Origin of the sequence: Rhizobium sp. BK379, from assembly GCF_014193955.1 — a bacterium.
In the GTDB taxonomy this organism is placed as follows: Bacteria; Pseudomonadota; Alphaproteobacteria; order Rhizobiales; family Rhizobiaceae; genus Rhizobium.
The window spans coordinates 399,840-512,538 of sequence record NZ_JACIAD010000004.1; the positions used below are offsets into that span (position 1 = coordinate 399,840).

The following is a 112,699-nucleotide window of genomic DNA, read 5'->3' on the forward strand; positions in this document are numbered from 1 at the left end:
GACGTGATTGCGGCGGCGCTCGCCGCTAACGCGGCTTCCATCTCAAAGATGATGACGGTGACCGAACGCATTCCGGCAGTGACGATTCAGAAACTGGGTGCCGCACCAGGCGTCGGACGCGAGCGCTGGATCGAGCTGTCGCTGCTCGTCGGCAAGGCGTCGAATGGCGCAAGGGTTTCCGAGGTCGTGAACTCTGCGGGTTTCGAAGAGCTGCCGTCGGATGAGCGATTCTCGCGTCTTTATGGCGCTCTCAACAGATCGGCGAGGCCGGTCCGCAAAGTCGAACCGGCAGCCGGAAAGGCGAGCTGGCAGCCGCGCGACCGGGCCGTTCAGGCCGAGATCAAGAATAGCGGCAAGGTATTTTCGATGTCGATGAAGGCAAAGAATGCCAGCCGTTTCGGTGAATTCCTCTCCAGCCGACTGGATGCGCTCTATGAGCAATTCCTGGCCGAGGACGAGGGAAACAAAGGAGACTGAACCGCAAAAGAAAAAGGCCCCCTAAACGTCGCCGTCGTGGAAGCCTCTCTCGAAGTCTAGCAGCCCGAGAATCGCACTTCCTCGAATCACAGTCAAGACAGTTTGGCACCGTTTTGGTGGACGGTTTTCTTTTGCCTGACAGAAGGTGAAGGAAAATGCAGACGCATAGGATCACGACGCCTTTCGGGCGGCGGCCGATGACGCTTGCCCTGGTGAAAGGGCAGCTTGAGACGTCCTCGATCAAAGAGGGCAAATCGATAGACAAATGGAAGGTGTTTCGCGACGTCTGCCAGGCGCGGTCGACGATCGGCATTCCCGACCGTGCCCTGACCGTGCTCGATGCATTGTTGACCTTCCTGCCGTGCAACGAACTGACGCAAGAGGGCGGGCTCGTGGTTTTTCCCTCCAACCTTCAACTCAGCGTCAGGGCCCACGGGATCGCCGGCACGACACTTCGCCGTCACCTGGCAGCGCTTGTCGAGGCCGGTCTGATCGTGCGCAAGGACAGCCCGAACGGCAAACGCTACGCAAGACGCAGCCGGACAGGCAAGCTCGAACAGGCCTTTGGTTTCTCATTGGCGCCGCTTCTGTCGCGTGCCGAGGAACTGGCGGAGCTTGCCCAGTCGGTCGCCGCCGAGCGGCGGAGGTTTCAGATCGCCAGGGAGAACCTGTCGCTTTGCCGGCGCGACATCCGCAAGCTGATCTGCATGGCGGTCCAGGAGGGGGTTCACGGGGACTGGGCGCTGATCGAGAGCCGGTTTCGCGCCCTTCTTGCCCGCATTCCGCGCACGCCGCTCCTTGCCGATCTCGAACCGATACTTGAGAACATGGAAATGCTGCGTGAGGAAATACTCAACCAGCTGGATTTGAAAGGAAATTCCGGAAAGCCGGATGGCAATGCTGTCCGTTTTGACCGCCACGTACAGAATTCAGATACCGAATCCAGCCATGAACTTGAACCCGCTTGCGAAAGGGAGGAGGGGCCAAACCCAACCGATATGAGGCCATCCGCCAAGCCGATGAAAGTCTTCCCGCTTGAATTGGTGCTGCAGGCCTGCCCGACCATTTCCGACTACGCTCCAGGAGGAGGGGGAAGTATCGGCAGCTGGCGGGAAATTATGGCGGCCGGCATCATCGTGCGCTCCATGCTAGGGGTCAGCCCGTCGGCCTATCAGCGTGCCTGCGAGATCATGGGGCCTGAAAATGCAGCCGTTGCGATGGCCTGTATCCTGGAGCGGGCAGCCCATATCACTTCGCCCGGCGGTTACCTCCGCGACCTGACTGGCAAGGCGGCGCGCGGTGAGTTTTCGCTCGCTGCGATGCTGATGGCGCTCTATCGTTCGAACGCGGCAGGGCGCAGTGCCGGCGACAAAGGCGGGGCGGATGCGCGCAGCCTTCCGCGTTCCAGGTAGATGACGGCCGGAACGGGCCCCCGCATGGTTAACCGCCGTCATCCGGCCTCTCGAACTGGGCAAGGTAAATACCGCCTGGGAGTCTGGCAAAGACGGAAAGCGGAGAAAAAACTTCGTTGAGGTCGTTGCGCAGGCGGGGGATCGTCGCGCGTAAGCGAGTTTGGCCCGGGAATTTTGTTGAGTAGCCCAGCTCGACGGATACCGCGCTGTATCTGCTCTGCAACGGGCAAGTCTTGGTTAGGCATATCCCCTTGTCCTGTTTGAGCGGTCATCTAGTTATGGGCGCTATGTCTTTCCGCCGTCTTGGTAGGAAAGCAGTGAGTTCTGCCGTTAGAGGTGACCGTGACTGACGCCAATACCACCAATGACACCGATACCACTTCAGACCAGGGTCTCGATTTCGACATGTTCTTCGGTGGCGGTGCTGCAGGCGCCCTGATGAGGCAGATTGACTGGCAACATACGCCGTTTGGCCTGCCACAGGAGTGGCCCCAGAGCCTCAGATCAGCCATCAGCATCTGTCTCGGTACGAATTTCCCGATCGCCATCTACTGGGGCCCAGAGCTTGCGCTTCTCTATAACGATGCCTGGAGCGACATTCCGGGCGAAAAACACCCGTGGGCGATGGGACGCCCGGGTCGCGAGGTGTGGCCGGAAATATGGGACGCAATCGGGCCGCTCTTCGAGGCGGTCCAGCGGACAGGCGAGGGCGTGTGGCAGGAAGACCAGCTCCTGCCGATGAACCGTCACGGTTACACCGAGGAATGTTACTTCAACTTCACCTTCAGTCCTATTCGCGGCGAAAACGGCACGGTCGAAGGTATCTTTAATGCCGTTGTCGAAACCACCTACAGGGTTATCGAGGAGCGCCGGGAAAAGACCCTGCGCGAGCTTGCCGAGCGTATTGCGTCGGCCCGATCGGAAGAAGACGTTATGACGCTCGCGGCGCAAGTCCTGGGAAACCGGCCCGAAGACGTGCCCTTCTGCCTGTTTTACCGGCTGAAGGCGGACGGCTCGCAAGCGGAACTGGTTGCAAGGGCCGGCCTGGATGTCGAAGCCTACGCGCCCTCGGCTATTGCCGCCGGCGATAACGCCGCACTTTGGTCGATAGACAGGCTGGTTGCGAGCGAAGTCCCTGTTATCGTCGATAACGTCAACGACCTTTTCAGAAACAAGCCGGCAAGCCGCGCCTGGCCGGAAGCGGTCGAGCGGGCTCTGATGATACCGATCGGCGTGAATGCCAGCGCCCACGCCCCATTCGGTTTTCTTACCTGCGGCATCAGCCCAAGACGCGAGCTCGATACCGAATATGTCTCTTTCCTGGGGCGTGCCGCGGCGCATGTGAGTACTGCCCTTGCCAACGCTCGTGCCTACGAGGAGGAACGGCGCAAAGCCGAGGCTCTTGCAGAGATCGACAGAGCCAAGACGGCCTTCTTTTCGAACGTCAGTCATGAATTCCGCACGCCGCTGACACTCATGCTCGGGCCGATAGAGGATGCACTTGCCGACCGCGACAATCTGATCCCGCGCGAGCGCGAACGGATCGAGGTGATCCACAGGAACGGGCTGCGTCTCCTGAAGCTCGTAAACACCCTCCTGGACTTTTCACGGATCGAAGCCGGCCGGACCCAGGCAAATGTCGAGCCAACGGATCTGGCCGTTCTGACGCGGGAGCTCGCGAGCAACTTCCGCTCTGCGATCGAGAAGGCTGGTCTGACCTTCAGCGTAAACTGCGCGCCGCTCTCCCGGGCAGCAAATGTCGATCGCGAGATGTGGGAAAAGATCGTTCTCAATCTCCTTTCAAATGCGTTCAAGTTCACCTTTGAAGGCGAAATCGCCGTTGAACTTTCCGAAGCCAGTGGCAATGCGATATTGCGCGTGCGCGATACGGGAACTGGAATACCCGAGGAGGAGCTTCCGCGTCTTTTCGAGCGTTTTCATCGGGTTGAGGGAGCTCATGGCCGTTCGATCGAGGGATCGGGGATCGGGCTTGCTCTTGTCCAGGAACTGGCACGCTTTCACGGCGGAGACGTTCGAGCCGAGAGCGAACTCGGCAAGGGAACCGAGTTCATCGTGACCATTCCGCTCGACGATCCACGGCAGAGCGCGTCCGACGCCTTACAAGAGCGGCCGATCGCGCTGACGGCGGTGCGTGCCGACTCCTACGTGCAGGAGGCGCTGCGGTGGCTTCCGGAGGAAGAGAGCAACGGCCCCGACGTCGCCGCCCACGAACCTGAACCAGAACCGGCAACGGCCACCGGCACATCGTCGATCAGGATCGTTCTGGCCGATGACAACGCAGACATGCGCTCCTATGTGCGGCGCCTGCTGTCTGCACAATATCAGGTCGATGCCGTCGAGGACGGACAAGCCGCGCTGTCGGCCATACGCCGGGAGCGTCCCGATCTCGTCCTGACCGACATCATGATGCCACGGCTCGATGGCTTCGGCCTGATCAGGGAGATCAGGAATGACCCCACGCTTCGTGATCTTCCGGTCATCGCCTTCTCCGCGAGGGCAGGTGAGGAAGCCCGTGTGGAGGGCCTCGATGCAGGAGCTGACGATTACCTCGTCAAACCATTTTCAGCCAGAGAACTTGTCGCCACCGTCCAGTCAAATCTCGAACTCTCCAGACTGCGTCGGGAGACCACTGCAGCCCTTCGCGAAAGCGAGGCGCGCTTTCGAAACATGGCCGATCATGCGCCCGTCATGATGTGGGTGACCGACGAGGAGGCGGCGTGTACCTACCTGAACCGAATATGGTACGAGTTCACCGGTCAGACGGAGGCAGATGGGCTTGGGTTCGGCTGGCTACGAGCGACCCATCCCGATGACGTGGCGCAAGCGGAGCGGATTTTCCTGGACGCTAACCTGCGACGCGAGCCCTTTCGGTTCGAATACAGGCTGCGGCGGGCCGATGGCGAATATCGCTGGGCGCTTGATGCCGGCGCCCCCCGCTTTGGCGAGGACGGGTCTTTCCTCGGGTTCGTCGGATCCGTCATCGACATTACCGATCGGAAACGGACGGAGGGTTTGCAGGCCGCGCAGGCACGGTTGCTGGAGGCGGCAATGCAGGACGTGCCGTTGCAGGGGTTGCTGGAGAGCCTTGTCACCATGGTGGAAGGTCTTTCTTCCCATGGCGTTATCGCCTCAATCCTGCTCACGGATCCTGATCGACGCCGGCTTTGCCACTGCGCGGCGCCAAATTTGCCGGCGGATTTCAACGACGCTGTCGATGGCATCGAGATCGGTCCGAACGTTGGTTCATGCGGCGCCGCGGCCTATCGTAAAGAGGCGGTTTACGTCAACGATATCGCCAACGATCCTTTATGGGCCGACTATCGCGATCTCGCTTTGTCACACGGTCTGCGCGCCTGCTGGTCGGCGCCGATCCTGTCGACCGAGGGAGAGGTCCTCGGCACATTCGCGCTCTACTACCCCCATGCGCTGGAAGCCCCGTCATCGGACCGCGATCTGCTTGATCTCGTCGCGGGATCGGCTGCGCTCATCATCGAGCGGCGCAACGCGCAGGAGGCGCTCAGACAGCAGACGAGACGGCTTGAGGCCCTCAACCGGACCGGTGAAGCCCTTGCCGGCGAGCTGGACCTCGAGCGCCTCGTACAGACGGTCACGGATGCCGGCGTCGAGCTGACCGGCGCCCAGTTTGGCGCCTTCTTCTACAACGTCGTTGATAATGCCGGCGAGAGCTACATGCTCTATACCCTGTCGGGTGTGCCCCGCGAGGCATTCTCCAAGTTCCCGATGCCGCGAAACACGAAGGTCTTTGCGCCGACATTCGGGGGGGAGGGGATCGTGCGATCGGACGACATCATGGCCGATCCCCGGTACGGACAAAGCGCGCCGCACCATGGGATGCCGAAGGGACATTTGCCGGTCAGGAGCTATCTTGCCGTGCCGATTACCCTTGGCAGCGGCGAGGTGATTGGAGGACTGTTCTTCGGCCATCCGGATACGGGCAAGTTCACCGCACATCACGAAACACTGATGGGCGGCATTGCCGGACAAGCTGCGATCGCCTTTGACAATGCAAGGCTGTTCCGCACGGCCCAGACGGAGATCGATCAGCGTCGGGCGGCAGAAGAAAAGCTCAGTCTCCTGAATGCGCATCTTGAGGAACAGGTGGCCGAGGAGATCGCGCGGCGCGCCGAAACCGAGCAGGCTCTTCGCCAGGCTCAGAAGATGGAGGCGATCGGCCAGCTCACGGGCGGCGTTGCCCATGATTTCAATAACCTCCTGCAGGTGATCGCGGGCAATCTCCAGCTCTTGTCAAAGGATTTGGTGGGTCACGAGCACGCAAGGCGGCGGATTACAAACGCCCTGGCAGGCGTCGAGCGGGGCGCAAAGCTCGCCAGCCAGCTCCTGGCCTTCGGCCGAAAACAGGCGCTCGAGCCGAGGGTTGTCAATATTGGTCATTTTGTCTCCGGCATCGAAGACATGTTGAGGCGCACCCTGGGCGAGGGGATCGAAATCGAGACCATTCGTGGCGGGGGGCTTTGGAATGTTTCGGTCGATCCGACCCAGATCGAAAACGCCATCCTCAATCTCGCGATCAATGCCCGCGATGCCATGGAAGGGCAGGGGAAGTTGACCATCGAGGTCGGCAATGCATTCCTGGACGACAACTACGCACGCCTCCAGAGCGACGTTAAGGCGGGCCAGTACGTCATGCTTGCCGTGACCGATACCGGCTCCGGCATGCCCGCAGAGATCATAGACCAGGTCTTCGAGCCGTTCTTTTCCACGAAACCGGTTGGAAGGGGAACCGGGCTCGGACTGTCCATGGTCTACGGCTTCGTCAAGCAGTCCGCTGGCCACATCAAGATCTATAGCGAAGTCGGGCACGGAACGACGATCAAGCTCTATTTCCCGCGGGTCCATCAGCAGGAAGATCAACTCGCAGGCTCTGACACCGGGCCGGTGACCGGCGGGTCGGAAACCATCCTCGTCGCCGAAGACGACGAACAGGTTCGCGATACCGTTGTCGAGATGTTGGTCGATCTCGGTTACCGCGTCCTGAAGGCCAAAGACGCCGCCGCAGCGCTGACGATCATCGAAAGCGGCATCCACATCGATCTTCTCTTCACCGACGTGGTGATGCCTGGCGCGCTAAAGAGCGCGGACGTGGCAAGACAGGCGAAGGTGCGCCAGCCGCACCTCGCCGTGCTCTTTACCAGCGGATACACCGAGAACTCGATCGTCCATGGTGGAAAGCTCGACGCCGGCGTCGAACTTTTGTCCAAGCCTTACACGCGTGATGCGCTTGCCAGAAAGCTGCGTCACGTACTGAGTAACCAGAAGCAGCGTTCAACTTCGACAGTCAATCCCGCCCCGGCTCAGCTTGTGTCGGCCTCGCCCGAAGAGGCGTCGCGTCTGCGGGTCCTCGCTGTTGAGGACGATGCTCTGATACGTATGAACACGGTCGATATGCTGGAGGAGCTGCAGCATGAGGTTCTGGAAGCGAACTCCGGCGCGGAGGCTCTGGCGATCTTGGAGAAAGAGAAGGTGGACATCTTGCTGACGGATCTCGGCCTTCCGGGCATGTCCGGCGAAGAGTTGGGTGCTCGCGTGCGCGAGAGATGGCCGCAGGTCGCGATCGTCTTTGCCACAGGAAGGGATAAGGCGCCTGATCTTCCAGGTCCGTCGACGGCTACCTTGCTCAGGAAACCGTTCCGCGTGGAGGATCTGCGGCAGGCACTCGCACGCGTTTCCAAGCAGTCGCGTCAAGTCTGAGGGGAGCTCTTTGAGTGAGTGGTCAGGCGCCACCGATTGCCTGGAGCGGTAGCGATGAGTATCTTCTCATGATGGCTTATCTAGGACCGCATCGAACAGCTCTGGACGCCCTCGGCCAATGCTCGCCTGCCCGCCACTCACGAGCACGATCGGAATGGAAGAAAGAGCGGCATCCCTGCGCATCGCCTGAGCAAGCTCGAGGCCGGTCATCAGTGGCATCATGAAGTCAGTGATGACAAGGGCTGGCAAATTCTCCCGCGCGAGGGCCAGCGCCGCCTTGCCATGGGCTGCTTAGGCGACGTCGTAACCGGCGTCCTCGAGCATCATCGCCAGGACGTCGGCGATCAGGTGTTCGTCCTCGGCTGTGGCGATCAGCGGCATTCGTGTTCATGTTCCCTATCATAACACGAGAAGCCAGTCGCGGCTCTCGCCGGTTAAAGTGCTGCTCGAACTTCCATCCCCTTCGCCCGAAGCTGAGCTCGTCGATGACCGTTTCGAGTGGCCGGTCGCGAATTCGCCAGATAGTCGAGGAGGCTCGAGACTTCCGGGCGCAGCTCACGCGTCGGTTCGAACAGATCACGCGATGTGCAGGTCGCAGTGGTTGTAACGTTCGGCGCATGCAGTTCGTTCACCGGGGCTGGGAAGATTCAAGCCGGGCGGCTGAACAGCGCTTACCCAAAACCCGCGCCACATCATCAAAAGGAGGCGCGCCAGGGTGAGGTGCAGGCTCCAAGAAGCTCAGATGCCGGAACCGGTACCAAACGGCTAAGGCAGACAGTAGAGTCACAGAGGGCGTGTCTTCGCGAGTCAATTCGGCTGATCCTCGCAGGCCCGCAACCGGCTGGACGGATGTGAACTAGGGCGGCATGGCATAGTTCGAGCATTGTGGTGGGAGATGCGGATGATCTCATAATCAGCCTGCCTGGTCACTTCCAGCTGCCTTATTTCATTCCAGGATACTGCGCGGCTGCCGAAAGGGTCGCGAGGCTCTTGTAAGCCGTTGTTTCTGGTCGGGCGCCGGTGCGCACAGCGGTCATATGCGTCGCTGCGAAGCTTCTGCGCTGAAAACTCTGTCATCATTTGAGCGAGAATGAATACCCGCAAGGTCTGCCTGCTTGCCAGGAAGGACGGGTCTGGGAAAAGGAGAGAATATAAAATCCAGCGATTGAAGCTCTGTCCGAAAATTCGAGGGGCAATTTTTCGGCGCGAGGCTGGAGGTTCCTAAGCCCTCCCTTCTGCAGCGTATAGTGGCAGAATGCATCGACAGAAACGGAGATCAGTATAGTCCGCGATGTACCTGTGATGATTTTGTAGGAACGACTGGTTTCCAAAGATTGCCCCGCCACATCAATGCGGTCTTTGAGGTGAAAAGTTTCGAGCGGCTCGGCGCGCACGCTGATCGGCTGGGCGACGGTCAATGCGCCCAGCAATACCCAATTGCATTTCGACATAATGTCTCCCCGTGCGTATATTCAAGACAAACAGCAAGGGAAAACGTCAGCTCCATCACTATGTAGTACCTTGATAGATTGATGCCTTAGCAAAAAGGTTGAACACTCAGGAGGTGATCCATAGCGCGACGCCTCCTGTCACAAATGCTCGCGAGAAGCGCGTTATCGGTTTCCGCTGAAGCGCGGTTGGCCTGGCGTGCTTTGACAATCACCGTCTGAGTGACAAGCATCCGGGTTATCTTGTCGACCCTGTTTTCGGCGAACCTTAGATCTTTCTTTTGGCGACGGTGATTTTTCGCCTGCTTGATTGCTGAGAAAGCCATCTGACTGCGTTCATTCATTGAACGACCTCCTGCTTTGACTGGAAGAAAGGATGAGTTGGCGATGCGTTTCTGAACACGCGGACCAGGCCCCACGTGCGATCACTTCCATCGGTTCCTGGGGAGCATCTTGGCCTGATCCTCAATACCAAGATCAGCAATAGGCGTTAGCGGAGTTGCGCGCTTCCGAGTTTAACGATCTCGATCAAATCGCTCAACCGCTCGCCGCCGCTACTCTGATATTCTTCAAAGGTAGGGGTGCTGAGGGTGGCACCGGCGAGCGTCCATATGTGATTGTCGTGCACTGCCTTTGCGCCATAGCCCAAATTCGATCAAAGAGCAGCCGATCTAGCTCGTTATCCGGCATATTGTCCACGCCGGTTGCTGGATCGAAGGTGAAGTTGCTCCGCTATGAGTAGCCGAGCAAGTGAACTCGGCCGAATAACTGCCCTGACCTTTTTTTGCTCACGCCGAAACATCTTAGCGCTCGTGCACGTTTGGCTCAGATCATAGGTATGGTAACGGCAAGGATGGCAGCTAGCGCAGCTGTAAGGACCGATGTCTCGATGAGAAACATCGCGATTTGCCTTCCCGTAAGGCCTGGAAAATAATATTGCATGATTTTCTTCCGCTAAAAAATTATTCTACAGATGCACCATATCACCGTTTATCGAAAAATATTTTTTTATTTTTGTGAATGCTAAAGTTTTTTGGGAAACAGCCTGTTCCATCAAGACGCCGGTCGGTTGCCACCTCGGGGTCGGTCAATGGGGTTCGACGATATCGGCCATCCCACACTGCAGCCGCAGTCGCCCGAACGGGCCTTGAGGCTGCCTGATAGTGGCCGGCTTCGAGATGTCTTGATCGCGGATCATTGTCACATTGAACCCGTGAGTCCAAATCTCGGAGAGCCGGTACTTGATCTACCGTCGTTTCGCGCAAGCAGGGTTCAGTTAGAGATCCGTTCGTCCAAGCCGTGCTCCTTGAACAGCAAGGAAAGGCGCTGACGATTGCGGCAAACGCGTAGAAGAAGCAGCCTTATGGTCAAGCCTTCTGCGTGGAGCCCCGGCAGTTTTGTCGAGGGCCTTTCGGGGGCACCGTAAGGTCAATCGCCGGGTTCCACCGAGCCCGCCTTGGTAACTTGAAGAGCTCGGCAGCGGCCGAAATTTTAGGAACCGTCCTTCCCGCCAATAAACCCTACAACTATTGGATCAGGCGAGAGACCGTCTCAATCAGCTTTTTTTCGTTGTACGGTTTGTCCAATACGGCGTCGAAGACATCGGGATGAGCTCGACCAATGCTACCCTGAGCACCGCTTACCAGGATGATTGGAATACCTGCGAGATCTTTGTCCGACCTCATCGTCTGCGCCAGTTCGAGTCCCGTCATCAGCGGCATCATGAAGTCCGTCACCACCAGGGAAGGGCTCTTCTCCCGCACAAGCGCCAGCGCGGCCTTGCCGTGCGGAGCCGACGCAACCTCATATCCGGCGTCTTCCAGCATCATGACCAGAACTTCGGCGATGAGGTATTCGTCCTCTGCGATCACGATGAGTGGCATGCGGTTTATGCTTCCCTTTTAATGCTCTCGTTCGACCGGGGCTGCCACTCCCGTCGCCGCGCCGGAAACTGGTTCCAGCGGCTGCTGGATCAGCATCCCGTTCGAGCCAAACCCCACCTCATGAATGACCGGCTCGTAGGCTCTGTCCCTAACTTTGAGAACTGAAATGGTGCGCTTGAAGCGCGAATTGATCTCTACATGGCGCAGCATCACGAGATTATCCAGTAGGCTGGAGATTTCCGACCCCGGAGCCGTTACCGTCGGCCCGAAAAGGTCGCGCAGTTCCCATGTCGCAATTGTCGTAACGCCAAGCGCGCGCAGTTCGTTCGTGAGCGCGGCAAAAAATTCGACCAGCCGGGGCGGGTAAATGGCAGCTCGCTCGAAACCACCCAATCCATCCATGAGAAGGCGCTTTGTACCTTGCGCGCGCACCTCGTCGAGGAGCCGATGCCCGAGCTTGTCGAGCAGGTTTTCTGTCATTGGGCTCCAGATGACTTTGAGCGCTCCCGAGCTTACGGGGCCATTGAGATCGACGCCGAGCGCGCGAGCCTTGCTCATCAACCTCGCAGGCGTTTCATAGAACCCGAAATGCAAGGCCGGCTCGCTTTGGCTGGCCCGTGCCAGAAAATTAACGCCAAGCGAAGTCTTGCCGCAGCCGGAGGGGCCGAAAACGAGTGTCACCGAGCTATCCTGCAGCCCGCCGCCCATAACAGCGTCCAACCCTTCGGTTCCCGATGCGATGAGATCGGAAGACCCTTGATCGATGACACTGCTCGTTGCCAGTACCGCTTCAATTCGCGGATAGACGACGATACCCGCCGACGTGATTTCAAATTGGTGGTGACCACCAAGCGCAGCAGTGCCTCTCGACTTGCGTATCTGCAGGCGTCGCACCGAACGGACCCCGACCAGCTCGTTATGCAGGTCGATCACGCCGTCGACCATCGTATGCTCGGGACTGTCTTCGGCGACCCTGGTGCTTGTCAGAAACAAGACGGAACAGCCGACAAAGGCCGCCTGGCTTTGCACCTCTGCAATGAATGTCTTGACGTCGATGTCGGTCTCGCCTCGGTCTCGTGCGTTCAGGAGCCCGTCGAAAACGAGAAGGGTCGCGCCCTGACGGTTGATCTCCTGCCTGATGAGCTTGACGACAGCCGGCAAGCCCTCTTCCTTCAAGGTCTGGAAGACACTGATATAGGAGATACTCGTCCCGAGGCAGGCCCGGTCGAAAAAATCGAGCGTGCCGAGCGCCTGGAAAAGGCGATCATGGGTTTCGGCCAGAAGGGTGACGTAAAGTACTTTACGGCCGTTCGTGACGCTGGCGAAGGCCATCTGGTTGGCAAAGATCGTCTTGCCGGCGCCCGGATGGCCTTGAAGGATGTAGGAAGCACCTTCCACCAATCCTCCTCCGAGGATGGTGTCAAGGCCCGTGATTCCGGTGGTTAGTCGTGGAAGCGTATGTGTCAAAGCGACTGCCCTGTCTTGGTGGAAGGCGCACCGTAGGATCGTCACGTAATTTTGCAACTGGTTATCGCCTCAGGGCTACCATCATTGTTATAAGACGCTAAAGTTTCTCTGTTTCGTAATTCCAAACCATGGCCATGAGGCAATGACTGAATGCCAGCTCTCAACGACCAATCCCATCATCCAGATTTTGAAGGACGCTTCCTAGAGCTCGAGGAAAGCGTAAGGAATGCGCGCCCCGGTCATGATGCGGCAGCTTTCCTGGCCGCCATTGTGGAATCGTCCGAGGACGCCATTATCAGCAAGAGCCTGACAGGCATTATCACGACATGGAACAAGGCTGCGGAAAGACTGTTCGGCTACCCTGCGTCCGAGGCGGTTGGACAACCCGTGACCCTGTTGATCCCGGATGACCGGCTTGATGAAGAACCAAGTATCCTCGGACGCATCCGCGCCGGCGAGCGGATTGAGCATTTCGAGACCGTTCGGCGCCACAAGGACGGGTCCCTGATCGACATCTCGCTGACGATCTCACCGATCAGGAACCGTGAGGGCAAGATCATTGGCGCTTCGAAGATAGCCCGGGACATTTCCGAACGGCGACGGGCGGCGCAGCACCAGGATCTGCTGCTTCGCGAAATGCATCATAGGGTCAAGAACCTGTTTGCGATCACAAGCAGCATCATTACGGTCGCGGCTCGCAACGCCACGTCTGCAGCGGCGCTCGCCGCAGACATGCGGAACAGGCTGGTATCGCTTTCTCGTGCTCACGAGATGACGCTTCCAAGCTTTACGGGAGATGATGCTTTCCAAGAGCGCGCAATGACGCTTCTCCAGCTGCTGTCCACCATCCTCGAGCCGTTCTCCGAGGTGGGGGAGGGACGTTGGGCGCTGAAAGGGAGCGACTTCGAGATTGCCGCCAAGGACGTCACCAACTTCGCCCTTCTTTTTCACGAGCTTGCCTCCAATGCCGCAAAATATGGGGCCCTGTCGGTCCCTTATGGCCGGCTGGAGATCGAAGTCGATGTTACCGGCGAAGCATTAAAGCTCCGTTGGCTGGAAAAGAATGGGCCGGGGCAGTCGCCGGCTCCCACCCATGTCGGCTTCGGCACTCGGCTGGAGCAGACGGTAGCCCGCAGCCTGGCGGGAGAGATCGATCGGGAGTGGTTGCCGGACGGGCTTTGCTTAACCCTTTCCGTCAGGCTTGAGCAGCAGCCGTAAGAGCCGCTTGCTTTTCATCCAGCTTTTTCAGCAGGGAACCGAGACGATCATTGCCCTCCTGCGGAACGGCAAACGCTGGCAACCTGCGCATTTGACGCGAGGCCGCCTCGTTCGTGGCGTAATGGGCGATCAACTTGGCGAGTGCTTCAGCGGGTACGGTCATGCCACTATAACTTGATCAAGCGATGCTGGTTCCAAATGTCGGCACGAACCGTTCGCGGCGATCAAAGCAATCGTCCCTGCCAAGCGATCTGAAGTTCATGAGGTCGAGGAGTTTCGTGTCTGGTCTCGTACCTGTGCGATCGAATGGCCCTCGAAAACCTGCGACAATCAAGAAGAGAACCTGTTTCGACAGTGACGCCGACCCCGGCCCTTCAGACGCGATGTCGCAGCATTCGGGTCATGCGTCATCGGGCCACCCGTCCAGCATGGCATGACCACCATTGTCCGATCTTCGACTGCAATGGCCCATTCGTGCTCATCGAGGCTGGCTATCAGCAAAGGCAACCTGATGCGCATCATATTGGTCCCACGCGGTTTCGCGCAGGAACTTCGACGGCACGTCATTGTTCAAAGCCTAAACATCAAAGAGGCCATGATGAACACGCACCCGCGCAAGAATTCCACCTTCCTGACGGCCGCTGCCGTTATCGCAGTCCTGCAGCCCGCCATCGGCCACACGCAGACGATGGAAAATCTCGCCAACAAGGCGAGGAAGCTCGTCGCGCCGATCACGGGCAAGACCGATGATCGTCTCGAGACAGTTGCAACCTTCGACCATCAGGTGACCGGCGTCACCGTTTCGCAAGATGGACGCATCTTCGTCAACTTCCCGCGCTGGTCGCAGGACGTGCCCGTTTCCGTCGCAGAGGTCATGAAGGATGGTTCTATCAAGCCGTACCCGAACAAGGAATGGAATGCCTGGCGAAACGCCAGGATGAACGAGATCTCGCCGAAAGATCACTTCGTCACCGTCCAAAGCGTCGTCACCGACAACAGGGGCTCGCTTTGGGTCGTTGACCCGGCGGCACCAAACAGCGAGAAAACCGTCAAGGACGGCCCGAAGCTCGTGCAGATCGATCTCGGGTCGAACGCAGTCAAGCGCGTCTACCCCTTTACCCCGGACGTCGCCGGGCCGGCAAGCTATCTCAATGACGTCCGCATCGCCTCTGACGGCGCATTCGCCTACATTACCGATTCCGGCTCGCCAGGCGGCCTGGTCGTTCTCGATCTCATTTCGGGCAAGGCGTGGCGGGCACTCAGCGACGATCCCTCGACGCAGTTCGAAAAAGAGGTCGTCATCCACACCGACGGCAAGCCGCTGCGCCGACCGGATGGACGCCAGCCACAGTTCAACGCCGACGGGATTGCCCTTTCCAAGGACGACAGGACGCTCTACTTCCAGGCGCTGACGGGCAAGACGATGTACAAGGTTTCGACAGATGCCCTTGAGAAGGCAGCAACCGATCCTGCCGCAGTCAAAGCGGAGAAATTCGCAGATACCGAGCCGACCGACGGTCTTTGGATCGACGATCAGAATCGCATTTATCTCAGTACGATGGAGAATAATGGGGTGAAGGTTCTCGGCCCGGACGGCAAGGTCACGCCCTTCCTGGAAGACAGCCGGCTGCGCTGGCCAGATACATTCGCGCAGGGCTCGGATGGTGCGCTCTACATCACGGCCTCCCACATCCAGGATTCGCCCTGGTTCAACGAGGGCTGGACCGACACGTCGTTCACGCTGTTCAAGTTCGCCCCTCCGAAGTGAGGCTGGTTGGTCTGGGAAAACGGGTTGGCGGCAGCAGCAAGACGTGTTGCCGCCTATCGATTGCCTCTGCGTCGCCCACATCATCCTTCTGTCGTTTGACTTGAAATAAGGCGGCGGATCAAGGCAACGTTACGGCCAAGCCCAGCCTTTCGTCCCCCCGGCTATCGAATGCTCTCGGCAAAGGCTCGGTTGCAATCCCGTGCGAGGCCAGCGGCCGTCAGTCAGCAATGGGCGTTAGCGACGCTGCCCCTGAAAATGCTGCTTTGCGGTGGCGATGGCGATCTCCAGCATTTCCTTTATGCTTCGCGCTTTCGCCAGAATGTCTTCGACCTCTTTCGCATCCAGGGGCAAGCAAGCAGGTCTGTTATCATTGGCGGCCATTTCGGCATCCCGAGATCCAAGAAAGTCGAAAGGCTAGGCCACCCCGCTTAACGGACCGTTACGATGCGATGGGGAACGCACGCATACGTGACCGTTAATGGACGGTTTCGACCATGGACGGCACGGGGCGGACGTCGACAAGGTTCCTGCCGAACGGATTGATGGCAACCAATACGGCCAAGATCGCCAATGCGGACGCGGCAAACAGTTTTCGATGAATGCTCATGTTGTCCTACCCTGAGGTAACCGATCGTGCGCTATATCAAAGAAAATTTGACAGATCGTTTAGGCAGCAACGCAATCACGACGGTTTGCGTGACGGATTTCCTGAAATCGTTCTGTCCGCCAATCAATTTCCTTCGCGCCGAATTGTTCCGGGCTTTGATGTCGAACCGAGGAAAAGATCAGAGTGAAAGACCTTGCCCGAGATGTGAGGAACAACAACGACGGGTCTAGGATCAGACAGCCGAAGTGATATCCATGGATTGGGCTCTTGAAATCATCCGCAAGCTGGATCGTTCCTGATGGCCCGCTCAAGCCTACCACCACCAACACGATTTTGAATCGATCGACACGTCTTCTGGTTTCTCCCGGGTTTGGTACTGTCTTGAGAGACACCCGTTTCGGCGCAACCATCAAGGCGAAGCGGTCGAGCGGAAATCAGGTCGCGCTGGCAAGCGCAACAGTCCATCTCCGTCTGACGGCGTCGGGAGAATCTCAGCCGGATCCGCCGACTTCGGTCGTCTCCATCGGTCTATCGCTGTCGACGCCGCGACGCCGGTCGATCCAATCCATGACCGGTGTGACGGCAATGCCGTGCACCACGATGGAAATCAAGATGATGACGAACACCGTCGCCCATACCACCTCAGCTTTGTCGAAGGACGCATGCCCGGACGCGTAGGCGACATAATAGATGGACCCGATGCCGCGAATGCCGAACACTGACACGATAAGCTTTTCAGCCTGAGGGCGTTCACAGCCGATAAGGCTCGTCCAGGCTGCCACCGGCCGGACGATGGCAAGCGCGACGACGGCGACGGTGACGATGCGCCAGTCGACATGGGCAAGGAGCGTGCCCTCTGCGAGGACGGAGCCGAAGCACACCAGGAGGACCATGGTCAGCATCCGCTCGATTTGTTCACCGAAGTCGTGGAGTTCGCCGTGAAAGTCGCTATTGCGCTCGACGTTGCGTAGGGTCAGCGCCGCTACGAAGACGGCGACAAAGCCGTAGCCATGCACGATCTCAGTTGCGCCATAAGCAATGCAGGTAAATCCAAGCGCCGCCAGGCCGTCACCCGTCCTGGCGATACGGCCCGCCTTCGGCAATTTGAACGTGAAGTAGCCGAGGACCCTGCCGACAATCCAGCCCATGGCGATGCCCGATGCAAGCTTCCACAAGACGTCGAACAAGAACCAGTGGGCGGTCCACCCGAATGGGCTGTCGCCGGCCGAGGCAAGTGCGACCGCCGCCAGCACGAAGGGAAAACTGAGACCATCGTTGAGGCCGGCTTCCGATGTCAAAGCAAAGCGGATGTCGTCTTCCTCGCCGGTCTTGGGAGGCCCGACCTGGATATCGGCGGCGAGCACGGGATCGGTCGGCGCGACAGCGGCACCCAGAAGCAGGGCCGACGCCGCGTTCAGGCCGAGGAACTGCCAACCGAGAAACGAGATCGCAGCGATGGAGATCGGCATGGCTATTCCAAGCAGCCGCCAGGTTGTCGCCCAGCGATGGAGGCCGAGCGGCCGATCGATCTTCAGGCCCGCGCCCATCAAGGCCACGATGACGACGAACTCCGTCAGATGCTCGGTGATTGCGCCATTGTCGAGCGGGTTCATCCTCGGAAGGGGCGTGAGAGGCGACCATGCCAACAGGACGCCGATCGCGACACAGCAGATCGGTAGCGACAATGGCAGACGCCGCAACGCCATCGGCAGCCATGCGGTCAGGAGGATGACGGCGCCGAGAATGAAGAGCGTGACGACATAGGTATTCAAATCCTACTTCTCTCTCGCCTGCTTCAGGCGCGATCCGACCGTAACCTGCCTGCCGTCCTGCTTTGCAAGAACGGCCTCTTGCAACGCGCGGGCGGCATTGCGGACTTCCTCCTGCATCGACTGCTCCTTATCGAAGGCCGGATGGCTGGTCGCGTAGGGTTCCCAGTAGCCGATATAGCGATCGACTTCCGCCAGTGTCCCGGCTGGTTCTACTTCCATTGATTTCAGCCAGTCCGAGACGCCGCGTCGGACATTTTCGACGCCTTCGGTGTCGCCATGGACAATCACGGAAAAGAGACGCCCTTCGAGATGCCTGGGATAGTCCCATCCCTTCATCTCGATCTCCTTGGCTTCTTTTGCATGCTTTCCATGCGTCGTGGTCGGATCAGGGTTTCCCCCGTCCGCACAGACCAGCCGGTCGATCATCAGCTTCAGAGGCGAGGAGGTCTGGTACCAGTTCACCGGGGTGACGATCATGATGCCATGGGCTTCGACCCACATCGGATAGATGTCGTTCATCCAGTCATGGATCTGCCCGAGCGAGTAATTGGGATAGCAGGAACAAGGCCAGTGACAGAGTGCGGCCGACGTCGAGAAGCAGGCCTTGCAGGGATGGATCTGGCGACCGTATTCCGATGTGATCCGGCTCAGATCGAGCACCTCGACACTGCTTTGCGGGTTCTGCTCCAAAACCTTCTTGGCAATCTCGACCATGCGAAAGCTTTTCGATATTTCGCCAGGACAGGTATGTTCGCTGCGCGACGACCCGTTTATCAGCAGGAAACGGCGGGGGCCGTTCGCATCGTCATGGCGGTGCTGCGCTTCGCAAATAGCGTCGCGCGCCGCCAGCCAGTCTGTCGCAAGCTCGTAGGAAGGATTTGCAAATTCCGGCCCGGCCTTTTGCGTGCGAGGGCTCTTGCGCGAGTGCTCGTATGCGTCCCAGGCTGCCGCCGTGACCTTCTCGAGCTCCGCCTTTAGAGGCTCGAAGGCAGGATCTTGAAACTGGTTGCGAAAGCGCCTCTTGAACTCGTCCTCGTCCATGCGCGGGCTCGGGCTTCCTTTGCGGGGTTCGAGATCGGCTGGCGTTTGTTGCATCGGGCGGACCTTCGGTATGGCAGGTATCGGGCTGCCTGGACATCCAGGGGGCTCCAGCTAAAGTTCTGGGAACCGACGAAGTTCCGGACCGGCTGCCCTCAGGCTGCGAGAAACACTGCAAGTTCTCGCGCCACTGCCTCCGGATCCTCCCGCTGAGGGAAGTGGCCGACATTTTGCAGCAGGATCCGTTCGAACGCTCCTGTGAACTTCTCGTGCACGGTCTCAGACGTCGACAGTGGCGTAACGCCGTCCTCAATCCCATGAATGAAAATGGCGGGAAGCGACAGTGATTTCGTCGCCTTCACCTTTTCCTCGAGCCATAGGCTGCGCGCATCAGGCTCTGCCTCCTCCCAGCGGACACGATAACTGTGCAGAGTGACGCCGAGCCAGTCCGGGTTCTCGAAGGATTTCGCCACACGATCGAACGTCGCGTCGTCGAACCATCCGTCCGGCGCCCAGTTCTGCCACTGCAGACGGGCATATCCCTTCCGATCATTGTCGATGGCCGCAGCACCGCGCTTGGTCGCCATGAACCACTGGTACCAATAAAGCTGAGCTTGGCTGAAGGCCGGCGTCCGCAGTCCGCCCATGCGCGGCGTGGACGAAAGCAGGGCGATGCGATCGATCCTGTCTTGCCATCCGATCGCCAGGCATTCGGCGATATGCGATCCCCAGTCGTGGCCGACGACCGCGAATTTTTCGATGCCCAGTCCATCCATCAAGGCGATCGCATCCATGGCGAGGATCCCGCCATTCGCCGTTCTCGGCGCTTTGTCGTTTAGAAACGTCGTAGGCCCAAAGCCGCGCAGATATGGAATGACAAAACGAAGATGGCGGTCCTTCAGAAGATCCACGATCGCTTCCCAGGTCGTTGCGTCATCAGGCCAGCCGTGAAGCAGAAGTACCGGTTTTCCGGACCGAGCGCCCGTCTCTTTGAACGTTATGCGCAGGTCGTCTGTGTCGAGGTGGGGCATCGGGATCTCCTTTGCTCGACCAACTCGATCAGCATCGGTTGGTTCTTTGAAATGCTCGTTGCTTGGAACATTGGCGTTGAAGCGAAGTTCAGCAAGACCCATCGACCGGAGACGATGATGACAATCCGACTTCCCCGACCGTCACGACACGGGACGAATGCAGCGACCATCGTCTCGTTCGATCAACGCATCTTCCTGCCAAGGATGTCCCATGACCACGAAGATTAGACGCCGCTCGGTGCTCGCGGCCGCCTCCGCGGCTTTGGCGTCATCCGTCTTTCCAGCATTCGCCCAATCAAGCGCCAATCGATCAAAGGAGCCGATTATGTTGCAGGATCCGACGTCAAAGTATCCTAAGCCGCCATTCGAAAAACAGAAGCAGCCGTTCCCGGGCCTGGCGGGCAAGATGAACCCGAAGCCCGACCATGGCGAGAACGCCTACAAGGGATCGGGTCGTCTGGCCCGTCGCAAGGCGCTGATCACGGGTGGCGATTCCGGCATGGGCCGGGCCGCCGCGATCGCTTACGCCCGAGAGGGCGCCGATGTTGCGATCAATTACCTTCCCGACGAGGAGCCCGATGCCAAAGAGGTCATCGCCCTGATCGAGAAGGAAGGACGCAAAGCCGTTGCATTGCCCGGCGATCTTCGTGAGGAGGCATTCTGCACCAAGCTTGTCGAGGATGCTGCGGCCGCGCTCGGCGGTCTCGACGTCCTCGTCAGCAATGCGGGACGACAGCAACAGGCCGGCGCGCTCTCCGACATAACGAGCGAAGCGTTCGATGCCACCATGAAGACCAACATCTACGCCATGTTCTGGCTGACGAAGGCCGCGCTCAAGCATCTCAAGCCGGGATCGAACATCATCATCACGACGTCGGAGCAGGCCTACGATCCCTCCGAGGATCTGGTCGACTACGCAATGACCAAGGCTGCCGGCATGAACTTCACCAAATCGATGGCAAAGCAGCTCGGTCCGAAGGGCATCCGCGTCAACGGCGTGGCGCCGGGGCCGATCTGGACGCCGCTGCAGGTTTCTGGTGGGGCGACCATGGAGAAGCTGGAACAGTTCGGCGGCAAGACGCCGATGGGCCGTCCGGGACAGCCGGCCGAACTGGCGTCGATCTATGTGCAGTTGGCAGATCCGTCGGCGTCCTATGCGACGGGACAAGTCTACGGCTCGGCCGGCGGAAGTGGCCAGCCCTGAGAGACGCGGGACAAGAGATATTACTCCTGGAAGAGGATGACATGACATGAAAGCTTTGACCTGGCACGGCAAGCACGACATTCGCTGCGAAAGCGTTCCCGATCCTGTCATCGAGGATGGCCGCGACGCAATTATCAAGGTAACCGCCTGCGCGATCTGCGGATCGGATCTGCATCTTTACAACGGGGTGATGCCCGACATGCATAGCGGCGACGTCATGGGCCACGAGACCATGGGCGAGGTGGTCGAGGTCGGCAAGGACAACAGCAAGCTGAAGGTGGGTGACCGCGTCGTCGTGCCCTTCACCATTTCCTGCGGCGAATGCTTCTTTTGCAAGCGCGGCTTCTTTTCCGGCTGCGAGCGGTCCAACCCGAACCCGGAGAAAGTCACCAAGATGTGGGGCAACTCGCCGGCCGGCCTGTTCGGCTATACCCATCTGCTTGGCGGGTTCAGCGGCGGGCAGGCGGAATACCTGCGGGTGCCTTATGCCGATGTCGGCCCGATCAAGGTGCCGGACGGCCTGACGGACGAGCAGGTGCTGTTCCTGTCGGATATTTTTCCAACCGGCTATATGGCGGCCGATTTCTGCGACATTCAGCCGGGTGATACGATCGCGATCTGGGGTTGCGGGCCGGTGGGCCAGATGGCAATCAAGTCCGCGTTCATCCTCGGAGCTGAGCGTGTCATTGCAATCGACAGCGTGCCGGAGCGGCTGGCGCTTGCCCAAAAGTCCGGCGCCATGACGCTCGATTATCTCGAGGAAGATATCTATGACCGCATCATGGAACTGACACACGGTCGCGGCGCCGATGCCTGTATCGATGCGGTTGGCACCGAGTCCGATCCCTCCGCAAGCTGGGATGCCCGACTGGACCGTATCAAGGTGGCGACCTTCATGGGCACCGATCGGCCCCATGTGCTGCGCCAGGCCATCCATTGTTGCCGCAACTTCGGCACGGTATCGATCGTCGGTGTTTATGGCGGCTTCCTCGACAAGATCCCGATGGGATCGGCAATCAACCGCGGCCTGACCTTCAAAATGGCCCAGACCCCTGTCCAGCGCTACCTGCCGCTCCTGATGGAGCGGGTCCAGAAGGGCGAGATCGATCCATCCTTCATCATAACGCATACGGGGGGTCTGGAAGACGGGCCGGATCTCTACAAGACTTTCCTCGAGAAGAAGGATGGCTGCGTCAAAGTCGTTCTCAAGCCTTAACGGGGCAGACATGGCGACCGAATAGGTTCCGTGTCTGTTCAATCGGAGGCACAACTCTGCTGCCAGCCGCTTCCGTTTAATCGCGCGTTCGCAAGCTCGGGAGTGGACGATTGCCGATCACGGCACTGCGCTGTTGTGGAGGATCGCATGTCTTGACGCCTCCTCTGGGCTGACGTCGCCGTCGTTGCGGCGACGGAGCAGCGCGCTGATAACCGCGCTGTAATCGAGCGGCTTTTGAAGGACGATCTTGTCCTACGCCGACATATCCCAGGGATTGATCACAGTTGCGTCGATGTCCTCGAAGTCCTTGACGTTGCGTGTGACGAGGATCAGGTCGTGGATGATCGCGGTCGCGGCGAGCAGCCCATCAATATCGCCCCGCGGACGGATCGCTGCGATCCGACCCCATTCCACGGCGATCTGGTCAGTTACCGGCAGGATACGATCGCCGTGGTTCCGGCGTAGCTTGCGCAGCCACTTGAGAGGCGGCTCTCGGGTCAGACTTTTGTTCAGCGCGATGCCGCGCATGATTTCGCCTAGAGTCAAGGCGCTTACGTGGACGCTAAGCGGATCTACCGATCGTAACCAAGAGACTGCCTGCGGGTGCCGCGTCGCGCTTCCGAGACAATATTGGTCTCCAGCAGGTACATCAGAAGGCCACGTCGCGGCTGGGGCTCTTGGCGCGCGCCTCGACCGCATCAACGAGCTTGTCGTCCCACGCCGGACCGCCGAGTAGATCGTCAACGAGTGTGGGGCGGCCTGCGCGCAAGGTGTCATAGTCCCGCGTAGACAATACAACAGCGGTTCTTTCTCCACGGACTGTGATTTCCTGCGGACCTTCAAATCGCGCCTTTTGCACCACTTTTGAAAACTGGTTTTTCGCGTCCTGTAGCTGCCATTCCATGGTTGTTCTCCGAGTGAGCTAGCCTGTCTAGCCATTTAGTTGATTTCGGTGGCCAAAGAAGGTGGAAACGCCACGACTTCGTGGATTTTTCCGAGACGCGGCGCTTCATGGATACGAATATAGCAGGGATGGGATCTATCTGGCGCAGCGCATCGGTCGGCAGATGCAATTGCCACCTGATGATGCGCCACGCTGTGGATGCGTCACGCCAGGTCTAGCGACTGCTTGAGTTCGTCAATGCGCTTAGAGGCTTCCGCTTTCGTCAGATCCTCGCCGTAAGCGTCCGGTTGATGCGCCTGTTCCGATAGGGTCTTCAGATAAGAGCGCTGCGCACCAGTCATCGGCTCGTCGCCGCTGACCCATTCGTCCGGGTCCTTCTGCGTGTTGGACGACATATCGGTTTTCGGGTTGCCACTCATTACGATCTCCTTCAATTTGTTCTGCAAACGTTCTTTGGCAGCTGATGGTTCCCATGTCTGTTCAATCGCGGGACGCAACTCTGCTGCCAGCCGCTTCCGTTTGATCGCGTATTCGCAAGTTCGGGAGTGGACGATTGCCGATCATGGCGTTGCGCTCTTCTACCAGGGGCCAGGGGCCAGGGGCCAGGGACTGCCTTGATGCAATTGGATTATCCCGGAGACCGGTGCCTCAACGGGCGTTTTTACAAGGCTGCGCTTCGAACGGCAGGACGGCTTGCTCGCGGACCTCTTCGAACCGACTGTAAGACAGGACGTCAGATGGTCCCTGCCGACCTCGTCAGGCATGGAAGCTCCCGAACGGATGGCGGCTTGCCAAGCCGTTCCACGTTCCCACGCCTCGTTTCTAACCAAGAGCAAGGTCACAGGCTCGCCTTGTTTGCCGGAGGGCTTCAAACAGCACTGCCGCTTGTCGCGATCCGGATCGGCCGCACGTTTCTCCGGCACAGATGGTGTGCGAGCGGCCAGTCCTCATGCTTCGAGGTGAGCGAGATCGGACGTGAGCGCTCTAGATGTATTGTCGCCCATGCCTCGTTCGACGGGCTTCAGGGTCTCCACGTCTTGGTTGGTTAGCAGCTCTGCGAGGGCGTCTTTCGCATGGGCCTCGGCAGCCTGCGGTTTCCCGGCAATAGCCCGCCGCGCCCGGAGAAAGGTATCTACGCTCTCAAGCCAGCATCGACTGCTGGGCGGAAATCCCTGCCGTCGCGCCCTGCGATATTGCCGTAGTGACCGAGTTCATGGCCGGATTTGCGAGATCGCCGGCGGCGTAGATGCCCGGCATGCTGGTCTCGCGACGCTCATCGACCTTAAGGGCGATGCCGAAGGGCGTATTGACCGTGGCGAGGCCCAATGGCTCATGCAGGCTTGAGGACGGCTTGTTGCGCGGATGCGCGAACAGGATATCTACGCCGGCATTGCGGCCACTCTCGAGATTAACGGTGGTGATATGGCCCCGGTGATGGCCGATTTCGGCGATCCGCCCATCGACGACAGGTATGTTGCGGCGCGCCAGATCGGCACGGATATCGGGTGAAATGTCGTGACCATCGGCAAAGACAGTCAATGTGTCGGTCCAGTCGTGATACAGCCTGACGTAATTGTGCGACGTTGGTCCTGACCAGACGAGGCCCCAATGCTGGTCGGCGAATTCAAAGCCATCGCAGTAGGGGCAGGGCACGATCGAGGTGCCCCAGCTTTGGACAAAGCCGGGAACATCAGGCATCTGATCGGCGACGCCGTAGCTTAGGATGACGCGGCGCGCACCGAAGCTTTCGCCATCGCCAGTGCGGACGGAGAAGTTGTCGATGGGGCCGGAGATGGTGTCGGCCCGGGCATTGACCAAATTGACCGTGGGATAACGCGTCAGTTGCCGCCGCGCCTCGGCCAGGATGTCCAGCGGTGGCTTATGATCGTGGCCGAGTAGACCATGCGAGTGGCCGGCGAAGCGATTGCGCGGCAGGCCGGTATCGAAAACGGTGACCTTGCGTCGGGCGCGGCCGAGCTGCAGGGCGGCGGCGAGGCCGGCAAAGCTGCCGCCGATGATGATGACGTCATCCATGGTGATAAGCTCCGTGTTGTGTATGCAAGAGGTTGGGCTGAGTCTGGCGCAATTTCATCCAGCGATGCGCACTCGATGGGCGGCCAAGGAAACCTGATTTGGCGGACATGATAAAATCCACTCTTGGAAATTATGAAACTGTGTAGTATCGTAATTCGAGAATAAAGATACTGTCAAGGACTGTAATTATCGTGCCCGAAGAAAACGTCCGCGCACGGCGCGGCCGGCCCGCCAATGAGGCGCTTGGCCAAACCATAGTCGACGCCGCGGGCGAACTGTTTGCGGAATTGGGTTTTCAAGCGACGACATTGGACAAGGTCGCCCAGCGAGCGAAGATATCCAAGCTTAGCATCTACAGGCACTTCGAGAACAAGGAGGCGCTGTTTGGCGCGGCGTTTGCGGCCCGCTGCCAGCAGTTAATACCACAGGCGCTTTGTGAAGGCGTCGGCGGTTCGGCCGAGGATCAACTCATGGCGGTGGGATCATCGCTGCTTCGCACGCTGCTGCGCCCAGACGTCCGCAACGTGGAAGCAATGGTCACGGCCGACACGCCGAACCAAAAGTCGCTAAGCAAGATCCAATACGAAGCCGGCCCCGCCCATATCATCGCCCAGGTCGAGGCCCTACTGCGTCAGTTCCATGCGAAGGCGCTTCTGAACGTGCCCGATCCGCTCTGGTCCGCCCGCTTGTTTGCCGCCCTTTTCAAAGGATCCGATCTCCTAATTATCGCGCGTTTCGATGAGGCGAGAGCAGAGGACGACAACGAAATCGAATCCTACTGCCGATCTGCCGTCACCATGTTCATCGCCGCGCACGATGGCAGCGACCCCGCAGGCGGATAGCTTAGCCAAGAACGGACGTTGGCCGTGGCGCGATCGAACCCGAAACGGTGGTGGCCCGAACAAACAAGAAGCCTACCGATAATGCTGGCTTGCTGCTGCTTGGCCTCCTTCCGAGCTGCAAGCTCTGCTTCCAACTGCCATCCTCCCAAGGGACTAATCACAGGTGCGTCGGTCGCTTCAAAGTCCTTGACGTTGCGCGTAACGAGGATGGTGGCTGCGGCACGCGAGCAGCCGGTCAATATCGCCTTGAGCCCGACTGCCGCGATGCGGCCTCATGCGATGGGATCGGACGCGACCTACTTCGCGGCGATGAAATTAGCGTCAGGTGATTTGAGGCCTTACTGCCATGGGTTTATGATCACCAGGCCTACGCCCTCGAAGTCGGCAACGTTTCGAGTTGCCAGCGCGGCGCCGCGAGAAATCGTAATGGACGCAATCTGGGCATCGAATTGGCTGATCGGGCGACCTGCCTTGCGTCTTTCCGTTGCAATTGAACCGTAGACGTCTGCGGCCTCCCGATCGAACGGCAGCACACGACCGGCGAGATCTTGGGTGAAGATCGGTAGGATAGCCGCCTCAAGTTCGCGCGGCGGCGACCGTCTGGGAGCAGGCGTAGCCCGTAGAGGATCTCCGCTTCGGTAACGGTCGTCGTGAAAATTGCAGCGGGAGACTGATCCGCGAGCCAGTCGACAACTGCGGGCTGCGGAAGCGGCGAGAGCAGTTCAGATATGATGTAGGTGTCGAGGACGATCATGAAGCCGAAAAATCCAGAGCCTCACGGATCGGTTCACGCGCCGGAAGTTCCAGTTCCACGCCGCCGAGCGGCTGCAGCCGCGCACGGATGGTCGCGGCGAGGTTTCCAGCCGGTGTTTCCTGTTGAGCTAACGCCGTTTTCAGGATGTCCCGTGCCTCGTCTTCCATCGATCTCCCGTGGGTGGCAGCGCGGATGCGCAGCCTCTGTTTCAACCGATCATCGATGTTGCGAATGGTCATGCTGGCCATACTGAACCGCCTCCAGTCATCATGATTGCATATAAGGCAATGATGCCAGTATTTCAGTTGATATGCGCTGGTTTCAAGATCCATCTGGCAACGGAGGGGCTGCCGAACCGATGTTTTCCTATTCGAAATCCCTCACTATCGATAACCTGTACTTCTCGCTGCGGTCGAACCTCACAGCTGAGCCCTGGCAGCGCTGCGACTTTGAAGTTGACTCTGGGTGAGGCGACTGCAAAGCTATCGCCGTCGCGAGCATAAGGGAGCTGGCGGCCCGTCAGCAGCCGTACATTGTTGACCGGCGGCGCTGTATTTGCCGCGTCTAGAAGCTCACATCCTGGGGTACGTGAACGTCGATTAGCGGCCCGTCGGTCACGATTCCCGCGCCATCCGTCCAGCCCCTTGGACTGGCAATGCATGAGCTTGCTGCAAATGCGGCGGTCCATGGCGCGCTCTCTCATTCTGAAGGCAGCCTTACGATCAACTGGCGACAGGCAGAAGACGACGGGCTAATCATCGAGTGGGACGAGCTCAGTAAACGCAACGCTGAGCCACGGAAGGGCTTCGGTACCATTCTGCTGAGTGCAGTGCTGGAGAAGCAGCTTGGCGGGAAAATAAGCCGGGAGTGGCGGGACCGGGGCCTTCACATCGCTGTCGAGCTGCCGGCGCTAAACCGTGTCGGCGCTAGCCTAAGATCGAAACCTTGAACACGAACTATTCCACGTGACGCCCCATTGCGGAGAATGAAGTTGAACACTGAAGTCCGAAATCTACGGGAACTCGGGGAGCACGAAAGACAGGCTGTTCTGGAACGCCTTGCTGTCACGCTGGAGCGAACCGCAAAGTGGGCGGCTGACGAAGGAGACGAGGCACTGGAACTGGTCATGGCTTCGATGGGACGGGCTCTCCTGTCTGCCGCGAGCGAACTCTCGTCCAGCAAAGACAGGCTCCTTGCCGAAGATGTCGCGATCCGCGCGCTCAGTCTGATGACGACGTTCCATTGCAGGCACTCGCAGTGTCGCCTCGGCCCGGCTCTGCATTGATGAAGGTATTCATCTACGGCACCCTCAAACGCGGCTTTCCGCTCTTCGACAAGGCCCTTGGTGGGGCTCGGTACGTCGGCGACGTAGAGACAGTCGAACCGTATCCTCTTTATATTGCGGGCTCGTTCTACGGCCCGATGATGCTCGAGCGCCCGGGCGAGGGGCTGCGTGTTCGCGGTTGTTCGACATCGACGAAGATCGGCTTCAAGTTCTCGACGAAGTGGAAGATGTCGATAACAAATCCAGCTTTCGCAGTCCTGTCGCAGTCGCGCCGGTCGGGGAGGGATACCGCCAACGGCAATCGGATACACGAAGACGGAGAAGTGGCTTGATCCGATCCAGTCCGACTACCTGGCGGTTACCAGGAGAGGCGATTCGAGCAGTAGCTTTAAGGTAAGGGATAATCCGGAGTGTCTCAGGTCAGGCGCGAGAAGTCGTTGTCGCTGCGTCTTCCGTCTCATTCAGCTTTTTCAGCAAGGACATGAGATGATCATTGCCCTCCCGCGGAACAGCGCACACCGGCAGCCTGCGCAGCTGGCGCGAGGCTTCCTCGTACTTGGCGTAGCTGGCTCTCAACTTGGCAAGTGCTGCAGCAGATTTGGTCATGCGAACTTAGCCACTCGATGTTGACCTCCCTTTGCTGTTGCGATTTCCGGGCTGTCAGCTTTTTCGAGAACCCCGACGGCTGCTATCGGCCTTGCCCTTTGCCGACGATGTCTTGGCATCATAAGCCTGGCCAAAGTTTGTGCCGCCAAGATGGCCGCCGCCACTGGTGTTCTTCACCTGGCGTACTGCCCTTTGAATCTGCTGTTCGGCGCTGGTCTTTTTCATGTGGGATTCCTTTTCAACAAAAAGAAGGCCGAGGGCATCCCTCGACCTTTCGACATGCGGTCAATGCCAGTACATCCGTGGTCAAGGACCGACTATCGGTCAGGCTGCCTGAAGATTTTCGGCAGCGCTTTTGCCTGAGCGGTCATCGGCGACGATGTCGTAGCTCAATTTCTGGCCCTCTGAGATGAAGCTCATCCCGGCGCGTTCTACTGCGGAGATATGAACAAAGATGTCCTTGGAGCCGTCGGTCGGCTGGATAAAGCCGAAGCCCTTGGTGGTGTTGAAAAACTTTACGATGCCGGTATTCATGACGATTATCCTTTCAATCGCACGATTAGTCGCTGTCCGGCGAGAGCCGCCGACAGTCATTTGATCGATGTCTGAAAGAAAAGACCCGCCAGCTGCGCTCAAGCGCAAAGCAAAGCTCTAAAAGCAAATTCGATAACCCATACATAACCTCAATGTTACGTTGCGCAAGGGCGCGGAGGCATTTTATATTTTTACGCTGTGCTCAAAAATTCAGGAGCAGGCCTCACCGTCGGGACTTTCCTGATGCTGAGACCGGGCATATTTAGTACTAAATAAACCCAAGCAGGCCTGGCCACCACGGTGATCCGCATTCCAATCATGACCCAGTAGCCAACAAAGGCTCACTCCCTCAGGAGAAGAGGCGCCGGCAACGGCAAGCGCAGAGGACGTGGCCGTTCATCACCAACCGCGAAAGCGCTAGCGATCACGGTTTCGCTTGGGTCGCGCCGATCAAACCAGAAATGCGAGCAAGCGTCCCGTTGTGGAGGGCCGGCAGCGGCACGACCACCATGCTTTTTGACAGGAAACCGGGCCGATCTCCTCCGCCCTGTGGTGGCTGGGCAGCGGGAAGGGGTTCCGCAAACATTCGTCCTGCCGCTGTCAGACGGTAGGTCTGAGAGCCGATCTCGCCCCTGGATTCGATCAAGCCCTGGTCCTGAGCCTCGAATGCTGTCTTCAGCCCGGCGTGTCTAGGGGTGCTGCGCCATTCTGCTTCATCAAGGTGTTGCAGGAGCCTTGCGAGCCGGTTCGCGCGTGTCGGCGAAATCCGGAAACGTTCGACCCATCCGAACGAGTAGAAGCGTGAATGGTTTTGGAAGCGTTAGCCCTCAAGGCGCTCCTCCGTCGTCCAGGCGGGAGCACTTGGTAACCCTCAGCCGCCTTGTACGCGAACGCACGAGGTCGCGCCGCCCGGGTTACCCGCCTTTGCAAGCGTTTCGACAGGGTAAGCTTCGTGATTGATCCGGGGACGGTCAGCCGAATTTATTCGCTAATGTTCTGGATATGTGAGCAGGTGGTGATTGCCCGGTGCGGCCCGTTCCTGGGGACCGACCTCTGAGCTCTTTGGAGCCCGCAAAGCACCCCTTTTGCGGGCTCCGGCGCAGGGCTGCAGCGTCAGGCGAGTGATTGGCCCATCAACAAGTTGAAGAGAAGGGCGATCGCGCAGGCGGCGCGTCAATTAGGGAGGCGCCATGGTTGCCGGTGCTTCGAAGATTGCTTCGACGGCCTGTTGGAGCTTTGACATCGCCCTCTTCAAAAGAGCCGACGTAACTCAGGCTCTTGTTAAAGCGGAAATTGTACCCATATATCTATAATCGACCAATGATTGTCATCTCGAGCTGGAGCATGGCTCCATCCGGATTTCCTTTCAAATGATCGATCTGTCTGGCAAGTGCCGGGGACACGACGGGTTTAGCCGTTCCCGTGAGCGTCATTTTCCTTATTAGGGGCCTTACCCCAAACAGAAGGAGGACAAGATGTCTTCCAATCAGTATCCTGCGTGTGTGTCGCAAAACCTCGTGCGAACAAGTGCATCCGGCTATCATGAACAAACAATGATTGGTGACTGCATGTTAAAGACGGTCGTCGTGCGAAAGCTGCCTCTGGCGAGCATGAGCCCCTTTTTCACGTATCAGTGGAAAGCCCGAGCGCCGACGACGGCATAAATCATGCCGGAATGCGCAACCTCTCAACAGACGAAGTCAAAGCGCAGCAAGCTGACAAGGCCGTAACTGGGACCCCCGCAGAAATAATCGAGCGGCAATTAGGCGATTTGTTGCCATAGCTTTTGCTCACCAAAGAAGGAATCATAATGAACTCTACATTCCGCCAATCTGCGGACAAGCTTTTTCGCGCTGCCGAGGCAGGCTCAAACGCGGAAAAACTCAGGACTCTGCGAAAGGGAATGCAGCTACGACAGCGCGAGCTGCGAGAAACAGAGCGCACCGTCAGGGAAGCCAGCCGGGTCAATGCTCAGTCTCCTTCTGCAACGTGGAGGGCAACCCCTTGACCCAGTTCGACTACACCCGCGTGGCAGGCCTGTATCCGGGTAAATCTCTCCGCGGGAGCAGGGGCCCACGCTACCGGCGTTTTCAGACAGCCGCCGAGGCTCTGCGTTTCGCGATTGAAGACATGCCCGGCGCACAGCAACTGGGTTCTCTCCTCGAAGTCGATGAGGCGCGGTTCGACCATAGACAGATCCGGGCATTTTACGACGCGCCGGCGTATCCGCTGGTACGCCGCATCAAGTAATCCCCCGTCTGCCGGCTCTTGCTACATGCGGCGCTTATCCCAAGAACGCAATAGGTATAGTTTGACCTCAATTAAACCGCCGGCCAGCCCAGGCGCTGATCCCGAATCGGCTTGGCTCAAGATCATCGCCGGCTACCGCAAGCCCGTGTTGGCGCGAAGCCTGTACGAGCTTGCCGTGACCCTCATCCCGTTCGTGCTTCTGTGGGCGACTGCGGCGATCGCGCTGCAGTTCGGATACTGGATTGGCCTACTCCTGATCATTCCTGCGGCTGGCTTTTTGCTACGCATCTTCATGCTGCAGCATGACTGCGGGCACGGTTCGTTCTTTGGCAAACGACGCCTGGACGATTGGACCGGCCGCGTGCTCGGAATCCTGACGCTCACACCCTACGACTACTGGCGACGCGCGCACAACGAACATCATGCCTCTGCCGGGAACCTGGATGAGCGCGGCGTTGGCGACATAACGACCCTCACGGTATCAGAGTATCGCAATCTGACCCCGATGGGACAGCTTGGCTATCGCTTGTATCGCAATCCGTTCGTAATGTTCGGGATCGGCCCCGCCTTTCTGTTTCTCCTCAAGCAGAGGCTACCGTTCGGGATGATGCGCTCGGGCGCACTGCCCTGGGTCTCGACCATGGCAACGAACGTCGCCGTTACCGTGTTGACGGCGTTATTAATCTGGAGCGTCGGGATTATCCCGTTCCTCTTGATCCATCTGTCGATCGTCCTCATTGCGGGATCCGCAGGCGTCTGGCTGTTCTACGTCCAGCATCAGTTCGAGGATACGCACTGGTCGAGACCACCAGACTGGGCTTTCCCTTACGCTGCCATGCATGGAGCCTCACACTATGATCTGCCGCGCCCCTTGCGGTGGATGAGCGGTAACATCGGCATGCATCAAATTCATCATCTCTCCAGCCGGGTGCCGTTCTATCGGCTGCCTGAGGTGCTTCGAGACCATCCCGAGCTTGCAGATGTCGGCCGCATCAGCATTCGCGACAGCCTGGCCTGCGTCAAATTTGTTCTCTGGGACGAGAAGAGGCAGCGACTGATTTCCTTCGAAGAGATGGAGATGAGCGTATGATGATAGCCTTTTGCTGGCCTGGTTGCCGCTCTTGTCGCTGTTGCCCACGTTGAGCAAATGGCTTGCTTCCATCACTACGAGTCTTGCAATTGTGCACCGCAGCATTACCTAGGAAATCCGGGATGTCAGTTGGCTTTCCGCGAGCAGCGAGGAAGCCCCTATGAGAAGTCTTTCGGATACTTTGCAGCGCCTGCAACGGTTTCGCACCCCGCCGACCATGCCCACGGGTTCAAACCGGTTGGAGAAGCTGCAGAACCAAACCGCTAATCCCGGCGATCTCCTGGGGTGGTATCGTGTTCCCGGATCCGCGGATGCATCACGACCAATCCCGCTTGTAGTCGTCTTACACGGTTGCACGCAGACGGCTGCCGGATACGATGCCGGGTCGGGATGGTCGAAGCTGGCCGACGAATTTGGCTTTGCTGTCCTGTTTCCGGAGCAAACCCGCCAGAACAACCCTAATCTCTGTTTCAACTGGTTTTCCGACGACGATATCCGGCGCGACGGTGGCGAGGTCCGCTCGGTCCGTGAGATGATCGGCGTGATGATCTCCAACCACGGCATCGACCCTACGAGGGTGTTCATCACGGGACTGTCGGCTGGCGGCGCCATGGCGAATGCCATGCTTGCTGCCTATCCGGAAGTGTTTACCGGGGGAGCGATCATTGCGGGCCTGCCCTATGGCGTTGCCTCAAGCATCCCAGAGGCGTTCGACCGGATGCGCGGCCACGGTCTACCCCCTCGTGAACGACTTCAGCAGCAACTTCGTTCGGCGTCAGCGCATGCTGGACCCTGGCCGAGCATATCCGTCTGGCATGGTACGAATGACAAGACCGTTGACGAGATCAACGCCCAGGCCATTATTGATCAGTGGAAAGCCATACACGAGGTTATCGATCGACCTTCGCGGTTTGACGTCATCGACGGGCACGAACACCACGTCTGGACAGACAAGACTGGCTCGGACGCCATTGAACTCTACCGCATCGGCGGCATGGGACACGGCACTCCTATCGACACTTCAAGCGGCTACGGCTCGCAAGCACCGTACATGCTCGACGTTGGCATCTCGTCGACGGAGCACATCGCCCGCAACTGGGGTCTCACACCATCCTTTGAGCGTCATGCGCATCCCGAGGCCGCGCGCGAAAGGCCCACCGGGGGAGCGAAGTCTGATCGCAAGATCACGAATAACGTCCAGGACGTCATAGAGAGTGCGCTGCGGTCTGCCGGGCTCATGAAATGACGCATCCCTGGCGACTAACGGCCAGCCGGACGGTCGCGAGCTGCACGTTCTTATCGGATCTGCACCTTCCCAATCCTGGCTGAGCTTGTTGGCGGCGCGAAGAACTGGCGATACCTGACCATATCCCCCTGGGTTTGTTCTGTGCGAGGAGCGGCAATGCCAAAACTTTCCATATGCCACCGGACGACCTACAGCTACCGATCTCCGGTTCAGCTCTCTCCTTACCGACTATTGCTGCGACCGCGCGAGGGACCGGAAATCCTGCTGCTAAGTCACGACATAGCCTTTTCGCCCGAAGGCAGGGTTTCCTGGACAACCGATGTTTTCGGAAACGCGATTGCGACCGTGACGTTCTCGGAAGCGACGCAACGGCTCGAGATCACAAGCCGTGCGGATGTCGACCTGACATCGGAAGCCTGGCCGGTGTTCGACATCGCTGCGTCAGCCGCGACTTACCCGTTCCGATACGATGATCAGGATTGGAAGGACCTGGGCGCCCTAAGGGACGTTCAGTATTCCGATCCTTCCGGCGAATTTCACCAGTGGGTCAGGGGCTTCGTCATGGCGGAGCCGACCGATACGCTCTCGCTGTTGAAGGATCTCAGTGCAGGTGTTTCGAACGGCGTTGCCTATCAGGCACGCGATACAGAGGGAACACAACCTCCGCTGCAGACCCTTGGCCTACGGTCGGGGAGTTGCCGGGATCTTGCGATGGTCCTTGTCGAAAGCGTGCGGGTGCTTGGCATCGGGGCGAGGATCGTGTCCGGATATCTTTATGATCCGGCGTTCACCCTCATCGGTTCGTCGCCGGGCGGCTCGACCCATGCGTGGGTTGAGGTGTTCCTTCCCGGTGCAGGATGGGTCGCGTTCGATCCGACAAACAGGAGTATGGGCAGCGCCAACCTGATTCCCGTAGCAGTCGCGCGCGATATTATCCAGCTCTTCCCCGTGTCGGGAACGTTCATCGGTTCGGCAGATGCCTTCATGTCGATGGACGTTGCCGTGGATATCTCCTTCACTGCCTGATGAAGCGTGAACGCAGGTCTAAACATTGTTCTCCGCAGTGAAGCTGAGTTTAATCCGGCGCGTCTCTTGTAAAATCCTGACTTGTACCCATATATGGATTATCGACCATTGCTTGTGATGTTGGCCGCAGCTTTGCTCCCGCCGGATTTCCTCAAATCATCGATCTTATCCCGCAAGGCATCGCGGGAACCATAACGATTGCTCTGAAAGGAAATCGTCATGAATACTGGTACTGTAAAATGGTTCAACTCCACCAAGGGCTTCGGCTTCATCCAGCCTGACAACGGTAGCACGGACGTTTTCGTGCATGCGTCTGCTGTCGAGCGCGCCGGAATGCGTTCGCTCTCGGATGGCCAGAAGATCTCCTACGAGGTTGTCCAGGACCGCAAGTCCGGCAAAAGCTCGGCCGAAAATCTTCGGGCAGCTTAGGGATTTCATTCGCTGCGCTGACCACGGATGTACTGGCAGCAGAGCTGAGTGACTGTGGAAGGTCGGGCTAGCGCCCGGCCTTTTGTTTTCTGGTCGGCCTTTTCCGGCCTGTATCAACCGTCGACCGCTTGGATGTGTCCAAGCCGCAGACCGAAAGACGATCATCATGACCATGACCAAGCCGGCATTTTTCAAGCCCGAAAAGGTTTCCGCGCGAGACAAGGCTTCGACCACGAGTGACGTCGCGCGGCAGATCATTGAAACGGAAGCGGCTGACCGGACCCGCAAAACCGCGCGCCTGCGCCAGCTGCGCGAAGCCCGGCCGATCGAGCTGAAACCGGTCCGTCCGACACGACGCCGAAAGCCACCACTATCCGCGGCAGCGTGACGAGGAACTTGCCAGCGGGATGATCTCGCAAGTCGGACCGACACGTTAACGGAAGGAGAGGATATGCCTCCCACTCACAAAACTGTTTCGCCAAGCTATTCCAGCGCCGCTCCAACAATCGTCGCCGTGATCAGCTTTGTTTTTGTTCTATTCTTGATCACGGAGGGCTGGATGTGGTGAACATAACCGGCATGAAGCAGTCTCTTTTGCGCAGGCTTCTTAAGAGAGCGGACTATGCCACGCTTGACCTGAAGCCCGAGGCGGGAGCGGACCACGCGGCGGAGACCACTCTCATCGAGCAGATCCGGGCCGGCATGATCGCTCCCGAGGATTATCCCGCGTCTACGAGCACAGGCGACGCGCAAGCGGGGGGCGAGCAGGCAAGTTCCCAGAACGAGATGAACCGTACGCGGGAGGGGTTCGATACGGAAGAGCAGATGGAATTCGCCGTGAGCTCCAACGGCGACCGCTGGTTTCTGTGCTTCCAGAGCAAGGGTGACGCCGCCTTCGTCCTGCATCGCGCCAATCTGGCGTCGGGCGCGCACGAGACACGCAGATCCGTCGACGCATTCCTTAATCTAAAACCCATTGGGCCTGAACATGAGGCCCTGCGAGCGCTGCTCAGACGATCGATGGAAGCAGGATCCTGAGACATTGAACAACGTTTCTGACTTGAGCGGTCACCGCTCTGACACAGAACGCAGCCGAGTGGGACGTTTATAGCATGCGCGCAGCCCGGCCGCTCCGCGTCGTCGCACTGTTGTAGTAGCTCGACGCCTGCTCGACGGATCGATGGCGAGACTGTTCCATCGCCTCGGGGAGCGGGATGCCGCGATTGGCTGCCTCCGTCAGATAGCCAGAGCGCAATCCATGCGCCGAAAACTCCCCCGCCTCGAGCCCAGCCATCGCCACCCGCCGCTTGACGATGTCATTGACCGCCTTCGGATCAAGCGTTCGGCGGGACACATTGCCCCAGCGGTCGATCGCCCGAAACACGCTGCCGCTGTCGGTCTTGGCGGCGGTCAGCCAGGCGTTCAATGCCTCCACCGGCCGGCCGGTCAGATAGACGACCTCGTCTTGGCTGGCGCCGGAATTCTTCGTCCGGCCAAGACGGATGGAGAGCGAGGGGAGGGGGCTTCCGTCCTCGGCTGTTACCGGCGTCGATTGTCAGCTGCTCCTTGCGCAGGCTGGCGACTACGCTGCGCCGGCGGCCGCCGGAGGCGAAGGCGACCATCAGGATGGCCCGGTCGCGGACGTCGCGCAGGTCGCCGCCACCGCAGGTCGCCAGCAACTTCGCCAGCACGTTACCGGTGATTGCCTTGGCGCTCTTGCGCTTTCGCGGCCGCGGCACGGCGCGCACGGCGAGACGAATGGCTGATTTCAGGGCAGGGGAGGCGAAGGCACCGGTCAGACCACGCCATTTCGTCAGCGTCGACCAACTGGCGAGACGCCGGCGAACGGTATCGGGTGCATGCGGACCGGTCGATCTGAGAAAGCCCCGGTCGCGAAGCCCTTGTTGGACATTGGCTGGCATGCCGTGGTGCGGATCGGTGTCTCGCTTTTTCGGGTCCCACAGATGATGGGCGACGAATTTCAGGAGCAGCGCCTCTGGCGCGGGCCAGGGCAGGGAAGAGCCGGTGGCGGAAAGCGACCAGGCCTGCAGATAGGCAAGTCGGAGGTCAGAGCCCGCAGCGTATTATCGCCCGTGCCCTTGTTGACCAGATGCCGCAGGGTTTCGACGTCCTGGTCGGTCAGCAGCTCGGCGAGCTCGTCACGGCGCTCGATTGGCAGGACAGCGGCAATGCTATCGAGGTCTTCGGCGCGATGCGCAACGTCGGTCTTATCTCTGCCTGCGGGCTTAGTGATCATTTTCCAGCGGACCCAGAAGGACAATTCCCTCGTTGCGCGCCGCGCTCGCCACTGCAGAAACCATGCCGCGGCAACGGATGCATCGAGTATGAATGGCATCAGTAGCGACGACCTTCGTCACGCCAGGCGCGGATTTCCTCTTGAGTGGTGAACGGCAAGCCCGCACGTTGAGCCTTGATCTCGCTGATCACCGCGTCGACGTCGGTTTCTCGTCGGATGCGAGAGAGCCGTGCTATGGGTGTGTTGCCCCGGGAAATGATGACCTCTTCACCCGCTTCGACCTGTGCGAGTAGCTCGGAAAGATGGGTTTTTGCCTCTGCTACTTTAACGCTGACTGCCATTGGGTTTCTCCCGCGGCCGATGTTTTCCCTCAAGATAGGCATGCGTTGGTCTACCATAAACCATATCAGTTCCGATAAGCACTAGATAGCCTTGCGTGGCTGGCACACCTTCCCGCATGTAGGGCCTCACGTTGAATGCTAGGCAAGTCGTTGTCGGTCGAGCGAACGAAAATTTACCCACAGCGATTTCACACGAGACGCCAGTAAGGGCGGACAGTGACATTGTCTTATCATTTCAATATTTTAGCTTCCATTGACCGACGGGTCCCAGGTTCACATCCTTCAAGGCGTAGTCGACCATACCCTATAGCCGCGTCATTCATGAAAACCCGTTAGAACGACCTTGCCGAACAACCCGCCGGCCTCCATCCGGCGATGTGCATCCGATACAGCCGCAAGCGAATACGTCGCTCCAATGACCGGCTTCAGCTCGTGGCCAACCCTCGGGAGTACCTGTTCCCTGAACCGGCCGATCATCGCTCGTTTTTCTGACCGCGACCTAGATTTCATCACCGTGCCCATCAATTGCAGGTGGTTGTGAAGAACGATGTCGAGGGGAATGATGGCGTTTTTATCGCGGCCGAGCAGGCCGACCTGGACAAGCCGGCCACCAGGCGCAAGACCACGAATGTTGCGGGCGAGGTAGGACCCACCGACAAAGTCGATGATCAGATCGACACCGCGAGAGGCGGTCGTATCGACGATCTCTGCCTCGAAGTCGGCCTGCCTGTAATCGAAGACCGCATCCGCGCCGAGTGACAGCACGTTTTCGATGTTGTTCGCAGATGCCGTGGCCAGCACGGTCGTTCCTGCTGCCTTGGCGAGCTTGACGGCAGCCGATCCGATTCCGCCTGCCGCAGCGTGGACGAGGACCGTCTCACCTTTTGCGAGGTCGGCTCGGTTGACGCCAGCCGCCATGACCTTGACCAGAAGGTCGGTGGGGCGGACGTTGGGCATGGGAGCTTCGCCAAGCCGCAGGACATCCGCGCTTCCGAAGTCATCGAATATGATCGCTTTCATCGCAACGGCTCCTTACTTCGACAGTGCCCGACGGGCGATGCTGGCAGCAAACAGCGGCGTCTCGCGGCTGTTGTGGTCGCCGCCGGCGGACTGACGGGCTGCCGCGGCCTCTTCGTAACTGACACCGTGCTCTTCGATGAAGCGCATGAACGCATCCGTCGGATGGGCTGTGACCTTGTTGGTGTAGCGCGTCCTGCCGTCGTCGATCTTCTCGGCCATCAATTCCCAGACGACATTGACCTGGGTCCGCCCATTGGCCGTGAACACGTCCGAGATGGAGTTCATGCGGCAATAGGCCGGCTCGGCGACTTCGGCCACATAGTGCTGCACGACCAGGCCCGAACCGATCTGCTCGACATTGATCGACATCCGGCGTCCGTCGTCGGTCCAGGTGACGCCGGCGGCGATATGATCGGGCGGACAGCAGCGAAGATATTCGGCCTCTGGCAGGTTGAAGAGCCAGTCCGCTATGTCGATTTTTTCAAGGGGAACGTCGATCTCCGCGGAATAGGCGGACTGAGAGAGAATTGTATCGAGGACCTTGACCATCGTAGTGTTCCTTCTGTTTGTTGGGCGACCGCCCGTTGACGAGAAGGAAAGTGCCCCGAATGCCTGCAGATGATAACGAACTGAATGGTCGAAACGGTTTTGCGTCGTAGGCAAAGATGAGGGACCCACGCTTCGCCGAACATCTCGCGGTTTACGTCGATGTCGTCCGCACGGGGAGCTTCTCGGCAGCGTCTCGGCGCCGGGCCGTTACGCCCTCGGCTGTCGTTCGACAGATTGATGCGCTGGAACAGGACCTGGGCGTTGCTCTCCTTGTTCGCTCGACACGGGCGCTGTCTTTGACGGATGCGGGACGTCACCTTTTTGAACGCGCCCAGCGCTTGCTTGACGATCTCGCCGATACCTATGCCGAGGTTGCCGCTTTCGATGGCGCGGTCAGTGGCATGCTGCGGATCGCCTGTTTCCCGACATTCGGAAAGCGCTACGTCATCCCCGTCCTGGCATCTCTCGCGCGAGACTATCCGAACCTGCACGTCGAACTGGATCTCACCGAGCGATTGGCCGACCCGGTCGCAGAGCGGCTCGATCTGGTGGTAAGGATGGGCGAGCTTCAGGACAGCACGTTGATTGCAACCAGGCTGGCGCCTCACGATCACATCATCGTGGCGAGCCCCGCCTATCTTGAGCACTACGGCGTGCCGGAAAGTGCAGATGCGCTTCGCCAACATCGTGTCCTCGACAAGTTACACGGCAACGATCTTCTCGGTTGGTCGAATATCCTCGGCGCGCCAACAGGGGAGGCGTGCGAGCGCGTTGTATTCCGGTCTGACGATTTTGAAGCGCTGAACGGCGCTGCGATCGCCGGGATGGGGGTGGCGTTCCTACCGAGCTGGGTCTCGGGGCCGTCCGTCCAGACGGGTGATCTCGTCCGCCTTTCACTATTGGGCGAAGCATGGAATGAACGGCCTTCCGGGATCTATCTTCTTCGTGCGCTTCAGGTGCCATCTGCGAAAATCAAAGCATTCACCGAAGCGCTCAAGAATCATGTCGGAACACCGCCGCGTTGGAATTGAGGCTCCCCGCAGCAGGAAGATCAATGCATGGCAGATGAGCAGGCAGCTGATAGCTGCCGACTATGTTGTGGGTTCCTTTCAAGGCGAGGAGGAACATAACGTTCACACCTCCACGCCACGGTCCTGAATGTGGCATCTCCCGTTCAACCGATGCGTATCTTTTTGCCGCTGAACATGCCGCCACGAAATACCTCGGCTTCAGGGTCGAACGCGAATAGAACGACGTCTGAGCCCGCACTGGCAATGAGCTGGTGATCAAATGAGCGAGTAAACGCGCTCTCGCCGGTTGTGATCGTGACGTCGCCGAAATCTATCGCCCCGTCGAAGACATAGAGCAAAAAAGCCGTCCCGGAATCGGCCGCGGCAGGCAAGCGTAGCCGGAAGCCCCTCGTGATGCGCGCATCGAAGACACTGACGTCGGATCGCACGGTCAGCGGCGCCTCCTGTGGCCCGGCAATCAATCGCCACTCGTTGTCACGGCTTTCGTCAACGAAATCATGAAACTGCACCATCGGCTCAAGATCGGGAGCGTTGGGCCGCAGGAAGATCTGTAGCGCTCGAACCGGACTGTTCCCGAGCATCAGTTCTTCGTGCTGGAAGGTGTGGCCTGCATTCATCATCATGAAATGCGTTTTGTCGAGCGTCTTCTCGTTTCCGACGGTATCGCGGTGAAGCATCTCGCCGCCGCGAATGTAGGTCAGGATTTCATCGTCCTTGTGCGGGTGCATGCCGATGAGGTGACCGGGTTGCACCTGGGCGCGATCGATCCTGCCGATCGGACCAATCCCGCTATCATCGGCCGTCAGGGTGAGACCGGGATAAAGGATTTCGACGCCGAAACTTTGAACGAAGTTCCCGCGCATCCGGCCTGCGGAGATCTTGGTGATCGTCATTGAAGTGTTTCCTTCCATTTAGGGCGCGGGCTCCAAGGCCCGCGCCGAACGGGACCAATGCGCGCTCAATGATAGTTGAGGATGCCCACCAGCTTCTGCCCGAGCGGGCTCGTCCAGTCGACGGCAAGCTCGGAGATGATCTGGTCGACGGTGGTGATGACCGCTCCCGCCTTTTCCATGCGGCGCAGAGCAAGGTCGTCGCCGTACTTCGTGTAGGAGGCGGAAGCGTCAGCCGAGACCTGCACCTCGTAGCCTTCGTCGAGCATCTGCAGGACCGGGAAGGTGACGCAGATTTCCGTTGTCACGCCGGCGACGAACAGCTTCTTGCGGCCGGTTGCCTTGACCGCCTGGTTGAAGCCGTCGTGGTGCATTGCGTTGACGATGCCGGGGCGCTTGATACGGGCCTCGAAGGCTTCGGGGAGGATTTCCTTGAGTTCGGGCGCCAGCGGCCCCTGGATCTGGTCTTCCATGCTTGATGTCAGGATGGTCGGGATGTTGGCAGCCTTGGCGATGCGGGCGAGCTTCAGCGCGTTCTGCTTGACCAGGTTGATGTCGTGCGAGTGGGTCCAGGCCATCGTGCCGATCTGATGGTCGATCAGCAGCATGGCGGAATTTTCGGGGGTGAATGCTTGGCTGTGCATTGTCGTGTTCCTTTTCCTTTTCGGCGGCGGGTTGGTGAAGTTCGTTTCGATCCGCTCGATGATTGGAATTTAGCGTTGCGATGAATGGTACGGTAGCTCTATCGTTTGCCACTCTGTTGAACGAAAAATGGAACGCAAACATGATCAGCTTCGAGGACATGCAGACCTTCGTCGAGGTTGCCGACGGCGGAGGGATCACGGTCGCGGCCCGGCGTCTCGGACTGCCGAAATCAATCGTCAGCCGCCGGCTTGTGCGCCTCGAGAGCGAACTTGGCGTCCAGCTTCTGGCGCGCACGACGAGGGGCGCATCACTCACGGAAGCCGGTGTTTCCTTCCGCGAGCATGCTGCCCGCATGTGCCTGGAAATGGACGTGGCGCGCGAGGAAATGCTGCCGACCGGGGAGTTGCGGGGACGATTGCGCGTGGCGGTTCCTTCATCCTTCGGTCCCGGACATTTCGCGCCGGCGCTGGCCGAGCTTGCCCGCCTCCATCCGCTCCTGCAGCTTCACGCGCATTACAGTGACCGGTACGTTGATCTGGTGGCAGAAGGGTTCGATTGCGGGATACGGGTCGGCTATCTTCAGGATTCAAATTTGACCGCACGCAAGATCGGTGCCTTTGCGGCCGGATTGTTCGCCAATCCAGACTACCTGAGTGCCCACGGCATCCCGAAAAAGCCCTCGGACCTGCTTGAACACCAGGCCATCCTGCAAGGGACTGAAAGCTGGAAGGTATCAGACGGCAGCCGAACGGTCGTCGTCAACGGGCAGGGAAGGTTCAAGGCGGACAGCGCCGTGGGGATCGCCGAAGGGACGGCGGCCGGGCTGGGCGTTGCGGCCCTTCCTGTCGTGATCGCGCAAAGCTACGTGACTGCGGGCGCGCTAGTGCCGATCATGGCGGAATACAGCTTGCCGGAGATCGGCGTCTATATTGTGCGGCCGCCGGGATCGCACGTGTCCCGAAAGGTCAGGGTGCTGATCGATTTCTTTGTCGCACGGTTCTCGGCGAGCGCCGCACGGGATGCGTCCTAACCTCATGCGGAGAGCCGACGCTCCTGAAACGCGACGCCCCAGTCGCGCATGGCCATCAACACGGGCGCGAGTGTCTGGCCGAACGGTGTAAGCGAATACTCCACGCGCGGCGGGACTTCAGCGAAGACTTCACGGAAAACAATCCCGTCGGCCTCAAGCTCCCGGAGCTGCATCGTCAGAGATCGCTGGCTCGGATCGCCAACCAGGCGGCGCAGTTCGCCAAACCGGCGCGGCCCGTCCAGCAGCCGGTAAATGATCATCGGCTTCCACTTGCCGCCCGTCACATCGACGGTGGTCTCGACGGGACACTTCTGGCCAAGGCTCATCCTGGTCTCCAATGGTGTACTTTCTATCCCTATAGGCGGAACTGTTGCCTACTTGCAAGATCGCCTGTGGCGCGCCTAGTTGGAGCGAGTTGATTGGAGGTGTGTCATGCGCGCTGCGTTTTACGAGAAACAAGGAGCTGCGAGAGAGGTGCTTGTTGTCGCCGACTTGCCCGATCCACAGCCCCGCGCCGGTGAGGTCCGGGTGAGGGTGATCGCCTCTGGTATTAATCCTTCCGACATCAAGACGAGAACCGGCTTCGGCGGCAAGGCCATGCCATTCGGACGGATCGTACCGCATCAGGACGGCGCGGGCGTGATCGACGCCGTCGGCCCCGGCGTTGCTGATACACGGATCGGAGAGCGCGTGTGGATCTACATGGCGCAATGGAACCGCGCCTTCGGGACCGCTGCGGAATTCGTCGTCGTGCCGTCCGCGCAGGCCGTCAGGCTGGCCGACAACGTGCCCTTTGAGATCGGAGCATCGCTCGGCGTTCCTGCGATGACGGCGCATCGCTGCCTGTTCGCCGATGGTGACCTGCGCGGCAAACGGGTTCTGGTGCAGGGTGGTGCCGGTGCGGTCGGCAACGCGGCGATCCTGCTTGCGAAATGGGCGGGCGCGTGGGTGGCGGCGACAGTGAGCCGCGAGCAGCAGGCGGAGGTCGCGCGAGCCGCTGGGGTCGATCTTGTCATCAACAGGCACCAGGAAGACGTGCCGCAGGCCATACGATCGGCCACGGGCGGCCACGGCGTCGACCGTATCGTGGATGTCGATATCTCCGCCAATATTGAATTGGCAATCTCCTGCCTCGCCCGCGACGGCGTGGTCTCAGCCTATTCGACGGAATCACCGCAAGCCAAGTTGGCCATCCCGTTTTTCCCGGCGCTGCTCGGAGGTTTCTCATTCCGTTTCGTCTACGTGTACACCATGCCGGAAGCGGCGATGCGTCACGCAACTGAAGAGATTTCGGCCTGCGCCGCGTCGGGGGCATACGTTCCGCAGATCGCGAAAACATATGCCCTCGATGCAGTGACCGATGCGCACGAGTTCCAGGAGAGCGGCAAGGCTGTCGGCAAGGTCCTGGTCCGACTTTCAGACGCCTGACCCGAGCGGTTCGATTGCCGGTCCAAGTTAGCGATCGTCACGCAATGACGGCTTTCGGCTCCAGAAACGCCTCGAGGCCGAACACGCCGTATTCACGACCGATCCCTGACTGCTTGAAGCCGCCAAAGGGAGCGAGCGGCTCATGCGGCGCGCCGTTGATGACCACCCGCCCGCTGTCCAATCGATCCGCAAGCGCCTGCATGTGTGCGGAGTCGGTGCCATGCAGATAGGCCTGGAGGCCGTATGGGGTGTCGTTTGCGATGGACACGGCTTCGTCCTCGTCGCGGTAGGCGATGACCGAGAGGACCGGTCCGAAGATCTCTTCGCGTGCGATCCGCATCTGGTTGTCCACGCCGAAAAAGATCGTCGGCTTCGTAAACCAGCCACGATCCAGACCTGCGGGCCGGCCCAGGCCACCCGTCAGGAGACGGGCGCCTTCCTGCGTTCCCAGTTCGATGTAGGACTGGACGCGATCGTACTGCTTGCGGCTGACCATCGGTCCGATCATCGCGTCCGGATCGCTCGGAGCGCCGACCTTGAACGTCTCGATCTCCTGTTTCAGCCTGTCCAGGACGTCGTCGAGCAACTGGTTCGGAACCAGAATACGAGTACCGGCAATGCAGGCCTGGCCACTGTTGATGAAGCCCATCCGCAAAACGGCGGGAATGACAACATTCAGATCTGCATCGTCGAGAATGATGTTTGGACCCTTGCCGCCAAGTTCCAGGGTTACGCGCTTGAAGGTATCAGCCGCGTTGCGTAGGATTTCCCGGCCGACCGCGGTGGAGCCGGTGAAAGTCACTTTTGCGATATCAGGATGCCGGCTGAGTTCCGCGCCGACGACATTGCCATAGCCATTGATGATGTTGAACACGCCTTTCGGCAAACCCGCTTCATGAAGGCACTCCGTCAAGATCTGCGTCTGGATCGCGCTCATCTCGCTGGGCTTGACGACGATGCTCGAACCAGCGGCGATGGCGGTTGCGAGCTTCGAGGTGATGAAGCCGATATTGCTGTTCCAGGGCGTGATGGCCGCGGCAACACCAGACGGCTGCATGACCACCCGCGCGCGGCCCATTCGGCGCTCGAATTCGTAGTCCTCCAGGACGGACGCCATGGTGAGAAAGCTCGAAGCAGCATGAGGAATAGCAAAGCGCGTGAAGGTCTGCGGAGCGCCATATTCGAGCGACATCGCTTCGGTGAGATCGGTAACGTGCGCGGCGACCGCGGCGTTCAAGCGCTTCAGCATATCGATGCGTTCGGCCTTTGACGTGCGTGAGAACGCAGGGAAGGCGCGTTTTGCCGCGGCGATGGCTTCTTGTGCGTCTTCTACGCCGGCAAGCCGGACCGTACCGATCTTCTCTTCAGTGGACGGATCATGAAGATCGCCCGTTTCGGTTCCCTTCGGTGTGACGAACTGACCGTCGATATAGATCTTGTCGATGTTGCGCATGTCTAACTCCTTTCGACTGTCAGGCTTATCTGGCATTTCTCCATTGTCCTGATAAGCTCGCGAAAAGCGCTCAGGCTGATAAGGAGTTACGGACAATGATGCGTGGCTCGCTCGCCGAACTCGAAGCAGTTCTCGCGGTCTCTTCCCGTGGCGGGTTTCGGGCCGCCGCGCGCGAGCTTGGGATCTCGTCGTCCTCGCTCAGCCAGCAGATCGCCGCGCTGGAAGCGCGCATGGGCGTCAGACTATTCAACCGATCGACGCGGAGCGTGGTCCTTTCCGCCGCGGGCGAACAGTTCGTGGCGAGCGTTGGCCCGGCGCTGGAGGCCATTCGCAACGCCGTTGAGCATGTCGACGAGCATCGTGCGGAAGCCACCGGTACCCTGCGCATCAACACGTCGGTCGGTGCGACCCGAATGATCCTGACGCCGCTGATCCTGGAATACATGCGGAGAAACCCGCAGATGGCGGTGGAGATTGTCACGGAGGGCGCGCTGGTCGATGTCAATGCCAAGGGTTTTGACGTGGGGATCAGGATTCGGGAAGCCGTTCCCCCCGACATGGTCGTCGTTCCGATCGGCGACAGCGTCCGTCCGGCCATCGTCGGTTCGGTCGAATATTTCCGGCAGCATGGAAAGCCGCAGGTTCCGGCAGATCTTCAGAACCACGAGTGCATTCGGGCCAGAATGGCGAGCGGCACGCTCTATCGCTGGGAGTTCGAAAAGCGAGGCGAGAGCTTCATGCTCGACGTTCCTGGCAAGCTCACGCTCGATGACAGCGACCTGATGCTCCGGGCGGCCCGCGACGGAGCCGGACTCGCCTATCTGAATGAATGGCAGGTATCAGAGGACGTCGTTGCTGGACGGCTGGAGCAGGTTCTTGCCGACTGGACCCCACCCTATCCGGGGCTCTGCCTCTATTATCCCGGAAGACGAAACATCCCCGCCAAACTGCGGCGGTTCGTCGATCTCATCAAGGACGTTCGGCGCGGCAGCCACGTTGAGAGACCGCCTCAGGACTGAAGAATGTCTCGACAGGACTCCGTAACCCGGAGGTTTGAGCAGGCCTATCCGACTATGCGTTCCGTTACGGAATGAGCTCACCACGCGAAGCGGTTCCAACCACTGTTGCGTGCAGCGTAACGGTGCACTGTCAAACATGAGTATTCAGCCCGCTGATCGCCCGTTGCATCCTTTGCGCATGGATCGGGAACGGACCCGACGTTCAATCACACACCTGCTTTTGCCGTTGACACGCGGTGTGCATCCCTAGCGCGGATCGCAGTAACGAACGGCGTGAGGATAGAATATCTCATGGAAGCCGATGTCCGCGAAGATATTGCTGCAGGGCGACTCGTGCGCATTCTCGAAGACTGGACACCGCCGCTCGTACCGCTGTGCCTCTACTATTATAATCGGCGCAATTCCTCCGCAGCCTTCCAGGCCTTTATCGCGCTTGCGCGCGACTACGCGGCCGGGCGGCTCGCACAGCGTTGAGTCTGCTGCACGTCAGGTGAGGCGCGCCCTGGTCGAGCTAATTTTCAGCCAATTGATCAGTTCCTGCCCCTGCGGCTCCTACGAACCCTTGTGCTCGATAAGGAAAGGGCGTCGCGAGCGGGTGCGGAGCGGGGCTCATTTCTTGGTTCTCGAAGAGGCTGCTTTGGACAGTTCGAGGGCTGTAGTCCCGTGAAGATCAGGGTAATAGAGATAATAACCGGGGAAGGGGCGCACCATGGTGCCAGCAGGCGGATGAGCCGGCTGTCGGCCATCGGCCACAAATACCGTTGTCATGACAACTCCACCAAGGTGTCGAGGAAGGCGCGAACAGCGGGGTTGGACCGACGGCTCGCTGGCCACAGCGCCGTGATGTTGTGCCGGTCGACGGCATAGTCTGCCAGAACAGGAACAAGCGCTTCGCGCTCCACCCAGGAGTTGGCCATGAAGCTGGTTGCCATTCCGATACCTGCGCCAGCGGCAATCAATGCAAGAACGGCCTCGCTTGCATCGACGACGATACCCGAGGATGGCACGACTTCCACCTCCCGATCCCTGATACGGAAGGGCCAGCGGAATAGCTGGCCACTATTTTGGTAGCGCAGATTGACGGTCTCGTGCTCTTCCAACTGGTTCGGATGCTTAGGTGTGGGGTAACCGTCAAGATATTCGGGTGAGGCGTAGCAGCATAGTCGATGGGGCGATAGGCGCCTTGAGAGCAGGCGAGAGTCGGAGAGATCGCCGATCCGAACTGCCAGATCGAAGCCGCCTTCGACCAGATCCACTATGTGATCGCTCAAACGGAGATCTATGTGCACATTTGGATAGAGTCTGCGAAAATGAGGAAGCGCGGGCGCGATAATGTGCAGGCCGATCGGCAAAGATGCTGCTATCCGCAATGTGCCGGCAGGCTCGGTGCGCGCTGCCTTTGCCGCCTGCTCGATATCTTCCGCGTCGCTCAGCAGCCGAAGCGCGCGCTCATGGAGGTCGCGTCCTTCGTCCGTCAAGGTCAGGGAACGGGTCGTGCGCGTAAAGAGCGAAACGCCAAGTTGCTTCTCTAGCCGCTGGATACTTTTGCTGACCGCCGAGGGAGAGATGGACAGGGTGCGGGCCGCCGCGGTGTAGCTTCCGAGCGATCCGGCGCGTGCAAACGCGATTAGCCCCGTCAGTCTATCGATTCCGATTTGTTCCTTCATGGCATTAGTAAAGCGAATTCAACACCGATTATCAATCGTCGTCGACGCGCATATCTTCTGTAATCAAAGCCAATATCCAAGGAGGCAATGGTGACAGAGATAATGAAAGCTGTAAGACTGCATGAATTCGGCGGTCCCGACGTTCTGCTTTGTGAGGACGCGCCCCAACCGGAAATGACCGATCACGACGTTCTCGTCCGGGTCCATGCTGCGGGCATCAATCCGCCCGATCTTTACCTGCGCGATGGCTACCGGGCACTTCCGCCGGAGTGGCAACCCAATCCAACCTTCCCGCTGATCCTTGGCACCGACGTCTCTGGCGTCGTATCGGCGGTCGGCAAGAACGTGTCTGGGTTTCGCGTCGGCGACGAAGTCTATGCGATGGTTCGTTTTCCGGAAGACCTCATGAAGGGCAGCAACGCCTATGCGGAATATGTTTCAGTCCCCGCATCGGAACTGGCGCTGAAGCCCGCCGGGATCGACCATATCCGGGCGGCCGGTGCGCCGATGTCGCTGTTGACCGCCTGGCAGTTTCTGGTGGATCTGGGCCATGATGCGCCGAACCCATTCCAGGCCTTCTCGCATGCACCGGTTCCGCTGGATGGAAAGACCGTGCTGGTGAATGGCGCTGGAGGCGGTGTCGGCCATCTCGCAGTTCAAATCGCAAAATGGAAAGGGGCAAAGGTGATTGCCGTTGCTTCCGGCAAGCACGAGGCGCTTCTCCGCGATCTCGGAGCCGATCGTTTTATCGACTACACCAAGGTGGCTGCGGAAACGGTGGCGAAGGATGTGGATCTGGTACTCGATGCCGTCGGCGGCGCGAATATGGAACGCTTCCTTCCCATCATAAAGCAGGACGGCGCCTTGTATCTCGTCAATCCCTTGGGCTTTTCTGGCCATGGGCAAGCTGCCGAGCGAAAGATCATCGTATCATCGACGCAGGTGCGTTCGAACGGCGCGCAACTCGTAGAGGCCGGCCGCCTCCTTGATGACGGCACCGTTCGCGTGGTGATCGACAGCACCTATCCGCTTGCTGACGCATCTGCAGCCCACCGCCGCGCGTCCGAAGGAAGCATCCAAGGCAAGATCGTGCTGATCGCTGCCTGATCGTTGCGGATGAATGAACACCCCAGATTGCCGAGAGCCTGCAGTCTGGGAGAGGAGAATACCCATGCTTGTCGTAACAGGCTACATGCACGTCAATCCGGCCGACCTGGCGCAGTTCGTGGCAGAACTCAAATTGCTCGCAGTCAGTACGCGCAAGCGTTCTGGCGCCATCGCCTATGATGCTGCCGTTGACGATCCCCAGTCAGGCCGATTGTTGATATCGGAACGCTGGGTGGATGAGGCTGCGCTCAGCGCTCATCTGCGGGCGGCTGATACGATCGCGTTTGTCAGCCGCTGGAACGGCAAAATGCGAGGGGAAATCCGGAAATACGACGCGTCAAACGAACGAGAGATTATGGACCCTTGATACAGCCCCTCGAGATTGGGCGCATAGCCTGACTTTTATCGAAGTGGTTCAGCCGTCTTTAAGTGCCTGAGGTCCAAAGACACTTCCATTTTCCATGGTGGTGTCGATGCGTCGCATTATTGAAAAGTCATTTTTGACTGGCCTGTGCTCGATGCTGGCCTCACTGGCTCTCTCGTTCTGTATCGTGCCATTACTGGGCGGGCAGGTGGTTGGAGCGGGGCTGTTCATGACCATCTTCTGTCCGCTGGCGATATCGATTCCGGCCTCGGCGTTTCACTTTGCCCAGTCCGAGAAGATTCGGCGGGCTGAAGCGGCGACGAAGGAGGTTCTACAGCAGCTCGCAGAAGCCTACGAGGCCCTTCGTCTCCAATCCCGCACCGATGGCCTGACAGGAGTCCTGACACGGAGCGCCTTCATGGAAGAACTGGAGGGTATGAGTGATCGCGGTGTATCCGGGGTCCTGCTGTTTCTAGACCTGGATCATTTCAAGATGATCAATGACCGTCATGGTCATGCAACGGGTGACGAGGCGCTCCGCCTGACCGGCCGAATTCTCTCCCGCTACCAGAGACAATCAGTGTCGCCGGACGCCTGGGCGGTGAAGAATTCGGTCTGTTCCAAAGCGGTCTAACGTTTGAAGAAATGCACACCCGATGTGAAGAGATCCGAGCGGAAATTGCTGCCGTCGTTTTACATGCGGCTTCCGGCTCGCGGGTGCAGATATCGGCGAGCATAGGAGCGTGTCAATGCCCGCCTGGTTTTGACCCGTCCGAGCGCCTGAAAGCCGCGGACGAAAATCTCTATCAGGCGAAATCACTCGGCAGAAACAGGGTCGTTGCATAGGCGACGACGCTGAACCATGGGCTTTTGGAGCGCTGCGACGAAGGCCACTTTTTCTGTGTCGATCGGCTTGATCAAGCGCAATCAATCCCCTTGAACTCACACAGTTGAAGCGCTGGCCGTTCGCGTGTTGGCTCCCCTCTCGACCGGTATCCGCCGAGCGGAATTGCTGCGCGAGGTTCGTCGGGCGGGGCGAATCCAGCCGCGGCGGTGAACTCGAAGACGCGTCAGCTCACTCCGCAGCACGGCCGTCAAACGCTTGACGCGCCTGCTCCACATCATCGACATGCTCAATGGTCCATTCATGGAGCGCCTGAAATGGACCCAGCAGCGAGCGGCCAAGCGGCGTGATGGTGTACTCGACCCCGATCGGCGAGGTCGGAATGATCCGGCGGGAAATAAGTCCATTGCGTTCCAGCCGCCGCAGGCATTGTGTCAGCGCCTTCTGCGTCACGCCCCCAATGTGCCGCTTGATTCCGTTGAAGCGCATCGGGCCCGCATCCAGCACGCTGATCACCATCATCGACCACTTGTCGGCGATATTATCGAACAGCGAGCGGCTGGGGCAGCTTTCATCGAAGTGCTGGCAGACGGACATTGGGTTTCCTCAGCGATACCTAGGCGACTGTAAGTGCGTTCTTGCAACTAAGTAGCAGACGTATACCTATCTCACAAGTTGGGGAGAAATGGCTCTCCTACGACTTCCGCACGCGTGACATTCGCGCCGATACAAATGAAACTATACTAGTTAGGACCTCTCGTGATCCGCTTCTTCTCTCTCCTTCCCCGCCGCCCCGACATCGACCGCCAGCGCTTCCACGACCACTGGCGTCACCCGCACGGCACCCTGGGCCGGCAGATCCCGGGGATGCTCACCTATGTCCAGGCGCACCAGTTTGACACCGACCGCCTCGGCCCGGGGCAGGACCAGTACGACGGTGTCGCCATGCCCTCGTTCGACTCTCCAAAGGCCGCCGGCGCACTGGTCGACGAACCCTTGTTCGTCGATAACATCCGTCCCGACGAGCCGTTGTTCCAGGACCTGCCGAGGGTCATCTTCTTCATTACCGAGGAGGAGGTCATCGTTTCGCGGCCCCCAATTGGCGCCGGAGCCGCGGTTGATCGCCAATGGGACGTGCTGGAGCGGCCGACAAGCATTCATCTCCTTCAGTTCGTGCACCGTGACGGCAATCCCGGTTGGGCGGACGCGGACGACGACGCGCTCGGCCTGCGGATCGGTGCGCTAGGCCACGCGGTGAACCGACCGAGTGTCGAGGTGCATGGCGACGAGCCACCGTTCCTAGGGGCCCGTCAGTTGTGGTGGCCCACACTGACGGCGTTCCAGGACGGCGTGGACGCCGATCGGGCGGCATTCGACGAACTCCTCGCCCGGGCCGGACATTCCGTGACCATGCTGGCGGTCTCGGAGCGTTTCGTGCGCTGAGAGAGCCTGAGCCTGTCATTCTCTATCTACGAGGACGCTGAGCGCTCCAGCCGCGAGCTGGCAGCGTCCTCGACCTTCACCACCGCAGAAGGGCATCTTCATGATCCTCAAGACATACACCCGCATCGTCACGACAGACCTTGAGTCCACCGTGGCAACGCTCAAGGCAGTCCACGGCACCCAGCCCCATCTCTGGCTAAACTATGACCCCGTGACCCTCGTCGGTATTGGCGACGTGCTCGCGATTGGCGGAACGGATGAGGTGCTGGCGCCGATCCGCGGCAGCCTCGGTCCTTGGATCGTGGAGGACATTGACAGCGCCAAGAGCAAGCTCCTTGCAAACGGCGCGTCTGTGATCCGCGACGTAGGAAACATTCCGACCGGACGAATGATGTACATGAAGCATGCCGACGGCAGCGTGGTGGAGTACGTCCAATGGGCGCCTGAATTGGTCGAGCAGCACATTCTGGCACCACTACGCGTCGGGACGCCGGCCTCGCAGATCTGACAGAGAGGGTGCCGTCGAGGATGAGCGGTCCCTACAGCATTCGAGTGGCCCGGCCGCTCCTCCGGGTCGCATTGTTGTAATAGCTCGAGGCCTGCTGAACTGATCGGTGCCTCGATTGCTCCATCGCTTCGGGGAGGGGGATGCCGCGATTGGCCGCTTCTGTCAGATACCCCGACCGCAGTCCGTGCGCCGAAAACTCCGCACTCTCCAACTCGGCCATCTCCGCCCGCTGCTTCAGGATCGCATTGACCGACTGCGGATCGAGCTGGCGCCGCGAGACAGTGCCCCACCGCCCGATCGCCCGAAACACGCTACCCCTGTCGATCTTCGCCGCCACCAGCCAGGCATTCAATGCCTCAACTGGTCGGCCGGTGAGATAGACGAGGTCGTCCTGCCCGTCGGTCGTGGTCTTGGTGCGACCGAGATGGATGGCCAAAGAGGGGAGGGGAGGGCCGTCGGGCACCTCGATGGGCGCCTCGACCGAGAGCTGCTCGACGCGCAGTCCGGCGATTTCGCTGCGCCGGCGGCCGCCGGAGGCAAAGGCGACCATCAGGATGGCGCGGTCCCTGACATCACGCAGGCTGTCGGTCACACAGGTGGCGAGAAGCTTTGCCAAAATATCGCCGGTCACGGCTTTCGCGCTCTTGCGACGGCGCTGCCTCGGGACGGCGCGCACCGCCAGGCGGATCGCTTGTTTAAGGGCAGGGGAGGCGAAGGCGCCAGAATGTCCTCGCCACTTTGTCAGCGTCGACCAGCTGGCCAGCCGCCGGCGCACCGTATCCGGCGCATGCGGGCCGATGGATTTTAGAAACCCCTGGCGCCGGAGCTTGTCGTCGACATCATCCGGCATGCCATGATCGGGGTCGTTCGCTCGCTTCTCAGGATCCCACAGATGATGGGCGACGAATTTCAGCAGCAGCGCCTCGGGCGCCGGCCAGGGCAGCGAGTGGCCGGTCGCGGCCAGCCCCCAGGCTTCGAGATAGGCGAGATCGGAGGTGAGAGCCCGCAGGGTATTGTCGCCCATGCCGCGCTCGACGAGATGTTTGAGCGTTTCGACATCCTGGTCGGTAAGCAATTCCGCCAGTTCGTCGCGGCGCTCCATCGGCAACACGGCGGCAATGGTGTCGAGTTCTTCGGCGCGGCGCTCGACGGCGGTCAGGGACTGTTTAGCTTTGGCCACGCGCGCTCCAAAATCGCTGTATTCGGCGGCCTTCAGGGCCGTGATTTGCCCCGATTCTTTCCGATTTGCGACTCGAGATCAACTACCATCGATAAGCAGTACTTATCGATGGTTAGAACCACAACTCCCAATCATACCATGTGAGGAACCACAATATTCATATAGAGTTCTTTTAGCAAATCATTTACCGTGATTTCAATGGCTTACGATCTCGCTAAATTCAGCATGACAGCGCTTTTGGAGCCGGCTTTTCGCGCCGGCATCGCACTGGCGCGTCTCGACGAGCGCATCGCCCGCTCGACCGTCGGCCAGGGTTGGATCGAACGCCAAAATTTTGCCGACGCCTGCGCCTCGCTGTGGATCGACGGCGAACTCGTCCATCTCGAAGACCTCGTCCTCCACGACGCCACCCGCGACATCCGCACCCCCACCCACGAACTCTCCATCGCCCGCGACGTGTTGCGAACTCGCCGGCGTATTGCCGCGCAGTAGCCAGATTGGGCTTTGTCAGCGGAGGGTATCCGGTCTTTGCGACAGACCTCGGAAATCACATCGGCCGGCGCGGGTGAGGCGGAGCCGGCCGGCGTCACGCGTCGCGCAGTCGCGGAAATGGATCAGGAAGGGGAGGGGGAAGATGACGGTGACGGCGTCAGTATCCCGGGCGTCGATATCGCCGCCATTGATGCGACGCTGGCGCGATCGTCGGCCGCGATTGAGGACGCAGCGCGACCCGGCCGCGCCAGCGTGGCCGAGAAAGATCCGATGATCTATGATCTCGACTGGGACGAGGATTCAAGGCTCGACGAATGGCGCGCCGTACTACGCCAGGCCGAAAATCTACCGACGGCGATGCAGGCGATCGTCGCCCTCGACGCCTGGAATGAATTGTCCGTGCTGCAGCACGCGCCCTGGCTCGGCCGGTTGTTTTGCGCCGCGATCCTGCGCCAGGCCGGCATCACCACCGCCCCCATGTTGCCGCCATCAATCTGGGCCTCAAAACAATTCCCGTCGATCGGCGCCGGCATCGTGACCGGGAGACGAGATTGCTCGCCATCGCCCACGGTCTGATTGTGGCCGCCGAGATCGGCATGAGAGAGCATGACCGACTGACGCTCGCGAGAACGATGATGGACCGAAAACTGCAGGGGCGTCGGACGTCGTCAAAACTGCCAGAACTGGTCGAGCTGGTGATGGAACGCCCTCTCGTGTCGGCCGGGATGGTGGCGAAAACGCTCGACGTCACGCCGCAGGCGGCGCGGCGGATCGTTTTGGAACTCGGCCTTCGAGAGATGACGGGGAGGGGGAGGTTTCGGGCGTGGGGGATCCTGTAGGCACTTTTAAACAAAAAGCGAGATTGACGGCGGACCCCGGGGCCTCGCGCCTGGTTGATGTGCGGTTTTCCGTTAAATGCGGTGATCAAGATGAAGTCATGACGAAACCTGGATTGAAACCCGCAAAGTCGCCCTGATGATGTAAAGCAACGCGGTGCTCGAGGCTGAGGAGATTTATGTCGATCATTTGGTTCAGAGGACCACCATGGAGCAGCCGGAGCACCTCTGACAAAGCCAAGGTGGCTGCCACCGACCCCACGAACGGTGCGCCCACTGCCTTTCCTGCCAGCAGAGTCATGCCACAGCGGTCAAGTACGCCATCTTCCATAATTTTGGTGTAAGCTGGCCGAGCCTCGACTTTTTCGCCTTCGTGGTTTTGCTTCCAGATGTCCGAGGCACTACGCCGACCCGGCAACACATGCAGCCTCATGGTCCGGAAATCCCGATAGCCACGGCCGAGCCCGGCTTCGACAATCAGATCGAACCCGACTTGGTCCAAAGCTCGCCGTCCGGCGGCGTTGTCTAAACCACAAAGCGCCACCGCAGGTTCATCCGGCTGACGCTTGAAATCTGCCGCGAACAATCGCTCCTGCAGAGAGGTCGTGAAACCCCGTTGCTCCGCCCATGCCGCCATCACCCGCGTCTTCTTCTGACCGACCATGGTGGCGTCCGTAAGAATGGAGGTGCTTGTCGTCGACTCGGTAATCACGTCGACATCCTGAAGGACAAGTTTTACCGCTGAAGGGTCCTGGTAGGGCAGGAGTCCAAGACCCCACAGATAGGCTTGGCCCAGATGGCCAAGGCCGATCAACCACAGACGCGACGGCAGGTAGGTCAATGCCGGTTCGCTTTCATCCGATTGCAGCCAGTCTACGTCCGAGCCCGGGCGCCATAGCGAAAGCCCGACCGGACGTCGTCCGACCGCGGACGAGCCGCCACTCACGTAGAGGAATGCTTCATTCACGGCGAGACCTGCTGCAAGCATTCCTGCTAACGGCATAGTGCTGCCGCCGGTCGGAGAAAGCTCGGAATGAATCGGCAATATTCCGCCGCGCCAGCCGGCCGTCGCCGTTCGGATGCAAAAACCTCTGCGCCGCTCACGTGCAGGTCCACCGATTACGATCGTCGGTGTTTCGCCCGGCATGGCGCCGGGCGTGCCGCCCAGTGCCACAACAGCATCGGCCAAGGTCCGCCCGCGGGGCATTGCCAGCGACATTGGCGTTTCCAGTAGACCGCTAACCGAAACCCCGCCCAGGAAAACCCGATGACCAAGGGCGATAGTTGTCAGCAACGCGGCCTGCTGTACCGGGTCGGCGGCTGCGGCAGGATCGATCTCAATGGCCAGCCGATAGCCTTGAAACAGGGCCTTTGCCTCCTCGACGCTGGCGGCTGTGCCACTGTCAATCGCATGTTTAATCAGCCGGTGAAGGGAGTCTGCCGAAATCTGTGTGGTCATGGTGTGTTCCTTGCTAAATCAATCCGATATGGAAGAAACTGGGGCGCTCCGATGCTGGCACCGCCTGCCATTGCTTGCTTCCGAGATAGCGGTAGATGCCGATACCGGATCGCGGCTGAGCGCCAATCGCAAAATCGGGGAGGATCAGGGCGATATGCCCGGCACGCGAGATCATGGGATGATCGCGATCGGAATTGCTCTGCCCGGAACCCTGCGGATGGACATGAACATCGGCCACGACCGTCAGGCCGCGCGCCTTGCAAATCGCCCAGAGGTCACTGAAATACCGCCCATTGAAACGGACGATGCCGCTGTCGAGCGAATGCGGGTCGAGATCGTCGTAGAGGACGAAATCGACGATGCGCGCTGCGGTGCCCTCGCGATACCCGAGCAGGAATGCACCACTTTCGCGGCTGCAATCGCGCCCGCGCTCGCGCAACCTTGTCTTCAGGCGACACCACAGAAACCAGGAACAGGACAGCTCATGCTGCGGGGCGAAGAAGCGGCGCATAGTCGCGAGAGTGAAGTAGTTCATGGACAAGCTCCAGGTATTGGACGATCCCATCGGCGGGGCGCCAGATTTTCGAGGGCATTTCGGAACGCCAGTTGTCATGTCCGACAAAGCTTTCGCGATCACAGGGCAGGTAAAGGGCAGTGCCGTTCTTCCAGTCAGTCCGAAAGACTGCGGACACACGACCACCTTGGCCGCGCGGCCAGAGATCGAATGCAAGAATCTGATTGGTGCTCGTGTCCCACGGGCCGCCAGTCGGCGGGCTCTGCGGATAACCGGCACAGTTCAGTCGCAGCACATATTCACGATCATCTTTGGCCATCACGCCGATGAGGGCGAACGGCCAAGTTACTGAAATGAGCCGCCAGCGGCCCTCCGCCTGCCCGAGCCGGAACGTGGCTTTCGCCACGTCCGTCTCCAAGGCACGCTGATCCGGCCCGATCATGCGGCGTCCTCCGGCGAACCGTTCACACGCTCGTCAGGGACGAGATCGAAGGCGAGAGCGCAGACCTTGCCGTCGGTCAGCGCACCGATGTGCGTTCCGGGCGCCGGACGATCGTGGGTGCCGGCGATCTGCAGCACGTGCTCGCCGGCTTCGTCCTCGGACATGCCGAACTTCTTCTCGGCTGCCCAATGCTTCACGCGTGCGACCGTCGCGCTCGGCGAAAAACGGCGTTCGGCCGTCTCGCCGTTAAACGTGACCGTCACCTCGACATGACGGCAGTGGTGGAGGTGGAGCTTCAACCCCTTGGGGTCGGCGCGCTCCTTGATGAGGATGGATTCGTCGAGCGGCTCGTCCTCATCTTCGAGGAACAGCAGTGCGCCGTGGGTTGCCCCATGCTTCTCGACGAGGATGGTCTTGAGGGCGGAGAACGCGGCATCGGGTTCGATCTCGATATGCGCGATCTCGCCGATGCCTTCGCCCTGGTAAAAGACGTCAATGGCTTTCATTATCTGCACTCCGGGGATTGAAGTGCGAGGCCCTATTGCCTGGCTTCGTCCCTTACCTCCTTGATCGCCAGCAGAGGAGGAACCCGGAAAGCCGGAACGAAATTTTTTTAATCGAGCTTCAGCGAACCCGGCGGCGTCGCGGCGCAAATGAAGAAATGCGGGCACCGGGGGCAGGTGATCGCGTCGGTCTCCGTCGGAAATGCACCCGCGGCGATGCCGGCCAGCATCGTCTCGCTCTTCTTTTGCCGATTGCCAATCTTCGTCGTGCTGATCTCGACCGGTTCCTGCGTTTCATCGGTCAGATGCAACGCGTGAACGACGGCTCGGCCGCCGAACTGGCTACGAGCAGCAAGAAGGTAGAGGGTGTATTCGAGCCGGTCATACTCGTCACTGCGTCTGTATCCGGTGCGAACACGACGGATGACGATTGTGCCATCGCGCAATTCTGCCACTTCGTCCGGCTCGACCAGCACACGACCGCCATTGGGAAAATCGATGGCGAGCGGTTGCGCATCGCTGAAGCGGTGGCCAGCGCCTGCTTTCAGCAGGGCACCGATCAATCTCGATGCAAGTCTCCGGTAGTCATCGGCGAAGGCGTGATCGACCGGTCCTCGTTCCTTCCAGATCGCCTCGAATGCCGATTCCGCTTCGGCAAGACTTGGCTCTCCGGCACGCCGGGCCTCGGCAAGCCAGCGCAGCAGTTCATAAAGACAATCGTGCGTACGGGAAAACGCGGTGGGCTTGCGAGCACCCCCCAGGCCCAGAACATGTGTGTAAAAGAACCGCCGCGGACACTTTTCGTACGAGCCAAGACGGCTGTCGGTCAGTACCCAGTTCGATGGCCAGGAGATTGCGATTGGCTGGGGCTTTGGCGCACCCGGGGGAAGCGCAAGCATGGGCGGATTTGCCACGTCCTCTATGAGCATCGGTGGAAGCCAGTCCAGAAATGGCGACGGCGATCGGCCATTTCCATTTCGTTGCTTTCGCGCATGATAGAGACGGAGATGCGTTCGGGCGCGCGACAACGCCACGAAAAAGAGACATTGCTCTTCATCCTCATGGGCGCGCTTGGCCTCGTCAGCGGGCAACACATCCTCGACGCTGTCGATCATCCCGTTGGGCGGCGGGCAACGTTGGCCGCGGTTCGAACTCGGGAAACTTGCAACCGTCAGCCCCGGCACATGCACGCCTTCGAATTCGAGACCCTTGCTGCCGTGAACGGTCATCAGACGAACGGCGTCCAGATGCAGTGCCGCGGCAGGAACCTGTCGTAAGTCCCGTTCTTCCGCCAGAAGCACAAGCTGGCGGACGCGGTCGAGCGTTCGCTGGATAGGAAGACTGGCCCCCACGGGGCTTTGCTCCCGCACAAAGTTGAGGAACTGCCATACGGCCACAGCGCGCATTCGTTCGGTTACAGTGGAGGCCTCGCCCAGCTGCCTCGTGAGGTCGGTGCGATCAAGAAGATAGACGGTCAGAAACTCCCACGCGCTCACGTTCGAGCGCAGTGGCGCCAAATCGGTGGCCAGTTGCGCGATGGCTGCGCGCCCCGAAGCCGACAGCCCTGGAGCGTTGATCGCCTCCGCGAGGCCCGCCAGCGCGGGCTTACCAAGCGATCGCAGGTGGCCGTTCAGACAGTGCGAATCCTGCAGGCTCAGACCATATCGAGGCATGGCGCCGACGCGAACGAGGGCGTCGCCGAACGGGTCGACCGCCAGGCTCAGCAGCGCCAGCAGATCACGAACCTCCTCCCGTTCGAACAAACTTCCGAGATGAAGGACGGGGATGCCCCGCGCCTCAAGCGCCGTCGCGATCTCGTTCAGGCGGCCGTTGGTCCGGCACAGAACAGCTTGATCGCGAAGCCTTACACCGTCCTTTTCAAGCTGGCGAATGCTGGCCGCCACACCTTCCGCTTCGTCATCCAGTGTCTCGAAGCGCCGCAGTTCGGGGCGGCCTGGGCCTTGGCCCCGGTTAGCCTCCAATGCGAGGCGCAGCATGCCCCTTGAGGCGCCCATGCGCGGTGCAACGGTGACGAAACTACGCACGATCTGTTCGGTCGAGCGGTAGTTGACGCCGAGCTGATCGATGACCGCACCGGGGTAGTCTGTGGCGAACCGGACCATGTTTTCCGACGAAGCGCCACGAAACCGGTAGATGGATTGCCGTGCATCACCAACCACCCAAAGGCGTTCACCGTCTCCGGCGATCATCTTCAGGAGACGCGCGCTTGCGCGGTTCACATCCTGATATTCGTCGACGAGGACGTGACGATGACGAAGCTGAACGCCGATGCGAACGGCCTCGTCCGCTTCCAGCAACTGAGTCGGACGCATGACGAGGTCGCCAAAATCCACGCCGCCTTGTTTGCGCAGGGCTGCTTCGTAGAGATCGTAGACATCCGCAATTTCGAGGCATTTCGCGGCAGCAATCCGTGCATCCTCGTCACCCCCAGCGTCTGCCTCCATCGCCTTTGCAAGTTCACGATAGCGCTGGGGACCGACGATTTCATCCTTCGCGCGGGAAATCGCTCCGACGATGTCGCGCAATACCATCGTCGGGTCCCAGAGGTTCCTGTAGTGGATGAGGGGTAGCGTTGGTAGAATGTCTTCAAGTACCTCGATCGCATCGCTGGGATCGAACAGCGATGGGTTCGGCGCAAGCCCCAGCCTGTCGTGATAACGGCGCACGAGATCGAGTCCGAACGCGTGAAACGTACCCATCCAAAGTTTCGGCGCAGCTTCGGGTGCTGCCGCGGTCAACCGTTCGGACAGTTCCCCCGCAGCCCGGTTGGAGAATGTCAGGATGAGGATCGCCGCCGGATCTATGCCCTCTGCCAATAGCGACAGCACGCGCTTCACGAGCGTTCGGGTCTTGCCGGTTCCAGGCCCCGCCTGCAATTGGAAGGGTTTTCCGCGATGCGCGGCCGCTCGATCCTGGGACGGGTCGGGCTTTCGTGCCGGCGACTCGACCTCCCCCTGTTCGGTCTCATCGGCCACTGTTGGCAGAAGCAAGGCATCGAGCACCTGTTGCCGGACCAACGCGACCGGGAGCTTCGTTCGATCCGCGATTGCCGCGGCCGTCAAATTGTCTACGGCGTGTAATTTGTGCGCGAATGCGCGTGGCAGCAGAAGTTCGCGGGCGTAGACATTTGCCTGTAGCTCGCGTCGCTCTTTTGCGCCGTAATCTTCGACCCGCTGTAGTCCGACAGGGGCGGCCTCGGTGCTCCGGGACGGATCGATATCCGATGTGGCGCAAGTCGCCGAGCCGGCATGAAGTTCGGAATGCCCGAGTTCGTGCGCGACGAGCAGCGCGCGCGTTATCGGGTCACCTTCGTCCTCGCAGCAAATTGTTCCCCCTTGGTCGTCGAACAGCGCTTTTGCACCCTTCAGCGCCGGGTCACCTCGCGGCAGCCAGACGAGATCCAGATCGCGGTGCGAAACTGCCGCCTGAACAAACGCGAGCATGTCGAACGGATCTTTGCCCTCCGCAAGCAACTCGCCGTGGAGTATCGCCGCCGTGGTCCTGATCGGTTCGAACTGGTCCATGCGTTTAAAGTCCTAACAAATAGGCTTGTTGCTCCGGCGTCAGGCCCGAATTTTTGACAGCCTCATCAAAACTCTGTTGCGCGCCGGTGGTTGGTTTTCCGTCTGCTTTGAAAAACTGACCTGTTGGCATCGGCTGCCTTCCCGCGAAATGAGCGACGACCACGTCCAGCGGCGCTTTCAGCTCGTCGGCGACCCGTGCTCGGAAGCCGGGCGGTATGGTGTCCGGATCGATCTGGCGATCGCGTAACTTGCCGACGAAAACGGCATTTGTGTTCAGCCGCGTGGCAAGGCCACGAAACTCACCACGCGATAAAGCGCTGAACGGGTTGGGCGCGTCGGGGACGGTTGCGGGCTCGCTCACCGATTTTAGTCCGCTGGTCGTAACGGCATGAAGCCGATTCTGAAAGTGGCTCATCGCCCTGCTGACGGCGGGGCTTACGATCGTCGGGTCAATTGCCGCTTCCGCTGCTTCAACAGCGCGATCGCCGCGCAATGCGTCGACGGCAAGCGCGATGGCGAATTCGGTGAGCTCTGCGCCATATTGAGGATGCTGGCGTACTAGATCGTCCAGCAGCCTGGCATCGGGGATTTCCTGGGCCGCGGATAGTGCGTAGAAGGCCTCCCGCAATGCGCGCGGGCTCGGGTTAAGGGTCTGGCTCATAGGTCCTCCTTGAAACGGGAAAGCTTCGCGGCGGCCCGTGTCAGCCGGTTGCGAATGGTTCGTCCCGTACAATTGCATCTTGTTGCAGCCGTCTCTTCCTCGGGATCGTCGGATTCCTCCTTGTAGCCGAGGGCATGGACAAGCACGACGGCATCTCGCTCGTCTGGTGGTAACGCTTCGATTGCCTGCAGGATTGGCTCGCGATCGGCATCCCATTCCTGGGTCGGCAAGACCTTGAATGCGTCCGACACCCTGGCAAACGCATCCTCGAAGGCATCGGGCATGCTTTTGACTTCAAGCTCCGGCATCTCGGCAACTTCTATGGAACGCTTGCTCCGCCGCTCGGCACGCCTGATGGCATCGATACGCAGCGCCCTGAATGCTTTGTTGAACTTGCATTCGTAGAAATCCAGTTCGTCGGGAAAGTCACCCGACCCGTCCATCACGAACAGCTCCGTCAGGTCGTCGAGGATTGCCTGGCGAAGGTTTGCAGCGTCCGGTATTGCGCCATCAGCGACCGTAACCCCAAGGTTGGCTTCACACCTGCCGAGCAATATAGGCAAGACTGCGGTCATCAGCGCCTGGTTGCCGGAACGTCGTCCCTCCCGAACGAGATGAACGAGGCATTCGGAGCGCAGATGGCCGGGATGGTGGCGGAAAGCTGGACTGCCTGGTCGATCTGGGTCTCTATCACTGCAGGACGCACATACGGCGTCCCATCTGCAATTCTTGTCAACGGTCGAGCCATCTCACCCCCTTTCTCAATGCAGCATCGGTTTGCGAGCGGCCATCAGAAGCGCTCTGCCAATTGATCGCGGCGGAGCGAGAAACCCGGAAAGCAAATCTGAGAAATTTTTTCGCCCATTCTTTCCTCGGCTGCGAACACGCCGAAACCATGCTGTTTGTCCTGCAAAATCGAATCTCCGACCTAGTCTGACGCCTCTTCAGACGCGCAATGTTGTCGACTGAATCTGCGGTGTCTCGATCCTTGCTCTTGCTCCGAGCTTCCCGGGATGGAAACACGGATGCTTGATTCGAGTAAGTCCCCGGTGTCCCGCGAAGTTAACCCGGCCGGGATTAGGCATGCTGACTGAGAGCATCAGGTTGGCTGAAAGGCAGAGCGGACGATGTTCTTGCACGTATTTCCAGGAAAAAAGAGACCGGCAGAGTGTCCGCGACGATTGAAGCGTTATTGGGAGAGTTGGCTTGTTCAAAACGTAAGCTACTGTTTGCGTTTGCAGAAATGTTCCTTCATTGTATCGCGACAGGGGAAATTATAGATGACGGATCATTTTGTTTTTGTTGCTGATGACGCCGATATTCGGCAGGGCGATGTCATTCGACGAATCGACGTTGAGCAAGGCGGCCGTCAGACTTGGGGTTTGATTATCACGGCGGATTGCGACATAGCGCAGAGAAAGGCAGGGGATCGGTTCACCTGGCTGGAAATCGTAAGCTCTGACCAATTTCTTGAAGCATATTGGGCGCCGGAGCAATTGCGCAGACTCTTGGAGAGGCAGACGAGGCCTGCCTGCGAGGCGTTGAACGGATTGGTCAAGAAGGAAGGCCTTTCCCTTGCGAGCATTGATGGGGACATGTTGTATTCCTGGCTTGCCGAGGCGACGCCGGAGGAAATTATTACCTCGATCAGGCCGACCAAGCCCTCGGACGCGAAGACAGTCGCACTCCTATCGGCACTGAGAATGGCCCTGGGACATGGAAACGCAGGCAACGGGATGGCCTGTCTTCGCGAAGTGTGGACCTTAGTCGGTCGTGACGAAGGTAAGCAACGCTCCGCTGTCCGGGAAGCTTTTGATGGAGAGCGCGGATTTCCGGATTTCGTCCATATTCCGGAACTTCCCGCCACTCCTGGTTATGGGTTTGTCGTCCTGCTGCGCGCCATTTCCACTTTGCATGCAAAAGATCTCTACCGGTCTGAAGCCGATGCTAGGATCGATGGCCAGCCGAATGCCTTTCATCGTATCGGCCGGTTCTCCGACGGATTGCGTTTTTCCATCGCACAGAAACTCGCCTTTCTGTTCTCTCGCATTGGAATGTCGACCCAATTCGAGAACGCATGTAGCGCGGCCACCGACCTGCTCGTCGAAAAAATGTACGACAATAAGGGGATTTAACGTGGCATTGAACATGCTCGTCATTGACGAAGATGCAGTCGGCATCCTGGATGCCGCGCTGATCGAGGATGCATGGTTTTCCGACTTTTACGTACCCACCAATACCGAAGGCGTGAGACGGGTCGAAATCGGCGATGTTGTTTATATCCTTTCGAAGAAGGCCGATCTCGAAAGCAACCTGCTGGTTATCAACATCGGTGCTCTGGGAGTCTTCAAGAGCATCGCGAAGCCGCGCTCGGCGTTCGAAAGGATTGTTCGGGTGGCCTTGCGGCAGTTCGATCGCAGCATATCGCTGCCGGTCCAGTGGCAGCCCTATCATGAGGGTTCGCTTCTTTCTGTCTATGCCGACTCGATCGGCCGCAAAAACCAGTATCGGATCTATTTCGATCAGGCTCCATCGGGCAGCGCGAACCTCTTTGCCTTTGGAGTGACCAATGGGCCAGAGGTCCTGCGGCAGGTCCCGATCGACATACCAGCCTATGAAGCTGCCGTTGGTGGCTTGCTCGAGGCTTTGACCGTCGATCAGGTCAGTCCTGATCCTGTCGGCAATTTTGGCATTCTGTTGAGCGAGCCGCTCGGCGCACAATTGTCTGGCTCCGGGACGCTTGACGAGTGGTACGATCGAAAACTTAGCGGGGAGCAGCTGAAGTTCGTCGATCAGCCGCTCGATCGACCGATCCGCCTTCGCGGGGCGCCCGGGACCGGGAAGACCCAGGCGATGGCGGTTAAATGCCTAAAGGCACTGTATGCCGACGCTGATGCAGGCGGAGACAAGACCATCGCGTTCCTAACGCATAGCTCGGCTTTGGCCCATGATGTCGTGCGGGGCATGTTCTACGCGCTTGACCCATCTGCGCGCTGGTCGCAGCTGAAAACCCCTGCTGGCCGGCCGAAACTGTGGATCGGCACGCTGTACGAGCTCGCCCAGGAGCAGCTAAGCTATGAGAAGAAAGGGTTGCGTCCTCTCTCACTCGACGGGCGAGACGGGCGTGAATTACAAGGGTTCATGATCCATGACGCCATTGAGGCAGTGCGCACGTCGCCACGCACGGCGCTTGGCGTTTTGAAAGAGTGCCCGGATTTGGCGGCGCGTATGGGAAACGAGGGAGCGAGAAAGGCGCTAGTCGAAGACCTGATGAACGAGTTCGCGTGCGTTCTCGACGCAGAAAACATCCGCAAGGGAACCCCCGATGCGGATCGTTACGTCAAGGGTGCGCGTGAGGCTTGGCAGATGGCCTTGCCAACCGAACGTCACCGAAAGCTCGTTCTTGAGGTTCACTCCGCCTATCGCGATGCCCTTCGTCGTGAACAACTCCTCAGCATGGACCAGATGATTGCAGATTTTGGCCGCTATCTCTCCACACACGAGTGGAACCAGCTGCGTGACAGGGACGGATTCGACCTGATCTTCGTCGATGAGTATCACTATTTCACACGGGTCGAAGCGATGACTTTGCACAACCTGTTTGCGTCGCGGGCCGAGCATTCTGGGCGCTGGCCTCTGATCATGGCTTACGACCTCAAACAGAGCACCAGTGATGCGGCACTTGGCGGTGGGCTCGAGCGGTTCCGCAATCCAGGTGTTGGTGAGTCGGTCCCGGTCGACCTCAAGCAGGTTTTCCGCTCGACACCCCAGATTTCGGCGTTCCTAAAGGATCTCGATGCATCTTTTCCGGCAATGGATCTTGAGGGTGAGTTCGACACCTATGAGAGCCAATCCAACAAGGCTGATGGCGATCTTGCGACACTGCGGATCTTCGACACGGGCGTGCAACTCATCGACGATGTTCTTGAAGAGGCTGGTATTTTGGCCCGTTCGATTGACGGAGGAGGGAGCCAAATCGCTATCCTATGTATGAACGAAGAGTTGTTCGATCGGTATAGGAAAGCCGGGCGAGCTCGGGACAAATTCGTGTCGGTGACGTCGCGCGAGGATCTGCGCGAACTACGCTATGCACGGATGAAATCCGTTTTCAGCATGCCCGAATATGTCGCTGGTTTGCAATTTGATACTGTCTTTCTCATCCATGTCGACCAAGCGGACCTTTCGGATGAGTATCTTAGCCAGGGTGCGCGGCGCCGATACGTGTCGCGTGCCTATCTTGGCGCCAGCCGTGCTGCGCGCAAGCTTGTCATCGCCAGCTGCATGGAGAGAGGCGGCACAAGCGCTATTCTGGATGCACCGTTGCGCAACAAAAGCCTGATACAGTTTGTCACTTGATCGCTGCATTGCGAGCGGGCGCGGGGCCGAACCACATCGGTCTTGCGTCTGTTTGTCGCCATGGATGCGGTTCGGCGGCCGGAATAAACAGAGGCATGCCTCAACGATAACTTTGCTCCAGCAAGGAACCTCACGCTGTTGTTTCGAAGGCGGTTTTTGTGTGATGGCTTCGAGTGCGAATCTCATCAAGGAGCTTGAGTTGACATGTCCTATGTTGACCTGATGTTCGCCACATTCCTCGTCACGTCTTGAAGAAACGCCTCGCAGCAGGTGAGAACCTCGTCCGGTAGCCGTCGTTTCACGCCTTTGAGGGAGCATTCCCAGATTGTTAGAACTCTCCATCCTGCCTCTGACAGCGACTGGTTCGTCCGTCTGTCGCGTTCACGGTTCGCGGAAATTTTCTCTTCCCAGAAGTCCTGACGCGAGGCGGGCATCTTGAACAGATGACAGTCGTGGCCGTGCCAGAAGCATCCGTTGACCTGAATGACGGCTCTGTATTTTGGGAAAACGATATCCGGGCGGCCGGGGAGACTGGTCACGTTCACTCTGAAGCGGTAGCCTCTTGCGTGGAGCCCTTTGCGGATCAGCAATTCGGGTTTTGTGTCCCGACCACGGATGCGGCTCATGTTCAGACGGCGTTGTTCCTTCGTCAGAACATCCATTATGGAGTCTCCTCTGACGTAGCGTCGGCGATGATCAGTCGGAGAGCTGAGGTCAGATCTGACATTGCCATGCCTGGCTTCAAAGTCATTGCTCCGAAGCGGAAGCCGGCCCGGTACTGCGGATGAAACAGCCGGCCGGGCATAGCCGTGGAGCGGTAAGTGCTTCCGACGGCCGGCATATCAGGCGTGAGCAGATAGGCAGCGCTGACGATTCCCTTAACGTCTCCTGCTTCGGCCTCCTGAACCAGCGCATCGCGATAGGTGTGAATTGAGGTCAACGCATCATTCAGCCCGTCAGCGACCCTGTATTTAGCATCGAGAACGATCATCCTGCCCCGGCCGCCGTCAGCCGCCGCGTTTCGAGCGGCAACGATGTCCGGCGTCATCGTCCGGCTGTAAGATCCGCGCCGATCAGGCTCAAGCCAGAATTCGCGATATTGTTTCTGGAAGCAGAGCTGCCAGCTATCGCCGACAGAGACGGTAACCGCGCCGGCTGCAAGCGTGAGACCTCCTGAAGCATCGCTGATAAAGAGATCCTGAACTGCAACACTGTCGTCCCCGAATTCCAGCGTCGCGGCGCGCACGAGCCGCAGGAAACACCAGAGTTCGTACAGCTCGAAGGTTCGCGCCAGCGGCAGGTTCAGGAAATCACCAAAGATTGCAGCGATGCCGAGATTCATGTCCTGCCAGAGCCGATAAAAGCGGCGATAGGACGGGTCGTTTTGAAACAGAGCCGAAAGTGTCAGACGCGGAGGAGCGTCTCCAGCCTCAACGAACGGTGCAGACGTCGCAAGCTGGCTAACCCGTCTTGCAAGGCGTCTGCAGCGCCTCGCCCAGGCGCTCGCTTCCCTGCCGACCTCCGCGCCGCGATCGCGGCTACCTTTGTCCAGCTGGTCGGCCGCTACTGTCAGCCATGCCGTCCAGGCGCGAAGACAGGCGGCCATCTGCCGATGTTCCGGAAGATCAAGAGAACTCTGGCGCTGGCGGATACGGATCTGGGCTGGAAGAAAACCTTTCAGCGCGGCCGGCAGCCGCGTCGTATTCGTCGTCTCCCTCAGAACCGGTCCTGATTGGAAGGATCGCAGGATTTCGGGGCCGGTTGCGCGCGTGGCCTGATAGTGCGCGACATTGCGATCCTGCGCCTTCAGGATCCGCCTCGGATTGCGTGCTATCGCAGCGACGACTATCTCCAGTTCCTCGATGCGTGAACGAAGGAATTCCAGCCTTGCTATCGCCGGTGGGCGGGCGCCGTTCCCTCTTGCGATCCCCTTTCTGAAACTGCTCAGCGAAAAAAGAGCAAACGTATCGTCGAGAATTTCGCGAACCATCGCATCGAAGTCGTCTCGCGTCAGCTTGCGCAGATCAGGATCGGTGGTGATTTCGAAGCGACGGGGCGAGCGGCCAGAGAGACGAAGCTCAGCTTCCACCAGCCCGGCCTGGAACCCGGGCGGCCACCGCCACCGTGCAGAATCGGGTGCCGGAGCGCGCAAAGCCTCCAGCCTCACGTCGTCAATCAGCAGATCCGCGGTGTCCGCGTCGTCAGCTCCAGTGAGTTCGAAGAGGTAGGAGCCGGTTTCATGAATCGATCCAGCCGGTATGACGTCGGGGTCCGGCCAGACGCGCCATTCAGCGCCGGTTTTCTCGTCTCTGATGAGCAGGGCTTCCATCTGGCTACCTGTTCGCCTGGAAGGCCCCGTACTCGTCCAGATCTGAAAGAAGCTTCGTCAGGAAGTTCTGAGAGCGCGGAAGTCCTGCCAGAGCTTTTGTAAGTCCCGCCAGCACCTGACGCTGACGCTCGCCGCCGCGCAGCTTCACCAGAACCTTCTGCACCATCAGATCATCGATAACCGAGTTCGGGGCCGGGTCCAGGTGCTTTTCCGCAAAGGCATGGTAGCGCACGACTTCCTCAGCAACGCGATAGCCGAAGCCCAATCCGTGCGGAGCAAGGATTGTCCTTGCCTGACTAAGAACTCCCTCGCAGGCTGCTCGCGCATCGGCCAGGGAGGGTTCACGTTTCACAAGGGCATCAAAGAAGCCCAGAAGATCAACATTGGACATGTCGATCACGATGGCCCGGTCCAGGACCTTGTCACTGACCGGATTGGTCGTCTCATCGACGTTGATTGTGCCGGTGATGTACAGGTTTGACGGGAGCTCGAGCGCTGCAGGAACCGGCGTGCCATTTGAGCCTTCGAGCGGGACGCCGCTAGAATGCAGGCGGATTTTTTCGCCACTTTCCACCGCAGAGAGGACGTCGGAAAGATAGTATTCGACTCGGGCCAGATTCATTTCGTCAAGGACGACGAATACCGGCGAATCGCGATGCGCCGTCGCCAGCAGAACTGCCTCAAGGAACGGGGGGATCATATATCGGTTCGATAGTACGTCGTAATAGCCGGTCAGCCCCGTTGGGTCCGTCCACTCCGGCCTCACAGGACATATGAACAGGAACGGATCCCGGCTTTCTTTGCCGGACAGTCCGTGGACAGCATGGGCATACTGGATTGCGAGGCGGGTTTTCCCTGTACCGGACAATCCGGACAGGATGACAAAATGCTTGGACGACAGAAAATTCATGGCGCCGTGGAAGCGCGAAATTTCTCCATCGGGATAATGGCCGCCTGCTGCCGCGATCGCGTTCTCGATCTCCTTAAGAGACAAACTCATCGGCATACGCTGCATGTCGGCACTGACAGCGTCCATGTCAGCCCACACGCGTAATTCATGGACTTTCTCGCGTCCGATCAGGTTGCCCAGATACCCGATCAGTTCGCGTGCCATCAGGCCTCTGCTGGCAGATGCCGCCGGCGGCCATATCGCAAAGACGATCCGATCAATTGCTACAGGCTTGCTGATCGTTGAGAGATCGGCGGGCATCGTATCCCAATAGCCTTTATTGCGCAGATAAAGACGCCCGTCGCTGGCAATGTAGCCTTTCACATTCTTGTTGTTGTCCGTGTAGTCCAGCGTGTCAGGGGCTGCAGCAGGGACCGGCTCCTCGTTGAAGACGTTTTCCTCGACGGTCTCGTCCTCGTCGGCAACGCTTTTCTGCCCGGAGTTCCTCGGCTTCGAGCTGCCTGAGGCACGCATCTCTTCAAGCCGGGCTTCGAGGAGTGGAAGGTCGTTCTTCACGAAGATCGTGAAATAGATCTCGTCTTCCGGTGGGAAGCGAAGCAGGCAATGGACTGCAATCTGGTCATATGCCGCGCTGTAGGATGCGAGATTAACGTTGAAGGCAAACAGCGCCCCGCCGACAATCTTGGCGCTGTTTGAAACGCCGAAGGCGTCGGCTACGCGTGTGCCTTTCGTCATGCCCGGAAAGGCCTGAACTGCGTCCTTATACTGCTGCTGCCGCTCTCGGATATCCATCAAGGCTCTCTTTCTGGCTCGGACACAACGTCTCCATGATCCGCGCAGCAAGTGCTCTTGCCATCAGAGGAGGTACGGCATTTCCAATCTGCTTGAAGCTCGGGTTCATAGTCCCACTGAAGACAAAGCCGTCCGGGAACGACTGCAATCTGGCGGCTTCACGTACCGAGATCGTACGTGCCTGTTCACTGTCATAATGAATATGGCTATAGCTGTCCTTGCCCAGATGCGCCATCAGGGTTCTGGCCGGCTGATCGCTCCACATCTTGCGCCACTTGTTCGGAAACTTTGACGCGTCGTAGGGTGGGACGATTGCGTCCCTCAGGCGTTCATATTCGGGTGAACCTTCGACAACATGCTTCCCCGCCTTGCTGAGTTCTGCCAGCTTTTCATTGAACATGTTCATTGCGTGCTGCCATGCCTGGGGATATTGGTCGCCCGGGTTGAGACGAGCAAACAACGGATAGTCTCTCGGCAGGTAACGGATGACGTGGTCACGCAGCCCGTCTTGCGGCGCTTCGAACCCCGGCCAGGACCTCATAAGCTTCGCGTATGCCGATATCTTCTGTCGCCGGTCATAGGGGATCGTCTCATCCATGCGGCGTGCACCACGCCTCAGTTCTCCTGAGGCGAGTTTGCTGCGGGCATCGATGCGGGGAAGATCTCCGATCGCCTGTTCCACAGTAACTGCCGCGGGTAGCGAGGGGACCGCAGAGGGGGGCTCATGATAGTCGTGTGCTGACGAAATGTGGCCGTTGAGCACCTTGAGCGCAACTGCCCGGGATCCCTCATAACCCGGAGGAAGGACCAGCCAGTTTGTCGGATCAGGAAATAATATCTTCTCGGAGACTTCGCGACGGTAGGCAATCAGGAACATACGTTCGCGCATCTGCGGTACGCCATAGAACGCTGCGTTCAGCAGTGTATAGCCGCAGACGTATCCTTTATCCTCGAGAACCTCGCAGATCTCCTCGGCGATGTTCTGGCCCCCATGATTCAGTACATCCGGAACGTTTTCCACCACGACGGCTAGCGGTTTGAACGCATCGACGTAACGCAGATATTCCTGGTACAGGCGCGCGCGCGGGTCGTGACGGAAAGCCTGCGGGTGAGCATCGATCTCACGGAGCTTCGGGCGTCCGACACGCGCGAAGGCCTGACATGGCGGGCCGCCAACGAGAATGTCGAACGCATCCTGGACCGGCCCCAGACCTAGCTCTGCAACGAGATCTTCAGGATGTGTATTGATGATGTCGCGTGCCTTGCTGTGACGGGCGTCACCCCCGTGGAAGTTCAGTCCATGAGAACGCGCTGCGTCCACGTCGAACTCAACAGCGGCACGTACTGAAAAGCCGATCGAGTGAAAGCCGAGTGAAAGGCCACCGCATCCGGCAAAGAGGTCCAGAAGTCGCGGTTTGCCGCCAGCCTGCAGTCGGGCGATTTTCTGACGAATCGTTTCCGCGCTCATCTCATATCCTCTTTCGATCGCGGAAGACGCAGCGGGAGGTTCGTCTCTTCACCGTGCTCCGCGAGAAACTGCATGACTGCCGCACGGATAACCCACGCGGCGGAAACATCACTGGCATCTGCAAGCGACTGAATGCGGTTATGAACCGCTTCCGGAAGCATTACGGATGTTCTGACGGTTTTCTTATGAGCTGGAGCTTGCATGAATCATACCGGGTGCAGATATCGCCGAACCTACGCCAAAGTGGTGCATATTGCATCAGATCAAGTTCCTTAACTTGTGGATGAACAACCGCCGCCGAACACTAGCGGGTAGTTAGAACGAAAAAGGAACAAAGGCAAGGCGCGGGCGCCCTATCGCCGAGACCTGATGTGAGAACCTGCAATAGCAAAAGCATTCTATGCTGCGTCGCTGACTGAGACAACCAACTCCCGGCTTGAGCGATCCCAGGATGTTGTTTTCACTGACCGTAGTGCCTTTGAGAGAACGCAATTTGGACAGCGATAGCAAATTCGTCTATGTGCACTGGTAGGTATTTCTTTTGCTTCCTAAAGAGGACGAAATGAACATTCTAACGCCTCTCGAAATGGGATGGGATCCGCTGGAAGCAGCAAATGATTCCGACCATGAGATCCTGACTGCTGGCAAAAAGCGGGAAATAAAGAATATCCTCAAATCTTATGTGGGGACCTACGACCCCATGTCTGAGCTTTTGCAGAATGCAATGGATTCTGTTGAGCGCCGGGCAGCTGAAGGCGAAGCAGGCTATCGACCGAAAATTTTTGTCAAAATTGATCTGCAGGAAAATAGCTTTCAGGTTGTGGATAATGGAGTAGGTTTTAAACGCGAACAGTTCATGGCGTTTATCGCTCCAAGTATATCATTCAAAGCTGGTGGAAATACGAGGGGCAACAAGGGCGTTGGCGCCACATATATTGCTTACGGCTTCAACAACCTGGAGATGAGGACAAAGAATTCCGCGTTCGCCTTTTCCGGCCAATTCGTTGGAGGGCGTGACTGGGTGGAAGATATTCAAGGGAGCGTCCACCGCCCGAAGATTGAGCCAATCGCTAGCGGGGATGAAATCTTCGACCACATCGACCAGGGCGCGAGTTTCAAGATCAAATTCGGCGGCAAGCACACCCGGCCATCTAACCTATCTTGGTACAGTGCGACATCCCCGGAGCAGTGGCTGTATCTTTTGCTCCTGAAGACGCCATTGGGCCACGTGAGCCTGCCGGACCAGAGCCCGAGTGAAATCAGGTTCGACCTGCGTGTGGTCACCAAGGAATCAGACGAAGTCTTGGCGGACTGCGTCGCAAAATACAAGTTTCCGCACGAAGAGATCGCGGTCAGCCCTCGCCTCAGAATGGTCCGCGCCATTCAGACTGCAGCATTGGAAAAAGGGCGAGATCCGACCAAATCTACAGAGAAGTATCGCAATTCGAATGGTGTATATGACGCATTCTCTGGCGATGAAATAATTGCCCGTTTCAAGACATTGGGCGTAGCCGACATCGACCTCATAAAGCAGTACAATGTGAGCGTGTACGGATACTTTGCTTACTCAACTTCCATCTGGGACACCCTCAACGACAAGAAGGCTAAGCTGCGGAAAGGCTTTCGCGTGCTTAGAGGTGGCCTGCAGATGGCGAACAATCATATGGCCCAAGGCGATCTCATTACCATTCCACTTACGAAGAATACTGGCCATCAAAACCAAGCCCATGTGGTCGTCCATTTCGACAACGCCGAGCCCGACCTTGGCCGGAAAGGATTTCAGCCGGAATTAAAAGAACTGGGCGAGCGCCTTTCTGCACTAATGGTGACCTATCTATCTGCCGCCCGGGACCTACTGAAAAATGATACTGGCGCCGAAGCAGATATCGGCAAGGAAATTAAAGTCCATGATTGGATGCGAGATCAGGAAGAGCATGAGAAAAACCACCCCCTTGTCCTGACGAATCAGAATTTTTTCCTTCCGACGAGGCGGATATCGATGCAATCGACTCCGCTCTGCGAGCAGGACGCGATAGTATTATTCAACCAGCTGATTGCTGGAGGGGTCATCCGCGGAATCAAGCTTCTCTCGACCTCACAGGTATCTCAGTATGATGGGATGTTCCGATACGTGGCCGAAGAGCCGCTTGATAATCTTAAATTCGACAAAGTCACAAATCCGCTCGGCGTCTACGAGGAGCAATTATCGAAGGCCTACGTAGGGCCCCCAAAAATTCTTGAGTATAAATTTTCGCTTGATGGGCTCATACGTGAATTCGAGAACGGAGAAAAGTCCGAGAAGGACGTCTCCCTCGCCGTGTTTTGGGATATCGGCACCGAATTCAAACGCGAATATAACGTCACATCTTTGCTTGACTTTGATAACATCCACCACCGTCGGCATCATGGTATCACGCATGTAGTTCGGTCGGCTAATACCCAATTTGACGCCGTCTGCCTCAAAGAGCTAATTGAGGTGCTAAATGACCCAGACGGACAGCAGGGGTTCCAGAAGAAACGTTATGGCGATGAGCTTTGATGCAACATTCCGACGTCCAGCAGTGCTTGCTTAACGACCCGCCGGCGAGCACCTTAATAATGCTAATTACATCCTATGCTTTTAACATCTTTGAACTGTGTAATGCTGCCGGTACACCTCGTTCGGTCGGTCGATGGCGTCCCACTCAATGCGAAAGCGGACGGCGTCAGCGGGTAATGCAAGTCAGAGGGCGTGGCGACAGATTGCCGTGCCTTGCCGATCTCCTGAATTTTGAAAAGAGGTAGCGGTGGGAAAGGAAAGCTCACAAGCCAACCAGATCAAGCGATTTTATGAGATCGAACAGGCGAAGCTGATACTCGATTTTGAAAAAATAACGCTTTTCACAACTCATCCCACCTCTTTGGGATCGTTTCGGGAGCGGCGACTCCGACAGTACCTGAAAGACTTTACACCTCGGCAATTATCTGTCGAATCCGGATTCGTCAGCACGTGGGAGCCGTTGTCTGGTCGTATTACGGACAAGCAAAGCAGGCAAATTGATTGCTTGGTATTCGATGCAACGAAACGGCAGATGTTATTGGCGACAGATGATTTCGCCATCATTGAACCCGAGTCGCTTTATGCTGCGATCGAGATAAAAAGCAGTCTTACCTTCTATCGTGAGAAATCGCCGTCAGGAAAAAAAACGGCTGAATACCCGCTCGGCATAACGGACGATGACGGATTTCGATGGGCTGGCACGCTTGTTGATGCACTCAAGAATATCGCGTCTCTATCAAGTGTGATCGATCGGAAAACTGCTGGGATTTTTCAGGGCGTTTTTGCTTATAACATGAACTTTGACTGGAATAATCTATATCATGCGTTTGACAACAACGAGCTTCAAACCCAGCTTGGCATTAATCATGTGGACCAACTGCCTCACGGCATATGTGTCCCTGGGTCGCTCTTCATATCGTTTTCCCCATATGACATGTTCGAAACTGCTCCCCATCATGACGAATGGACGTCGCATTTCAACTACATTGGAGCGCTAGGTGAGGCGCCTGCATATCCGCTACAATTTTTTACTACTTACTTCACCAATCAGGTCAATTTGAAGCTCACCGCGCGACCGGCGGATTCGCATGGGTTGTTCTCGGCTACCGGATCAGCGGTGGAAATATGGTCGCATCACTTTGATTTAAACTCAGCAGGTTACGATGATCAATAATTGGTCGAATTGCGCACAAGCCAATTAAAACAAGCAGTTGCTGAAACTTTCTACCCGTTAACAACATGGTAGCTGGTTCGGATTGGTTCAAGGCGATGGCGCAATTTGCTTGCACTGCTAGTGCAGTGTCCGGCGGCCTGCCGATCGTATGGCCCAGGATTCTCGTCCTAGCTAAGCGGCATTCAGAAATGCCCTTTCTAGGCCCATGCAGAAAATACCGTCTAAACCGATGCTGCGTACCGTCATATCTAATCCTGTAAAGGGAACCCGCCACGGCCATGGCCATCACTCGCAACGCCCCGCGTCTGTGAAGAGGCATCCGCTTGGCCTAGGCCTTCAACAGGAGTCGCACCATGGATCAGCAGAATCACGAAGCGCGCCAATTTGAAATCAGACGACGCGACTTTCTGATGGGAGCCGCAGTTGCCAGCGCAGTCCTCCCGCTAGGGAAAAATGCCTGGGCCGCCGCCTCCGACACTCCTGCCATTCAGCCAGGCTCAATGAAGACCCGCAAGCTCGGAACGCTCGAAGTTTCTGAGATAGGTGCGGGCGCGATGAGTATCAGTGGCACCTATGGCCCCGCGGTCGACATTTCCGACGGCATACGGGTGTTACGGACCGCGCATGAGAATGGCGTCACTTTTTTTGATACGGCTGAAGTCTACGGTCCTTTCATCAACGAGGAGCTGTTGGGCGAGGCCTTGGCTCCAATCCGCAACCAGGTAAAAATCGCGACCAAGTTCGGTTTCGCGCTTAACGGCACGACAGACCGGGATAGCCGGCCGGAACGTATCAAACGAGTAGCGGAAGCGTCGTTGAAGCGCCTCAAGACAGATCACATCGATCTATTCTATCAGCATCGAGTCGATAGGAACGTGCCGATTGAGGACGTAGCCGGCGCTGTCAAGGATTTGATCCAGGAAGGCAAGGTCCTGCATTTCGGCTTGTCAGAACCGAGCCAGAAAACTATCCGCCGAGCTCATGCGGTGCAGGCTGTGACAGCTGTGCAGACGGAGTATTCGATGATCGAGCGCAATCCGGAAACGAATGGTGTTCTGGCAACTTGCGAGGAACTCGGGATCGGCTTCGTGCCGTGGGGACCGCTTGGAATGGGGTATCTGACCGGCAGGATCGATAGCACCACCAAGTTCGACCCGAATACGGACCTGCGCGCCAATTTTGACCGCTTCAGTTCGGAAAACATGGCGGCCAATATGCCGATAGTCGAGTTCCTCAAACAGTTCGCGGCGAAAAAGGGAGTGATGCCGTCTGCTATCGCATTGGCATGGCTGCGTGCGCAGGGGACCTTTATCGTGCCAATTCCTGGCACCCGCAACATCGACCACCTGGTTGAAAATCTCGGGGCGCTTCGGGTGGAATTGACGCCCGCCGATCTTACGGAGATCAACGCAGTGCTTTCCGCCAACCCGGTACGTGGCGGACGTATGAGCCCAATGTTCAGGGAAGCGCTCGACGTAGACGCCTGACCTTCCGTTGAGACGGACGCCGCGTGCCACCTGTTGGCATTCAGACTGCCGCCAATCGCCTACATCCACGCAGCAGGAAAGGATCCCCATGCCTTTGTCACGTTTTCGTTCTGTTTTCTTTGCACCGTTCGCAGCTATTCTCCTTCTGACAAGTGGCTCCACCGCCACGGCCGCTAACCGCGTGACGTTCCCCAAAGATTTCAAGCAGATGGTCATGTATGGGGATTACAGACGTGGCTCAGGCGGCGAGCTTGCCTACGCCCTGAAAGAAACGATCGACATCGCCAAGGCTGGCCAGCCACTGCCGCCGGGCACAAGGCTTGTCTTGGAGATTTATGAAAACGGCGCTCTAACAAGCTATTTCGTCATGGAAAAGGGCGTCGACTGGGGCCTCGAAGTCGAGGAGGAGAAGCGCACCGGCGACTGGCATTTCCAGCAGTTTGGCGTCAACGGCGAGGTCAATCGCACCTCGATCGCGGAGCGATGCGAGTCCTGCCATCAGGGTCAGGAAAGCAATGATTTCATGTTCACTCGCGAGCGCATGGAAGCCTACCTGCCCTGATGGCCCTTCAAGCGCGTCTGCTGATAAACTTGGTAGCGGGCGGTTTGCTGCTCGCGGCCCTGGCCTATGACTGGCTGGGGAACCTCGCGCATGAGCTGATCGGAACGGCGATGTTCGGGCTGCTGGTCGCCCACAACACCTTCAATCGTCGCTGGTATGGCTCGGCCGTCCGCAAGGGTGGCCGGGATTTGCGGGGCTGGCTCAACATCGCCACCATCGCGACGCTCGCGGCTGTGATGCTGATCCTGCTGGCAACCAGCATTGTCATCTCGCAATCTCTGTTCAGCGCCCTGCCGATTGCCAGCTCCTTCAGCGCGCGTCAGCTGCACGCCCAAGCCGCCTATTGGGCTCTCGTGATCGTCGCGGTGCATGTCGGGATGCGCTGGTCAATGATCATGACTTCGATGCGCTCTTGGACACGCCTTGGCGCACCCAACGCCGGCCGGACATGGATCCTCCGTGTTTTAGCTCTTTCCATCGCAGCCTATGGCATCCATAGTTGGACGGTCATTGGCACCGGCTCGCGCCTGTTAGCTGAAATGACCTTGAACTTTTGGAATTTCGAAGAAGCGGCGTTGCACTTCTTCCTCCACCAAGGTGCTGTTGCGGGGTTGCTCATCTGCGTGACGCATTACACGACCGCGTTGCTGCAGAGGCTGAAGCAGCGGTTCTAATTCGATGCCCGCTGGCTTTTTGCGTGCGCGTTAACCAACTATTGGCGATCGCTTCACGCGATCGCCATGAAGCAGCGTCCTCTGATCAGCCGTTCAACTCCATGATAGCTTGCTCACTGGAATCGACGTATCGGTGGCGTTGAAGAACGCCGAAGGGTCCATAGGGATATTCTTCAGGCGTGGGCGCACTTACCGCGTCGAGCTTCTTCATCGCGGCTTCATCGAGTACGAGGTCGCCGGCCGCCAGATTGTCCTTGAGCTGCTCCATTGTGCGCGCACCAATGATGCTCGCTGTAACGGATGGGCGGTTTGTGACCCAGCTCAACGCGACCTGGCTTGGCGTCGCGCCGATCTCGCCGGCAATTTGCTTAACGGCATCCATCGTCGCCCAGTTTCGATCGCTGGCGAACATTTTGTCCCCGATCCGTTTGAACATGGCGTTGCCGTTGCCAAGGCGCGTGTCTGAGGCTGGCTCGGTGGCGCGCGAATATTTTCCCGTCAGAAAGCCGCTACCGAGCGGGGACCAAGGCAGGAGCCCTATCCCATTATACAGTGCCGCCGGGATGACCTCATATTCTACCTCGCGCACAACCAAGCTGTATTGCTGCTGCAGCGTGATCGGGACCGTTAGACCCATTGAACGTGCAGTCGATAGGAATAGCTGCAACTGCCAACCGGTGAAGTTGGAAAGGCCAACGTAATGGATCTTTCCGGCCCGTACCGCCGAATCCAAAAACGTCAGGGTTTCCTCGGGCGGGGTGAGGGGATCCCATCCATGCATCTGGTAGAGATCGATCGCCTCTATGCCCATTCGGGCGAGCGATGTATTTAGCGCCCGGTGGAGGTGGGGCCGCGAAGTCCCGGCGTCGTTCACGTCGGGACCTGTTCCGAAGCGAGCTTTCGTGGCGACGACAAGCCGGTCAGTCTTGTCCTTGCGGCTTGCACGCCAACGGCCAATCAGTTCTTCTGATGCCCCATTCCCGTAAACGTCGGCTGTGTCGATCATATTTCCTCCGGCATCGACGAAAGCATCGAGAATGGCGAAGGCTTCTTTTTCCGGGGTCTCCGTCCCAAATCCCATCACGCCTAGAATGAGGTTAGAAACCGATAGGCCGGAATGTCCGAGTGTGCGGTACTTCATGAGGTTTTCCTAAATCGTCCTTATATTGATCGGACCGATGACATCGGCGGTTCAATCCAAACTTAGGGGACGTCGCTCTCGCGATTATGGGCTGATATTCGCATGAACCTATAAAGCTCGCTTCTGAATGTCAGAGCGGCTCGCCAGCCCACCTTCATCGCTGAGCGGCCTACCTCAGCCGTGTTGACTGGGCGGAGCGCAGAGCCAGTCTCGTCCGAACCGCCGCCCGCACTCATTTAGAAATCCTATTTCTAACATCATGCAGATTATAACGAATAATCGCCGATCGGCTTCATTGCTAAAAACTGGCTCCGATAGAGTCAAAAGAGCGATGAAGAGAAATGCCGATCAAGAAATCCAGACTGTTCGAACCCTTTAGCTTTCCGAACGGGTTGCGCCTGCGAAACCGTGTCGTGATGGCGCCGATGACGACATGGTCCGGAAATGACGATGGGACGGTGTCAGATGAGGAAATCAGCTACTATCGGCGCAGGGTGGGCGGTGTCGGCCTGGCTCTGACTGGCTGCACTCACGTAACAGCAAACGGCATCGGCTTCACGGGCGAATTTGCCGCTTACGACGACAAATACATACCGAGCCTCCAACAGTTGGCTGATGCGGCGAAGAGCGGCGGAGCTCCAGCGATTCTGCAGATCTTCCACGCCGGCAACAAGGCGGAACCCGATCTCGTGCCGGACCGGGACGTTGTAAGCTCCAGTGCTGTCCCCATTGCCGCCGGACCGTTCAATCCAGGCGGGGTTGTACCGCGCCCGTTGAGCCATGACGAAATCCTCGATGTGATCGCCGAATTCGGCGCAGCCACCCGTCGCGCGATCGAGGCCGGATTCGACGGTATCGAACTGCACGGCGCGCATGGATTCCTGCTCCAGAACTTTTTCTCGCCTTTCTACAACAAGCGCGATGATGAGTGGGGTGGATCGCCGGAAAACCGGATGCGCTTTCCACTCGCTGTCGTAGCAGAAGTGAAGCGGGTCATCAGCGAATTCGCCACACGGCCGTTCCTCTTGGGATATCGTATTTCGCCGGAAGAATCGGAAGACGGCGGTCTCCGTATCAACGACGCCTATGGCTTGATCGACCGACTCATCGATGTGGGTGTGGACTATCTCCACGCCTCGCTGGCCAATGTGCTCGAAGCAAAGCCTCTTTCTAATACTGGCGAACACACGATCGCGGAGCTGATTGCCACGCGCGTCGCAGGACGTGTGCCGGTGATTGCCGCTGGCCAGATGAGGACGCCCGAGCAGGCAAACCGTGCTCTCGAACTCGGTCTGTCGCTTGTAGCGGTCGGCCAGGGATTGGTCATCAATCCGAATTGGGTCGAGCTGTCGGCGAGCGGTCAGGAAAATCTAATCGAGAGCGCTGTGAGGACCTCGAACGTTCCGAAGATCGAGCTACCCAACAAGCTCTGGGGAGTGATCCAGACCGCGACAGGTTGGTTCAAGGTCGATGATGACCTCGCCGAACGAGCAGATCAAGCAAGCGCATAGCTCATCGCTCCCACTGATGGGCCGTCAGGCTCGCCCCATCCCAACCCAACATTGAAGGAAATCCCATGAGTAAAGTATGGATGATCACAGGCGCCGGCCGCGGCATGGGCCTCGATTTCGCGAAAGCGGTTCTGGCGTCAGGCGACAAGCTCGTTGCCACTGGCCGGAACCCGGAGCGTGTTGCCAAGGCAATCGGCGCTTCAGAAAATCTGCTGGTGACGACGCTGGACGTGACAAAGCCGGCAGACGCCGTCTCCGCCGTTAACGCAGTGGTCGAACGTTTCGGACGCATCGATGTTCTGGTCAACAACGCAGCAAGCTTCTACGCGGGCTATTTCGAAGATCTGACGCCTGAGCAAATGGACTTGCAGCTGGCGAGCGCTCTGATCGGCCCGATGAATGTTACGCGTGCTGTGCTTCCGGTGATGCGCAAGCAGGTATCGGGCAGGATCGTGTCCATATCGTCAACAGCCAGCCTGGTCGGCTTCGAGTTCTGCAGTGCCTACGCTGCCGCAAAGTTCGGCCTGGATGGCTGGATTGAATCGCTGCAGCCGGAAGTCGCGCCCTTTGGTATCGAGACGATGATCGTCAATCCGGGCTTCTTCCGAACCGAGCTCCTGACAGACGACTCCACCCAATATGCTTCGTCATCCGTCAGCGACTACGCCGAGCGACGCGCGCAGAACATCGCGTCCTGGAAATCCGCCAGCGGCCAGCAGCCTGGAGATCCGCACAAGCTGGCGGAGGCCTTGATTACGCTGGTGAACTTGCCCCAACTTCCTCGCCGCTTCATCGCAGGTGCCGACGCGGTCGCTATGGTCGAACAAAAGCTTGCGCTTGTCCAACAGCAGATCGATGCCCATCGCGAACTTTCAGGTTCGTTGTCGTTTGAACCAAAAGCCTGAAAATTCCGGCAGCGGGATACTTTTCGCAACCCGCTGCTTTGTCTGCCTTGATGCAGTTTCAGCCTGAAAGCTGAACATATATACACTCACTGAAGTCGGACTGCTTACCGGGCTCGTTACCCGGTTTTTGCGCAAAAATGAGTCCATTGTTGCCGCAAAGATTGAGTGCCGTCGGTCATGCTGTAACCTGACGCGCGGTTAGATCATCACGTGCACTGGACAACAGTTTTGGATGGCGTCTCACGGGCGACTGCGGTCCACCCTGCCTGAACCGTACCGTGCAGATCGACACTCGCAACGCCCATGCCACAAAAGATCAGTACAGCAAGCAGCCACCCTGAACCGACGGATCGCAAGTCGAAATGATAGTCTTTAGGATCGTAAGACATTCGTTCACTTCCTCTAATTGTTGGCGATTCGAGCCTTTGGCCACATGTGCTTCGGCCTTAAGGACGTTTAATTCTGTGGCAGGGAAAACGCCTGCGCGACCTCGGCCACGACCGAAAGCGCCAACGCGTTCGCATCGCGGGTCGGCCCGAACAGTCCGATCGGCGCTTTGATCCGAGCCGCTTCAGCAGATGAGTAGCCCAGGTCGCGTAGTGCCTGGCAGCGACGCTCATGGGTTCTTTTGCTGCCGAGGGCGCCAATGTAGAACGGCTTCCTGCGCAATACAGCTTCAAACCAAGGCAGTTCCTGATCAAGGTCGTGATACAGCACCGCAACCGCTGTGTCCTGGTCGATCATGCTCGCTTCAAAATCACGAGATTTTTGAACGAACGCGAACACCTCGAACTCTGAGGCCATCGCGACCCTCGTAGTCGCCTCCAATTCGATCCCGCGTCCACACAGGATGAGACGGAGATTTGGTCTGTAGACCCGGAGAAATGCAGTCTCGCTCCATGAGGAGACAGCGCCTGTCGGTGCCTTGACTGCTTTAATTGTCTGGGTACCGGGGACGTAGTGGAGAGCAATCCTTCTGCGAGCCTCCAGGGCTGTGAGCACCTGACGGAGCGCACTGACATCTCTGATGACGTGGATTGCCAGAGTAATTCCACCGCCGCAGGGCAGACTGATGTCGAAGAATGGCGAGCCTTCGCCGAGGCTGAGATATCTGTCCGTGCCCTTGCTGATCGCTGTGATCGCTTCAGCGGCAACAGCGGCTTCTGTACAACCGCCGGATATGTAGCCACAATAACTGCCGTCACCACGAACTGCCATCTGAGCGCCGATTGCGCGCGCTGCCCCTCCACGGATTTCGACAAGCGTGACCAACGCACTTCCCAACCCGCAATCTGTACCATCTGCTGCATAATTGATGATCGCTGCGGCGTCATCGGTCATAAAGGCACAAACCGGCACAGGTGGAGCGTCGAGGACGGAAAATGAGTTTAGCATCAGAAACCTCAAAAGGCGTGGGCGCTGCAAGCCTTGTCACAGCGCCCCGTTGTTCAAATCAGCTTTTCAAGCGTGATCGGAAGACTACGGATCCGTTTGCCTGTCGCATGGAAGACGGCATTGCCGATGGCGGGTGCAACGCCAACGACGCCAATCTCGCCGACGCCTTTGCCGCCAAGTGCAGTTGCTTGCATGTCAGGAATACCAACTGAGATCACCTGAATGTCGGGCACGTCTGCATTGACCGGGACGGCATAGTCCGCGAAATTCGCGTTAACGGTCCGTCCGTCTCGCTGATCGACAAATCCCTCTTCGAGCAACGTCTGGCCGAGCCCCATCACCATGCCGCTGATCCACTGGCTTTCGGCCAGCTTAGGATTGAAGATCCGGCCGCAGCAGAAGGCGGAAACCATGCGTTTGACCCGGATCGTTCCGAAATCTTCATCGACACGAACTTCGACAAACTGCGCGCACCAGCTATGAGCTGAAACACCACCCTCCACGGCGCCTTTCAACTGGGCGAAACTGCGGTCGGCGGCATTCTTCATGTCTTCGGTGGCGCCGGGAGCAAAGGTGTTCCCCTCGATTTCCAAACGGTCCCTGCCAACGGCTTTCAGCAACTCCGCGATACTGATGCCGCCAGCAGGCCGACGGGTCGGGCGTATCGTGCCGTTCTCGAAGATGAGGTCTGCTATTTTCGAGGCCTGTAAGGGAGACTTCGGATCAGATGCAGCAAGCTCCAGCAAAGCTGCGCGGGCGTTTTCTGCGGCTTTGACCAGGGCCCCAGTTAGGTTGTTGGCCTGCTGAGAGCCGCCGGCCAGGGCAGAGCGCGGGAGAGACGTGTCACCAAGACGAACAGTGACGGTTTCCACCGGAACTCCGAGGTAGTCTGCAGCAGTCTGGGCGAGAATGGTGTAGGTCCCCGTTCCCATATCGGTGGCGGCGCTGAGGACTTCGACCCGTCCATTGGCATGGAGGACGATTTTGGCTTCGCTGGCCGTCCGAATCATTGGGTAGGAGCCAGCAGCCATTCCGTAACCGATGAGTTCACGGCCTTCGCGCATCGAACGCGGGACCGGATTACGGTTCCACCAGCCGATGGCCTCTGCACCGGTGGCATAGGCCTCCCGCAACTGCCGTGTCGTCCATGGCATGCCGTTGCTTGGGTCCACTTCGGCCCAGTTGGCAAGGCGCAACGTGACGGGGTCCATATTCAGAGCGTAGGACAGCTCGTCGATCGCACTTTCCAGCGCATAGGCGCTTGGGTTTTCTCCGGGACCGCGTTTCCAACCAGGCTGGACCGTATTGACGGGCACGACGTTCAGGCGCGACGAGAAATTCGGTGTCGCGTACATGATCTTGGTCACATTGTTGCAGGCTTCGACGTGGACCTCATCGATCGCAGTCTCGTTCCAGCTCTCGTGAACGATCGATGTGATCTTGCCGTCTCTCGAGGCGCCGATAGAGAGGGTTTGCCGCGTTGCCGGTCTGCCGCCAAGCCCGGTAAAGGTCTGCGGACGCGTGAGCGATACTTTGACCGGACGGTTCAACTGACGAGAGGCGGCACAGGCGAGCCCGACATGGGGATGCGCCCCGATCTTCGAGCCGAAACCCCCGCCGACATAAGGGGAGATGACCCGCACGTTTTCGATATCGATGCCCAGAAATTCTGCGACAACGCTTCTGGCGCCTCCAACCCATTGGCTAGGCTCCCAGACGGTGATCTTTCCATTCTCCCAAGACGCAATGGTGGCATGCGGCTCCATCGGCACATTGTATTCCCGCGCGGTGGTATAGGTGACATCGACCTTGACCTCGGCACTGGCCAGCCCTGCCTCTGCATCGCCCCATGTCGCGCCCATCGGTTGGATGAGCACCGGCTTGGCCTTGGGGTCGTTGATATCGAGAATGGCGTCGCCGTCCTCATAGTCCACTTTGAGAAGGCTTGCAGCTTCCGTCGCCGCTTCGAAGGTTTCTCCAACCACGAGCGCGATATGCATGCCGTTGAAGCGGACAACGTCGTCCTGGATGGGCGTAAATTCTTCGGTCGCGCCGCCGCCCTTGCTGTAGACCGTCGGTTTATTGATCTTCAAGGAATTCTGGAAGGTGTAGACGTCGATCACTCCCGGAACGGCTTTAGCGGCCGAGGTATCGATATTGAGGATCCGCCCTGCCGGACGCGTCGACTGGACTGTCACACCATAGGCCATGTTCTCAAGCTTCTGCTCGATCGCATAGCGGGCCTGGCCTGCGACCTTCAACGGACCTTCTGCGCGAGAAATCCGGGAACCGAGCGCTGTAACCTTTTGAGTGGCGGGTTCGGCAGCAAAAGCGTTCGGTGCCAGATTGACGCCAGCGCCAGCGACTGCAGCAACGCCTGCACCGAGTTTCATCACGTTACGGCGGCTGAGTTCCAAATGATTTTTGTCTGTCATGCGATATCTCCTACCGTCATCAGGGCGCGTGCCACGACCTTCGGTGTCAGCTCGATCTTGAACGCGTTGTGTCCGCTCGATTTTGCGCCATCGACAGCGGCTGCCGCCGCGGTCCGAAGCGTCGCCTCGAGAATCGGCTTCCCTTTCAGCGCATCTTCGACGGCGCGCAGGCGCCAAGGCTTGGTGGCGACACCGCCCACCGCGATACGCACGTCGCGAACGGTCTTGCCATCGGGTTCGAATTCGATCCCGACCGCGGCACTGGCTGCCGCAAACTCATACGAAGCGCGATCACGGACCTTGAGATAGTGAGATCGCTTCAAGGCGGGGACACGCGGGATTTCGATCCCGACGATCATCTCGCCGGGTGACAGTTGATGCTCGAGATTCGGCGTTTGCCCCGGAAGCAGGTAGAATTCATCGATAGGGACGCGGCGCTCGACAGAGCCTCGAATGAGCAGAGTGGCGTCGAACGCCACAAGCGAGACCGCGAAGTCGCCGGGATAAATGGCGATACAGGCATCGCTGGTGCCGAGGACCGCGTGGTTGCGATTGACGCCCTCAAGGGCTGCGCAGCCGGAGCCGGGATTGCGCTTGTTGCAATTGGAATAGGCACCGGGGTCGCGGAAATACATGCATCGCGTGCGCTGCATCAGGTTGCCGCCGATCGACGCCATGTTGCGCAATTGTGCCGAGGCTGCCCTCCATAGGCTCTCGGACAGAACTGGCGCAGCATAGATGATATCGGCATGGGCGGCGACTTTGCTCATCTTGGCGAGCGCGCCGATCCGGATGACATCCGTCGAGACATCGATCGTGTCGAGGCCAGGCAGGCGTGTGATGTCGATCAGGTACGCCGGGCGCTCGACATTGAGTTTCATGAGATCGAGCAGCGTGGTGCCGCCTGCGAGAAACAGGGTATCCGGCTTGGCAGCCTCGGCAATCGCGGTAGCTGTATCCTCGGCGCGCAGGTAATCGAAGGTTCTCATAGCGTGGCCTCCTTCTTGAGGCGGCTGGCGGCATCGCGCACGGCAGCCACGATATGCGGGTAGGCGCCGCATCGACAGATGTTGCCGCTCATGTATTCCCGGATCTGATCGTCCGAGCCAGCGTGGCCTTCGCGAATACAGGCGACGGCTGACATGATCTGGCCAGGTGTGCAGTAACCGCATTGGAAAGCGTCATGTTCGATGAAGACGGTCTGGACTGCGTGCATCACGCCGTCGGCGCTCTGGAGACCTTCGATCGTGGTGACGGTGCGGCCTTCAACCTGCGCCGCCAAGGTGAGACAGCTCAATACGCGCTCGCCCTCGACGTGTACGGTACAGGCTCCGCACTGTCCGTGATCGCAGCCCTTTTTCGTTCCGGGCAGATCGGCATGCTCGCGGAGAGCATCGAGTAGCGTCGTTCGTATGTCGAGCTGCAGGTCATGGCGCTTGCCATTGACCTCAAGCGATAATTGACGGGCGGCGGACATCTCGTCTCCTTTCGAACCCAGGTATCGATGGTGGAACCTAGCTCTGCGGCCAAGGAGAGATTAGGCAGCGTTATCCGCATGACGTTAGAAATCGGACTTCTAAATCAGTCGGCTAAAGCCTTGATGTTTCGCCGCTTACATATTGCTGGTGTCAGCACGCGCAGGGGTGCGCGCAGTGACTGGCATGACTCAAAGCGCGAAGATGCAGACACTGGCCTAGAAAATCCCTATTATCGACTTCACTTTAGAAACGGGATTCATGAATGAGACACGGAGACTTCAGCGAACTTGCAGCGTTCATCGCTGTCGCGGAGGCCGGCAGCTTTACGCGAGCCGCCGCCAAACTGGGGCTCTCCCAGTCTGCTGTCAGCTACTCTGTGCGAATGCTGGAACAGAAGCTCGGCGTAAGGCTGATCTCCCGGACAACGCGAAGCCTGTCATTGACAGATGCCGGTCAGCGCATGCTGCGGAACCTTCGCCCATCGTTTGAGAACATCGAGAATGAGATTGCCGCCATCTCTGCGTTACGGGACAAGCCAACCGGCACAATCCGCGTCACGACCTTTCGATATGCGGCAACGAGTGTCCTATGGCCCGTTGTCACGAAGTTTCTGGCAGAATACCCCGATATTGAAATGGAGATTATGGTCGATGAGGGTCTGACAGACATCGTAGCCGATCGCTTCGACGCCGGTATCCGGGTTGGTGAACAGGTTCAGAAGGACATGATTGCTGTTCGCGTAGGACCAGATCTGCGTATGGCAGTTGTTGGATCGCCTTCTTATTTCGCAAAGTGCGGTGTGCCTGAAACACCTCGCGACCTCGGCAATCACCTCGGAGTTAGCTATCGGCAGAGAACAGGTGGTGGTCTCTACGCGTGGGAATTCGAGCGAGATGGAGAAGAGCTTCAGGTCCGAATGAACGGCCCGCTGATCATGAACGACGGCCTGATGCTTGAGGCTGCTGCTCTGGACGGACTGGCACTCGCCTACACATTCGAAAATCAAGTTGCGCAATACGTTGAGGATGGTCGATTGGTTAGGGTGTTGGAAGACTGGTGCCCCCCGTTTTCGGGATATCACCTGTATTATCCGAGCAGGCGCCAGCACACCGCTGCGTTCGCGTTGTTTGTCGAGGCGCTACGGTACAGAAGCTGAATGAAAAAGATCGAAGCTGATCGACCGGGAAAGCGACGTCATTGAAATGCAGCCAAATCCGCCTGCGTTGTCGCCGGTTCGAATCTCTTCAAGGCGCTCTATGGAATTACTCCGGGCTATCTGCGACTTATCGAAGCGCTAAATCAGATCAAGCACACTGGTTTACGAACGCAGCGGTTGCCTGCCGGGCATATTCATTATTGAAATTGTCCTGCTTTTGAGCGAGACAAATGCATGACAAAATGGCAGCCCAATGCCGGCCTGCTACGGCGCCCGGTCTATATTTCCCTTGCGGACCAGTTCTCCGCGGCGATCAAGAACGGTCGCCTCGCCGCAGATGAAAAGCTGCCGGCGCATCGCGATCTCGCCTATGACCTCAAGCTCTCCATTCAGACCATCAGCAAGGCGTACGACATCTTGGCGCGCCGCGGTCTCGTATCGGGCGAGGTCGGCCGTGGTACCTATGTCAAACCAAGCGGCCCTTCATTCCAGCCGCCCTATATGACTGACGGCAGTGCGGATGTGGTCGACCTTTCGATCGTCACACCTGTGTGCACCCAACGACAGCTCGATCGCATGAAAGCAGCGCTTCATTCGCTTGGTGACATGATGACGCCTGCCTCCGCCCTATCTTTTCGGCCCAACACGATTTTCCCCCGCCACAACGAAGCAGCGGCTCGATGGCTGGAGACCCTCGGCCTTAAAGTGTCATCACAGAATGTGCTCCTGACCAACGGCTCGTCCTCCGCCTTCACCTTGGCACTCATGAGCGCTGTTGGCCCCGGAGCGATCCTGGCGGCTGAAGAGGTCTGTTATCATGTGGTGCGTCCGCTGGCGGACTATCTCGGGATCCGCGTTCGCGCAATCGCAACCGACGCCGACGGCATGCTGCCTGAAGCGCTGGACGAGGCTTGCAGTCACGAGGAGATCCGCGCGATCACGGCTGCCGCGACCTCCGCAGCACTGCCGTACCGTCCGAGCGCGGTCAGGCTGCGATTGACATCGGCCTGTCCGCCTTCGGCGGGGTTCTGGTCGGTGTCGATAGGGCCCGGCTGGACCGTATTGACGGTAATACCCTTCGGCCCGAGATCGCGCGCAAGCCCCTTCGTAAAAGCCAGGATCGCAGACTTGGTCATCGAATAGGCCGTCAGGCCGCCGTATGGCACGCGCTCGGCAAGGCAGGAGCCAATGGTGATGATGCGTCCACCTTCCTGCAGGTGTGGAATAACCGCCTGGGACGCTAAGAGTGCCGCACGAACATTGACGGCGAGCAAGGCGTCGATGTCTTCCAAACGCATGTCAGGAAGCGCGCCGGCCCGGGCGATGCCGGCGTTGTTGACGAGGATGTCAATCCCGCCGAGCTTTTCGATGGCCTGCTCGACCAGGCGCTTCACTGCCTCCGGGTCGGCATTGTCGGCTTGAACAGCAAAGGCTTGGCGTCCTTTGCCTTCAATAACGTTCGCAACCTTCTGGGCAAGATCGGCGGAGCGTTCGTAGCTGATGACGACATCCGCCCCTTTTTCCGCCAGGGCGACGGCGATCGCAGCGCCGATCCCGCGTGACGCACCTGTCACGAGTGCGCGCTTACCGATTAATTCACTCACGGGAGGATCCTTTCTGATTGGTGTTCCCGATATCGGTCTGGCTGAACCTCGGCCCATCGCTAAACGGGCTCCTCATTTCGCCTTCACCGAGTTCAGGAATTCGAGCAGATAGCCCGTGACCTTTTCAGGCGCTTCCTCGGCGATGTAATGACCACTGCTGAGGCGCGGCGGCCGGCTGACCGAAGACGAGACTTTGGAATCAGGTGTTCAGGCCGCTATCGACATTGAGGATCGCACCAGTGATCTGCCTTGCTGCTGGGCTCGCCAGGAATGCGACGGCAGCTGCAATGTCGGCAGGTGCGCTGTACCGGCCCAACGGAACAAGGTTACGCTGAAATTCGGAGTACTCTCCGTCTGCCGGATTCATGTCGGTATCGGTCGAGCCCGGCTGGATAAGGTTGGCCGTGATGTCGCGCGGTCCGAGCTCTTGGGCAAGGCCGCGGGTGAATGACTGCAATGCAGACTTCGTCATGTAGTAGATCGTGCCCGTCGAGCCGACGATACGATCGGCGCCAGCCGAACCGATCGTGATAACCCGTCCCCCGGGACCGAGGTGCGGAATGGCAGCTTGTGTGGCAAGGATGGGTCCGCGGACATTGACCGCAAGAAGCGCGTCAATATCCTCGACCTTGATCTCGGCAATCGCTCCATAGAGCGCGATACCAGCGTTGTTCACCAGGATGTCGAGGCCGCCAAGCGCTGTTACTGCCTCATCCACCGACCGGTGGATCGCCGCCGGGTCAGCGCTGTCGGCCCGGATCGCTATTCCGCGCCGGCCATGGGCCTCGATTGAGGCAGCGACGGCCATCGCGCGCTCAGTCGAATTTTGGAACGTGAAGGCGACATCGGCGCCATGTGTGGCGAGCATCCGGGCAATTGCTGCTCCGATACCGCGAGAACCGCCGGTCACAAGCGCCTTTTTGAGGGTAAGATCGATCATTTTCAACTCCGTTCAGGTAGCGAGCAAGCGGTCTAATTTCCGTGAGCAGCCATGGGCTTTCGCGCACGTTCGTCGCCGACGTCCGCTTTGATCCGCGGCAACGTCAGCCGAAAATAGTCACGCTAACTCGGCCGCCGTAGGCGGGTTCGGGGACTACGAACTATTCCTGCCGGGAATGGATCAGGAGGCGATACGTAAAGACGGCTCGTCGGCGCAGATCTGGGCCAGAAGGTCGATGACAACGCGAATACGTTCCGGCATTCGTCTGCCGCCTGCGGAAATCACATGGATCGGCGAGGGGGCCGGGATGTAGTTCTGGAGGATTGGGACCACCGCGCCAGCATCGATGTCGGCGGCGAACATGGCCCGACCGCCATAGCCGATGCCAAGCCCCGCCAGCACGGCCGCACGTTGATCCTCAGCGTCATTGGATCGGAAGTTGCCCTGCGGTTCGAGGAGAAGGGCTCCGTCCGCGTACTTGAACTTCCAGGCCTGTGTTGCGCCCTGGCTTTGACCAGCGATCAGATTATGGGAGCGTAGCTCGTCGAGACTTGTGGGCATATGAAAGCGTTCGAGGTAGGCAGGTGTGGCCACGACAGCCATGTGCAGGTCACCGATCTTGCGAGCAATGAGAGAAGAATCGGCCAAAGGTCCGACGCGTAGCGCAATGTCTATCCGTTCTTCCACAAGATCGACCCGCCGCTCCGAAAGAGATAGATCGATCGAGATGTTCGGGTAGCGCTGCATGAAGGCGGGAAGCCGAGGAATAATGTACATACGGCCAAGGGCTGGCGGCGTTGCCAACCGCACCAGACCCGCAGGGCTGCTCCGGTTCTGTCCAATCCGAAGCTCGGTTTCCTCAAGGTCGTCGAGGATCCGAAGTGCGGACTCATAAAGATCTTGTCCCGCCGCCGTCGGGCTTAGACCGCGCGACGTCCGATTGAGGAGCGGCACGCCGAGACGGGACTCGAGTGCAGCGATTTGCTTGCTCACCGCCGGCTGGCCGATACCCATTTCTCGCCCGACATGCGAAAAGCTGCCACGCTCGATCACACGAACGAACAGCCGCAGCGATGAAAAGCGATCCACGGTGGTCGTCCTTTGTATAGTGACCGGGTATCCCTTGGCACACATAACGAAATGTTGGCCGAGGGAGAAGGGTGCCGGTCGATCTGTGCAAAACTGGGATCATAAATTCGCTAAGTCTAGTTCAAAAAGAGCTTAAGGGGGCCCGGAGCACGATTGCCTTGTTTCGCGCCACGGCTCGGCCGCACGCGCTACACGCCCAGTCTAACGGGTCAGCGGTTAGGATCCCATCAAGACTTCCAACATACAAGCGTTTGCCCCGCCGGCCCCGTCGAAATTTAGGCGTTAACGTCCCTTGCTCTTCGAGCCTCGTAAGCTTTAAGGCCAACGAAGACAGTCCGGAGAACCGGAAGTGCAGCCGCGTTTGGAGATCGAGCGATCATGTCCCCGATAATGTGGTCTGCTTCGATGCGTCCCTTCGCCTCGATGTCCCTGAGCATGGACGCCGTCATAGGCGACCCCTTCGCCGTCAACATGGCAAGGGTTCTTTGTTTGGACTCCAGAGTGGGGGCATGACCGTTGGCTGCTGCGACCGCGCTACATTCTTCAACCAGCTGCTCGACCAGGACCGCACCGTTTGCTTCAACGATATCACCGATAGCGGCGCGCATCAGTGTGGTGATCCCCGCACTCGACGCGATGAATACCCACTTCTGCCACATCTCCTGTTCGATCTGATCCGACTGGCGAACATCGAATACAGCTCCCGTTAACGCCTCAAGAACCTTCGCCGCCTCAATCGCCGGATTTTCTGTCCGGGGGCCGAACACCAGGCTCTGAAGATCGCCCATGTGGACTATGCCGCCGTCATGATCGAGCGTGGTCGAGATCATGCATTGTCCACCATAAACGCGATCGGCTCCGAACTTTTCGTCCAGCACATCAAGATGTCTCATGCCGTTCAGCAGTGGCAGAATGACCGTTTTCGGACCGACAGCGGGTGAGAGGGAAGCGATCGCATCCTCAAGGTCATAAGCCTTGCAGCTCAGGATTATGAGATCGTATGGGTCCGAGACTTCAGAGGCAAGTAAGGTCGTCGGCCGTTCGATATGCAGGTCACCCGCATTGCTCTTGATGTTCAGACCTTTTTCCCCGAGAAGCTCTGCCCGTTTCTCGCGCACAAGGAAAGTGACATCCCTCCCGGCTTCGAGAAGGCGGCCCCCGAAATATCCGCCGATGCTCCCAGCACCGATGACCAGAATACGCATGCAATATCTCCTCGGGCGGCGCCCGGTTGCAGAAGGATTTTGTGGGCCGATCAAAGCGCCGATATTGCGCTGACGGCGAGATTGTCGTCTCTGAGGCGGATAGCCCTATCGGCCCCGAACTCTTTTTCGAAGGTGGCCTGAGCCGCATTCCAGACCGGAACGGCTTGATCGAGCTTGGCTTTTCCTTGGGTCGTGAGGTTGAAGACATGACCCCGCTCACCTTTAGCCCGGCTAGCCGTCACCAGGCCTTCGATCTGAAGGGGCTTTAGGTTCCGGAGGAGGGTTGTCCTCTCCATGACCATGATCTCGCCGAGATCGCTGACCCTTATGTTCGGATGATTGTCGATGACGCTCAGAAGGGAGAACTGTGAAATTGTCATGCCGACCGGTCGAAGGGCCGCATCGTATAATCGTGTAATTTGCCTGGAACCCCTTCGTAGGGCGAGGCAGTGGCACGTGTCGTAACCTGGTAACTGTGTCATGAAACTTTTCTAACTGTGTATTTACACACTGTCAATTGATTGCTACTTCTAGTCGCTCATCCGAAAAAACGCGCTGAACTGTGTAGATACACATATGGAGCCCTAAGATGACCGAGACAACCGGCGCCAAGCGCCACCCATTCCTCGAAGACCTTGCCGATGACGTCGTTCTGACCAGCAACACGATCCGCGAACCCGTGATCGGAAAGGATGCCGTCCTGCGGATTATCAGGGCAGGGGCCGGGATCTATGAGAAGCAGACCACCACCTACATCAAGCGCATCGACGATTCACGCACCTTGTTGGAATACGATGCCGATCTCGTTGGCGGACGAACCGTCCACGCAATCGTGGTCATTGACTGGAACGAGGACAACAGGGCCCAGAAGCTGAACATCGGCTTCGCGCCTCTCGGCGGAGCATTGGCGTTTGCCACCCGGCTTGGTGAGCTGCTTCCTCAAGACGACCGGAAACTCGCCATCTGAAAAAACTGGGAGGGCAAAAATTTTTGCCTCCTTAAACGCCTGCCGCGGGGTCTTTAAATGAGACCAGAACTCAAACGAAGACCGAGGTTCTCATGACGGAAATCACGTACGGCATCACGGGGGCGAGTGGTCAGCTCGCTCGGATCGCAGCGGAAGAGTTGAGGACTGCCGGCGTCAGACGTCTTGTGCTCGGGACCCGGGATCCGTCGTCACTAAGCACCACGGCGATTGCGCAGGATGACATCCGTCGGCTCGACTTCGACGACCCATCGACCCTCACGAGCGGATTGGCGGGCGTCGACCGCTTGCTGATCGTGTCCACCGACCACCTCTCGCTGACTGGTGCTCGCGTAACGCAACACAGGAACGCGCTTCAGGCGGCGCTCGCCGCGGGCGTTGGTCACGTCGCCTACACCTCGATGCCAAACCCGGCGGAAAGTTCGGCGATCCCGTTCGCCGACGATTACCGCATCATGGAAGCCGACCTGCAACACAGTGGGATCGACCACACCATCCTTCGCGTCAGCTGGTACTTCGAAAACCTTCTACCGCTTCTTCGGCATGTCGCATCGACCGGGACGTGGTTCTCGGCGGCAGGCGACGGCCGAATTTCGTATCTGGCGAGATCCGATGCGGGCCGGGCGGCAGCCCGGGCTCTCCTCCGTGCGGATGGCGGTGTCGTCGACCTTACCGGACCGGCCTATCAGACGACGCGGGAAATCGCCGGGATCCTCTCTGACTTCCTGGGGAGGACGATCCAGGTGGTCGATGCCAAGCCGTCAGAGCTACCTGGCCTGTGGACGGCCGCAGGACTCCCGCCTTCCTACGTCGCGACCTTGGCCGTGACCGATGCGAACCAGCGTGACGGCAGGCTCTCTGATGTCTCAGGGGCGGTCGCCGAACTAACGGGCCACGAGCCTCTCGGCTGGCACGACTTCCTCTTTGCCAACCTGGAGCGCCTGCTTCCCAGCGCCGTGCACTGAAATCAAACCAGATCCCAACCGTTGAAAAGGAATACCCATGTCCATCGTACAGTCCATGGAATGGCGTTACGCGACCAAGAAGTTCGCGCCTGAGACACTCAGCGATACTGAAGTGAACGACCTTCTGGAGTCGGTACGGCTTGCGCCGTCATCCTATGGTCTTCAGCCCTACAAGTTCATCGTCGTGAAAGACGCGGCCCTGCGCGAGAGCTTGAGAGCCGCCGCCTTCAACCAGCCGCAGGTCGTCGAAGCTTCCCATCTTCTCGTCATCGCTTCCGAAACGGATATTAACGAGAACACCGTGGCACGGTTTATCGATAACGCGGCCAAGACCCGTTCGGTCGACCGTTCGGCGCTCAAGCCGCGCGAGGATTTCATCAACAACTACCTCGCTCCGTTTACGAAGGACATGCGCAACGAGTGGGCGCAGAAGCAGGCTTATCTGGCGCTAGGCGTCTTCGTAGCTGCCGCGGCGGAGGCGGGAATCGATATGTGTCCGATGGAAGGTCTCGACCGCCCGCGTATCGACGAGATCCTCGGGCTTCGCGCCCAGAACCTGACCACCGTAGCTTTCGTCACCCTTGGAAAGCGGTCATCGGACGATCCGGCGGCCGCGTTCGCGAAGGTTCGCAAGCCAGCAGAACAGCTTTTCCCGGCGATCTGACCGACCGTCGCCTTCCGGAGCATGACGATGAAAACCATAAGCCTCATCAAGTACGGAGACGCCGTGGAAGGAACAAGTTTCCTCGACGTTGAGGAGCCGGGTCAACCCGGGCCGGGCGAGGTTCTGGTCAAGGTCGATTACGCGCCGATCAACTTCAACGATCTGATGGTGCCCTGGGGTATCTACCCGTGGAAGCCGGAACCGCCCGCCGTACTCGGCACGGAAGGCGCGGGAACCGTGTTGCAGCTCGGGCAGGCCGCCACAGGCCTGAACGTCGGTGACCGCGTCATACTCCCTTTCGGGTCGCAGACCTGGAGGGAGCGGCTGGTCGTCAATGCCAGCGACCTCGTGGTCGTCCCTCCCGAAATGTCATCGGAACAAGCTTCAGTCCTCACGATCAACGGTGGCACTGCTTGGATGCTGCTCCATGACTTCGTCGATATGAATCCGGGCGACGGTGTCGTCTTCAGCGCCGCGACCTCAGGTGTCGCGCGATGGCTTATTGCCATCGCAAAATTCCGGGGACTGAAGACGATCGGCCTCGTAAGACGAACAGCGGATATCGAGGTGGTCAGGGCAGCAGGATGCGACTTCGTCTTCGAGACCGGAAGCGACCTGAAGGCGGCGAAGGCTTCGATTGCGGATATTCCGATCCGGCTCGGCCTGGATGTCGTCGGAGGGCCGGTCAGCGGCCAGGTTGCTTCCTTCATCGATTTCAGGGGGCACTTCGTGAGTTACGGAGCGATCAGCAAGGCCCCGATGGAGCTTCCGGTCGGGAACCTGACCTTCAAGGAAATAACCATCCGGGGCTTCTTCGAGGGCTCGGAGGAGAACTTGAAGAAGATCGTTCCGGCACTTCAGGCGCTCCTCAGAATCGATGACGTCGGACGGGTCAAGCAGCCCTTTGCCGGGATTTTCCGCCCGGAGGAGGCGAGAGCCGCTCTGTCCTTGGCGACACAGGGCAGGAGAGTGCTTCTGGATTTCCGTTCCTGATCGTGACCTGAAAAACAACGCGCTAGGAGAACGCCATGAATGAACATGACCCAGTTGTCGCCAGTTTCAAACGCTGGCTTGCCATGCCTGTCGTGACGGCAAGATGCCCGGTACGAGATGTCTTAGACCGTCTTGGCGAGAAGTGGACGACCTTGATGATCATGGCGCTCGCCGACGGCCCGAAGCGTTTCAGCGAACTGCGGCGGGCGGTACCGGATATCTCGAAACATTCGCTGACACTTGCCCTGCGTAACCTTGAGGAAGACGGGATCATCACGCGGCACGTTTTCCCGACCAAGCCCCCGGCTGTGGAGTATCGCCTCGCTCCGCTTGGGACGACAATGCTCGAGCCTCTCGCAGGTATGATATCCTGGGCGGAAAACCACCATACGGAAATCCAGGCCGCGCGGGGGCGCCGCTCCAAAGAACTCCGACGCGAAGTTTGACCTGGCGTAAACGCCAGCCGACCAACCAAACATGCAACTAGATGTGTATATACACAAGAGAAGAGGAACATGACATGACCGGCATACTCAACGGCAAGACGGCTGTGATCACAGGCGGCGGCACCGGCATCGGTTTGGCGACAGCGAAGAAGTTCGTTGATGAAGGCGCATTCGTGTTCATCACGGGCAGGCGGCCGGCCGAACTGGAGGCGGCTGTCGAGGCTCTCGGTCCGAACTCCGTCGCCGTTCAGGCGGACGTCTCAATCAATACGGATCTTGACCGGCTTTATGAAACGGTCAGGGAGCGCCGCGGAAAGATCGACATTCTGTTTGCCAATGCGGCGGTTGCAGAGGGCGCTCCGCTTGGCGCGATCACCGAGGAGCACTTCGACAAGCATTTCGACATCAACGTGCGCGGGTTGGTCTTCACCGTTCAGAAAGCACTTCCACTGCTCGTCGACGGAGCCTCGATCGTATTGACCTCGTCCGTCTCGGCTTTCACCGCGGATCCTGCGCTCAGCATTTACAGTGCCACCAAGGCTGCAATTCGAAGCCTCGCCCGCTGCTGGGTCCTTGATCTCAAAGATCGACATATCCGGGTGAATGCTGTCAGCCCGGGTTCGACGGAGACTCCCGGTCTCGCTGGCCTCGCCGGACCCGACGGCGACACGAAGAGCCGCTACGATTTTCTGGGGAGCCGCATTCCGCTTGGCCGCCTCGGTCGACCGGAGGAAATCGCCAACGCGGTGGCGTTTCTCGCCTCCGACGCGGCAAGTTTCGTCAACGGGGCCGACCTGCAGGTCGATGGCGGCGCCGAACAGATCTGAACAGAAAAACCGGAGTGCGCCAACCAGGTAGCGCTCCGTTCAAGGAGCAATGATGCAGGACGAACTTGAACTCATGGCCGACGCAGACGCGCGTGCGGCCCGATATATCGGATCGGTGCAAACCAGGCGGGTTTTCCCTGACCAGGAAGCACTCGATGGCCTTGGAAGGTTCTCGGAAGACCTCCCGAAAGAAGGCAGGCCCCCGGCGGAGGGGCTGGCGCTTCTGGACGACGCCGGCTCGCCTGCTACGGTGACGAGCAACGGCCCGCGATATTTCGGTTTCGTGGTCGGAGCGGCCTTGCCGGCCGCCGCAGCCGCCGACCGGTTGATCGGGGCCTGGGACCAGGGCGCGACGCTTGCCATGACCTCGCCGGTTTCGGCCAAGGTCGAGGAAGTCGCGGCGCAGTGGATTTTGGAAATACTCGACCTGCCTCGGGAGAGTGCGGTCGGGTTTGGAACCTCTGCTACGGCATGCGGGATCACTTGCCTTGCGGCGGCACGCCGCTCGCTGCTGAAGAAGCATGGCTGGAATCTCGACGAGGACGGACTGATCGGTGCACCCGCGCTCAAGGTTGTCGTCTCCGAAAAGATCCATATCGTCGTCTTGAAGGCTTTGCGCATTCTCGGCTTCGGAAAGAAAGATATCCTGCTTGCTCCGGTGGACGCCTTTGGCAGGGTAGATCCCGCGAGACTGCCTGTCGTGGACGACAAGACGATTGTCTGCCTCCAGGCGGGCGAAGTGAATACCGGCGAATTCGACCCGTTCCCGGAAATTATATCGACCGCCAAGGCCGCAGGCGCTTGGGTCCATGTGGACGGAGCGTTCGGTCTTTGGGCAAGAGCATCCGCCCCAAGCCGCCACCTGACCGAAGGCATCGAGCTGGCCGACAGCTGGACCACCGACGGGCACAAGTGGCTGAACACGCCTTATGACTCCGCCATGGCGATCTGCCGGGACGCCGACGCGCTCGCCGAAGCGATGAACAGCGATGCCATCTATGCGTCCGGATCAAAGAAGGCCCAGAAGAACCTGACACTGGAGTTTTCTCGACGGGCAAGAGGGATTCCGGTCTGGGCCGCTCTGCGGGCACTCGGCCGTACTGGCGTCGCCGAACTGGTCGAGCGACATATTGCGCAGGCCAAGCGCCTCGCTACAGAACTGGAGGCAGCGGGGTTCGAGATACTCAACCGCGTTGCGCTCAACCAGGTCCTGGTCCGGGCATCGAGCGATCAAACGACGAACTGGATCAGAAGCGAGGTCGAGAGATCGGGTGAAGCCTGGTTCGGCGGCACCATCTGGAACGGACGCGCTGCATTCCGGCTCAGTGTGTCCTCCTGGAGGACGACGGACGACGACATCGGCCGCCTCATTGCTCTCCTGATCCGCCTTCAAGGCCAGGCACGGCGTGAAGAGGTATCCCAGTGAGCGAAACGTCTCTGACCGTGCACGACACCAAAGTTGCTGTCATCGTTCGAAGCGATCTGCAAACCTGGCAGAAGCTCAATGTCACAGCCTTTCTGATGAGCGGGATAGGCGCCGCATACGCGGAGATGATCGGTCAAGCCTACTTGGACCGGGATGGCCGCAAGTTCCTGGCGCTGTCCGTCCAACCGGTCATCGTTCTCTCGGCAGACGCGTCGCTCCTTTCGAAAGTACACCAGCGCGCGGTGTCGCGTGACGTCCCGGCCGCTGCCTTTATCGAGGAAATGTTTTCAACGAGCGATGATGTCGCAAACCGTGAGGTCTTTTCCAGATTTGCACTGGAGGATGCAAAGCTAGCCGGCATCGCCGTTCGAGCGGAACGGTCTGTTGTCGACAAGATAACCAAGGGCGCATCTCTACGGCACTAAATGAGTAGGCAAAGTGATTGACCTCAATTGAGGAGAGCACGCCTTGGGCAATCGGGTCGCGGGTCCATATTGGTTCAAGGCGAAAGCATGCTGGTATTCCTCGGTCGTAGCAGAAGATCACCTAAAGAGGGCGTGTCCAGAATTCTATCGCAGCAACCGCAGCAATTGCTCACCCTGCCGCTTGATCTCCTGTAAATACGGAGTGTCGGACAGAATGAAATGCGTGATGCCGAGCTCTCTGTATCTTCTGAGCGACCCGGCGACATCTTCAGCCGAACCGACCAGCCAAGTCGTGCCGGCACCACCGCCACCGAATTTTCCGGGTGCGGTATAGAGATTGTCGTCCAGCACATCGCCTTGCTTGTGCAGATCGAGCAAGCGCTGTTGGCCAACGGCACCAGCCTTGTGATCGTTCCAGCTACCGCTTTTGCCCTCGGCCATCTTCGCAACGCGCGCTTCCGCATCGGACCATGCCTTTTCCCTCGTGTCGCGCACCAGGGTCGTTATCCTTAGTCCAAACTCCAGGGGCGGGAGATCGCGGTCCAAGTCGTTGCTGAGTGTCTTCAAGCGCTCGATCCGCTCCCGTACGCCATCGAGAGGCTCCCCCCAGAACAGCTGCACGTCGGCTTCTGTCGCCGACACTTGTTCGGCCGCCTCTGATGCGCCGCCAAAGTAGATCTTGGGATGACGGCGCCCGCTGCGCACATCAAGCCGTGGCGCAACGGTAGAGCCGGTCACCCGGAAATGCTGGCCGTGGAATGTCACATTCTCCTCGGTCCATAGCCGGCGGATCAGCCGCATGAATTCCTTCGTGCGTGCATAGCGCTGAGTCTGGTCGCCTTCCTCGTCGCCATAGGCGGCGAGGTCGTCCTGCCCGGAGACGATGTTGACGCGAACCCGGCCGCCAGTCAGTTGGTCAAGGGTTGCGGCAGCGGAAGCGAAGTTCGCAGGCCGCCAGTAACCAGGTCGGGCAGCGATCAACGGTTCGAATGTGGTGGTGCGTGCAGCAAGGGCTGCTGCGATCGTAAAGGTGTCGGGGCGGCCCCATCCGGTGCCAATAAGAGCCCCTTTCCACCCATGCTCCTCCAGTGCAATAGCCTGCGCTGTCAACGCTTCCAGACTGTTGTGATTTTCGGCGGCAGCATCGCCTCTATGGCCCGCCTTGACGTCGTTTGGAATGTACCACAGGAATTCGGAGTTATTGGTCATGGTTGTACCTGGATCGTTCGGATCGGATCGTGGAAAGTCGCAAAATGATCAGGCCGTAACACGGTTTCGCAACCGGCCTTCATCAAGCAGGATTTTGACCGTCCGCGCGGCGTTGGTACGCATTTCGACGGCAGCGTGGTCGGAATAAAAAGCGTTGTGGGGCGTGATGACAAGCCGCCCGGCAAGCCAGTCCTCACGATCTCGCCACGCGGACAAGAGGGGATGGTGGCCCGGCGGCTCCTGTGTCAGCGTGTCGATCGCCGCTGCCGCAAGATGGCCGCTGCGCAGAGCCGCTTCGAGTGCGTCGAGGTCCTCTAGCAATTCTCCGCGTGCGGTGTTGACGAGGATTGCCCCTGGTTTCAGCCGTGCAAGACCGTCGGCATCCAGCATGCCACGGCTTTCGGGCGTTGCCGGACAATGCAGTGTGACGATGTCCGACTGGGCAAGAATATCGTCAAGGCGGTCCACACGCTCATAACCGACAGCCTTCTCATGGCCGGGCGGCTGACCTGGATCGTAACCGAGGATCCGGAAACCGAACGGCTTCAGGCGGTTGACGACCGCCGTACCGATATATTTTTCCTGTGTCATTGTCGTTTGCCAGCCATACTATCGCGTCATGCCCCATTTCAGGATCGTGTGTCGTTCCAGCTGCCGGAACAGGACATTCTCGATGAGGAGGCCCAGCAGGATGACCGTCATCAGGCCGGCGAACACTCGGTCGGTGTAGAGCTCGTTGCGGTTCTGGAAAATGTACCAGCCCAGCCCGCCGCGGCCCGAGGACGCGCCGAAGACGAGTTCCGCGGCAATCAATGTCCGCCACGCGAAGGCCCAGCCGATCTTGAGGCCCGCGATGATCGACGGCAGTGCTGCCGGCACAAGAATAAGGAAGACGTAGCGCAATCCGCGCAGGCCATAATTGCGGCCCGTCATGCGCAGGGTCTCTGGTACACTGGTGAAGCCCGTATACATGTTGAGAGCAAGCGGCCAGAGCACCGAATGGATCAGCACGAAAATCAGACTTCCCTGGCCGAGCCCGAACCACAGAAGCCCGAGAGGCAGGAGAGCGATCGGAGGCAAAGGATTGAGCATGGAGGTCAAGGTCGACAGGAAATCGCGACCGAGTTGGCTGGATACCGCAAGCGACGTCAGGACGAAGGCAAGAACGACCCCCGCGACATAACCTTTCAGCAGAACATCGATGGAATTGCCTGCCCGGCCAGGCAAAACCCCATTGGCGATATCCTCGAAGAAGGCTTGAAGTGTTTCCGTGAATGACGGCAGGAGAAGGTCATTGCCCTGAATTCTTGCGACAATCTCCCACAAGGTTGCGAGAAGGATCAGGATAAGAGCTTTACGTAGCCATGCCTGCTGCCAGAGCCGCCGCGACAGCGACACGCGCCGTTCGATGGAGCTTCCGGCGATCGGCTCAGGCATCAGCTCGTATTCAGGTCTAATCGGCGGCGTCGGCCGTATACCAGGCCCAGCGGTAGCAGCGTCACGCATGATCGATTTCCGTTGCAATGGGCGCCTCGTCGAACAGAAGGCGATGAATGCGGGTTGCGGCGGACTGAAACTCAGGACTTCCGCCGCTTTGCAGGTCCCATTCATGGCTGTTGATTTCGGCACGCATGCGGCCCGGATGCGGAGACAACAGTGCGATCCGATTTCCGACGACCAAAGCCTCTTCGATGGAATGGGTGACGAAGAGCAGGGTGAAGCGCACTTCTTCCCACAGTGCCAGGAGTTCTTCCTGCATCTTGCGTCGGGTCAGCGCATCAAGCGCTGCAAAGGGCTCATCCATCAGCAGGACACGTGGCTCCATCGCAAGGGCCCGTGCGATTGCAACACGTTGCTTCATGCCTCCTGACAAGGCGTTCGGATAGGCCCCGGCAAAACGAGATAATCCCACCTTTTCCAGATAATAGTCAGCTCTTTCGAGAGCCTCCTTTCGGCCAAGGCGACCGGAGACCCGCACAGGGAACGCCACGTTCTCGCGAATGGTCTTCCAGGGCGGCAACTGGTCGAATTCCTGAAACACCACCACGCGATCCGGGCCCGGCCCGGTGACCGGGCGACCATCAAGCAGGATTTGTCCTTCGGCAGGCGCAAGGAAACCGCCGACGGCTTTCAACAGGGTGGATTTGCCGCAGCCGGAAGCGCCGAGCAGGATGAAGCGATCCGCTTCCCAGACGTCGAAGCAGACATTCTGGGTCGCGCGTACGATCCGTCCGGGTGCCGCGTACTCCAGCGTGACACCCTTTACCGATAGAAGCGGCGCTTGCGTTGAACCAGCAGCGCGGCTGAAGGGTTTGGTAGATGTGCCGTCCATACTCTCTCCACAAAACGCTCTGCGCGGCCTCGGAGGGCCGCGCTACTGCATGATCAGGTTGGCCCGATGAGTGCTTAGCTGCCGTTGTCGCCCTGCGCCTCCGGGAAGAAATAATCCTTCCACGAGCTAGCCTCGTTTTTCAAAACGCCGATCTTGTAGAGCTCCGAAGCGTAGATGAAGGTGTTCTTCGGCACGATCGAGAAATCATTCTCCGGATCATTGAGGATATCGAGAACAAGTTTCGGTGGGAGCTTCGATTTCTGCTCCCGGATGAAGGTGTCAGCGGCTTCTGCCTTGTGCGTGCTGATCCAATCCGCGGCATCACGCAGTGCTGCATAGAACGCAGCATAGGTCTTGGGATTCTTGTCGTGGAAAGCGGTGGTGGCGTAGAGGACGTTGAACGTCGCCGGACCACCAAGAATATCATAGGAGCTGATGACCTTGTGAACTGCCTTGTTGCCCTGCAGCGCCTGATAATAAAAGGGTGCGGAGGAGAAGTGCGAGTTCACTTCCGTTCCGCCGGAAATCAGTGCCGCGGTCGCGTCCGGATGCGGCAGGCTGATGGTGATATCGTCTAGCTTCTGAAACTTGTCCTTGCCGAATACCTTCGCAGCTTCGATCTGAAGCGTGCGGGACTGAAAGCCGACGCCGGCCGCAGGCACCGCGATCCGATCGTTGGGCCCAAAGTCATTCAAAGAATGGATATTGGGATTGGTCGTCAGGAGGTAGTTGGGCTGGGCGCCGAGCGCTGCGACCATTTTGACGTCCTGGCGCCCCTTTGTCCGATCCCAGGTGGTGAGCGCCGGCGGCACGCCGGCAGCTGCGATATCGAGATTGTCGGAAAGAAGAGCTTCGTTCATTGCCGTTGCACCGGACACCGTTGCCCATTCAACCGTTATGTCGAGACCGGCCTCCTTGCCATGTTTCTCGATGAGCTTCTGATCGCGAATGACATCGAGCGTCAGGTAGGAGATCCCGAACTGCTGAGCGATGCGGATCTTGCCCTCGGCCGCAGCTTCCCCGGGCACCAGCATGGCGATGAGACCGAATGAAGCCGCGATTGGGAATAACGCGTTAGGCCAATTGAGATGGCGGCGGCTTTTTGAAAATTGACGCTGCGGCATGCGTGTTCCTGTATTAGGCGTTGCGGTGTCGAAAAGCTATGCATGCACAGCTCTTCACGCATTCCTCCGGAAGAGGAGGCGCGTGAGATCAGTCGAGGGTATTAATCTCGATTAAATCGATCAACATGCTCGCGTTCCGTTTTCAGGCGCGCGTTGAGATCAAAATCCTTCGAAAGCCGCTATTTTCGGAAATTAATCAGTGCTTGTCGGTAGCCTGTCGGGTGGCAAATTGCCGATCCCTGCGTTTGCGAGCGCCTTTGTGTTGGAGCGTTTCATTCGGCCGCGACACGATTGGCCTCGCTGATCGGCAAGAAGGTGCGATGGCAGACGTAAGCATCGCCGTGACGCGAGGTCAATCAAAAGAGGCGTCGCAATCGGCCCATGCCGGCTCTCCTCTCACGCGGCTTGTGGCGCCACATTTGCGCGCCGCATCTCCTCGTCGTCGATTAGAACTCATCGTTCAGGCTATAGCGATCTGCACCGCAACCACGGATACAACATCGTCGTCGGTTCGATGCTGGCAGCGCGTCAGGCGACGTTGCTCAATTTGCCCGAATTGAAATCGACCAGGAGAATGGCGATCTCGTAACCGCGCCGTTGCAGCCAGTGGGCTACGATGCGCGCGCGGGCGCCGATGAGGTCATCGATGAGCACCACACGTGCGCCTCTGACCGCGATTGTACGATAGGCAACGCCGAGCAACTGGCCACCTTCGGACGACAGGGTACCTTCAAGGTGGCCATTTTCGAATTCCTCCGGCGTCCTGACATCGAGCAGGTAGGTGGTCCGATCGGGATCGGCAGCCCAGGCTTTCGCCGTCGAGACATCGATTTCGGGGAAGCGGTCGGCGCTGCTCAAGACTGCGATCTGCCGGCGGGCAAATTCGACGGCCGCATCGCTTGCTTCTCCGTAGGTGCGGGTCCTGCCGGTTTCCAGGCTAAGGCCTGCCGCGGTCCAGGCCTTGGTGCCGTCATGGAGATAGGAGACCTTGTTTGGAATCTTGGCGTCGATCAGTGTCTGCGCCCCGAGGATGGCGCGCGGCAGCCCGGCGCAGGAGACGACGATCTGCGTCGTTTCGGACGGTACGACGTCCTTGAAGCGCAAGACCAGTTCCGCTCCTGGCACGCTGACCGCACCCGGCACATGCTCGCGTGCAAACTCGGCTACCGTACGCGTGTCGATGACAAGGACATCTTCGCCTGCGTCACGCAACCTTTGCAACGTTTCGACCAAGGTGACCGGCGTGCCCCTCTCGTCCTTGACCGCAAGCGTAAAGTCGACGCCGGGCGTATCGAATGTCGGCAGGGCTCCGTCTGCGCCGTCCGCTATCCAGGCAGGAATGCCGCCGTCGAGTGCGAAGATATTCACCCATCCGGCTGCAGCGAGGTCCTCGACAAGGCGCTCGGCCGTTCCATCGCCGTCATCGGCGAGTACGGTGCGCACGAGCTTGCGCGGCACGAAGCGCGAAAGCTCGCCCACTACTCTTTCGGCCGGGAGGTTTGTGGCGAAAAGCGGCGAGGCGTAGCCGACGACATCGGGCGCGCGTATGTCGAGAACGGCAAGCTCGTTTCCATCTGCAAGCCAATCTTTGAATGTCTCGCGGGAAATCGTCTTCTGGCTCATCGTCCGTCTCCTTGTTCGCTATCGGTGATCAGCCAAGACTAACGGCCTCGGGAATTCGTTTCGAAGTCGGTCGATCCGGACGGGAACCAAATCCGGAAAAGCAATTTCATAATATATAAAATCTATAGAGTTTATTTTCTTATCAGCGTTTGCGCCCTTCCTTAGGCTCACCCATCATGAATGACGTCACGCCAATCGACGCAGGCTGCTGCCGATTGGCCAGGAGGGATGAACAATGAGATTTGACCATATCGATAGGCTGATCCGCCATGCGGGGCTTGCCATCGCCTTTTCAGTTTCGTTCGCTACCGCATCGCTGGCGCAGACTACGCCGGATCTGAGCGACCTGGCCCTGACGGTCGGTACACCCAACAAGACAGGCCTGCATCGTCAGCTGATTGCAGCAAACGAGATCGAAAACCTTCCCTACAAGATCAAATGGGCCGATTTCGATTCAACGCCGCCACTCGTCGAGGCGCTTCGCGCCGGTCATGTCGATATCGCAGCCGGCGGGGACACCGGTGTCCTTGCGGCGATCGCCAATGGCGTCAAGGTCACGATCCTTGCCGGCACCTGGGAACGCAAGGAGAGCGGCAGCGCCATTCTCGTGCGTGGCGATTCACCGCTGAAAGACGTAGCCGATCTCAAGGGGCACAAGGTTGCCTTGCCCTATTTCACCAAGCAGCACTACCAGTTTGCCAAGGCGCTTGAGCAGGCCGGCGTGCAGTTCGACAACAAGCTGATCCTCAACCTGAACACCACCGATGGTCTGTCGGCACTGGTCAATTCTCAGGTCGATGCCTTTGTCGTCTGGGATCCCAATACCGCGATCGCCCAGCAGCAGCACGGCGCGCGCATCCTCAAGTCCTTGAGCAAGGTGATCGATACGGCAGGCGTTCTTTATGCCCCGACCTCTTCTGTCGAGGATCCAGCGCGCAAGGCCGCACTCGAGGACCTGACGCGCCGTATCATTCGGGCGCAGGCCTGGGTCAACGCCCATCCGCAGGAATGGGCCGAGCAGGTGGCCAAGCTGTCGCAGATCTCGCCGGATGCCGCCAACCTGCAGGCCAGCCGCTCACGGGTGGAATACGTTCCGGCGACGGACGCCGACGTCCTTGCCGGCTGGCAGCAGGAGATCGCCTATTTCCATGCTGGAGGGCAGTTCAAGCGTGACTTCAAGGTCGACGACTATGTCATCAAGGATTTCGACGACTTGATCCGCGACGAGAACAAGAAACTCGCAAAGACCAACTGATGGCGACGGTGACAAGCTTCTCCGAAGCACGACTGGCTGCGTCCTCGGTCGACGCAGCCGATCCTGAATGGGATGTTGGCGATCTTGAGCGTATCGTTCCGCTCGGCAGAAGAAACAACAATCGCATGCCGCGCGGTCTTGGCAAGAGCCTAGGCCCTGCGGCATTGCTCACCCTGTGGTGGCTTTCCACGCGCTATGGCCTGATTTCCGAAGATCTGTTTCCCGGCCCGGCCACGCTATGGGCAACTCTGCTTGATATGATTGCGAGCGGCGAGCTTGCCGAAGCGCTTCTGCTGTCGCTCCAACGTGTTGTCATCGGCTTTGGTTTCGGCTTTGTCGTCGGCGTCAGCCTTGCCGTCCTCTCCGGCCTTCTGCGTATCGGCGAAGATCTTATCAATGCGCCGATGCAGATGGCACGCACGCTTCCCTGGGCCGGTCTCGTGCCGCTCCTGATCATCTGGCTCGGCATAGACGAGACGCCGAAGATCACGCTCGTCGCCTTTGCCGTGACCTTTCCGCTCTACATCAATACGTTTGCCGGCATCCGCAACGTCGACAAGACCCTGGTCGAGGCTGCGCGCACGCTGTCTTTCGGTCGTGCAGCGCTGATCTTCCAGGTCATCCTGCCTGGCGCGCTGCCGAACCTGCTTGTCGGCCTGCGCTATTCGCTCGGATCGGCATGGCTGGCGCTGGTCTTTGCTGAAACTGTCAATGCCCAGGGCGGCCTCGGCTATCTGATCACCCATGCGCGCGAAGTTTATCGCGTCGATATCATCATCCTGTGTCTCATCATCTATGCGCTTCTCGGCCTTTGTGCGGACCTCGTCGTCCGGCTCCTGGAGCGGGTTCTTCTCAGGTGGCGCCAAAACTTCGACGGAGCATGAACATGTCCCTTTCCGGCTCGGTCCAGGCAGGTCTTTCTGTCAGCGTGCGCGGTCTTGTCCGCCGCTTCGGGCAGCGCAACGTCATCGACCGTCTTGATCTCGACATCAGACGGGGCGAGTTCGTCGCCCTGCTCGGGGCGAGCGGCTGCGGCAAGAGCACGCTTTTGCGGATTCTTGCCGATCTCGATCACGACATCGAGGGCGACGTTTTCGTCTCGCCGCGTCGCGGGGTGGCCTTCCAGTCGCCGCGCCTGTTTCCCTGGAAGCGGGTCTGGAGCAATGTCGTCGCCGGTCTTCCACGCGGCGCCGATCGCGTAAGGGCAAATGCGGCGCTAGACGAGGTGGGACTGACCCATCGCGGCGATGCCTGGCCGAAGGATCTCTCGGGCGGCGAAGCACAGCGCGCATCGCTGGCGCGCGCTCTCGTTCGCAACCCTGATCTTCTCCTGCTTGATGAGCCGTTCGGGGCACTCGATGCGCTGACGCGGCTCAAGGCGCAGGCGCTCGTCGCCGACCTCTGGCAGAAACATCGCCAGGCCGTGCTGCTCGTCACCCACGATGTCGAAGAGGCGCTGCTGCTTGCCGACAGGGTGCTGGTGATGCGTGACGGTGTGGTGGCCCATGAGGCAAGGATCGACCTGCCGCGCCCACGCTCGACCGGCAGTGCCGGCTTCAACCGTCTGCGCACCCAGCTGCTCGACTGGCTCGGCGTGAGCGAGCCGGCTGCACCGGCAAAACAGAGCAATCATTGACATTGAGGAAGCAACATCATGACCAGGATCGATGAAGGCTGGGGCCGTGGCCCCTCGGCGCGCTATGAGGAGATTGCCGCGCGTTTCCGTCCGATTTTCCGAGAGATAGCACAGGCGGCGATCGAAAGAGACCAGCAGCGACGGCTGCCTTTCGAGGAGGTGCGATGGTTGCGCGATGCCGGTTTCGGCGGCTTGCGGGTCCCTCCGGACTATGGCGGCCTCGGCGTCACCCTGCCGGAGCTTTTCGGGCTGCTGATCGAGCTTTCCTCCGCCGATCCGAATATTACCAACATCTTCCGCAGCCAGCTCGGCTTTACCGAGGATCTGCTGAATGCACCAAAGGGCGCCTGGCGCGACGAATGGCTTTCCCGTCTCGGCCGTGGCGAAATGATCGGCAGCGGATTTTCGGAGCTGTCCACCACCAACATCGGTGATCATTCGACGACCATCCTGCGCGAAGGAAACGGCTATCGCCTGAATGGCGAGAAATTCTACACGACCGGTTCGATCTATGCGGACTGGATCAACCTTGGTGCCGTCGATGGATCGGGTTCGCCGATCGCCGCCCTCGTGCCCACCAGGGCGCAAGGCGTCGATATTCTCGACGACTGGGATGGGTTCGGACAGGCGATGAGCGGTAGCGGCACGGCGCGGTTCAAGGATGTCAGGCTGGAGCCTGAACATATCAAGCCGGATGCGGCCCGCTTCCCCTATACACCGGCCTTCTTCCAGCTCGTGCATCTGGCAAGCCTCGCCGGGATCGGCCGGGCAGCAGCAAGCGAGCTTGCGCAGCATGTCGGCGCACGGGCACGGATCTATCCGCGCGGCAATGGCGCTACGAGCGCTGATGATCCGCAGGTGCTGGAAGTGGTGGGGCGCGTCAGGGGCCGTGCCTATTCGGCCGGCGCGATCGTGCTCAACGTCGCCGAGGCCCTGCAGCGGTCCTTCGAAACCAATATATCCGGTGTGGATCCAGAGCGGACCGATATTCACCTCATCGCCGACGTCGAAACCAGCCAGGCCGTCACGGTGATCTCGACGCTGATCCTCGAGGCGACAACGATCCTCTTCGATGCTCTCGGCGCATCCGCCGCCAAGCGGGCTACCGCGCTCGATCGCCACTGGCGGAATGCCCGCACGATCACCTCGCACAATCCACGCATCTATCACGACCGTGTGGTCGGCGACTATGCGGTTTCCGGCAAGAAGCCCGCTGCTGTCGGCTATCGCAAGATCATCACGCCTTTCGGCACCAGCAGCGAGGTTGCCTGAGCCATGGCCAGCACATCCCGCACACTTAACCTTAACGTCGGCATCAACACGACGGGCTATCTTGCCAATGCCTGGAAATACAGGAGCGGCAGCCGACAAGACATCAACGATCCGGACTATTACCGCCGGCTGACCGAGCTTGCGCATAAGGGGCGCTTCGATGCGGTCTTCTTTTCCGACCACCCGGCGCTGATGACCGATCCGGCGAGCCGGCCCTTCCACACGATCGATCCGCTGATCCTCTGTACGGCGCTCTCGGCGCAGGTGCCCGATATCGGTTTCGTCGTGACGATGTCCTCGACCTATAATTCGCCCTTCAACTTTGCCCGCCGGGTGCAATCGACCGATATCATTTCGGGCGGCCGGCTGATCGTGAACGTCGTCTCCTCCTTCAACCCGAACGTGGCCGCCAATTTCGGCTCCGAGCCGCTGCCGCCGCGCAGCGAGCGCTATGCCAAGGCGTCGGAGTTTCTCGATGTCGCCAAGGAGCTGTGGGCCAGCTGGGATCCGGCGCGCGAGGGCGAGGTGCCGGAAAACCGCTTCTGGGACGCGGCAAGCGCACATGCGATCGATCACCAGGGCGCGTATTTCACCGTCAAGGGCCCGCTCAACGTTCCAAAAGGACCGCAGGGCCATCCTGTCATCGCCCAGGCCGGCGCATCGGAAGGGGGCATCGAGCTTGCCGCGCGCCATGGTGAAATCATCTATTGCAACATCCTGTCACGTGGCGCCGGCCGGGCTTTCGGCGCCAAGGTAAGAGCGCGCGCCGCAGCGATCGGTCGCGATCCCTCGGGCATCCGCATCGTACCTGGTCTCGTCGTCATTCTCGGCGAAAGCCGTGAGGAGGCCTTGCGCAAACATGAGCTTTACAGCGGCACCGGCTCGGAAGATGGATTGCTCGCGCGGTTCGTCAAAGAGCACGGCATCGATCCGGACGGGTTCGATGCGGATGCGTTGCTCGATGCCGAACGGTTCATTCCCGATCCCAACCGCCTCCAGGCAGTCGGCATGGGGCTCGGCCTGTCCGACCTCCTGACGCATGAGAAACTGACGGCAAAACAGGCTGTACGCAGGTCGGAGGGCCATCACCGCCTGCTGCTCGGTACTCCTGAACAGGTGGCAGACGAGATCATCGACCTCTGGGCTGATGGTACCGTGGATGGATATACGCTCCAGCCACCGCGCGCGCCCGACGACATCGAGGAATTCGTCGAGAAAGTCGTCCCCATCCTGCAGGATCGCGGTGTCTACCGCAGGGAATACGACGGCAAGACGGTGCGCGACCGGTATGGGCTGCCTTATCCGGAAGAGCCTTCGCGCCTGGGCGATACGGAGAGACCGCGGGCTTCGGCTTTAGCCCGCATCGGCTCCTGAATCGTCAAGGATAGGTCTGCTCATGGCGGTCGGCCGAGTGACGCCGCGCCGTGCCTGAAAGCCGAACGATACGGGGAAGAAAGAGGCATATTTTCCCCGCATCGCCTCGACCGCAAACCACCATTTCTTTAATCCATTAATTTTATAGACAATAATGATTTCAACGAAAGGAAAGCTGATGGCCGCTCTCAAACTTGTTGGAATCGCGGGTAGCTTCAACCGCCCGTCCAAGACCCTGACGCTCGTAAGCCACATTGCTCGCATCGCGAGGGACAGGCATGGCTTCGAAAGCAAGGTCTATGACATGCTGGATGTCGGACCCTCCCTCGGTGAGGCAAGCTGGCGCAAGGATCTCGATGGCCAAGCGGAGGCCGTGATTTCCGAGATCGTCACTGCGGACCTGCTGATCGTCGGTTCTCCCACCTACAAGGGCTCCTATCCGGGCCTTTTCAAGCATCTGATCGATCTGATCG

Annotated in this window: 109 protein-coding genes and 7 pseudogenes (2 of these 116 only partly in view); 54 read left to right on the forward strand and 62 right to left on the reverse strand. The window is 59.0% G+C overall.

Going from position 1 to position 112,699, the window contains the following annotated elements; all coding sequences use genetic code 11:
• The 4 genes and pseudogenes from repB to FHT93_RS35635 form a co-directional block, all read left to right on the forward strand.
• On the forward strand, positions 1-477 hold the 3' end of the coding sequence (gene repB / locus FHT93_RS20820) for a plasmid partitioning protein RepB (RefSeq protein ID WP_112971379.1). Its footprint begins 504 nt before the window's first position; the window shows 477 of its 981 coding nt (coding positions 505-981); its start codon lies beyond the left edge, outside the window; the stop codon is at positions 475-477.
• 155 nt (positions 478-632) lie between these two features.
• Positions 633-1,889 carry a plasmid replication protein RepC gene (gene repC / locus FHT93_RS20825; protein WP_112971380.1) on the forward strand — a complete coding sequence of 419 codons (1,257 nt, stop codon included), beginning with the start codon at positions 633-635 and terminating at the stop codon, positions 1,887-1,889.
• Between the two features lie 1,218 nt (positions 1,890-3,107).
• A pseudogene (locus FHT93_RS35630) lies at positions 3,108-5,393 on the forward strand (response regulator); the annotation flags it as partial.
• A 21-nt stretch (positions 5,394-5,414) separates the two neighbouring features.
• Positions 5,415-7,640 (forward strand): annotated as a pseudogene (locus FHT93_RS35635) (response regulator); the annotation flags it as partial.
• 1,076 nt (positions 7,641-8,716) lie between these two features.
• Here the strand turns inward: FHT93_RS35635 and FHT93_RS20840 are convergent.
• The 4 genes from FHT93_RS20840 to FHT93_RS20855 form a co-directional block, all read right to left on the reverse strand.
• Entirely contained in the window at positions 8,717-9,091 is a 375-nt protein-coding gene (locus FHT93_RS20840; RefSeq protein WP_112971381.1) for a hypothetical protein, read from the reverse strand.
• Positions 9,092-9,177: 86 nt separating this feature from the next.
• On the reverse strand, positions 9,178-9,432 hold the full coding sequence (locus FHT93_RS20845) for a hypothetical protein (RefSeq protein WP_183849204.1): 255 nt from the start codon (positions 9,430-9,432) through the stop codon (positions 9,178-9,180).
• A gap of 1,182 nt (positions 9,433-10,614) precedes the next feature.
• Entirely contained in the window at positions 10,615-10,971 is a 357-nt protein-coding gene (locus tag FHT93_RS20850) for a response regulator (RefSeq protein WP_112543669.1), read from the reverse strand.
• An 18-nt stretch (positions 10,972-10,989) separates the two neighbouring features.
• Positions 10,990-12,438: an ATPase domain-containing protein gene (locus FHT93_RS20855; RefSeq protein WP_183849206.1), complete on the reverse strand. Its 1,449-nt coding sequence runs from the start codon at positions 12,436-12,438 to the stop codon at positions 10,990-10,992.
• A gap of 150 nt (positions 12,439-12,588) precedes the next feature.
• Here FHT93_RS20855 and FHT93_RS20860 point away from each other — a divergent pair, with 150 nt between their 5' ends.
• On the forward strand, positions 12,589-13,656 hold the full coding sequence (locus FHT93_RS20860) for a PAS domain S-box protein (protein ID WP_112971385.1): 1,068 nt from the start codon (positions 12,589-12,591) through the stop codon (positions 13,654-13,656).
• Here FHT93_RS20860 and FHT93_RS20865 read toward each other — a convergent pair.
• Entirely contained in the window at positions 13,634-13,819 is a 186-nt protein-coding gene (locus tag FHT93_RS20865) for a hypothetical protein (protein WP_112543666.1), read from the reverse strand. The genes FHT93_RS20860 and FHT93_RS20865 overlap by 23 nt on opposite strands.
• A 435-nt stretch (positions 13,820-14,254) precedes the next feature.
• Here FHT93_RS20865 and FHT93_RS20870 point away from each other — a divergent pair, with 435 nt between their 5' ends.
• Positions 14,255-15,424: a major royal jelly family protein gene (locus FHT93_RS20870; protein WP_246781668.1), complete on the forward strand. Its 1,170-nt coding sequence runs from the start codon at positions 14,255-14,257 to the stop codon at positions 15,422-15,424.
• Between the two features lie 234 nt (positions 15,425-15,658).
• On the opposite strand, the gene FHT93_RS20875 is transcribed toward FHT93_RS20870, so the two are convergent.
• From FHT93_RS20875 to FHT93_RS20890, 5 genes are all read right to left on the reverse strand, one after another.
• The gene (locus FHT93_RS20875; RefSeq protein ID WP_162728617.1) at positions 15,659-15,805 is read right to left on the reverse strand and encodes a hypothetical protein; all 147 of its coding nucleotides are present in this window, start codon (positions 15,803-15,805) and stop codon (positions 15,659-15,661) included.
• Positions 15,806-15,899: 94 nt separating this feature from the next.
• Positions 15,900-16,031, reverse strand: coding sequence for a hypothetical protein (locus tag FHT93_RS35920; protein WP_281413458.1), 132 nt, complete (start codon positions 16,029-16,031; stop codon positions 15,900-15,902).
• Between the two features lie 491 nt (positions 16,032-16,522).
• On the reverse strand, positions 16,523-17,803 hold the full coding sequence (locus tag FHT93_RS20880) for a cation:proton antiporter (protein WP_113212542.1): 1,281 nt from the start codon (positions 17,801-17,803) through the stop codon (positions 16,523-16,525).
• 3 nt (positions 17,804-17,806) lie between these two features.
• The gene (locus FHT93_RS20885; protein ID WP_112971388.1) at positions 17,807-18,898 is read right to left on the reverse strand and encodes a flavodoxin family protein; all 1,092 of its coding nucleotides are present in this window, start codon (positions 18,896-18,898) and stop codon (positions 17,807-17,809) included.
• Positions 18,899-18,996: 98 nt separating this feature from the next.
• Entirely contained in the window at positions 18,997-19,974 is a 978-nt protein-coding gene (locus tag FHT93_RS20890) for an alpha/beta hydrolase (RefSeq protein ID WP_246781669.1), read from the reverse strand.
• A 223-nt stretch (positions 19,975-20,197) separates the two neighbouring features.
• Here FHT93_RS20890 and FHT93_RS20895 point away from each other — a divergent pair, with 223 nt between their 5' ends.
• On the forward strand, positions 20,198-21,076 hold the full coding sequence (locus FHT93_RS20895; protein ID WP_246781670.1) for an SDR family oxidoreductase: 879 nt from the start codon (positions 20,198-20,200) through the stop codon (positions 21,074-21,076).
• 46 nt (positions 21,077-21,122) lie between these two features.
• Complete coding sequence (locus tag FHT93_RS20900; protein ID WP_112543661.1) at positions 21,123-22,292, forward strand: zinc-dependent alcohol dehydrogenase; 1,170 nt, start codon at positions 21,123-21,125, stop codon at positions 22,290-22,292.
• A 252-nt stretch (positions 22,293-22,544) separates the two neighbouring features.
• Here FHT93_RS20900 and FHT93_RS20905 read toward each other — a convergent pair.
• The 5 genes and pseudogenes from FHT93_RS20905 to FHT93_RS20920 all read right to left on the reverse strand — a co-directional run bounded on the left by FHT93_RS20905 (position 22,545) and on the right by FHT93_RS20920 (position 25,230).
• A pseudogene (locus FHT93_RS20905) lies at positions 22,545-22,942 on the reverse strand (type II toxin-antitoxin system VapC family toxin).
• Positions 22,942-23,196, reverse strand: a complete 255-nt coding sequence (locus FHT93_RS20910; RefSeq protein WP_112971390.1) for a type II toxin-antitoxin system Phd/YefM family antitoxin — start codon at positions 23,194-23,196, stop codon at positions 22,942-22,944. The pseudogene FHT93_RS20905 and the gene FHT93_RS20910 overlap by 1 nt, the downstream one beginning before the upstream one ends.
• A 203-nt stretch (positions 23,197-23,399) precedes the next feature.
• Complete coding sequence (locus FHT93_RS20915; protein WP_112543659.1) at positions 23,400-23,615, reverse strand: DUF3072 domain-containing protein; 216 nt, start codon at positions 23,613-23,615, stop codon at positions 23,400-23,402.
• A 531-nt stretch (positions 23,616-24,146) separates the two neighbouring features.
• Positions 24,147-24,266, reverse strand: a pseudogene (locus FHT93_RS35640) (integrase); the annotation flags it as partial.
• Between the two features lie 70 nt (positions 24,267-24,336).
• Positions 24,337-25,230 carry an NAD(P)/FAD-dependent oxidoreductase gene (locus FHT93_RS20920; protein WP_112971391.1) on the reverse strand — a complete coding sequence of 298 codons (894 nt, stop codon included), beginning with the start codon at positions 25,228-25,230 and terminating at the stop codon, positions 24,337-24,339.
• 191 nt (positions 25,231-25,421) lie between these two features.
• On the opposite strand from FHT93_RS20920, the gene FHT93_RS20925 reads away from it, so the two are divergent.
• A complete protein-coding gene (locus FHT93_RS20925) occupies positions 25,422-26,072 on the forward strand; it encodes a TetR/AcrR family transcriptional regulator (RefSeq protein ID WP_183849208.1) in 651 nt (216 codons plus the stop codon).
• A gap of 338 nt (positions 26,073-26,410) precedes the next feature.
• Here FHT93_RS20925 and FHT93_RS20930 read toward each other — a convergent pair.
• Together FHT93_RS20930 and FHT93_RS20935 are read right to left on the reverse strand one after the other, a co-directional pair.
• Positions 26,411-26,826 (reverse strand): annotated as a pseudogene (locus tag FHT93_RS20930) (type II toxin-antitoxin system VapC family toxin).
• Positions 26,823-27,074, reverse strand: coding sequence for a plasmid stabilization protein (locus tag FHT93_RS20935; RefSeq protein WP_112971393.1), 252 nt, complete (start codon positions 27,072-27,074; stop codon positions 26,823-26,825). Before FHT93_RS20935 ends, FHT93_RS20930 begins: the two are co-directional and overlap by 4 nt.
• 743 nt (positions 27,075-27,817) lie before the next feature.
• Here FHT93_RS20935 and FHT93_RS20940 point away from each other — a divergent pair.
• Positions 27,818-28,111: a hypothetical protein gene (locus FHT93_RS20940; RefSeq protein WP_112971395.1), complete on the forward strand. Its 294-nt coding sequence runs from the start codon at positions 27,818-27,820 to the stop codon at positions 28,109-28,111.
• The gene (locus FHT93_RS20945; RefSeq protein ID WP_112971396.1) at positions 28,111-28,443 is read left to right on the forward strand and encodes a gamma-glutamylcyclotransferase family protein; all 333 of its coding nucleotides are present in this window, start codon (positions 28,111-28,113) and stop codon (positions 28,441-28,443) included. The genes FHT93_RS20940 and FHT93_RS20945 overlap by 1 nt, the downstream gene beginning before the upstream one ends.
• An 88-nt stretch (positions 28,444-28,531) precedes the next feature.
• On the opposite strand, the gene FHT93_RS20950 is transcribed toward FHT93_RS20945, so the two are convergent.
• The 3 genes from FHT93_RS20950 to FHT93_RS20960 all read right to left on the reverse strand — a co-directional run bounded on the left by FHT93_RS20950 (position 28,532) and on the right by FHT93_RS20960 (position 29,251).
• A complete protein-coding gene (locus tag FHT93_RS20950; protein ID WP_112971397.1) occupies positions 28,532-28,717 on the reverse strand; it encodes a hypothetical protein in 186 nt (61 codons plus the stop codon).
• A 54-nt stretch (positions 28,718-28,771) separates the two neighbouring features.
• Complete coding sequence (locus FHT93_RS20955) at positions 28,772-28,942, reverse strand: hypothetical protein (protein ID WP_018114003.1); 171 nt, start codon at positions 28,940-28,942, stop codon at positions 28,772-28,774.
• Positions 28,943-29,041: 99 nt separating this feature from the next.
• Positions 29,042-29,251 (reverse strand): cold-shock protein, encoded by a 210-nt coding sequence (locus tag FHT93_RS20960; protein WP_112971398.1) that lies wholly within the window; start codon positions 29,249-29,251, stop codon positions 29,042-29,044.
• Positions 29,252-31,255: 2,004 nt separating this feature from the next.
• On the opposite strand from FHT93_RS20960, the gene FHT93_RS20965 reads away from it, so the two are divergent.
• The 7 genes from FHT93_RS20965 (at position 31,256) to FHT93_RS20995 (ending at position 36,330) form a co-directional block, all read left to right on the forward strand.
• Positions 31,256-31,501 carry a hypothetical protein gene (locus tag FHT93_RS20965; RefSeq protein WP_112971399.1) on the forward strand — a complete coding sequence of 82 codons (246 nt, stop codon included), beginning with the start codon at positions 31,256-31,258 and terminating at the stop codon, positions 31,499-31,501.
• A gap of 61 nt (positions 31,502-31,562) precedes the next feature.
• Positions 31,563-32,591 carry a fatty acid desaturase gene (locus tag FHT93_RS20970; RefSeq protein ID WP_246781671.1) on the forward strand — a complete coding sequence of 343 codons (1,029 nt, stop codon included), beginning with the start codon at positions 31,563-31,565 and terminating at the stop codon, positions 32,589-32,591.
• 160 nt (positions 32,592-32,751) lie between these two features.
• Positions 32,752-33,837 (forward strand): PHB depolymerase family esterase, encoded by a 1,086-nt coding sequence (locus tag FHT93_RS20975; RefSeq protein ID WP_112971401.1) that lies wholly within the window; start codon positions 32,752-32,754, stop codon positions 33,835-33,837.
• Positions 33,838-33,993: 156 nt separating this feature from the next.
• The gene (locus FHT93_RS20980; protein ID WP_112971402.1) at positions 33,994-34,863 is read left to right on the forward strand and encodes a transglutaminase family protein; all 870 of its coding nucleotides are present in this window, start codon (positions 33,994-33,996) and stop codon (positions 34,861-34,863) included.
• A gap of 219 nt (positions 34,864-35,082) precedes the next feature.
• Positions 35,083-35,292, forward strand: a complete 210-nt coding sequence (locus FHT93_RS20985; RefSeq protein ID WP_112971403.1) for a cold-shock protein — start codon at positions 35,083-35,085, stop codon at positions 35,290-35,292.
• A 166-nt stretch (positions 35,293-35,458) separates the two neighbouring features.
• Positions 35,459-35,680 carry a hypothetical protein gene (locus tag FHT93_RS20990; protein ID WP_029616376.1) on the forward strand — a complete coding sequence of 74 codons (222 nt, stop codon included), beginning with the start codon at positions 35,459-35,461 and terminating at the stop codon, positions 35,678-35,680.
• A gap of 173 nt (positions 35,681-35,853) precedes the next feature.
• A complete protein-coding gene (locus FHT93_RS20995; RefSeq protein WP_183849210.1) occupies positions 35,854-36,330 on the forward strand; it encodes a hypothetical protein in 477 nt (158 codons plus the stop codon).
• Between the two features lie 67 nt (positions 36,331-36,397).
• Here FHT93_RS20995 and FHT93_RS21000 read toward each other — a convergent pair.
• The 4 genes and pseudogenes from FHT93_RS21000 to FHT93_RS21015 all read right to left on the reverse strand — a co-directional run bounded on the left by FHT93_RS21000 (position 36,398) and on the right by FHT93_RS21015 (position 39,459).
• A pseudogene (locus tag FHT93_RS21000) lies at positions 36,398-37,549 on the reverse strand (site-specific integrase).
• Positions 37,550-37,647: 98 nt separating this feature from the next.
• Positions 37,648-37,890, reverse strand: a complete 243-nt coding sequence (locus tag FHT93_RS21005) for a type II toxin-antitoxin system prevent-host-death family antitoxin (RefSeq protein WP_112542194.1) — start codon at positions 37,888-37,890, stop codon at positions 37,648-37,650.
• A 315-nt stretch (positions 37,891-38,205) separates the two neighbouring features.
• Positions 38,206-38,910, reverse strand: coding sequence for a zinc-binding dehydrogenase (locus tag FHT93_RS21010; protein ID WP_183849212.1), 705 nt, complete (start codon positions 38,908-38,910; stop codon positions 38,206-38,208).
• 12 nt (positions 38,911-38,922) lie between these two features.
• A complete protein-coding gene (locus FHT93_RS21015; RefSeq protein ID WP_112971405.1) occupies positions 38,923-39,459 on the reverse strand; it encodes a hypothetical protein in 537 nt (178 codons plus the stop codon).
• Between the two features lie 116 nt (positions 39,460-39,575).
• Here FHT93_RS21015 and FHT93_RS21020 point away from each other — a divergent pair, with 116 nt between their 5' ends.
• Positions 39,576-40,490 (forward strand): LysR family transcriptional regulator, encoded by a 915-nt coding sequence (locus FHT93_RS21020; RefSeq protein WP_113207774.1) that lies wholly within the window; start codon positions 39,576-39,578, stop codon positions 40,488-40,490.
• 143 nt (positions 40,491-40,633) lie between these two features.
• On the opposite strand, the gene FHT93_RS21025 is transcribed toward FHT93_RS21020, so the two are convergent.
• Both FHT93_RS21025 and FHT93_RS21030 read right to left on the reverse strand, forming a co-directional pair.
• The gene (locus tag FHT93_RS21025) at positions 40,634-41,383 is read right to left on the reverse strand and encodes a pirin family protein (protein ID WP_112542198.1); all 750 of its coding nucleotides are present in this window, start codon (positions 41,381-41,383) and stop codon (positions 40,634-40,636) included.
• 65 nt (positions 41,384-41,448) lie between these two features.
• Positions 41,449-42,024, reverse strand: coding sequence for an isochorismatase family protein (locus FHT93_RS21030; RefSeq protein ID WP_183849214.1), 576 nt, complete (start codon positions 42,022-42,024; stop codon positions 41,449-41,451).
• Between the two features lie 140 nt (positions 42,025-42,164).
• Between FHT93_RS21030 and FHT93_RS21035 the strand changes: the two genes are divergently transcribed.
• A complete protein-coding gene (locus FHT93_RS21035; protein ID WP_112542200.1) occupies positions 42,165-43,055 on the forward strand; it encodes a LysR family transcriptional regulator in 891 nt (296 codons plus the stop codon).
• A 2-nt stretch (positions 43,056-43,057) separates the two neighbouring features.
• On the opposite strand, the gene FHT93_RS21040 is transcribed toward FHT93_RS21035, so the two are convergent.
• Positions 43,058-43,381, reverse strand: a complete 324-nt coding sequence (locus FHT93_RS21040; RefSeq protein WP_112542201.1) for a helix-turn-helix domain-containing protein — start codon at positions 43,379-43,381, stop codon at positions 43,058-43,060.
• Between the two features lie 106 nt (positions 43,382-43,487).
• Here FHT93_RS21040 and FHT93_RS21045 point away from each other — a divergent pair, with 106 nt between their 5' ends.
• Positions 43,488-44,483, forward strand: a complete 996-nt coding sequence (locus FHT93_RS21045) for an NADPH:quinone reductase (RefSeq protein WP_183849216.1) — start codon at positions 43,488-43,490, stop codon at positions 44,481-44,483.
• 37 nt (positions 44,484-44,520) lie between these two features.
• Here the strand turns inward: FHT93_RS21045 and FHT93_RS21050 are convergent, their stop codons facing one another.
• Entirely contained in the window at positions 44,521-45,936 is a 1,416-nt protein-coding gene (locus tag FHT93_RS21050) for an aldehyde dehydrogenase family protein (protein WP_183849218.1), read from the reverse strand.
• 98 nt (positions 45,937-46,034) lie between these two features.
• Between FHT93_RS21050 and FHT93_RS21055 the strand changes: the two genes are divergently transcribed.
• Both FHT93_RS21055 and FHT93_RS21060 read left to right on the forward strand, forming a co-directional pair.
• Positions 46,035-46,955 (forward strand): LysR family transcriptional regulator, encoded by a 921-nt coding sequence (locus FHT93_RS21055; RefSeq protein WP_210299375.1) that lies wholly within the window; start codon positions 46,035-46,037, stop codon positions 46,953-46,955.
• Positions 46,956-47,210: 255 nt separating this feature from the next.
• The gene (locus FHT93_RS21060; protein ID WP_348649799.1) at positions 47,211-47,429 is read left to right on the forward strand and encodes a LysR substrate-binding domain-containing protein; all 219 of its coding nucleotides are present in this window, start codon (positions 47,211-47,213) and stop codon (positions 47,427-47,429) included.
• A 135-nt stretch (positions 47,430-47,564) separates the two neighbouring features.
• On the opposite strand, the gene FHT93_RS21065 is transcribed toward FHT93_RS21060, so the two are convergent.
• Both FHT93_RS21065 and FHT93_RS21070 read right to left on the reverse strand, forming a co-directional pair.
• Entirely contained in the window at positions 47,565-47,723 is a 159-nt protein-coding gene (locus tag FHT93_RS21065; protein WP_162709978.1) for a hypothetical protein, read from the reverse strand.
• Positions 47,720-48,622, reverse strand: coding sequence for a LysR family transcriptional regulator (locus FHT93_RS21070; RefSeq protein WP_112542205.1), 903 nt, complete (start codon positions 48,620-48,622; stop codon positions 47,720-47,722). The genes FHT93_RS21065 and FHT93_RS21070 overlap by 4 nt, the downstream gene beginning before the upstream one ends.
• A 90-nt stretch (positions 48,623-48,712) precedes the next feature.
• Here FHT93_RS21070 and FHT93_RS21075 point away from each other — a divergent pair, with 90 nt between their 5' ends.
• From FHT93_RS21075 to FHT93_RS35930, 4 genes are all read left to right on the forward strand, one after another.
• Positions 48,713-49,729, forward strand: coding sequence for an NADP-dependent oxidoreductase (locus FHT93_RS21075; protein WP_112542221.1), 1,017 nt, complete (start codon positions 48,713-48,715; stop codon positions 49,727-49,729).
• Between the two features lie 64 nt (positions 49,730-49,793).
• Positions 49,794-50,096 (forward strand): putative quinol monooxygenase, encoded by a 303-nt coding sequence (locus FHT93_RS21080; RefSeq protein ID WP_112542206.1) that lies wholly within the window; start codon positions 49,794-49,796, stop codon positions 50,094-50,096.
• A 106-nt stretch (positions 50,097-50,202) separates the two neighbouring features.
• Positions 50,203-50,727 carry a GGDEF domain-containing protein gene (locus FHT93_RS35925; RefSeq protein WP_281413569.1) on the forward strand — a complete coding sequence of 175 codons (525 nt, stop codon included), beginning with the start codon at positions 50,203-50,205 and terminating at the stop codon, positions 50,725-50,727.
• Positions 50,709-50,939, forward strand: coding sequence for a diguanylate cyclase (locus FHT93_RS35930; protein ID WP_281413463.1), 231 nt, complete (start codon positions 50,709-50,711; stop codon positions 50,937-50,939). Before FHT93_RS35925 ends, FHT93_RS35930 begins: the two co-directional genes overlap by 19 nt.
• 229 nt (positions 50,940-51,168) lie before the next feature.
• On the opposite strand, the gene FHT93_RS21090 is transcribed toward FHT93_RS35930, so the two are convergent.
• Positions 51,169-51,534, reverse strand: coding sequence for a helix-turn-helix domain-containing protein (locus FHT93_RS21090; protein ID WP_112542207.1), 366 nt, complete (start codon positions 51,532-51,534; stop codon positions 51,169-51,171).
• Between the two features lie 162 nt (positions 51,535-51,696).
• Here FHT93_RS21090 and FHT93_RS21095 point away from each other — a divergent pair, with 162 nt between their 5' ends.
• Complete coding sequence (locus FHT93_RS21095) at positions 51,697-52,380, forward strand: EthD domain-containing protein (protein WP_183849220.1); 684 nt, start codon at positions 51,697-51,699, stop codon at positions 52,378-52,380.
• A gap of 100 nt (positions 52,381-52,480) precedes the next feature.
• Complete coding sequence (locus tag FHT93_RS21100) at positions 52,481-52,888, forward strand: VOC family protein (protein ID WP_112542209.1); 408 nt, start codon at positions 52,481-52,483, stop codon at positions 52,886-52,888.
• Positions 52,889-52,919: 31 nt separating this feature from the next.
• Here FHT93_RS21100 and FHT93_RS21105 read toward each other — a convergent pair whose 3' ends face one another.
• A complete protein-coding gene (locus FHT93_RS21105; protein ID WP_183849222.1) occupies positions 52,920-54,068 on the reverse strand; it encodes a tyrosine-type recombinase/integrase in 1,149 nt (382 codons plus the stop codon).
• A 189-nt stretch (positions 54,069-54,257) separates the two neighbouring features.
• On the opposite strand from FHT93_RS21105, the pseudogene FHT93_RS21110 reads away from it, so the two are divergent.
• Positions 54,258-55,399, forward strand: a pseudogene (locus tag FHT93_RS21110) (RHE_PE00001 family protein).
• Positions 55,400-55,484: 85 nt separating this feature from the next.
• Here the strand turns inward: FHT93_RS21110 and FHT93_RS21115 are convergent.
• The 8 genes from FHT93_RS21115 to FHT93_RS35935 form a co-directional block, all read right to left on the reverse strand.
• Positions 55,485-56,855 (reverse strand): thiamine biosynthesis protein ThiF, encoded by a 1,371-nt coding sequence (locus tag FHT93_RS21115; RefSeq protein ID WP_183849224.1) that lies wholly within the window; start codon positions 56,853-56,855, stop codon positions 55,485-55,487.
• 13 nt (positions 56,856-56,868) lie between these two features.
• A complete protein-coding gene (locus FHT93_RS21120; protein ID WP_183849226.1) occupies positions 56,869-57,390 on the reverse strand; it encodes a hypothetical protein in 522 nt (173 codons plus the stop codon).
• The gene (locus FHT93_RS21125) at positions 57,338-57,811 is read right to left on the reverse strand and encodes a hypothetical protein (protein ID WP_183849228.1); all 474 of its coding nucleotides are present in this window, start codon (positions 57,809-57,811) and stop codon (positions 57,338-57,340) included. The genes FHT93_RS21120 and FHT93_RS21125 overlap by 53 nt, the downstream gene beginning before the upstream one ends.
• On the reverse strand, positions 57,808-58,317 hold the full coding sequence (locus FHT93_RS21130; protein WP_183849230.1) for a hypothetical protein: 510 nt from the start codon (positions 58,315-58,317) through the stop codon (positions 57,808-57,810). The genes FHT93_RS21125 and FHT93_RS21130 overlap by 4 nt, the downstream gene beginning before the upstream one ends.
• A gap of 107 nt (positions 58,318-58,424) precedes the next feature.
• On the reverse strand, positions 58,425-61,859 hold the full coding sequence (locus FHT93_RS21135; RefSeq protein WP_183849232.1) for an ATP-dependent helicase: 3,435 nt from the start codon (positions 61,857-61,859) through the stop codon (positions 58,425-58,427).
• Positions 61,860-61,863: 4 nt separating this feature from the next.
• The gene (locus tag FHT93_RS21140; protein ID WP_183849234.1) at positions 61,864-62,520 is read right to left on the reverse strand and encodes a hypothetical protein; all 657 of its coding nucleotides are present in this window, start codon (positions 62,518-62,520) and stop codon (positions 61,864-61,866) included.
• Positions 62,517-63,095, reverse strand: coding sequence for a hypothetical protein (locus FHT93_RS21145; protein ID WP_183849236.1), 579 nt, complete (start codon positions 63,093-63,095; stop codon positions 62,517-62,519). The genes FHT93_RS21140 and FHT93_RS21145 overlap by 4 nt, the downstream gene beginning before the upstream one ends.
• A 215-nt stretch (positions 63,096-63,310) precedes the next feature.
• Complete coding sequence (locus tag FHT93_RS35935; protein ID WP_281413570.1) at positions 63,311-63,433, reverse strand: hypothetical protein; 123 nt, start codon at positions 63,431-63,433, stop codon at positions 63,311-63,313.
• A gap of 367 nt (positions 63,434-63,800) precedes the next feature.
• Here FHT93_RS35935 and FHT93_RS21150 point away from each other — a divergent pair, with 367 nt between their 5' ends.
• Positions 63,801-64,655, forward strand: coding sequence for a hypothetical protein (locus FHT93_RS21150; protein WP_183849238.1), 855 nt, complete (start codon positions 63,801-63,803; stop codon positions 64,653-64,655).
• Position 64,656: 1 nt separating this feature from the next.
• Positions 64,657-66,876, forward strand: coding sequence for a UvrD-helicase domain-containing protein (locus tag FHT93_RS21155; RefSeq protein WP_183849240.1), 2,220 nt, complete (start codon positions 64,657-64,659; stop codon positions 66,874-66,876).
• Between the two features lie 209 nt (positions 66,877-67,085).
• Here the strand turns inward: FHT93_RS21155 and FHT93_RS21160 are convergent, their stop codons facing one another.
• Genes FHT93_RS21160 through FHT93_RS21180 form a run of 5 tightly spaced genes read right to left on the reverse strand, consistent with a single transcriptional unit; the run spans position 67,086 to position 72,578 of the window.
• Entirely contained in the window at positions 67,086-67,538 is a 453-nt protein-coding gene (locus tag FHT93_RS21160) for a very short patch repair endonuclease (protein ID WP_183849243.1), read from the reverse strand.
• The gene (locus FHT93_RS21165; protein ID WP_183849245.1) at positions 67,538-69,205 is read right to left on the reverse strand and encodes a DUF2357 domain-containing protein; all 1,668 of its coding nucleotides are present in this window, start codon (positions 69,203-69,205) and stop codon (positions 67,538-67,540) included. Before FHT93_RS21165 ends, FHT93_RS21160 begins: the two co-directional genes overlap by 1 nt.
• A 4-nt stretch (positions 69,206-69,209) precedes the next feature.
• Positions 69,210-70,907 carry a hypothetical protein gene (locus tag FHT93_RS21170; RefSeq protein WP_183849247.1) on the reverse strand — a complete coding sequence of 566 codons (1,698 nt, stop codon included), beginning with the start codon at positions 70,905-70,907 and terminating at the stop codon, positions 69,210-69,212.
• Positions 70,876-72,375, reverse strand: a complete 1,500-nt coding sequence (locus FHT93_RS21175; RefSeq protein ID WP_183849249.1) for a DNA cytosine methyltransferase — start codon at positions 72,373-72,375, stop codon at positions 70,876-70,878. Before FHT93_RS21175 ends, FHT93_RS21170 begins: the two co-directional genes overlap by 32 nt.
• Entirely contained in the window at positions 72,372-72,578 is a 207-nt protein-coding gene (locus tag FHT93_RS21180) for a CopG family transcriptional regulator (RefSeq protein ID WP_210299356.1), read from the reverse strand. Before FHT93_RS21180 ends, FHT93_RS21175 begins: the two co-directional genes overlap by 4 nt.
• Before the next feature lie 359 nt (positions 72,579-72,937).
• Between FHT93_RS21180 and FHT93_RS21185 the strand changes: the two genes are divergently transcribed.
• From FHT93_RS21185 to FHT93_RS21205, 5 genes are all read left to right on the forward strand, one after another.
• Positions 72,938-74,914, forward strand: coding sequence for an ATP-binding protein (locus FHT93_RS21185; RefSeq protein ID WP_183849253.1), 1,977 nt, complete (start codon positions 72,938-72,940; stop codon positions 74,912-74,914).
• Positions 74,915-75,161: 247 nt separating this feature from the next.
• Positions 75,162-76,088: a DUF6602 domain-containing protein gene (locus FHT93_RS21190; protein ID WP_183849255.1), complete on the forward strand. Its 927-nt coding sequence runs from the start codon at positions 75,162-75,164 to the stop codon at positions 76,086-76,088.
• Between the two features lie 500 nt (positions 76,089-76,588).
• Positions 76,589-77,575, forward strand: coding sequence for an aldo/keto reductase (locus FHT93_RS21195; protein WP_246781698.1), 987 nt, complete (start codon positions 76,589-76,591; stop codon positions 77,573-77,575).
• 181 nt (positions 77,576-77,756) lie between these two features.
• Positions 77,757-78,137 carry a cytochrome P460 family protein gene (locus FHT93_RS21200; protein WP_348649792.1) on the forward strand — a complete coding sequence of 127 codons (381 nt, stop codon included), beginning with the start codon at positions 77,757-77,759 and terminating at the stop codon, positions 78,135-78,137.
• On the forward strand, positions 78,137-78,811 hold the full coding sequence (locus FHT93_RS21205; RefSeq protein WP_183849261.1) for a DUF4405 domain-containing protein: 675 nt from the start codon (positions 78,137-78,139) through the stop codon (positions 78,809-78,811). Before FHT93_RS21200 ends, FHT93_RS21205 begins: the two co-directional genes overlap by 1 nt.
• Before the next feature lie 85 nt (positions 78,812-78,896).
• On the opposite strand, the gene FHT93_RS21210 is transcribed toward FHT93_RS21205, so the two are convergent.
• Positions 78,897-79,952, reverse strand: coding sequence for an aldo/keto reductase (locus tag FHT93_RS21210; RefSeq protein ID WP_183849263.1), 1,056 nt, complete (start codon positions 79,950-79,952; stop codon positions 78,897-78,899).
• Positions 79,953-80,293: 341 nt separating this feature from the next.
• Here FHT93_RS21210 and FHT93_RS21215 point away from each other — a divergent pair, with 341 nt between their 5' ends.
• Positions 80,294-81,463 carry an NADH-dependent flavin oxidoreductase gene (locus FHT93_RS21215; protein ID WP_183849265.1) on the forward strand — a complete coding sequence of 390 codons (1,170 nt, stop codon included), beginning with the start codon at positions 80,294-80,296 and terminating at the stop codon, positions 81,461-81,463.
• Between the two features lie 65 nt (positions 81,464-81,528).
• Positions 81,529-82,368 carry an SDR family oxidoreductase gene (locus tag FHT93_RS21220; protein WP_183849267.1) on the forward strand — a complete coding sequence of 280 codons (840 nt, stop codon included), beginning with the start codon at positions 81,529-81,531 and terminating at the stop codon, positions 82,366-82,368.
• 206 nt (positions 82,369-82,574) lie between these two features.
• Here FHT93_RS21220 and FHT93_RS21225 read toward each other — a convergent pair whose 3' ends face one another.
• The 5 genes from FHT93_RS21225 to FHT93_RS21245 all read right to left on the reverse strand — a co-directional run bounded on the left by FHT93_RS21225 (position 82,575) and on the right by FHT93_RS21245 (position 87,675).
• A complete protein-coding gene (locus tag FHT93_RS21225; RefSeq protein ID WP_183849269.1) occupies positions 82,575-82,757 on the reverse strand; it encodes a hypothetical protein in 183 nt (60 codons plus the stop codon).
• A gap of 67 nt (positions 82,758-82,824) precedes the next feature.
• The gene (locus tag FHT93_RS21230; RefSeq protein ID WP_348649793.1) at positions 82,825-83,709 is read right to left on the reverse strand and encodes an XdhC family protein; all 885 of its coding nucleotides are present in this window, start codon (positions 83,707-83,709) and stop codon (positions 82,825-82,827) included.
• 107 nt (positions 83,710-83,816) lie between these two features.
• Entirely contained in the window at positions 83,817-86,198 is a 2,382-nt protein-coding gene (locus FHT93_RS21235; protein ID WP_183849273.1) for a xanthine dehydrogenase family protein molybdopterin-binding subunit, read from the reverse strand.
• A complete protein-coding gene (locus FHT93_RS21240; protein ID WP_183849274.1) occupies positions 86,195-87,187 on the reverse strand; it encodes a xanthine dehydrogenase family protein subunit M in 993 nt (330 codons plus the stop codon). Before FHT93_RS21240 ends, FHT93_RS21235 begins: the two co-directional genes overlap by 4 nt.
• Complete coding sequence (locus tag FHT93_RS21245; protein WP_183849276.1) at positions 87,184-87,675, reverse strand: (2Fe-2S)-binding protein; 492 nt, start codon at positions 87,673-87,675, stop codon at positions 87,184-87,186. The genes FHT93_RS21240 and FHT93_RS21245 overlap by 4 nt, the downstream gene beginning before the upstream one ends.
• Positions 87,676-87,938: 263 nt before the next feature.
• On the opposite strand from FHT93_RS21245, the gene FHT93_RS21250 reads away from it, so the two are divergent.
• The gene (locus tag FHT93_RS21250; protein WP_183849278.1) at positions 87,939-88,832 is read left to right on the forward strand and encodes a LysR family transcriptional regulator; all 894 of its coding nucleotides are present in this window, start codon (positions 87,939-87,941) and stop codon (positions 88,830-88,832) included.
• 917 nt (positions 88,833-89,749) lie between these two features.
• On the opposite strand, the gene FHT93_RS21255 is transcribed toward FHT93_RS21250, so the two are convergent.
• From FHT93_RS21255 to FHT93_RS21275, 5 genes are all read right to left on the reverse strand, one after another.
• Entirely contained in the window at positions 89,750-90,436 is a 687-nt protein-coding gene (locus FHT93_RS21255) for an SDR family NAD(P)-dependent oxidoreductase (protein WP_183849280.1), read from the reverse strand.
• A gap of 199 nt (positions 90,437-90,635) precedes the next feature.
• Positions 90,636-91,376, reverse strand: coding sequence for an SDR family oxidoreductase (locus FHT93_RS21260; RefSeq protein WP_183849281.1), 741 nt, complete (start codon positions 91,374-91,376; stop codon positions 90,636-90,638).
• 180 nt (positions 91,377-91,556) lie between these two features.
• Positions 91,557-92,465: a LysR family transcriptional regulator gene (locus FHT93_RS21265; protein WP_183849283.1), complete on the reverse strand. Its 909-nt coding sequence runs from the start codon at positions 92,463-92,465 to the stop codon at positions 91,557-91,559.
• 275 nt (positions 92,466-92,740) lie between these two features.
• A complete protein-coding gene (gene panE, locus FHT93_RS21270; protein WP_183849285.1) occupies positions 92,741-93,670 on the reverse strand; it encodes a 2-dehydropantoate 2-reductase in 930 nt (309 codons plus the stop codon).
• A 50-nt stretch (positions 93,671-93,720) separates the two neighbouring features.
• Complete coding sequence (locus FHT93_RS21275) at positions 93,721-94,050, reverse strand: MarR family winged helix-turn-helix transcriptional regulator (protein WP_183849287.1); 330 nt, start codon at positions 94,048-94,050, stop codon at positions 93,721-93,723.
• A gap of 209 nt (positions 94,051-94,259) precedes the next feature.
• On the opposite strand from FHT93_RS21275, the gene FHT93_RS21280 reads away from it, so the two are divergent.
• The 8 genes from FHT93_RS21280 (at position 94,260) to FHT93_RS21315 (ending at position 100,401) form a co-directional block, all read left to right on the forward strand.
• Entirely contained in the window at positions 94,260-94,637 is a 378-nt protein-coding gene (locus FHT93_RS21280) for a hypothetical protein (protein ID WP_183849289.1), read from the forward strand.
• A gap of 92 nt (positions 94,638-94,729) precedes the next feature.
• On the forward strand, positions 94,730-95,620 hold the full coding sequence (locus tag FHT93_RS21285) for an NAD(P)H-binding protein (protein ID WP_183849291.1): 891 nt from the start codon (positions 94,730-94,732) through the stop codon (positions 95,618-95,620).
• 37 nt (positions 95,621-95,657) lie between these two features.
• Entirely contained in the window at positions 95,658-96,284 is a 627-nt protein-coding gene (locus FHT93_RS21290; RefSeq protein ID WP_183849293.1) for an NAD(P)H-dependent oxidoreductase, read from the forward strand.
• Between the two features lie 27 nt (positions 96,285-96,311).
• The gene (locus FHT93_RS21295) at positions 96,312-97,277 is read left to right on the forward strand and encodes a 2-enoyl thioester reductase domain-containing protein (protein ID WP_183849295.1); all 966 of its coding nucleotides are present in this window, start codon (positions 96,312-96,314) and stop codon (positions 97,275-97,277) included.
• A gap of 83 nt (positions 97,278-97,360) precedes the next feature.
• The gene (locus FHT93_RS21300) at positions 97,361-97,723 is read left to right on the forward strand and encodes a helix-turn-helix domain-containing protein (protein WP_246781700.1); all 363 of its coding nucleotides are present in this window, start codon (positions 97,361-97,363) and stop codon (positions 97,721-97,723) included.
• Positions 97,724-97,797: 74 nt separating this feature from the next.
• Positions 97,798-98,550: a glucose 1-dehydrogenase gene (locus FHT93_RS21305; protein ID WP_183849299.1), complete on the forward strand. Its 753-nt coding sequence runs from the start codon at positions 97,798-97,800 to the stop codon at positions 98,548-98,550.
• 52 nt (positions 98,551-98,602) lie between these two features.
• Positions 98,603-99,976, forward strand: a complete 1,374-nt coding sequence (locus FHT93_RS21310) for an aminotransferase class V-fold PLP-dependent enzyme (protein ID WP_210299359.1) — start codon at positions 98,603-98,605, stop codon at positions 99,974-99,976.
• A gap of 17 nt (positions 99,977-99,993) precedes the next feature.
• Positions 99,994-100,401 carry a DUF2000 family protein gene (locus FHT93_RS21315; protein ID WP_183849425.1) on the forward strand — a complete coding sequence of 136 codons (408 nt, stop codon included), beginning with the start codon at positions 99,994-99,996 and terminating at the stop codon, positions 100,399-100,401.
• Between the two features lie 144 nt (positions 100,402-100,545).
• Here the strand turns inward: FHT93_RS21315 and FHT93_RS21320 are convergent, their stop codons facing one another.
• From FHT93_RS21320 to FHT93_RS21345, 6 genes are all read right to left on the reverse strand, one after another.
• Positions 100,546-101,610, reverse strand: a complete 1,065-nt coding sequence (locus FHT93_RS21320; RefSeq protein WP_183849303.1) for an LLM class flavin-dependent oxidoreductase — start codon at positions 101,608-101,610, stop codon at positions 100,546-100,548.
• Between the two features lie 48 nt (positions 101,611-101,658).
• Positions 101,659-102,201, reverse strand: coding sequence for an NAD(P)-dependent oxidoreductase (locus FHT93_RS21325; RefSeq protein ID WP_246781672.1), 543 nt, complete (start codon positions 102,199-102,201; stop codon positions 101,659-101,661).
• A gap of 18 nt (positions 102,202-102,219) precedes the next feature.
• Positions 102,220-103,116 carry an ABC transporter permease gene (locus FHT93_RS21330; protein WP_183849305.1) on the reverse strand — a complete coding sequence of 299 codons (897 nt, stop codon included), beginning with the start codon at positions 103,114-103,116 and terminating at the stop codon, positions 102,220-102,222.
• On the reverse strand, positions 103,109-103,942 hold the full coding sequence (locus FHT93_RS21335) for an ABC transporter ATP-binding protein (protein ID WP_183849307.1): 834 nt from the start codon (positions 103,940-103,942) through the stop codon (positions 103,109-103,111). Before FHT93_RS21335 ends, FHT93_RS21330 begins: the two co-directional genes overlap by 8 nt.
• 74 nt (positions 103,943-104,016) lie before the next feature.
• Entirely contained in the window at positions 104,017-104,976 is a 960-nt protein-coding gene (locus tag FHT93_RS21340; RefSeq protein ID WP_246781673.1) for an ABC transporter substrate-binding protein, read from the reverse strand.
• A 618-nt stretch (positions 104,977-105,594) separates the two neighbouring features.
• A complete protein-coding gene (locus FHT93_RS21345) occupies positions 105,595-106,689 on the reverse strand; it encodes a rhodanese-like domain-containing protein (protein ID WP_183849311.1) in 1,095 nt (364 codons plus the stop codon).
• A 235-nt stretch (positions 106,690-106,924) separates the two neighbouring features.
• Here FHT93_RS21345 and FHT93_RS21350 point away from each other — a divergent pair, with 235 nt between their 5' ends.
• The 6 genes from FHT93_RS21350 to msuE form a co-directional block, all read left to right on the forward strand.
• Positions 106,925-107,944 (forward strand): ABC transporter substrate-binding protein, encoded by a 1,020-nt coding sequence (locus FHT93_RS21350; RefSeq protein WP_183849313.1) that lies wholly within the window; start codon positions 106,925-106,927, stop codon positions 107,942-107,944.
• The gene (locus FHT93_RS21355) at positions 107,944-108,828 is read left to right on the forward strand and encodes an ABC transporter permease (protein WP_183849315.1); all 885 of its coding nucleotides are present in this window, start codon (positions 107,944-107,946) and stop codon (positions 108,826-108,828) included. Before FHT93_RS21350 ends, FHT93_RS21355 begins: the two co-directional genes overlap by 1 nt.
• Positions 108,825-109,580 (forward strand): ABC transporter ATP-binding protein, encoded by a 756-nt coding sequence (locus FHT93_RS21360; RefSeq protein WP_183849317.1) that lies wholly within the window; start codon positions 108,825-108,827, stop codon positions 109,578-109,580. The genes FHT93_RS21355 and FHT93_RS21360 overlap by 4 nt, the downstream gene beginning before the upstream one ends.
• An 18-nt stretch (positions 109,581-109,598) precedes the next feature.
• Positions 109,599-110,852 carry an acyl-CoA dehydrogenase family protein gene (locus FHT93_RS21365; RefSeq protein ID WP_183849319.1) on the forward strand — a complete coding sequence of 418 codons (1,254 nt, stop codon included), beginning with the start codon at positions 109,599-109,601 and terminating at the stop codon, positions 110,850-110,852.
• Positions 110,853-110,855: 3 nt separating this feature from the next.
• The gene (locus FHT93_RS21370; protein WP_246781674.1) at positions 110,856-112,226 is read left to right on the forward strand and encodes an NtaA/DmoA family FMN-dependent monooxygenase; all 1,371 of its coding nucleotides are present in this window, start codon (positions 110,856-110,858) and stop codon (positions 112,224-112,226) included.
• A gap of 178 nt (positions 112,227-112,404) precedes the next feature.
• A protein-coding gene (gene msuE, locus FHT93_RS21375) for an FMN reductase (RefSeq protein ID WP_183849320.1) crosses the window boundary here: on the forward strand, positions 112,405-112,699 show its 5' portion. The gene runs 266 nt beyond the window's last position; the window shows 295 of its 561 coding nt (coding positions 1-295); the start codon lies at positions 112,405-112,407; its stop codon lies off the right edge, out of view.

Excerpts from the sequence above, each read along its gene's own strand:
- FHT93_RS21135 (WP_183849232.1), bottom strand. The coding sequence starts at position 61,859 with ATGGACCAGTTCGAACCGATCAGGACCACGGCGGCGATACTCCACGGC.
- FHT93_RS21050 (WP_183849218.1), bottom strand. The coding sequence starts at position 45,936 with ATGCGCAACATCGACAAGATCTATATCGACGGTCAGTTCGTCACACCG.
- FHT93_RS21365 (WP_183849319.1), top strand. The coding sequence starts at position 109,599 with ATGACCAGGATCGATGAAGGCTGGGGCCGTGGCCCCTCGGCGCGCTAT.
- FHT93_RS21090 (WP_112542207.1), bottom strand. The coding sequence starts at position 51,534 with ATGTCCGTCTGCCAGCACTTCGATGAAAGCTGCCCCAGCCGCTCGCTG.
- FHT93_RS20920 (WP_112971391.1), bottom strand. The coding sequence starts at position 25,230 with ATGGATGACGTCATCATCATCGGCGGCAGCTTTGCCGGCCTCGCCGCC.
- FHT93_RS21215 (WP_183849265.1), top strand. The coding sequence starts at position 80,294 with ATGCCGATCAAGAAATCCAGACTGTTCGAACCCTTTAGCTTTCCGAAC.
- FHT93_RS21150 (WP_183849238.1), top strand. The coding sequence starts at position 63,801 with ATGACGGATCATTTTGTTTTTGTTGCTGATGACGCCGATATTCGGCAG.
- FHT93_RS21030 (WP_183849214.1), bottom strand. The coding sequence starts at position 42,024 with ATGCACAGCCAAGCATTCACCCCCGAAAATTCCGCCATGCTGCTGATC.
- FHT93_RS21210 (WP_183849263.1), bottom strand. The coding sequence starts at position 79,952 with ATGAAGTACCGCACACTCGGACATTCCGGCCTATCGGTTTCTAACCTC.
- FHT93_RS20915 (WP_112543659.1), bottom strand. The coding sequence starts at position 23,615 with ATGAGTGGCAACCCGAAAACCGATATGTCGTCCAACACGCAGAAGGAC.
- FHT93_RS21245 (WP_183849276.1), bottom strand. The coding sequence starts at position 87,675 with ATGTCCGCCGCCCGTCAATTATCGCTTGAGGTCAATGGCAAGCGCCAT.
- FHT93_RS21055 (WP_210299375.1), top strand. The coding sequence starts at position 46,035 with ATGCGTGGCTCGCTCGCCGAACTCGAAGCAGTTCTCGCGGTCTCTTCC.
- FHT93_RS21220 (WP_183849267.1), top strand. The coding sequence starts at position 81,529 with ATGAGTAAAGTATGGATGATCACAGGCGCCGGCCGCGGCATGGGCCTC.
- FHT93_RS20865 (WP_112543666.1), bottom strand. The coding sequence starts at position 13,819 with ATGACCGTACCCGCTGAAGCACTCGCCAAGTTGATCGCCCATTACGCC.
- FHT93_RS20890 (WP_246781669.1), bottom strand. The coding sequence starts at position 19,974 with ATGGGTCTTGCTGAACTTCGCTTCAACGCCAATGTTCCAAGCAACGAG.
- panE (WP_183849285.1), bottom strand. The coding sequence starts at position 93,670 with ATGCGTATTCTGGTCATCGGTGCTGGGAGCATCGGCGGATATTTCGGG.
- FHT93_RS21230 (WP_348649793.1), bottom strand. The coding sequence starts at position 83,709 with ATGACCGATGACGCCGCAGCGATCATCAATTATGCAGCAGATGGTACA.
- FHT93_RS21175 (WP_183849249.1), bottom strand. The coding sequence starts at position 72,375 with ATGAGCGCGGAAACGATTCGTCAGAAAATCGCCCGACTGCAGGCTGGC.
- FHT93_RS21325 (WP_246781672.1), bottom strand. The coding sequence starts at position 102,201 with ATGACACAGGAAAAATATATCGGTACGGCGGTCGTCAACCGCCTGAAG.
- FHT93_RS20845 (WP_183849204.1), bottom strand. The coding sequence starts at position 9,432 with ATGAATGAACGCAGTCAGATGGCTTTCTCAGCAATCAAGCAGGCGAAA.
- FHT93_RS21335 (WP_183849307.1), bottom strand. The coding sequence starts at position 103,942 with ATGGACGGCACATCTACCAAACCCTTCAGCCGCGCTGCTGGTTCAACG.
- FHT93_RS21120 (WP_183849226.1), bottom strand. The coding sequence starts at position 57,390 with ATGAACTACTTCACTCTCGCGACTATGCGCCGCTTCTTCGCCCCGCAG.
- FHT93_RS20870 (WP_246781668.1), top strand. The coding sequence starts at position 14,255 with ATGAACACGCACCCGCGCAAGAATTCCACCTTCCTGACGGCCGCTGCC.
- FHT93_RS20955 (WP_018114003.1), bottom strand. The coding sequence starts at position 28,942 with ATGAAAAAGACCAGCGCCGAACAGCAGATTCAAAGGGCAGTACGCCAG.
- FHT93_RS21355 (WP_183849315.1), top strand. The coding sequence starts at position 107,944 with ATGGCGACGGTGACAAGCTTCTCCGAAGCACGACTGGCTGCGTCCTCG.
- FHT93_RS21290 (WP_183849293.1), top strand. The coding sequence starts at position 95,658 with ATGTCCATCGTACAGTCCATGGAATGGCGTTACGCGACCAAGAAGTTC.
- FHT93_RS21025 (WP_112542198.1), bottom strand. The coding sequence starts at position 41,383 with ATGACGATCACCAAGATCTCCGCAGGCCGGATGCGCGGGAACTTCGTT.
- FHT93_RS21040 (WP_112542201.1), bottom strand. The coding sequence starts at position 43,381 with ATGAGCCTTGGCCAGAAGTGTCCCGTCGAGACCACCGTCGATGTGACG.
- FHT93_RS21165 (WP_183849245.1), bottom strand. The coding sequence starts at position 69,205 with ATGGAAGCCCTGCTCATCAGAGACGAGAAAACCGGCGCTGAATGGCGC.
- repC (WP_112971380.1), top strand. The coding sequence starts at position 633 with ATGCAGACGCATAGGATCACGACGCCTTTCGGGCGGCGGCCGATGACG.
- FHT93_RS20990 (WP_029616376.1), top strand. The coding sequence starts at position 35,459 with ATGACCATGACCAAGCCGGCATTTTTCAAGCCCGAAAAGGTTTCCGCG.
- FHT93_RS21330 (WP_183849305.1), bottom strand. The coding sequence starts at position 103,116 with ATGCGTGACGCTGCTACCGCTGGGCCTGGTATACGGCCGACGCCGCCG.
- FHT93_RS21065 (WP_162709978.1), bottom strand. The coding sequence starts at position 47,723 with ATGACAACGGTATTTGTGGCCGATGGCCGACAGCCGGCTCATCCGCCT.
- FHT93_RS21320 (WP_183849303.1), bottom strand. The coding sequence starts at position 101,610 with ATGACCAATAACTCCGAATTCCTGTGGTACATTCCAAACGACGTCAAG.
- FHT93_RS20950 (WP_112971397.1), bottom strand. The coding sequence starts at position 28,717 with ATGACCAAATCTGCTGCAGCACTTGCCAAGTTGAGAGCCAGCTACGCC.
- FHT93_RS21370 (WP_246781674.1), top strand. The coding sequence starts at position 110,856 with ATGGCCAGCACATCCCGCACACTTAACCTTAACGTCGGCATCAACACG.
- FHT93_RS20860 (WP_112971385.1), top strand. The coding sequence starts at position 12,589 with ATGCCAGCTCTCAACGACCAATCCCATCATCCAGATTTTGAAGGACGC.
- FHT93_RS20895 (WP_246781670.1), top strand. The coding sequence starts at position 20,198 with ATGTTGCAGGATCCGACGTCAAAGTATCCTAAGCCGCCATTCGAAAAA.
- FHT93_RS21045 (WP_183849216.1), top strand. The coding sequence starts at position 43,488 with ATGCGCGCTGCGTTTTACGAGAAACAAGGAGCTGCGAGAGAGGTGCTT.
- FHT93_RS21305 (WP_183849299.1), top strand. The coding sequence starts at position 97,798 with ATGACCGGCATACTCAACGGCAAGACGGCTGTGATCACAGGCGGCGGC.
- FHT93_RS21145 (WP_183849236.1), bottom strand. The coding sequence starts at position 63,095 with ATGACCGCAGTCTTGCCTATATTGCTCGGCAGGTGTGAAGCCAACCTT.
- FHT93_RS21180 (WP_210299356.1), bottom strand. The coding sequence starts at position 72,578 with ATGCAAGCTCCAGCTCATAAGAAAACCGTCAGAACATCCGTAATGCTT.
- FHT93_RS21235 (WP_183849273.1), bottom strand. The coding sequence starts at position 86,198 with ATGACAGACAAAAATCATTTGGAACTCAGCCGCCGTAACGTGATGAAA.
- FHT93_RS21300 (WP_246781700.1), top strand. The coding sequence starts at position 97,361 with ATGCCTGTCGTGACGGCAAGATGCCCGGTACGAGATGTCTTAGACCGT.
- FHT93_RS21080 (WP_112542206.1), top strand. The coding sequence starts at position 49,794 with ATGCTTGTCGTAACAGGCTACATGCACGTCAATCCGGCCGACCTGGCG.
- FHT93_RS20850 (WP_112543669.1), bottom strand. The coding sequence starts at position 10,971 with ATGCCACTCATCGTGATCGCAGAGGACGAATACCTCATCGCCGAAGTT.
- FHT93_RS21140 (WP_183849234.1), bottom strand. The coding sequence starts at position 62,520 with ATGAGCCAGACCCTTAACCCGAGCCCGCGCGCATTGCGGGAGGCCTTC.
- FHT93_RS21005 (WP_112542194.1), bottom strand. The coding sequence starts at position 37,890 with ATGGCAGTCAGCGTTAAAGTAGCAGAGGCAAAAACCCATCTTTCCGAG.
- FHT93_RS21310 (WP_210299359.1), top strand. The coding sequence starts at position 98,603 with ATGCAGGACGAACTTGAACTCATGGCCGACGCAGACGCGCGTGCGGCC.
- FHT93_RS20960 (WP_112971398.1), bottom strand. The coding sequence starts at position 29,251 with ATGAATACCGGCATCGTAAAGTTTTTCAACACCACCAAGGGCTTCGGC.
- FHT93_RS21160 (WP_183849243.1), bottom strand. The coding sequence starts at position 67,538 with ATGGATGTTCTGACGAAGGAACAACGCCGTCTGAACATGAGCCGCATC.
- FHT93_RS21240 (WP_183849274.1), bottom strand. The coding sequence starts at position 87,187 with ATGAGAACCTTCGATTACCTGCGCGCCGAGGATACAGCTACCGCGATT.
- FHT93_RS20985 (WP_112971403.1), top strand. The coding sequence starts at position 35,083 with ATGAATACTGGTACTGTAAAATGGTTCAACTCCACCAAGGGCTTCGGC.
- FHT93_RS20935 (WP_112971393.1), bottom strand. The coding sequence starts at position 27,074 with ATGGCCAGCATGACCATTCGCAACATCGATGATCGGTTGAAACAGAGG.
- FHT93_RS21205 (WP_183849261.1), top strand. The coding sequence starts at position 78,137 with ATGGCCCTTCAAGCGCGTCTGCTGATAAACTTGGTAGCGGGCGGTTTG.
- FHT93_RS21070 (WP_112542205.1), bottom strand. The coding sequence starts at position 48,622 with ATGAAGGAACAAATCGGAATCGATAGACTGACGGGGCTAATCGCGTTT.
- FHT93_RS20900 (WP_112543661.1), top strand. The coding sequence starts at position 21,123 with ATGAAAGCTTTGACCTGGCACGGCAAGCACGACATTCGCTGCGAAAGC.
- FHT93_RS21125 (WP_183849228.1), bottom strand. The coding sequence starts at position 57,811 with ATGATCGGGCCGGATCAGCGTGCCTTGGAGACGGACGTGGCGAAAGCC.
- FHT93_RS20945 (WP_112971396.1), top strand. The coding sequence starts at position 28,111 with ATGAAGGTATTCATCTACGGCACCCTCAAACGCGGCTTTCCGCTCTTC.
- FHT93_RS21250 (WP_183849278.1), top strand. The coding sequence starts at position 87,939 with ATGAGACACGGAGACTTCAGCGAACTTGCAGCGTTCATCGCTGTCGCG.
- FHT93_RS21280 (WP_183849289.1), top strand. The coding sequence starts at position 94,260 with ATGACCGAGACAACCGGCGCCAAGCGCCACCCATTCCTCGAAGACCTT.
- FHT93_RS20840 (WP_112971381.1), bottom strand. The coding sequence starts at position 9,091 with ATGTCGAAATGCAATTGGGTATTGCTGGGCGCATTGACCGTCGCCCAG.
- FHT93_RS21295 (WP_183849295.1), top strand. The coding sequence starts at position 96,312 with ATGAAAACCATAAGCCTCATCAAGTACGGAGACGCCGTGGAAGGAACA.
- FHT93_RS21115 (WP_183849224.1), bottom strand. The coding sequence starts at position 56,855 with ATGACCACACAGATTTCGGCAGACTCCCTTCACCGGCTGATTAAACAT.
- FHT93_RS20875 (WP_162728617.1), bottom strand. The coding sequence starts at position 15,805 with ATGGCCGCCAATGATAACAGACCTGCTTGCTTGCCCCTGGATGCGAAA.
- FHT93_RS21195 (WP_246781698.1), top strand. The coding sequence starts at position 76,589 with ATGAAGACCCGCAAGCTCGGAACGCTCGAAGTTTCTGAGATAGGTGCG.
- FHT93_RS21010 (WP_183849212.1), bottom strand. The coding sequence starts at position 38,910 with ATGAAAGCGATCATATTCGATGACTTCGGAAGCGCGGATGTCCTGCGG.
- FHT93_RS21350 (WP_183849313.1), top strand. The coding sequence starts at position 106,925 with ATGAGATTTGACCATATCGATAGGCTGATCCGCCATGCGGGGCTTGCC.
- FHT93_RS21340 (WP_246781673.1), bottom strand. The coding sequence starts at position 104,976 with ATGCTGGTGCCCGGGGAAGCTGCGGCCGAGGGCAAGATCCGCATCGCT.
- FHT93_RS21275 (WP_183849287.1), bottom strand. The coding sequence starts at position 94,050 with ATGACAATTTCACAGTTCTCCCTTCTGAGCGTCATCGACAATCATCCG.
- FHT93_RS21260 (WP_183849281.1), bottom strand. The coding sequence starts at position 91,376 with ATGATCGATCTTACCCTCAAAAAGGCGCTTGTGACCGGCGGTTCTCGC.
- FHT93_RS21170 (WP_183849247.1), bottom strand. The coding sequence starts at position 70,907 with ATGGATATCCGAGAGCGGCAGCAGCAGTATAAGGACGCAGTTCAGGCC.
- FHT93_RS20975 (WP_112971401.1), top strand. The coding sequence starts at position 32,752 with ATGAGAAGTCTTTCGGATACTTTGCAGCGCCTGCAACGGTTTCGCACC.
- FHT93_RS21130 (WP_183849230.1), bottom strand. The coding sequence starts at position 58,317 with ATGAAAGCCATTGACGTCTTTTACCAGGGCGAAGGCATCGGCGAGATC.
- FHT93_RS20910 (WP_112971390.1), bottom strand. The coding sequence starts at position 23,196 with ATGGAATGGCAGCTACAGGACGCGAAAAACCAGTTTTCAAAAGTGGTG.
- FHT93_RS21360 (WP_183849317.1), top strand. The coding sequence starts at position 108,825 with ATGAACATGTCCCTTTCCGGCTCGGTCCAGGCAGGTCTTTCTGTCAGC.
- FHT93_RS35920 (WP_281413458.1), bottom strand. The coding sequence starts at position 16,031 with ATGAGCATTCATCGAAAACTGTTTGCCGCGTCCGCATTGGCGATCTTG.
- FHT93_RS21015 (WP_112971405.1), bottom strand. The coding sequence starts at position 39,459 with ATGGTCAAGGTCCTCGATACAATTCTCTCTCAGTCCGCCTATTCCGCG.
- FHT93_RS21285 (WP_183849291.1), top strand. The coding sequence starts at position 94,730 with ATGACGGAAATCACGTACGGCATCACGGGGGCGAGTGGTCAGCTCGCT.
- FHT93_RS35925 (WP_281413569.1), top strand. The coding sequence starts at position 50,203 with ATGCGTCGCATTATTGAAAAGTCATTTTTGACTGGCCTGTGCTCGATG.
- FHT93_RS21020 (WP_113207774.1), top strand. The coding sequence starts at position 39,576 with ATGAGGGACCCACGCTTCGCCGAACATCTCGCGGTTTACGTCGATGTC.
- FHT93_RS21035 (WP_112542200.1), top strand. The coding sequence starts at position 42,165 with ATGATCAGCTTCGAGGACATGCAGACCTTCGTCGAGGTTGCCGACGGC.
- FHT93_RS21225 (WP_183849269.1), bottom strand. The coding sequence starts at position 82,757 with ATGTCTTACGATCCTAAAGACTATCATTTCGACTTGCGATCCGTCGGT.
- FHT93_RS21345 (WP_183849311.1), bottom strand. The coding sequence starts at position 106,689 with ATGAGCCAGAAGACGATTTCCCGCGAGACATTCAAAGATTGGCTTGCA.
- FHT93_RS21100 (WP_112542209.1), top strand. The coding sequence starts at position 52,481 with ATGATCCTCAAGACATACACCCGCATCGTCACGACAGACCTTGAGTCC.
- FHT93_RS21185 (WP_183849253.1), top strand. The coding sequence starts at position 72,938 with ATGAACATTCTAACGCCTCTCGAAATGGGATGGGATCCGCTGGAAGCA.
- FHT93_RS20980 (WP_112971402.1), top strand. The coding sequence starts at position 33,994 with ATGCCAAAACTTTCCATATGCCACCGGACGACCTACAGCTACCGATCT.
- FHT93_RS20885 (WP_112971388.1), bottom strand. The coding sequence starts at position 18,898 with ATGCAACAAACGCCAGCCGATCTCGAACCCCGCAAAGGAAGCCCGAGC.